The sequence below is a fragment of the Vibrio sp. TBV020 genome (assembly GCF_046056895.1).
Classification (GTDB): domain Bacteria; phylum Pseudomonadota; class Gammaproteobacteria; order Enterobacterales; family Vibrionaceae; genus Vibrio.
This window is the reverse complement of record NZ_JBEEAQ010000003.1, coordinates 3,113,618-3,228,960: the sequence shown is the minus strand read 5'-3', so window position 1 is coordinate 3,228,960 and position 115,343 is coordinate 3,113,618. Positions and strand designations below refer to the sequence as shown.

General features: G+C 44.3%; 103 protein-coding genes, 11 tRNA genes and 2 riboswitches (1 of these 116 cut by a window edge). Of the genes, 83 read left to right on the top strand and 31 right to left on the bottom strand.

What is annotated here, in order from left to right; all coding sequences use genetic code 11:
• Window positions 1–204 precede the first annotated feature (204 nt).
• The 8 genes from secE (at window position 205) to rpoC (ending at window position 12,209) form a co-directional block, all read left to right on the top strand.
• Window positions 205–585: a preprotein translocase subunit SecE gene (secE, locus tag AAFX28_RS22810; RefSeq protein ID WP_004415886.1), complete on the top strand. Its 381-nt coding sequence runs from the start codon at window positions 205–207 to the stop codon at window positions 583–585.
• Window positions 586–598: 13 nt separating this feature from the next.
• The gene (nusG, locus tag AAFX28_RS22805; protein WP_004415884.1) at window positions 599–1,147 is read left to right on the top strand and encodes a transcription termination/antitermination protein NusG; all 549 of its coding nucleotides are present in this window, start codon (window positions 599–601) and stop codon (window positions 1,145–1,147) included.
• Window positions 1,148–1,307: 160 nt separating this feature from the next.
• On the top strand, window positions 1,308–1,736 hold the full coding sequence (gene rplK, locus AAFX28_RS22800) for a 50S ribosomal protein L11 (RefSeq protein ID WP_006957115.1): 429 nt from the start codon (window positions 1,308–1,310) through the stop codon (window positions 1,734–1,736).
• Window positions 1,737–1,740: 4 nt separating this feature from the next.
• Window positions 1,741–2,445, top strand: a complete 705-nt coding sequence (gene rplA / locus AAFX28_RS22795; protein WP_008078230.1) for a 50S ribosomal protein L1 — start codon at window positions 1,741–1,743, stop codon at window positions 2,443–2,445.
• A gap of 288 nt (window positions 2,446–2,733) precedes the next feature.
• Window positions 2,734–3,228: a 50S ribosomal protein L10 gene (gene rplJ, locus AAFX28_RS22790; RefSeq protein WP_171761342.1), complete on the top strand. Its 495-nt coding sequence runs from the start codon at window positions 2,734–2,736 to the stop codon at window positions 3,226–3,228.
• Window positions 3,229–3,285: 57 nt separating this feature from the next.
• On the top strand, window positions 3,286–3,654 hold the full coding sequence (rplL, locus tag AAFX28_RS22785; RefSeq protein ID WP_053441452.1) for a 50S ribosomal protein L7/L12: 369 nt from the start codon (window positions 3,286–3,288) through the stop codon (window positions 3,652–3,654).
• Window positions 3,655–3,887: 233 nt separating this feature from the next.
• Window positions 3,888–7,916, top strand: a complete 4,029-nt coding sequence (gene rpoB, locus AAFX28_RS22780) for a DNA-directed RNA polymerase subunit beta (protein WP_408690783.1) — start codon at window positions 3,888–3,890, stop codon at window positions 7,914–7,916.
• An 87-nt stretch (window positions 7,917–8,003) separates the two neighbouring features.
• Window positions 8,004–12,209 (top strand): DNA-directed RNA polymerase subunit beta', encoded by a 4,206-nt coding sequence (gene rpoC / locus AAFX28_RS22775; RefSeq protein ID WP_408690782.1) that lies wholly within the window; start codon window positions 8,004–8,006, stop codon window positions 12,207–12,209.
• Between the two features lie 483 nt (window positions 12,210–12,692).
• On the opposite strand, the gene rsd is transcribed toward rpoC, so the two are convergent.
• Entirely contained in the window at window positions 12,693–13,187 is a 495-nt protein-coding gene (gene rsd / locus AAFX28_RS22770; RefSeq protein ID WP_408690781.1) for a sigma D regulator, read from the bottom strand.
• A 178-nt stretch (window positions 13,188–13,365) separates the two neighbouring features.
• Here rsd and nudC point away from each other — a divergent pair, with 178 nt between their 5' ends.
• The 4 genes from nudC (at window position 13,366) to AAFX28_RS22750 (ending at window position 17,248) form a co-directional block, all read left to right on the top strand.
• The gene (nudC, locus tag AAFX28_RS22765; protein WP_408690780.1) at window positions 13,366–14,139 is read left to right on the top strand and encodes an NAD(+) diphosphatase; all 774 of its coding nucleotides are present in this window, start codon (window positions 13,366–13,368) and stop codon (window positions 14,137–14,139) included.
• A gap of 269 nt (window positions 14,140–14,408) precedes the next feature.
• Window positions 14,409–15,476: a uroporphyrinogen decarboxylase gene (gene hemE / locus AAFX28_RS22760; RefSeq protein WP_134837063.1), complete on the top strand. Its 1,068-nt coding sequence runs from the start codon at window positions 14,409–14,411 to the stop codon at window positions 15,474–15,476.
• 104 nt (window positions 15,477–15,580) lie between these two features.
• Window positions 15,581–16,216 (top strand): TetR/AcrR family transcriptional regulator, encoded by a 636-nt coding sequence (locus AAFX28_RS22755; protein WP_408690779.1) that lies wholly within the window; start codon window positions 15,581–15,583, stop codon window positions 16,214–16,216.
• A 75-nt stretch (window positions 16,217–16,291) separates the two neighbouring features.
• Window positions 16,292–17,248 (top strand): DHHA1 domain-containing protein, encoded by a 957-nt coding sequence (locus tag AAFX28_RS22750; protein ID WP_408690778.1) that lies wholly within the window; start codon window positions 16,292–16,294, stop codon window positions 17,246–17,248.
• Between the two features lie 66 nt (window positions 17,249–17,314).
• Here AAFX28_RS22750 and AAFX28_RS22745 read toward each other — a convergent pair whose 3' ends face one another.
• The 7 genes from AAFX28_RS22745 to rsgA all read right to left on the bottom strand — a co-directional run bounded on the left by AAFX28_RS22745 (window position 17,315) and on the right by rsgA (window position 27,078).
• Window positions 17,315–18,451, bottom strand: a complete 1,137-nt coding sequence (locus AAFX28_RS22745) for a murein hydrolase activator EnvC family protein (protein ID WP_408690777.1) — start codon at window positions 18,449–18,451, stop codon at window positions 17,315–17,317.
• Between the two features lie 157 nt (window positions 18,452–18,608).
• Window positions 18,609–20,141 (bottom strand): 2,3-bisphosphoglycerate-independent phosphoglycerate mutase, encoded by a 1,533-nt coding sequence (gene gpmM / locus AAFX28_RS22740; protein ID WP_408690776.1) that lies wholly within the window; start codon window positions 20,139–20,141, stop codon window positions 18,609–18,611.
• 238 nt (window positions 20,142–20,379) lie between these two features.
• The gene (locus AAFX28_RS22735; protein WP_408690775.1) at window positions 20,380–21,267 is read right to left on the bottom strand and encodes a DMT family transporter; all 888 of its coding nucleotides are present in this window, start codon (window positions 21,265–21,267) and stop codon (window positions 20,380–20,382) included.
• 71 nt (window positions 21,268–21,338) lie between these two features.
• Entirely contained in the window at window positions 21,339–23,219 is a 1,881-nt protein-coding gene (locus AAFX28_RS22730) for a methyl-accepting chemotaxis protein (RefSeq protein ID WP_408690774.1), read from the bottom strand.
• 220 nt (window positions 23,220–23,439) lie between these two features.
• Window positions 23,440–24,855, bottom strand: coding sequence for an SLC13 family permease (locus AAFX28_RS22725; protein ID WP_408690773.1), 1,416 nt, complete (start codon window positions 24,853–24,855; stop codon window positions 23,440–23,442).
• A gap of 171 nt (window positions 24,856–25,026) precedes the next feature.
• Complete coding sequence (gene asd, locus AAFX28_RS22720) at window positions 25,027–25,911, bottom strand: archaetidylserine decarboxylase (RefSeq protein WP_408690772.1); 885 nt, start codon at window positions 25,909–25,911, stop codon at window positions 25,027–25,029.
• A gap of 111 nt (window positions 25,912–26,022) precedes the next feature.
• Window positions 26,023–27,078 (bottom strand): small ribosomal subunit biogenesis GTPase RsgA, encoded by a 1,056-nt coding sequence (rsgA, locus tag AAFX28_RS22715; protein WP_408690771.1) that lies wholly within the window; start codon window positions 27,076–27,078, stop codon window positions 26,023–26,025.
• Between the two features lie 127 nt (window positions 27,079–27,205).
• Between rsgA and orn the strand changes: the two genes are divergently transcribed.
• Window positions 27,206–27,751 (top strand): oligoribonuclease, encoded by a 546-nt coding sequence (gene orn / locus AAFX28_RS22710; protein ID WP_408690770.1) that lies wholly within the window; start codon window positions 27,206–27,208, stop codon window positions 27,749–27,751.
• A gap of 39 nt (window positions 27,752–27,790) precedes the next feature.
• Here orn and AAFX28_RS22705 read toward each other — a convergent pair whose 3' ends face one another.
• A complete protein-coding gene (locus AAFX28_RS22705) occupies window positions 27,791–28,501 on the bottom strand; it encodes a hypothetical protein (RefSeq protein ID WP_408690769.1) in 711 nt (236 codons plus the stop codon).
• Window positions 28,502–28,800: 299 nt separating this feature from the next.
• Between AAFX28_RS22705 and AAFX28_RS22700 the strand changes: the two genes are divergently transcribed.
• The 11 genes from AAFX28_RS22700 (at window position 28,801) to AAFX28_RS22650 (ending at window position 29,979) form a co-directional block, all read left to right on the top strand.
• A tRNA-Gly gene (locus AAFX28_RS22700) sits at window positions 28,801–28,876 on the top strand.
• A 41-nt stretch (window positions 28,877–28,917) separates the two neighbouring features.
• A tRNA-Met gene (locus AAFX28_RS22695) sits at window positions 28,918–28,994 on the top strand.
• 93 nt (window positions 28,995–29,087) lie between these two features.
• Window positions 29,088–29,163 (top strand) — tRNA-Gly (locus tag AAFX28_RS22690).
• A 42-nt stretch (window positions 29,164–29,205) separates the two neighbouring features.
• Window positions 29,206–29,282, top strand: a tRNA-Met gene (locus AAFX28_RS22685).
• 2 nt (window positions 29,283–29,284) lie between these two features.
• A tRNA-Gly gene (locus AAFX28_RS22680) sits at window positions 29,285–29,360 on the top strand.
• 42 nt (window positions 29,361–29,402) lie between these two features.
• Window positions 29,403–29,479 (top strand) — tRNA-Met (locus AAFX28_RS22675).
• A gap of 2 nt (window positions 29,480–29,481) precedes the next feature.
• A tRNA-Gly gene (locus AAFX28_RS22670) sits at window positions 29,482–29,557 on the top strand.
• A 42-nt stretch (window positions 29,558–29,599) separates the two neighbouring features.
• Window positions 29,600–29,676 (top strand) — tRNA-Met (locus AAFX28_RS22665).
• Between the two features lie 3 nt (window positions 29,677–29,679).
• Window positions 29,680–29,755 (top strand) — tRNA-Gly (locus AAFX28_RS22660).
• Between the two features lie 36 nt (window positions 29,756–29,791).
• Window positions 29,792–29,867, top strand: a tRNA-Gly gene (locus tag AAFX28_RS22655).
• Between the two features lie 36 nt (window positions 29,868–29,903).
• Window positions 29,904–29,979: transfer RNA gene (locus AAFX28_RS22650), tRNA-Gly, on the top strand.
• Between the two features lie 554 nt (window positions 29,980–30,533).
• Here the strand turns inward: AAFX28_RS22650 and queG are convergent.
• On the bottom strand, window positions 30,534–31,646 hold the full coding sequence (gene queG / locus AAFX28_RS22645) for a tRNA epoxyqueuosine(34) reductase QueG (protein ID WP_408690768.1): 1,113 nt from the start codon (window positions 31,644–31,646) through the stop codon (window positions 30,534–30,536).
• Between the two features lie 205 nt (window positions 31,647–31,851).
• Between queG and tsaE the strand changes: the two genes are divergently transcribed.
• The 9 genes from tsaE (at window position 31,852) to AAFX28_RS22600 (ending at window position 41,212) form a co-directional block, all read left to right on the top strand.
• Window positions 31,852–32,316: a tRNA (adenosine(37)-N6)-threonylcarbamoyltransferase complex ATPase subunit type 1 TsaE gene (tsaE, locus tag AAFX28_RS22640; RefSeq protein WP_408690767.1), complete on the top strand. Its 465-nt coding sequence runs from the start codon at window positions 31,852–31,854 to the stop codon at window positions 32,314–32,316.
• Window positions 32,310–34,034 carry a LysM peptidoglycan-binding domain-containing protein gene (locus AAFX28_RS22635; RefSeq protein ID WP_408690766.1) on the top strand — a complete coding sequence of 575 codons (1,725 nt, stop codon included), beginning with the start codon at window positions 32,310–32,312 and terminating at the stop codon, window positions 34,032–34,034. The genes tsaE and AAFX28_RS22635 overlap by 7 nt, the downstream gene beginning before the upstream one ends.
• Window positions 34,035–34,052: 18 nt before the next feature.
• Window positions 34,053–36,005, top strand: a complete 1,953-nt coding sequence (gene mutL / locus AAFX28_RS22630; RefSeq protein ID WP_408690765.1) for a DNA mismatch repair endonuclease MutL — start codon at window positions 34,053–34,055, stop codon at window positions 36,003–36,005.
• Complete coding sequence (miaA, locus tag AAFX28_RS22625; RefSeq protein WP_408690764.1) at window positions 36,002–36,952, top strand: tRNA (adenosine(37)-N6)-dimethylallyltransferase MiaA; 951 nt, start codon at window positions 36,002–36,004, stop codon at window positions 36,950–36,952. Before mutL ends, miaA begins: the two co-directional genes overlap by 4 nt.
• A gap of 188 nt (window positions 36,953–37,140) precedes the next feature.
• Window positions 37,141–37,404, top strand: coding sequence for an RNA chaperone Hfq (gene hfq, locus AAFX28_RS22620; RefSeq protein WP_004743153.1), 264 nt, complete (start codon window positions 37,141–37,143; stop codon window positions 37,402–37,404).
• Window positions 37,405–37,444: 40 nt separating this feature from the next.
• Complete coding sequence (gene hflX, locus AAFX28_RS22615; RefSeq protein WP_408690763.1) at window positions 37,445–38,734, top strand: ribosome rescue GTPase HflX; 1,290 nt, start codon at window positions 37,445–37,447, stop codon at window positions 38,732–38,734.
• 45 nt (window positions 38,735–38,779) lie between these two features.
• Window positions 38,780–39,967 carry an FtsH protease activity modulator HflK gene (gene hflK, locus AAFX28_RS22610; protein WP_408690762.1) on the top strand — a complete coding sequence of 396 codons (1,188 nt, stop codon included), beginning with the start codon at window positions 38,780–38,782 and terminating at the stop codon, window positions 39,965–39,967.
• Window positions 39,968–39,969: 2 nt separating this feature from the next.
• Window positions 39,970–40,947: a protease modulator HflC gene (gene hflC / locus AAFX28_RS22605; RefSeq protein WP_408690761.1), complete on the top strand. Its 978-nt coding sequence runs from the start codon at window positions 39,970–39,972 to the stop codon at window positions 40,945–40,947.
• A gap of 79 nt (window positions 40,948–41,026) precedes the next feature.
• Window positions 41,027–41,212, top strand: coding sequence for a DUF2065 domain-containing protein (locus tag AAFX28_RS22600; protein ID WP_408690760.1), 186 nt, complete (start codon window positions 41,027–41,029; stop codon window positions 41,210–41,212).
• A gap of 26 nt (window positions 41,213–41,238) precedes the next feature.
• On the opposite strand, the gene AAFX28_RS22595 is transcribed toward AAFX28_RS22600, so the two are convergent.
• Together AAFX28_RS22595 and AAFX28_RS22590 are read right to left on the bottom strand one after the other, a co-directional pair.
• On the bottom strand, window positions 41,239–41,466 hold the full coding sequence (locus AAFX28_RS22595) for a SlyX family protein (RefSeq protein ID WP_408690759.1): 228 nt from the start codon (window positions 41,464–41,466) through the stop codon (window positions 41,239–41,241).
• A 19-nt stretch (window positions 41,467–41,485) separates the two neighbouring features.
• A complete protein-coding gene (locus AAFX28_RS22590; protein WP_408690758.1) occupies window positions 41,486–42,466 on the bottom strand; it encodes a WD40 repeat domain-containing protein in 981 nt (326 codons plus the stop codon).
• 130 nt (window positions 42,467–42,596) lie between these two features.
• On the opposite strand from AAFX28_RS22590, the gene fkpA reads away from it, so the two are divergent.
• The 15 genes from fkpA (at window position 42,597) to rplI (ending at window position 52,734) form a co-directional block, all read left to right on the top strand.
• Window positions 42,597–43,382: an FKBP-type peptidyl-prolyl cis-trans isomerase gene (fkpA, locus tag AAFX28_RS22585; RefSeq protein ID WP_408690757.1), complete on the top strand. Its 786-nt coding sequence runs from the start codon at window positions 42,597–42,599 to the stop codon at window positions 43,380–43,382.
• A 186-nt stretch (window positions 43,383–43,568) separates the two neighbouring features.
• Window positions 43,569–44,291, top strand: coding sequence for a transcriptional regulator (locus tag AAFX28_RS22580; RefSeq protein WP_008075289.1), 723 nt, complete (start codon window positions 43,569–43,571; stop codon window positions 44,289–44,291).
• On the top strand, window positions 44,288–44,683 hold the full coding sequence (tusD, locus tag AAFX28_RS22575) for a sulfurtransferase complex subunit TusD (RefSeq protein WP_408690756.1): 396 nt from the start codon (window positions 44,288–44,290) through the stop codon (window positions 44,681–44,683). Before AAFX28_RS22580 ends, tusD begins: the two co-directional genes overlap by 4 nt.
• Entirely contained in the window at window positions 44,680–45,036 is a 357-nt protein-coding gene (gene tusC, locus AAFX28_RS22570) for a sulfurtransferase complex subunit TusC (protein WP_408690755.1), read from the top strand. Before tusD ends, tusC begins: the two co-directional genes overlap by 4 nt.
• Window positions 45,037–45,045: 9 nt before the next feature.
• Window positions 45,046–45,321 carry a sulfurtransferase complex subunit TusB gene (tusB, locus tag AAFX28_RS22565; protein WP_408690754.1) on the top strand — a complete coding sequence of 92 codons (276 nt, stop codon included), beginning with the start codon at window positions 45,046–45,048 and terminating at the stop codon, window positions 45,319–45,321.
• 189 nt (window positions 45,322–45,510) lie between these two features.
• Window positions 45,511–45,885, top strand: coding sequence for a 30S ribosomal protein S12 (rpsL, locus tag AAFX28_RS22560; protein WP_004399892.1), 375 nt, complete (start codon window positions 45,511–45,513; stop codon window positions 45,883–45,885).
• A gap of 118 nt (window positions 45,886–46,003) precedes the next feature.
• A complete protein-coding gene (rpsG, locus tag AAFX28_RS22555; RefSeq protein WP_004415829.1) occupies window positions 46,004–46,474 on the top strand; it encodes a 30S ribosomal protein S7 in 471 nt (156 codons plus the stop codon).
• Between the two features lie 156 nt (window positions 46,475–46,630).
• Window positions 46,631–48,733: an elongation factor G gene (fusA, locus tag AAFX28_RS22550; RefSeq protein WP_408690753.1), complete on the top strand. Its 2,103-nt coding sequence runs from the start codon at window positions 46,631–46,633 to the stop codon at window positions 48,731–48,733.
• Between the two features lie 151 nt (window positions 48,734–48,884).
• On the top strand, window positions 48,885–50,069 hold the full coding sequence (gene tuf / locus AAFX28_RS22545; RefSeq protein ID WP_408690752.1) for an elongation factor Tu: 1,185 nt from the start codon (window positions 48,885–48,887) through the stop codon (window positions 50,067–50,069).
• 294 nt (window positions 50,070–50,363) lie between these two features.
• Window positions 50,364–50,552 (top strand): (2Fe-2S)-binding protein, encoded by a 189-nt coding sequence (locus AAFX28_RS22540; protein ID WP_004415825.1) that lies wholly within the window; start codon window positions 50,364–50,366, stop codon window positions 50,550–50,552.
• Window positions 50,553–50,625: 73 nt separating this feature from the next.
• The gene (bfr, locus tag AAFX28_RS22535) at window positions 50,626–51,108 is read left to right on the top strand and encodes a bacterioferritin (protein WP_408690751.1); all 483 of its coding nucleotides are present in this window, start codon (window positions 50,626–50,628) and stop codon (window positions 51,106–51,108) included.
• Between the two features lie 206 nt (window positions 51,109–51,314).
• Window positions 51,315–51,695, top strand: a complete 381-nt coding sequence (rpsF, locus tag AAFX28_RS22530) for a 30S ribosomal protein S6 (RefSeq protein ID WP_004747103.1) — start codon at window positions 51,315–51,317, stop codon at window positions 51,693–51,695.
• Between the two features lie 8 nt (window positions 51,696–51,703).
• The gene (priB, locus tag AAFX28_RS22525; protein WP_408690750.1) at window positions 51,704–52,006 is read left to right on the top strand and encodes a primosomal replication protein N; all 303 of its coding nucleotides are present in this window, start codon (window positions 51,704–51,706) and stop codon (window positions 52,004–52,006) included.
• A 16-nt stretch (window positions 52,007–52,022) separates the two neighbouring features.
• Entirely contained in the window at window positions 52,023–52,250 is a 228-nt protein-coding gene (gene rpsR, locus AAFX28_RS22520) for a 30S ribosomal protein S18 (RefSeq protein WP_000090472.1), read from the top strand.
• A 31-nt stretch (window positions 52,251–52,281) separates the two neighbouring features.
• Entirely contained in the window at window positions 52,282–52,734 is a 453-nt protein-coding gene (rplI, locus tag AAFX28_RS22515) for a 50S ribosomal protein L9 (protein WP_408690749.1), read from the top strand.
• A gap of 73 nt (window positions 52,735–52,807) precedes the next feature.
• On the opposite strand, the gene AAFX28_RS22510 is transcribed toward rplI, so the two are convergent.
• Complete coding sequence (locus AAFX28_RS22510) at window positions 52,808–53,572, bottom strand: DUF481 domain-containing protein (RefSeq protein ID WP_408690748.1); 765 nt, start codon at window positions 53,570–53,572, stop codon at window positions 52,808–52,810.
• Between the two features lie 173 nt (window positions 53,573–53,745).
• Here AAFX28_RS22510 and AAFX28_RS22505 point away from each other — a divergent pair, with 173 nt between their 5' ends.
• Genes AAFX28_RS22505 through AAFX28_RS22495 form a run of 3 tightly spaced genes read left to right on the top strand, consistent with a single transcriptional unit; the run spans window position 53,746 to window position 57,427 of the window.
• Complete coding sequence (locus AAFX28_RS22505; RefSeq protein WP_408690747.1) at window positions 53,746–55,158, top strand: replicative DNA helicase; 1,413 nt, start codon at window positions 53,746–53,748, stop codon at window positions 55,156–55,158.
• 4 nt (window positions 55,159–55,162) lie between these two features.
• Window positions 55,163–56,248, top strand: a complete 1,086-nt coding sequence (alr, locus tag AAFX28_RS22500; protein WP_408690746.1) for an alanine racemase — start codon at window positions 55,163–55,165, stop codon at window positions 56,246–56,248.
• Complete coding sequence (locus AAFX28_RS22495; RefSeq protein WP_408690745.1) at window positions 56,249–57,427, top strand: BamA/TamA family outer membrane protein; 1,179 nt, start codon at window positions 56,249–56,251, stop codon at window positions 57,425–57,427. It begins immediately after the preceding gene.
• A gap of 33 nt (window positions 57,428–57,460) precedes the next feature.
• On the opposite strand, the gene AAFX28_RS22490 is transcribed toward AAFX28_RS22495, so the two are convergent.
• The 3 genes from AAFX28_RS22490 to AAFX28_RS22480 form a co-directional block, all read right to left on the bottom strand.
• Window positions 57,461–58,453, bottom strand: a complete 993-nt coding sequence (locus tag AAFX28_RS22490) for a hypothetical protein (RefSeq protein ID WP_408690744.1) — start codon at window positions 58,451–58,453, stop codon at window positions 57,461–57,463.
• A gap of 160 nt (window positions 58,454–58,613) precedes the next feature.
• On the bottom strand, window positions 58,614–59,390 hold the full coding sequence (locus AAFX28_RS22485) for a hypothetical protein (protein WP_408690743.1): 777 nt from the start codon (window positions 59,388–59,390) through the stop codon (window positions 58,614–58,616).
• A 144-nt stretch (window positions 59,391–59,534) separates the two neighbouring features.
• Window positions 59,535–59,963: a secondary thiamine-phosphate synthase enzyme YjbQ gene (locus AAFX28_RS22480; protein ID WP_408690930.1), complete on the bottom strand. Its 429-nt coding sequence runs from the start codon at window positions 59,961–59,963 to the stop codon at window positions 59,535–59,537.
• A gap of 294 nt (window positions 59,964–60,257) precedes the next feature.
• Between AAFX28_RS22480 and pgi the strand changes: the two genes are divergently transcribed.
• A complete protein-coding gene (pgi, locus tag AAFX28_RS22475) occupies window positions 60,258–61,910 on the top strand; it encodes a glucose-6-phosphate isomerase (RefSeq protein ID WP_408690742.1) in 1,653 nt (550 codons plus the stop codon).
• Between the two features lie 216 nt (window positions 61,911–62,126).
• On the opposite strand, the gene AAFX28_RS22470 is transcribed toward pgi, so the two are convergent.
• The 7 genes from AAFX28_RS22470 to AAFX28_RS22440 all read right to left on the bottom strand — a co-directional run bounded on the left by AAFX28_RS22470 (window position 62,127) and on the right by AAFX28_RS22440 (window position 67,631).
• Window positions 62,127–63,023, bottom strand: a complete 897-nt coding sequence (locus AAFX28_RS22470; protein ID WP_408690741.1) for a TIGR03899 family protein — start codon at window positions 63,021–63,023, stop codon at window positions 62,127–62,129.
• Between the two features lie 300 nt (window positions 63,024–63,323).
• Window positions 63,324–63,821, bottom strand: a complete 498-nt coding sequence (locus AAFX28_RS22465) for a DUF3299 domain-containing protein (protein ID WP_408690740.1) — start codon at window positions 63,819–63,821, stop codon at window positions 63,324–63,326.
• Between the two features lie 2 nt (window positions 63,822–63,823).
• Window positions 63,824–65,083, bottom strand: a complete 1,260-nt coding sequence (locus tag AAFX28_RS22460; RefSeq protein WP_408690739.1) for an ABC transporter permease — start codon at window positions 65,081–65,083, stop codon at window positions 63,824–63,826.
• The gene (locus AAFX28_RS22455) at window positions 65,080–65,787 is read right to left on the bottom strand and encodes an ABC transporter ATP-binding protein (protein ID WP_408690738.1); all 708 of its coding nucleotides are present in this window, start codon (window positions 65,785–65,787) and stop codon (window positions 65,080–65,082) included. Before AAFX28_RS22455 ends, AAFX28_RS22460 begins: the two co-directional genes overlap by 4 nt.
• A gap of 56 nt (window positions 65,788–65,843) precedes the next feature.
• Window positions 65,844–66,626 (bottom strand): DUF2796 domain-containing protein, encoded by a 783-nt coding sequence (locus tag AAFX28_RS22450; protein WP_408690737.1) that lies wholly within the window; start codon window positions 66,624–66,626, stop codon window positions 65,844–65,846.
• An 84-nt stretch (window positions 66,627–66,710) separates the two neighbouring features.
• The gene (locus AAFX28_RS22445; RefSeq protein ID WP_408690929.1) at window positions 66,711–66,938 is read right to left on the bottom strand and encodes a DUF2607 family protein; all 228 of its coding nucleotides are present in this window, start codon (window positions 66,936–66,938) and stop codon (window positions 66,711–66,713) included.
• Window positions 66,939–67,079: 141 nt separating this feature from the next.
• Window positions 67,080–67,631: a YtfJ family protein gene (locus tag AAFX28_RS22440; protein WP_408690736.1), complete on the bottom strand. Its 552-nt coding sequence runs from the start codon at window positions 67,629–67,631 to the stop codon at window positions 67,080–67,082.
• Between the two features lie 203 nt (window positions 67,632–67,834).
• Here AAFX28_RS22440 and AAFX28_RS22435 point away from each other — a divergent pair, with 203 nt between their 5' ends.
• Complete coding sequence (locus tag AAFX28_RS22435) at window positions 67,835–68,035, top strand: DUF1107 family protein (protein WP_408690735.1); 201 nt, start codon at window positions 67,835–67,837, stop codon at window positions 68,033–68,035.
• Between the two features lie 60 nt (window positions 68,036–68,095).
• Here the strand turns inward: AAFX28_RS22435 and msrA are convergent, their stop codons facing one another.
• Window positions 68,096–68,716 carry a peptide-methionine (S)-S-oxide reductase MsrA gene (msrA, locus tag AAFX28_RS22430; RefSeq protein WP_408690734.1) on the bottom strand — a complete coding sequence of 207 codons (621 nt, stop codon included), beginning with the start codon at window positions 68,714–68,716 and terminating at the stop codon, window positions 68,096–68,098.
• Between the two features lie 117 nt (window positions 68,717–68,833).
• Between msrA and AAFX28_RS22425 the strand changes: the two genes are divergently transcribed.
• Genes AAFX28_RS22425 through AAFX28_RS22410 form a run of 4 tightly spaced genes read left to right on the top strand, consistent with a single transcriptional unit; the run spans window position 68,834 to window position 75,079 of the window.
• Complete coding sequence (locus AAFX28_RS22425) at window positions 68,834–70,549, top strand: autotransporter assembly complex protein TamA (protein WP_408690733.1); 1,716 nt, start codon at window positions 68,834–68,836, stop codon at window positions 70,547–70,549.
• Window positions 70,546–74,310 (top strand): translocation/assembly module TamB domain-containing protein, encoded by a 3,765-nt coding sequence (locus tag AAFX28_RS22420; RefSeq protein ID WP_408690732.1) that lies wholly within the window; start codon window positions 70,546–70,548, stop codon window positions 74,308–74,310. Before AAFX28_RS22425 ends, AAFX28_RS22420 begins: the two co-directional genes overlap by 4 nt.
• A gap of 8 nt (window positions 74,311–74,318) precedes the next feature.
• On the top strand, window positions 74,319–74,666 hold the full coding sequence (locus AAFX28_RS22415) for a gamma-glutamylcyclotransferase (RefSeq protein WP_408690731.1): 348 nt from the start codon (window positions 74,319–74,321) through the stop codon (window positions 74,664–74,666).
• 53 nt (window positions 74,667–74,719) lie between these two features.
• Window positions 74,720–75,079 carry a DUF2799 domain-containing protein gene (locus tag AAFX28_RS22410; RefSeq protein ID WP_408690730.1) on the top strand — a complete coding sequence of 120 codons (360 nt, stop codon included), beginning with the start codon at window positions 74,720–74,722 and terminating at the stop codon, window positions 75,077–75,079.
• Window positions 75,080–75,163: 84 nt separating this feature from the next.
• Here AAFX28_RS22410 and fbp read toward each other — a convergent pair whose 3' ends face one another.
• A complete protein-coding gene (fbp, locus tag AAFX28_RS22405) occupies window positions 75,164–76,180 on the bottom strand; it encodes a class 1 fructose-bisphosphatase (RefSeq protein WP_408690729.1) in 1,017 nt (338 codons plus the stop codon).
• Between the two features lie 310 nt (window positions 76,181–76,490).
• Here fbp and mpl point away from each other — a divergent pair, with 310 nt between their 5' ends.
• The 5 genes from mpl (at window position 76,491) to thiQ (ending at window position 82,039) form a co-directional block, all read left to right on the top strand.
• Window positions 76,491–77,843: a UDP-N-acetylmuramate:L-alanyl-gamma-D-glutamyl-meso-diaminopimelate ligase gene (gene mpl, locus AAFX28_RS22400; RefSeq protein ID WP_408690728.1), complete on the top strand. Its 1,353-nt coding sequence runs from the start codon at window positions 76,491–76,493 to the stop codon at window positions 77,841–77,843.
• A gap of 12 nt (window positions 77,844–77,855) precedes the next feature.
• Window positions 77,856–78,482 (top strand): flavin prenyltransferase UbiX, encoded by a 627-nt coding sequence (locus AAFX28_RS22395; RefSeq protein WP_408690727.1) that lies wholly within the window; start codon window positions 77,856–77,858, stop codon window positions 78,480–78,482.
• A gap of 74 nt (window positions 78,483–78,556) precedes the next feature.
• A riboswitch (TPP riboswitch) is annotated at window positions 78,557–78,677 on the top strand.
• A 52-nt stretch (window positions 78,678–78,729) separates the two neighbouring features.
• Complete coding sequence (thiB, locus tag AAFX28_RS22390; protein ID WP_408690726.1) at window positions 78,730–79,737, top strand: thiamine ABC transporter substrate binding subunit; 1,008 nt, start codon at window positions 78,730–78,732, stop codon at window positions 79,735–79,737.
• Window positions 79,738–79,746: 9 nt separating this feature from the next.
• Complete coding sequence (thiP, locus tag AAFX28_RS22385; RefSeq protein WP_408690725.1) at window positions 79,747–81,351, top strand: thiamine/thiamine pyrophosphate ABC transporter permease ThiP; 1,605 nt, start codon at window positions 79,747–79,749, stop codon at window positions 81,349–81,351.
• The gene (gene thiQ / locus AAFX28_RS22380; protein WP_408690724.1) at window positions 81,335–82,039 is read left to right on the top strand and encodes a thiamine ABC transporter ATP-binding protein; all 705 of its coding nucleotides are present in this window, start codon (window positions 81,335–81,337) and stop codon (window positions 82,037–82,039) included. Before thiP ends, thiQ begins: the two co-directional genes overlap by 17 nt.
• A 211-nt stretch (window positions 82,040–82,250) precedes the next feature.
• On the opposite strand, the gene yjgA is transcribed toward thiQ, so the two are convergent.
• Complete coding sequence (gene yjgA, locus AAFX28_RS22375; protein WP_408690723.1) at window positions 82,251–82,778, bottom strand: ribosome biogenesis factor YjgA; 528 nt, start codon at window positions 82,776–82,778, stop codon at window positions 82,251–82,253.
• A gap of 108 nt (window positions 82,779–82,886) precedes the next feature.
• On the opposite strand from yjgA, the gene pmbA reads away from it, so the two are divergent.
• Window positions 82,887–84,230: a metalloprotease PmbA gene (pmbA, locus tag AAFX28_RS22370; protein WP_408690722.1), complete on the top strand. Its 1,344-nt coding sequence runs from the start codon at window positions 82,887–82,889 to the stop codon at window positions 84,228–84,230.
• A 177-nt stretch (window positions 84,231–84,407) separates the two neighbouring features.
• Here pmbA and lysC read toward each other — a convergent pair whose 3' ends face one another.
• Window positions 84,408–85,760, bottom strand: a complete 1,353-nt coding sequence (lysC, locus tag AAFX28_RS22365; protein WP_408690721.1) for a lysine-sensitive aspartokinase 3 — start codon at window positions 85,758–85,760, stop codon at window positions 84,408–84,410.
• 111 nt (window positions 85,761–85,871) lie between these two features.
• Window positions 85,872–86,048, bottom strand: a riboswitch (Lysine riboswitch).
• Window positions 86,049–86,269: 221 nt separating this feature from the next.
• On the opposite strand from lysC, the gene AAFX28_RS22360 reads away from it, so the two are divergent.
• A complete protein-coding gene (locus AAFX28_RS22360; protein WP_408690720.1) occupies window positions 86,270–87,391 on the top strand; it encodes a pyridoxal-phosphate-dependent aminotransferase family protein in 1,122 nt (373 codons plus the stop codon).
• A 52-nt stretch (window positions 87,392–87,443) separates the two neighbouring features.
• Here AAFX28_RS22360 and AAFX28_RS22355 read toward each other — a convergent pair whose 3' ends face one another.
• The 4 genes from AAFX28_RS22355 to AAFX28_RS22340 form a co-directional block, all read right to left on the bottom strand.
• Window positions 87,444–89,225: a PglL family O-oligosaccharyltransferase gene (locus AAFX28_RS22355; protein WP_408690719.1), complete on the bottom strand. Its 1,782-nt coding sequence runs from the start codon at window positions 89,223–89,225 to the stop codon at window positions 87,444–87,446.
• 68 nt (window positions 89,226–89,293) lie between these two features.
• Entirely contained in the window at window positions 89,294–92,116 is a 2,823-nt protein-coding gene (gene uvrA / locus AAFX28_RS22350) for an excinuclease ABC subunit UvrA (protein ID WP_408690718.1), read from the bottom strand.
• Between the two features lie 127 nt (window positions 92,117–92,243).
• Window positions 92,244–93,119 (bottom strand): UTP--glucose-1-phosphate uridylyltransferase GalU, encoded by an 876-nt coding sequence (galU, locus tag AAFX28_RS22345; protein WP_408690717.1) that lies wholly within the window; start codon window positions 93,117–93,119, stop codon window positions 92,244–92,246.
• A gap of 117 nt (window positions 93,120–93,236) precedes the next feature.
• Window positions 93,237–93,890, bottom strand: coding sequence for a LuxR C-terminal-related transcriptional regulator (locus tag AAFX28_RS22340; protein WP_408690716.1), 654 nt, complete (start codon window positions 93,888–93,890; stop codon window positions 93,237–93,239).
• 284 nt (window positions 93,891–94,174) lie between these two features.
• Here AAFX28_RS22340 and AAFX28_RS22335 point away from each other — a divergent pair, with 284 nt between their 5' ends.
• From AAFX28_RS22335 to AAFX28_RS22245, 19 genes are all read left to right on the top strand, one after another.
• The gene (locus AAFX28_RS22335; RefSeq protein WP_408690715.1) at window positions 94,175–94,708 is read left to right on the top strand and encodes a single-stranded DNA-binding protein; all 534 of its coding nucleotides are present in this window, start codon (window positions 94,175–94,177) and stop codon (window positions 94,706–94,708) included.
• Between the two features lie 173 nt (window positions 94,709–94,881).
• Window positions 94,882–96,897 carry an RNase E specificity factor CsrD gene (gene csrD / locus AAFX28_RS22330; RefSeq protein WP_408690714.1) on the top strand — a complete coding sequence of 672 codons (2,016 nt, stop codon included), beginning with the start codon at window positions 94,882–94,884 and terminating at the stop codon, window positions 96,895–96,897.
• Between the two features lie 9 nt (window positions 96,898–96,906).
• The gene (locus AAFX28_RS22325; RefSeq protein WP_408690713.1) at window positions 96,907–98,346 is read left to right on the top strand and encodes an MSHA biogenesis protein MshI; all 1,440 of its coding nucleotides are present in this window, start codon (window positions 96,907–96,909) and stop codon (window positions 98,344–98,346) included.
• Window positions 98,346–98,996 carry a type II secretion system protein GspM gene (gene gspM, locus AAFX28_RS22320; RefSeq protein ID WP_408690712.1) on the top strand — a complete coding sequence of 217 codons (651 nt, stop codon included), beginning with the start codon at window positions 98,346–98,348 and terminating at the stop codon, window positions 98,994–98,996. Before AAFX28_RS22325 ends, gspM begins: the two co-directional genes overlap by 1 nt.
• Window positions 98,989–99,315: an MSHA biogenesis protein MshK gene (locus AAFX28_RS22315; RefSeq protein ID WP_408690711.1), complete on the top strand. Its 327-nt coding sequence runs from the start codon at window positions 98,989–98,991 to the stop codon at window positions 99,313–99,315. The genes gspM and AAFX28_RS22315 overlap by 8 nt, the downstream gene beginning before the upstream one ends.
• A gap of 15 nt (window positions 99,316–99,330) precedes the next feature.
• Window positions 99,331–100,992, top strand: coding sequence for a pilus (MSHA type) biogenesis protein MshL (gene mshL / locus AAFX28_RS22310; protein ID WP_408690710.1), 1,662 nt, complete (start codon window positions 99,331–99,333; stop codon window positions 100,990–100,992).
• 5 nt (window positions 100,993–100,997) lie between these two features.
• Window positions 100,998–101,837, top strand: coding sequence for an ExeA family protein (locus AAFX28_RS22305; protein WP_408690709.1), 840 nt, complete (start codon window positions 100,998–101,000; stop codon window positions 101,835–101,837).
• A gap of 3 nt (window positions 101,838–101,840) precedes the next feature.
• Window positions 101,841–102,917, top strand: a complete 1,077-nt coding sequence (locus AAFX28_RS22300) for a tetratricopeptide repeat protein (RefSeq protein WP_408690708.1) — start codon at window positions 101,841–101,843, stop codon at window positions 102,915–102,917.
• Window positions 102,907–104,631, top strand: coding sequence for a GspE/PulE family protein (locus tag AAFX28_RS22295; RefSeq protein ID WP_408690707.1), 1,725 nt, complete (start codon window positions 102,907–102,909; stop codon window positions 104,629–104,631). Before AAFX28_RS22300 ends, AAFX28_RS22295 begins: the two co-directional genes overlap by 11 nt.
• A gap of 9 nt (window positions 104,632–104,640) precedes the next feature.
• Complete coding sequence (locus AAFX28_RS22290; RefSeq protein WP_408690706.1) at window positions 104,641–105,861, top strand: type II secretion system F family protein; 1,221 nt, start codon at window positions 104,641–104,643, stop codon at window positions 105,859–105,861.
• Complete coding sequence (locus AAFX28_RS22285) at window positions 105,845–106,324, top strand: MSHA biogenesis protein MshF (RefSeq protein WP_408690705.1); 480 nt, start codon at window positions 105,845–105,847, stop codon at window positions 106,322–106,324. Before AAFX28_RS22290 ends, AAFX28_RS22285 begins: the two co-directional genes overlap by 17 nt.
• Window positions 106,325–106,403: 79 nt before the next feature.
• Entirely contained in the window at window positions 106,404–106,970 is a 567-nt protein-coding gene (locus AAFX28_RS22280) for a prepilin-type N-terminal cleavage/methylation domain-containing protein (protein WP_408690704.1), read from the top strand.
• 34 nt (window positions 106,971–107,004) lie between these two features.
• Window positions 107,005–107,490 carry a type II secretion system protein gene (locus AAFX28_RS22275; protein ID WP_408690703.1) on the top strand — a complete coding sequence of 162 codons (486 nt, stop codon included), beginning with the start codon at window positions 107,005–107,007 and terminating at the stop codon, window positions 107,488–107,490.
• Window positions 107,491–107,652: 162 nt separating this feature from the next.
• A complete protein-coding gene (locus AAFX28_RS22270) occupies window positions 107,653–108,174 on the top strand; it encodes a type II secretion system protein (protein ID WP_408690702.1) in 522 nt (173 codons plus the stop codon).
• On the top strand, window positions 108,174–108,551 hold the full coding sequence (locus AAFX28_RS22265; protein ID WP_408690701.1) for an MSHA biogenesis protein MshD: 378 nt from the start codon (window positions 108,174–108,176) through the stop codon (window positions 108,549–108,551). The genes AAFX28_RS22270 and AAFX28_RS22265 overlap by 1 nt, the downstream gene beginning before the upstream one ends.
• Window positions 108,551–109,261 carry a type II secretion system protein J gene (locus AAFX28_RS22260; protein WP_408690700.1) on the top strand — a complete coding sequence of 237 codons (711 nt, stop codon included), beginning with the start codon at window positions 108,551–108,553 and terminating at the stop codon, window positions 109,259–109,261. Before AAFX28_RS22265 ends, AAFX28_RS22260 begins: the two co-directional genes overlap by 1 nt.
• The gene (locus AAFX28_RS22255; protein ID WP_408690699.1) at window positions 109,251–109,697 is read left to right on the top strand and encodes an MSHA biogenesis protein MshP; all 447 of its coding nucleotides are present in this window, start codon (window positions 109,251–109,253) and stop codon (window positions 109,695–109,697) included. The genes AAFX28_RS22260 and AAFX28_RS22255 overlap by 11 nt, the downstream gene beginning before the upstream one ends.
• A 5-nt stretch (window positions 109,698–109,702) precedes the next feature.
• The gene (locus AAFX28_RS22250; protein ID WP_408690698.1) at window positions 109,703–114,163 is read left to right on the top strand and encodes a DUF6701 domain-containing protein; all 4,461 of its coding nucleotides are present in this window, start codon (window positions 109,703–109,705) and stop codon (window positions 114,161–114,163) included.
• 151 nt (window positions 114,164–114,314) lie between these two features.
• Window positions 114,315–115,343, top strand: partial view of a rod shape-determining protein gene (locus AAFX28_RS22245; RefSeq protein WP_004415753.1) — the 5' portion only. 15 nt of this gene lie beyond the right edge of the window; the window shows 1,029 of its 1,044 coding nt (coding positions 1–1,029); its start codon is at window positions 114,315–114,317; its stop codon lies off the right edge, out of view.

The following is a 115,343-nucleotide window of genomic DNA, read 5'->3' as shown; positions in this document are numbered from 1 at the left end:
CATTTGATGCCCTTTTTCTGCACTGAATAAAATGCCTGTTGGTTTCTTATCCAAATAGGTGTTTAGCAGGAATTTTTTGGTCGAGGTGTTGCGTCTTGATCAATAAAAAGAGTACGTCAATTCATTAAGATTGTCGTTTCATGGATTTGCCCTGCAACAGCGGGGTTGTTGTCGTCTATATTAAGACTTAGACAGGTTGGTTTTATGAAAGCAAATAATGCTGAAACTCCTGAGAGCTCAAATGGCGCAGATATCTTTAAGTGGATTGTCACTTTTGCTCTGTTAGCTGCCGCTGTTGTGGGTAATTACCTGTACGGTGAGATGTCTGTAGTGATTCGCGCTGCAGGTGTTGTTGTACTTATCGCTGCGGCACTTGGTGTTGCTGCTACAACAACTAAAGGTAAAGCTGCGATCGAGTTTGCAAAAGAATCTCGTATGGAAGTACGTAAAGTAGTTTGGCCTACACGCCAAGAAACTATGCAAACAACACTGATCGTTTTAGCTGTAAGTATTGTAATGGCTCTAGTGCTATGGGGCATTGACGGCATTATGGTTCGTCTTGTTGCATTAGCAACTGGGGTATAGAGGGTTTTAATTCATGAGTGAAGCTCCAAAAAAACGCTGGTATGTGGTTCAAGCCTTCTCTGGATTTGAAGGTCGTGTAGCCCAATCTCTTCGCGAGCATATCAAAATGCACAGCATGGAAGAGCTGTTTGGTGAAGTACTAGTTCCTACTGAAGAAGTAGTTGAAATGCGCGCTGGTCAGCGTCGTAAGTCTGAACGTAAGTTCTTCCCTGGTTACGTCCTTGTTCAGATGATCATGAACGATGAATCATGGCACTTAGTACGCAGTGTGCCGCGTGTCATGGGCTTCATTGGTGGTACCTCTGATCGTCCAGCTCCTATCACTGATAAAGAAGCTGATGCGATTCTTAACCGTCTAGAGAAAGCAAGTGAAGCTCCTCGTCCACGTACTATGTACGAAGCGGGTGAAGTTGTACGTGTTACTGATGGTCCATTCGCAGACTTCAACGGTACTGTTGAAGAAGTGGATTATGATAAGAGCCGCGTAAAAGTGTCTGTATCGATCTTTGGTCGTGCGACACCAGTTGAGCTTGAATTTGGTCAGGTTGAAAAACTTGATTAAAAAAACACCTTAACAGGGTTGTTTAGGGCGCGAATTATGACTATAATTTCGCGCCTTATTATTTTGGCTCAAACGAAAGTTATGGCCGAAGTAAAAAGTATTTATATCAACGGGGAGCTGATCAGCCGATTAGCGTTTGTACCCAAAATTAGGAATAATCATGGCTAAGAAAGTTGAAGCTTACATCAAGCTACAAGTTGCTGCTGGTATGGCGAACCCAAGTCCACCAGTTGGTCCTGCACTAGGTCAACACGGTGTTAACATCATGGAATTCTGTAAAGCGTTCAACGCAAAAACAGAATCTATCGAGAAAGGTCTACCTACTCCAGTTGTTATCACAGTATACAACGACCGTTCTTTCACGTTCATCACTAAGACTCCACCTGCTGCTGTTCTTCTTAAGAAAGCTGCTGGCGTTAAGTCTGGTTCTGGTCGTCCAAACACTGAAAAAGTGGGTACTGTAACTGACGCTCAAATCCAAGAAATCGCAGAAACTAAAGCTGCTGATATGACTGGTGCTGACATCGAAGCAATGAAGCGTTCAATCGCTGGTACTGCTCGTTCAATGGGCCTAGTGGTAGAGGGTTAATAAGATGGCTAAACTAACTAAGCGCATGCGCGTAATCCGCGAAAAAGTTGACGTAACTAAAGAATACGAAATCAACGAAGCTGTTGCTCTTCTTCAAGAACTAGCTACTGCTAAATTCGTTGAGTCTGTAGACGTTGCTGTTAACCTTGGCATCGATGCTCGTAAATCTGACCAGAACGTACGTGGTGCAACTGTACTACCTCACGGTACTGGCCGCGAAATCCGCGTTGCAGTGTTCACTCAAGGTGCAAACGCTGAAGCAGCTAAAGAAGCTGGCGCAGACATCGTAGGTATGGAAGATCTTGCTGAGCAAGTGAAGAAAGGCGAAATGAACTTTGACGTAGTTGTTGCTTCTCCAGATGCAATGCGCGTTGTAGGTCAACTAGGTACTATCCTAGGTCCTCGCGGTCTAATGCCAAACCCTAAAGTTGGTACTGTAACTCCTAACGTTGCTGAAGCTGTTAAGAACGCTAAAGCTGGTCAGGTTCGTTACCGTAACGACAAGAACGGCATCATCCACACTACAATCGGTAAAGCAAACTTCTCTGCTGAGCAGATCAAAGAGAACCTAGAAGCTCTTCTAGTTGCTCTGAAGAAAGCTAAGCCGTCTTCTGCTAAGGGTACATTCCTTCAGAAGGTTAGCATCTCTACTACAATGGGTGCTGGTGTTGCTGTTGATCAGGGTAGCCTGAACACTCTAGCAAACTAATATATTTGCTTAGGCGTGGAATTAGTGTATAATTCTGCGCCTAATATTTGTGGTTGGGGCTGAACTTTGGTTCATTAAATTCGTTAGAATTTAGTCTGAATTATGACCCAGTCTCCGTCCAAGACCGTAGGTGTTTGCTTTTTGTAAACTTAATTTCCCTACGTAGATGGTGCCCGAACTGACAGAAAGCTCTATGTAAATAGTTACTTTCTTCTGGGAAGCACCTAAATAACTCTCACTGTCGTGATGATAGTGAGTGGTGTAACGACAACCAGGAGTAAATCCAAGATGGCTTTAAACCTTCAAGACAAAAAAGCAATTGTTGCTGAAGTCAACGAAGCTGCCAGTGGTGCACTTTCTGCAGTTGTAGCTGATTCTCGTGGCGTTGAAGTTGGTGCTATGACTTCACTACGTAAACAGGCTCGTGAAGCTGGTGTTTACGTACGTGTTGTTCGTAACACGCTTATGCGTCGTGCGGTAGCTGGTACAGATTACGAGTGTCTAACTGACACTTTCACTGGTCCTACGCTAATCGCATTCTCTAACGAGCACCCAGGTGCTGCAGCGCGTCTTTTCAAAGACTTCGCTAAAGAGAACAAAGACTTCGAGATCAAAGCTGCTGCATTTGAAGGCGCGCTAACTGACGCTGAAGTACTAGCGACACTACCAACTTACGACGAAGCTATCGCACGCCTAATGATGTGCATGAAAGAAGCTTCTGCAGGCAAGCTGGTACGTACTATCGCTGCACTACGCGACCAAAAAGAAGAAGCTGCTGCTTAAGCCTTGCTTTTCACTGGTTGCTATTTAAACTTATTGTTGATTTAAAAGAGAATTGTTATGTCTATCACTAACGAGCAAATCCTAGACGCAGTTGCAGAAATGTCTGTAATGCAAGTTGTTGAACTAATCGAAGCAATGGAAGAGAAATTCGGTGTTTCTGCTGCTGCTGCTGTTGTAGCTGGCGGCGCTGCTGCAGGCGAAGCTGCTGCTGAGCAAACTGAATTCGACGTAATCCTAGAATCTGCTGGCGGTAACAAAGTTGCTGTAATCAAAGCAGTACGTGGCGCAACTGGCCTAGGCCTTAAAGAAGCTAAGGGTCTAGTAGACTCAGCTCCTGCTCCACTAAAAGAAGGCATCGAGAAAGATGAAGCTGAAGCTCTTAAAGCTCAGCTAGAAGAAGCTGGCGCAACTGTTGTTGTTAAGTAATTATTACTTAAGCTTCTTAGCCTAACGGCTAATGGCTGGTGGTTTTATAACCACCGGCCTTTTTGCGCTGTAGGGGTTGGGTGATTTTTCCGCTGTTTGAGCACCCAGATCTCTAGCAAAAAACGTTTCATTATCTCTTAATGAAACGCTACTACAATCAAACAGATTTTCAGTCACTGTCTCATAACGATTGGAGACAGTTTGGGTCACTTATCAGCGAGCTGAGGAACCCCATGGTTTACTCTTATACCGAGAAAAAGCGCATCCGTAAGGACTTTGGTACTCGTCCACAAGTTTTGGACATTCCATACCTGCTATCGATCCAGCTCGATTCGTTCGAAAAATTCATCGAACAGGATCCTGAGGGTCAATACGGTCTTGAAGCTGCTTTCCGTTCTGTATTCCCGATTCAGAGCTACAACGGCAACTCTGAGCTGCAATACGTTAGCTACCGTCTTGGTGAGCCAGTATTTGATGTTAAAGAATGTCAAATCCGCGGCGTAACGTACTCAAAGCCACTACGCGTAAAACTACGTCTAGTAATTTTTGATAAAGACGCGCCAGCAGGCACCGTTAAAGACATCAAAGAACAAGAAGTCTACATGGGCGAAATTCCGCTTATGACAGACAATGGTACCTTTGTAATCAATGGTACTGAACGAGTTATCGTATCCCAGCTTCATAGAAGCCCTGGCGTATTCTTCGACAGCGATAAGGGTAAGACTCACTCTTCAGGTAAAGTTCTGTATAACGCACGTGTTATTCCTTACCGTGGTTCATGGCTTGATTTCGAGTTTGATCCTAAGGATAACCTATACGTACGTATCGACCGCCGTCGTAAGCTACCAGCATCTATCATTCTTCGCGCACTAGGTAAGACGACAGAAGAGATCCTGGACATCTTCTTTGAGAAGGTGAACTTCGAAGTTAAAGATCAAACTCTACTTATGGAGCTTGTTCCTGATCGTCTACGTGGTGAAACTGCGTCATTCGATATCGAAGCAAACGGTAAGACTTACGTTGAAACAGGTCGTCGTGTAACTGCACGCCACATCCGTCAGCTTGAAAAAGATGGCGTTGAGCATATCGAAGTACCAGTTGAGTACATCGTAGGCAAAGTTGCATCGAAAGATTACATCAACGAAGCGACTGGCGAGATCATTGTTGGTGCAAACCAAGAAATCAGCCTTGAAGCACTAGCTAACCTTTCTCAGGCAGGCCACAAAGCTCTACAGACGTTATTCACTAACGATCTAGACCACGGTCCATTCATGTCAGAAACACTACGTATCGACAGCACTGTTGATCGTATTTCTGCACTGGTAGAAATCTACCGCATGATGCGCCCGGGCGAGCCGCCAACGAAAGAAGCTGCTGAAGCACTATTCGAAAGCCTATTCTTCTCTGAAGAGCGTTACGATCTATCGACTGTTGGTCGTATGAAGTTCAACAGCTCTATCGAACGTGAAGATGCTCAAGAGCAAGGCACACTTGACGAAACTGATATCGTTGAAGTGATGAAGAAGCTTATCGCAATCCGTAACGGCATCGGTGAAGTGGACGATATCGACCACCTAGGTAACCGTCGTATCCGTTCTGTTGGCGAAATGGCAGAAAACCAATTCCGCGTTGGTCTAGTACGTGTTGAACGTGCTGTTAAAGAACGTCTAAGCCTTGGTGACCTTGATGCAATCATGCCTCAAGATCTTATCAACGCTAAGCCGATCTCTGCTGCGGTTAAAGAATTCTTTGGCTCTTCACAGCTTTCACAGTTCATGGACCAAAACAACCCGTTATCAGAAGTAACGCACAAGCGTCGTATTTCTGCATTGGGTCCTGGTGGTCTAACTCGTGAACGCGCTGGCTTCGAAGTTCGAGACGTACACGTAACTCACTACGGCCGTCTATGTCCTATCGAAACTCCGGAAGGTCCAAACATCGGTCTGATCAACTCTCTATCTGCGTTTGCACGTTGTAACGAGTACGGTTTCCTAGAGACTCCATACCGTCGTGTTGTAGATGGCGTAGTAACAGACGAAGTAGATTACCTATCTGCTATTCAGGAAGGTCAGTACGTTATCGCTCAGGCGAACACTGTTCTTACTGAAGAAGGTACATTCTCTGAAGAGCTAATCACTGCTCGTCAGAAAGGTGAATCTGGCCTACACCCACGCGAACATGTTGACTACATGGACGTTGCAACTAACCAGGTTGTATCTATCGCTGCATCGCTTATCCCGTTCCTAGAACACGATGATGCGAACCGTGCATTGATGGGTGCGAACATGCAACGTCAGGCAGTTCCAACGCTTAAGGCTGATAAGCCTTTAGTTGGTACTGGTATCGAGCGTAACATCGCAGTTGACTCTGGTGTTACAGCTGTAGCGAAACGTGGTGGTGTAATCCAGTCTGTAGATGCTTCTCGTATCGTTGTTAAAGTTAACGAAGACGAGCTGATTCCTGGTGAAGCAGGTATCGATATCTACAACCTAACTAAATACACTCGTTCGAACCAAAACACGTGTATCAACCAGCGTCCATGTGTGATGCCGGGTGAACCAGTAGCACGTGGCGACGTTCTTGCTGATGGTCCTTCAACAGACCTTGGTGAGCTAGCGCTTGGTCAGAACATGCGTATCGCATTCATGCCTTGGAACGGTTACAACTTCGAAGACTCGATCTTAGTATCTGAGCGCGTAGTTCAAGAAGACCGTTTCACTACGATCCATATCCAAGAGCTATCTTGTGTGGCGCGTGATACTAAGCTTGGTGCTGAAGAAATCACAGCTGACATTCCAAACGTAGGTGAGTCTGCTCTGTCTAAACTAGACGAGTCAGGTATCGTTTACATCGGTGCGGAAGTGAAAGGCGGTGACATCCTTGTAGGTAAAGTAACGCCTAAAGGTGAAACTCAGCTAACTCCTGAAGAGAAGCTACTACGTGCTATCTTCGGTGAGAAAGCGTCAGACGTTAAAGATACGTCTCTACGCGTACCAAACTCAGTGTCAGGTACGATCATCGACGTTCAAGTATTTACTCGTGACGGTGTTGAAAAAGACAAACGTGCGCTTGAAATTGAACAGATGCAGCTTAAAGAAGCGAAGAAAGACCTTACTGAAGAATTCCAGATTCTTGAGGGTGGCCTTCTAAACCGTGTTAAAGCTGTACTAATTGACGGTGGTTACACTGAAGCGAAGCTAGACTCTATCGATCGTAAGAAGTGGCTAGAGCTAACGCTTGAAGACGATGCGCAACAGTCACAGCTTGAGCAACTTGCTGAGCAGTGGGATGAGCTAAAAGCTGACTTCGATAAGAAGTTTGAAACTAAGCGTCGTAAGATCACTCAAGGTGATGATCTAGCACCTGGCGTACTGAAGATCGTTAAGGTTTACCTAGCGGTTAAACGTCGTATCCAGCCTGGTGATAAGATGGCGGGTCGTCACGGTAACAAGGGTGTAATCTCTAAGATCAACCCTGTTGAAGACATGCCTTACGATGAGAAAGGTCAGCCGGTTGACATCGTACTAAACCCACTGGGTGTACCATCGCGTATGAACATCGGTCAGATCCTAGAAGTTCACTTAGGTCTGGCAGCGAAAGGTATCGGTGACAAGATCAACCAAATGGTGAAAGAGCAGCAAGAGCTAGCTAAGTTCCGTGACTTCCTACAGAAGGTTTACGATCTTGGTGAAACTCGTCAGAAAGTAGACGTTGCGTCTCTATCTGATGACGAAGTTCGTACGCTGATCAAGAACCTACGTGGTGGTCTACCGATCGCGACTCCAGTATTTGACGGTGCTTCTGAGCAATCAATCAAAGAGCTACTAAAACTAGGTGACCTACCAGAATCTGGTCAGCTAACGCTATTTGATGGTCGCACAGGTGATGCGTTTGAGCGTCCTGTAACTGTTGGTTACATGTACATGCTGAAACTAAACCACCTTGTTGATGACAAGATGCACGCTCGTTCAACTGGTTCTTACAGCCTAGTAACTCAGCAACCACTTGGTGGTAAAGCTCAGTTCGGTGGTCAGCGTTTCGGTGAGATGGAAGTATGGGCACTAGAAGCATACGGTGCTGCTTACACGCTTCAAGAAATGCTAACAGTTAAGTCGGATGACGTTAACGGCCGTACTAAGATGTATAAGAACATCGTAGATGGTAACCACAGCATGGAACCTGGCATGCCAGAATCATTCAACGTACTGTTGAAAGAGATTCGCTCGCTAGGTATCAACATCGAGCTAGAAGACGAAGAGTAATCTTTTCTCTTTAGAGAATACGATTATTTGGTAGAAGGTGCTCACTTTTGCGGGTGAGCTCCTTTTAACTCCTTACAGGAGCTGATTGTGAAAGACTTATTAAACTTTCTAAAAGCGCAGCATAAGACCGAAGAATTTGATGCAATCAAAATCGGTCTATCTTCACCAGACATGATCCGTTCATGGTCTTTCGGTGAAGTTAAGAAACCTGAAACGATCAACTATCGTACGTTCAAGCCTGAGCGTGATGGTCTGTTCTGTGCGCGTATCTTTGGTCCAGTGAAAGACTACGAATGTCTTTGTGGCAAATATAAGCGTCTAAAACACCGTGGCGTTATCTGTGAGAAGTGTGGCGTTGAAGTTACACAAACTAAAGTTCGTCGTGACCGCATGGGCCACATCGAGCTTGCTTCACCAGTTGCTCACATCTGGTTCCTAAAATCACTACCGTCTCGTATCGGTCTACTGATGGATATCCCTCTACGTGATATCGAACGTGTTCTTTACTTCGAAATGTACGTAGTAACTGAACCAGGTATGACTGATCTAGAAAAATCTCAGATGCTTACTGAAGAAGAGTATCTGGATCGTCTAGAAGAGTGGGGTGATGAATTCACGGCTAAGATGGGTGCAGAAGCGATCAAAGACCTACTTGCGTCTATGGATCTTCCTGCTGAAATCGAAGAAATGCGTGAAGAGCTTCAGTCTACTAACTCAGAGACTAAGCGTAAGAAAATCACTAAGCGTCTGAAGCTTGTTGAAGCGTTTGTTCAATCTGGTAACAACCCAGAGTGGATGATCCTAACTGTGCTTCCGGTACTTCCGCCAGATCTACGTCCTCTAGTACCACTAGATGGCGGTCGCTTCGCGACTTCTGATCTGAACGACCTATACCGTCGCGTAATCAACCGTAACAACCGTTTGAAGCGTCTTCTAGAGCTAGCTGCTCCGGACATCATCGTACGTAACGAAAAGCGTATGCTGCAAGAGTCTGTTGATGCACTTCTAGACAACGGTCGTCGCGGTCGTGCGATTACTGGTTCGAACAAGCGTCCTCTGAAATCTCTTGCTGATATGATCAAGGGTAAACAAGGTCGTTTCCGTCAGAACCTTCTAGGTAAGCGTGTAGACTACTCTGGCCGTTCTGTAATCACAGTAGGTCCATACCTTCGTCTACACCAGTGTGGTCTTCCTAAGAAGATGGCACTTGAGCTATTCAAACCATTCATCTACAGCAAGCTAGAGACTCGTGGTCTTGCGACTACAATCAAAGCTGCTAAGAAAATGGTAGAGCGCGAAGAAGCGATCGTTTGGGATATCCTAGACGAAGTTATCCGCGAACACCCAGTACTATTGAACCGTGCACCTACACTTCACCGTCTAGGTATCCAGGCGTTCGAACCAGTACTAATCGAAGGTAAAGCGATCCAGCTTCACCCACTAGTGTGTGCGGCATACAACGCCGACTTCGATGGTGACCAAATGGCGGTTCACGTGCCTCTAACTCTAGAAGCACAGCTTGAAGCTCGTACTCTGATGATGTCGACAAACAACATTCTGTCGCCAGCGTCAGGTGATCCGATCATCGTACCTTCTCAGGACGTTGTATTGGGTCTGTACTACATGACTCGTGACAAGATCAACGTGAAAGGCGAAGGTATGTACCTTGCTAGCCCAGCTGAGGCTGAGAAGGCATACCGCACTAAGACTGCTGAGCTACACGCTCGCGTTAAAGTTCGTATCACTGAGACTGTTAAAGACGAAGATGGTAATAGCACTACTGAGACTAAGATGGTTGATACAACTATCGGTCGTGCAATGCTATGGCAAATCGTACCGGAAGGTCTACCGTACAGCATCGTTAACCAAAAGCTAGGTAAGAAGCAAATCTCTAACCTACTTAACGAAGCGTACCGTAAGCTAGGTCTTAAAGACACGGTAATCTTTGCTGACCAAATCATGTACACAGGTTTCGCTTACGCGGCACTTTCTGGTGTATCTGTTGGTATCGACGATATGGTTGTACCTGCAGCGAAATACACTGAGATCGAAGAAGCGGAAGCAGAAGTTCGCGAAATTCAAGAACAGTACCAATCTGGTCTTGTAACTGCGGGTGAGCGCTACAACAAAGTGATCGATATTTGGGCATCGACCAACGATCGCGTAGCAAAAGCGATGATGGAAAACCTTTCATCTGAAACGGTAGTAAACCGTGAAGGTGAAGAAGAGCAGCAAGAGTCATTTAACAGCATCTACATGATGGCCGACTCGGGCGCACGTGGTTCTGCAGCTCAGATTCGTCAGCTAGCAGGTATGCGTGGTCTGATGGCACGTCCAGATGGCTCAATTATCGAAACGCCGATCACTGCGAACTTTAAAGAAGGTCTAAACGTACTTCAGTACTTTATCTCAACGCACGGTGCTCGTAAGGGTCTTGCGGATACGGCACTGAAAACAGCGAACTCGGGTTACCTAACTCGTCGTCTAGTAGACGTTGCTCAAGACGTTGTAGTACACGAGCATGACTGTGGCACCCACGAAGGTGTTGACATGATGCCGCACATCGAAGGTGGTGACGTTAAAGTTGCACTTTCTGAGCTGGCACTAGGTCGTGTAGTTGCTGAAGATGTTCTTAAGCCAGGTACTGAAGAAGTTCTGATCCCACGTAATACTCTAATCGATGAGAAGTGGTGTCAGATCATGGAAGACAACTCTGTAGATAGCATGAAAGTGCGTTCAGTTGTTACCTGTGATGCGGACTTCGGTTGTTGTGCACAGTGTTACGGTCGTGACCTAGCACGTGGTCACCTAGTGAACCAAGGTGAAGCAGTTGGTGTTATCGCTGCTCAGTCTATCGGTGAGCCGGGTACACAGCTTACGATGCGTACGTTCCACATCGGTGGTGCGGCATCTACTGCAGCAGCAGAGAACAGCATCCAAGCTAAGACAACGGGTACAGTTAAGCTACACAACGCTAAGTTCGTAACGAACAAAGACGGTAAGCTTGTTATCACTTCTCGTGCATCTGAACTAACTATCATTGATGAGTTCGGTCGTACGAAAGAGAAGCACAAACTGCCTTACGGTTCTCTACTATCTAAAGGCGACAACGACTCAGTTGAAGCTGGTGATACAGTAGCTAACTGGGAAGCGCACACTATGCCAATCATCACTGAAGTGGCAGGTCGCATCCAGTTCGTTGACATGATCGACGGTGTAACAGTTTCTCGTCAAACAGATGACCTAACAGGTCTATCTTCAAGCGAAGTAACTGAAGCAGCAGCTCGCCCAGCAGCAGGTAAAGATATGCGTCCAGCAATCAAACTTGTTGATGAGCAAGGTAACGACGTAATGATCCCTGGTACTGAAATGCCAGCTCACTACTTCCTACCTGGTAAAGCGATTGTAAACATCGAAGACGGCGCTGAAGTAGGCGTGGGTGATACTCTATCTCGTATCCCTCAGAAATCTGGCGGTAACAAAGATATCACCGGTGGTCTACCACGCGTAGCTGACCTATTCGAAGCACGTAAGCCGAAAGAGCCTGCAATTCTTGCTGAGCACACAGGTACTGTGAGCTTCGGTAAAGAGACGAAAGGTAAACGTCGTCTAGTAATCACTCGTGACGGCGGCGACGCTTACGAAGAGATGATTCCTAAGCACCGTCAGCTTAACGTATTCGAAGGCGAGAAAGTTGAACGTGGTGACGTGATCGCAGACGGTCCAGAGTCTCCACATGACATTCTACGTCTACGTGGTATCCACGCTGTGACTCAATACATCGCGAACGAAGTTCAAGAAGTATACCGTCTACAAGGCGTTAAGATTAACGATAAGCACATTGAGACTATCGTTCGTCAGATGCTACGTAAGTGTACAATCACTCACGCTGGTGACTCTACTGAGTTCCTAGTTGGTGAACAGGTTGAATACGCGAACGTTAAGATTGCTAACCGTCAGCTAGAAGCTGAAGGTAAAGAGCTAGTTCGTTTCGAGCGTGAGCTTCTAGGTATCACTAAAGCATCTCTAGCTACTGAATCGTTCATCTCTGCGGCATCGTTCCAGGAGACAACTCGCGTACTAACAGAAGCAGCCGTTTCTGGTAAGCGTGATGAGCTACGTGGTCTGAAAGAAAACGTAATTGTTGGTCGTCTAATCCCAGCAGGTACAGGTTTCGCTTACCACCAAGATCGTCAAGCTAAGCGTGCAGAAGAGCAAGAAGGTCCTTCAGCTGAACAAGCGACTGACAACCTTGCAGCACTACTTAACGCTGGTTTCTCAGCTGACGAGTAATCGATAGCTAAGAAATGATAAAAGGCACCTTCGGGTGCCTTTTTTGTTTTTGGCGAAAGGTAATTTGTCATTTTGAATATGATGAGTGTTGCTAGAGAGTGTCATTCCATAGAGTGACGAAGGAGCGAATAGGGAATCTATGTTTGCCTTCGACTTGCTTCAAGAGATCCCCAACTCAGTCGTACTTCCCTCTAGGGGATGACGTTATTAAAACGAAAGTGAGGAAACACGGGGATTCTTACTGATAGTCATTCCATAGAGTGACGAAGGAGCGAGTAGGGAATCTCTATTTGCTATCGAATTGCTTTAAGAGATCCCCAACTCGGTCGTACCTCCCTCTCGGGAATGACGGTATTGAAGCAAAGGTCAGGCGCCTTTTGAGCCCCCCGTTGATGACCATTCTTAAAACACAAAAGGGTCGACGCATACACGTCAACCCTCAGAATAAATCTCGCTTTTCGCTTTTCGCTTTTCGCTTTTCGCTTATGCGCCTGGTGGGATCGCTAAGCTATCGGCTATCAATTGAATTAAATTATCTTCAACCTCAAAACGCACTTCGAGCAGTTCACCTACTTTCGACATATCCACTTCAAAGTTAGGTAGCTCATCATCGGCACTAACTTTTACGTATTTATCATTAAATTCTAGTAGTGGTTCGGTAGTCAGGACTATTTTTGCGTAGGTAGCATCAATATCGTCATTGGATTTGAAGCCTGTTGCCTGCCACTTTTCCATCACCATATCGTAGATCTTAAAGTGACCTTCAGAGATGTAATCTACAACATGATTGCAGAATGAGCTTATCTCTTTTGGGGAAGGAAGTTCGACAACGTTTGATTGCCCGTTAACCGGTTGAAGGGAGCCTAGCTTACAATACTCAACGATAAGTGACTGACGGGTTTCAAGCCAGTGATCGATGACTTCACTTGAGCCACCCCATTGTTCTTGTGTCTGTTTGAATTTATTTAGCATGACCATATCCTCATGATCGGGTCACTTCTTGGGTGACCATTAAGCTCTGAGCTTAAAGCATATGTAGAGATACAAGCTCTTGTCCTTACTAGAATTTATAGTCTCAAAATTGATGGACTACAAACTCTGGTATGAATTTAGATTGCCAGTAAAATAGACGAACTGCAAGTGAAGAGGGGGTGGAATGTTAAATAAAAGTGACACAAACCGTACGCTAAATTCTTATTGGTGTGTTGTATCAGGAAGTGATGTTTGGTTAGTTGATAATGCGATTCCATTTGGTACGGCACAAGATTTATCACTGCCACAAGACGTTGCGATAGAAATTGGTCGTTATAACAATGCGCCAGTATTGTGGCTCAATGCGGCTGATATAGAGCAAGATATTGAGCTTATCTCATTGCGAGAATGCCTCGAATTTCCTAGTGAACTTTTTTTGTTACTCAGTAAGGCAGTGCAATATAGCCATATGACGCAAAGTATGCGTTTTTGCCCACTATGTGGAGGTAGAAACCATCTCAACCATAACCAACTTGCTATGCAGTGTGGTGATTGCCGAACGCTTCACTATCCTCGTATCTTCCCATGCATCATTGTTGCAGTACGTAAGCAAGGGCAAATCTTATTGGCTCAACACCCAAGACATCGCAATGGAATGTATACGGTGATCGCAGGTTTCCTTGAAGTGGGTGAGACGCTTGAACAGTGCGTGGCTCGAGAAGTAAAAGAAGAAACGGGCGTTCAAGTTAAGAACATCCAGTACTTTGGCAGTCAACCTTGGGCGTTTCCTTCTAGCATGATGATGGGATTTACTGCCGAATTTGAGTCTGGAGAGCTGAAGCCGGATTATAGTGAGCTAAGTGATGCTCGTTGGTTTGACTACAATGCGCTACCACCGATTGCTCCTAAAGGAACTATTGCTCGAGAATTAATTGAGCATACCTGTGGTGAGATATGATTATCTTTCTGAAAAATAAGTAAAAAAAACCCTCCAGAAGGAGGGGGTAAGTAAGATGTCGTTATGAGATGCCAAGCACTAAGTGCTCGGTTTATAATTGTAGTTTTCGCTAGCAAACAAATTTTTAACACTGTTACTAATTGGGTGCAAATTAAGCATTGATTTAAAAGTTAATAACTTGATCTAGGTTGCAAAGCACACAGCTTTTGAGAGCCAAACAGTGTTAGAATAGCCCCAACAGAAATAAGCCTAACAATCGGAAAAACGGAATGACTGAATTAAAGAATGACCGCTATCTTCGCGCCCTACTTAAAGAGCCGGTAGATTACACTCCAGTATGGATGATGCGTCAGGCAGGTCGATACCTTCCAGAATACAAAGCGACACGCGCAGAAGCGGGTGATTTCATGTCTTTGTGTAAGAATGCAGAACTTGCATCAGAAGTAACCCTTCAACCACTACGCCGTTTTCCTCTTGATGCTGCAATCCTATTCTCAGACATTCTGACGATTCCTGATGCAATGGGTCTAGAACTGCGTTTTGCCGCTGGTGAAGGCCCAGTATTTGATAAGCCAATCACTTGTAAGGCGGATGTTGAGAAGATTGGTCTGCCAGATCCTGAAGGTGAGCTGCAATACGTGATGAATGCTGTTCGTCAGATCCGTAAAGATCTGAATGGTGACGTACCACTGATTGGTTTCTCTGGTAGCCCATGGACACTGGCAACTTACATGGTTGAAGGTGGCAGCTCAAAAGCGTTCACTAAGATCAAAAAGATGATGTATGCAGAACCACAAACGCTACATCTGTTACTAGATAAGCTGGCTGACAGTGTCATTGAATACCTAAACGCGCAGATCAAAGCCGGTGCTCAATCAGTAATGGTATTTGATACTTGGGGTGGTGTTCTTACTCCTCGCGACTACAACTTGTTCTCGCTGCAGTACATGCACAAAATCGTTGATGGCTTGATTCGTGAGAACGATGGTCGCCGCGTTCCTGTTACTCTGTTCACTAAGAACGGTGGTATGTGGTTAGAGCAAATCGCTGCAACAGGTTGTGATGCAGTTGGCCTAGACTGGACTATCAATATCCAAGATGCAGTGAAGCGCGTAGGCGATAAAGTGGCACTGCAAGGCAACATGGATCCATCAATGCTATATGCTTCTCCTGAGCGCATTCGTGAAGAAGTCGCAACGATCCTTGAAGGGTTTGGTGATGCAGGCACTGGCCATGTCTTTAACCTTGGTCACGGCATCCACTTGGATGTGCCGCCAGAAAATGCGGGCGTATTTGTTGATGCGGTTCATGAGTTATCAAAGCCGTACCACAAATAACTAAGAAACACATGAAAGCGTCTGGTCTAATCAGGCGCTTTTTTGTTATTGGTTAATATACTCAGTTATACTGATTAGATTAATGGAATAGGGTTCGGGAAAGAATGAAAACACGCGATAAAATCGTGCTTGCAGCACTAGAGTTATTCAATGAGCACGGTGAGCGCAATATCACAACTAACCATATTGCGGCTCATATCGATATCAGCCCAGGTAACCTTTATTATCACTTTCGTAATAAGCAAGAGATTGTCCGTGAGATCTTTGCGCTCTATTCAAATGAGTTGCTTGAGCGTTTTACCCCTATTCAAGGCCAACAAGAAAGTTTAGTACTGTTAAAGCACTACTTAGATTCTATCTTTACGCTGATGTGGAAATATCGTTTTTTCTACGCCAATCTGCCAGAGATCTTGCAGCGAGATGAGCAGCTGCATGATGAGTACATTCAAGTTCAAGAGAAGCTTCAATCAAACCTAATTAACATCATGCGCGCGTTTGTCGGCTTAGAACTCGTTTCAGTGGAAGACAGTGAGATGAAGTCATTGGTGACTACGTTACACTTAATTGCGTCAAGCTGGTTAGGCTATCAAGCCGCAATGTCGCCTAAAACACAAATTACTGAGCAAGTGATTCACCAAGGTATGCTGCAAATGATCTCTGTAGTTAAACCTAAGGCAACAGCGCAAGGTCTTGAACAGCTTCAGCTTTTAGAAGATGGCGTTAAAGCGATTCATGCTTAGTCATAACTAACTGAAATTGTTAATACACTGAGAACCCATTAGAGTATCGAAAGATATTTTAATGGGTTTTGTTTTATGCACTACGATGTTTTTAACGGTGATGCGGATGGCATTATCGCGCTACTCCAGCTTCGCTTGGCAGAGCCAAAGTTATCAACTCTGATTACTGGAGTGAAGCGCGATATTCAGCTGTTAGAGAAACTTACAGTAACTGAAGGTGATTCAGTTACTGCGCTGGATATCTCAATGGAGAAGAATAAGCAGGGCTTGGAAGCGCTTCTTAGCGTAGGTGCTCAGGTGTTTTACGCCGATCACCATAAAGCTGGTGATATACCTAAACACGTAAATCTTGACGCTCACATTAACTTAGATGCTAACACTTGTACGGCTTTGATTGTCGATGAGTTGCTGCAAGGCAGGTTTCACCCTTGGGCGATTACCGCTGCGTATGGCGATAATTTAATAGCAAAAGCAGACCAACTGGCAGAGCTTGCGGGTTTTAGCGTTGAGCAGAAGGAGCAGTTAAAAGAGCTAGGCACTTTAATCAATTACAATGGCTATGGCTCCAAGATTGAGGACCTTCACTTTGATCCAGCAAAACTGTTTAAAGAGCTTTTGGCCTATGATGATCCATTTGCTGTGATTGCTGATCAAAACTCACCATTTCACACACTTCGCTCGGCTTATCAACAAGATATGGATAAAGCTCTGGCGATTGAGCCGCAACACAAAAGTGAACAGTTGAGTGTGTTTGAACTGCCTAATCAAGCCTCATCACGTCGTATTAGCGGTGTTTATGGCAACCTGCTAGCAAATCAATCTCCGGACTCTGCTCACGCTGTCTTGACGGAAAATCAAGATGGGACGTATACGGTGTCTTTAAGAGCGCCATTGAATAATAAGCAAGGTGCTGGGGACATTTGTTCGCAATTTCCATCTGGTGGAGGCAGAGCCGCAGCAGCAGGGATTAATGCCCTACCGAAAGAGGAGTTACCCGCTTTCATTGATGCTGTCGAGAACCATTACAGATAGAGACTTAAAAAATAAGGCGTCTTTTCGAGAGAAAAAGACGCCTTATTTGTATCTGTTCGCGGTCAATTATCGCGTTAACCAACTCTTCGGATTTTGTGTTTTACTGTTACGACGAATTTCAAAGTAGAGTGATGCTTGAGGTTGGCCTCCAGTATCTCCGGCAAGTGCGATGGTTTCACCGGAAGTGACTTTATCACCTTCTTTTTTCATCAGGCTCTGGTTGAATCCATATAGCGTCATATCTCCTTTACCGTGGTCTAGCAGTACAACTAAGCCATAACCGCGGAGATAGTCGGCAAATACGACAGTGCCTGAGTAAACCGCTTTAACTGGTTGGCCATAGTTGGCGTCGATCACCATACCTTTCCACTTTATTTGACCAGTTTGACGAGAGCCGTAGTTATGTAAAACGCGACCTTTTACTGGCCATGGCAGTTTACCTTTCTGTCGAGCTATACCGTCCATTGGCACAGAATTACGTTTTGCGGCTTTGGCAATCTCTGCCTTTAAGCGAGTTTCATTACGTTGTAGCTCAGAGAGGTAGACTTTGTCATTCGAAATGCTTTTGCGAATTTTTGACACCGTCCCCTTACGTTGAGACTGAGTTTTGGCCAGCTGATCGCGCTTTTTAGTTTGTTGATTAAGCAGCGTCGTGATTTGTTCTTTCTCTAATTTGAGCTGCTCTTGGCTGTCATCAAGTTCTCTTACCGTTGCTTCAAGCTCACTGATTGTTTCTGCTCTGGCTTTTGCTAGATGCTGGAAGTATTGACTGATTCGGTCTTCCTCAACGCCTTGATTGAGTATGTTTGAAGAAGTTTTAGCACGTTGAGTGACATAGTAGGTTTGAATCAATTCAGCTAATTTGTCACTTTGGGTTTTCTTCTGGAGTTGGAGTGATTCGACTTTTTTATCTAGATTGGCGATGTTTGCATTGGTTGTCGCGAGGGAAGATTTTGTTTCTTTGATTTCTCTTTCCAAGCGAGTAATGGTCGTCTCTTGGCTTTTTAGCGACTTTTGTAGCGAATCGAGTTTCTTCTGTTGGCTAGAAAGCGACTGTTTCTGGCGCGAGATTTCACCGCTGACGCCTTTCAGTTCTGCATTATTGGCAGCGTAGCTAGGGGCTATTGAAGAGGCAGAAAGTATCAACCCGAGCGCAAGCCAAGTCTTGCGAGAGAGTAGCGTCCTTAATGGGGTGATTGCCATTGTTCAAATCTGTCCTAACTATTTGAGAGATAGCCAGTATACCCAAACCTTTTGATTTGAAGAAAGGAGAATGTCAAAAGTTGCAGCAGGGCGAAGAGAAAACAAAAAGCCCGAGCAGGTAGGTGCTCAGGCTTTTATATAGGAACGTCTCAGTTAATTACTTAACTAGAACGTCACCAGTCATTTCTGCAGGGATTTCTAGACCAGTTAGAGCAAGCATTGTTGGAGCTAGGTCAGACAGTTTACCGCCTTCTTTGAACTCAACTTCTTTGTCACCAACGTAGATTAGAGGTACTGGTAGGTTAGTGTGAGCAGTGTGAGTACCACCTGTCTCTGGGTCTACCATCATTTCTGCGTTACCGTGGTCAGCAGTGATCAGCATTTGACCGCCTACTTCTTCGATCGCTGCCGTTACTTTGGCAACACACGCATCGATTGCTTCGATTGCTTGCTCTGCTGCTTCGTAAACGCCAGTGTGACCAACCATATCTGGGTTAGGGTAGTTACAGATGATAGTGTCGTACTTACCAGATTTAATTGCTGCGACCATCTTCTCTGTTAGTTCTTCAGAGCTCATCTCAGGTTGTAGGTCGTAAGTTGCTACTTTTGGAGAAGCAACAAGTTGACGCTCTTCACCTTCGAACTCGTTTTCAACACCACCGTTGAAGAAGAAAGTAACGTGTGCATATTTCTCAGTTTCAGAGATACGTAGCTGAGTTTGACCTTGCTTAGATAGCCACTCACCGTAAGTGTTCTCTAGAGAAGCTGGTGGGAATGCGATAGCTAGTGGGATGTCAGCTGCGTATTGCGTTAGCATTACGAAGTTGATAGCTGGGAATACAGCGCGCTCGAAGCCGTCGAATGCAGGTACGAAAGTACGCGTGATTTGACGCGCACGGTCAGCACGGTAGTTCATGAAGATAACTGCGTCGCCATCAGCGATAACAGCATCTTCTTGACCTTCCGCTTTGATAGCCGTTGCTTTAACGAACTCGTCGTTTTCGTCACGAGCGTATGCCGCTTCTAGACCTGCAACTGCTGTATCGAAAGTGAACTCAGCTTTTGCTTGAGTTAGAAGATCGTAAGCAACTTGAACGCGATCCCAGTTGTTGTCACGGTCCATTGCGTAGTAACGACCTACTAGAGATGCTACGCGGCCTTTGCCTAGTTTAGCGAACAAGTCTTGGAAACGTTGTAGCGAGTTCTCTGCACTACGTGGTGGTGTGTCACGACCGTCTAGGAAGCAGTGTAGGTAGATTTTTTCTGCGCCACGTGCTGCAGCCATTTCAACTGCGGCGTAGATGTGATCTTCGTGAGAGTGTACGCCACCTGGAGACATAAGACCCATGATGTGTACCGCTTTCTCTGCTTTCACAGCTGAGTCGATTGCTTCAACTAGAGCTGGTGTTTCAGTGAACTCACCGTCAGCGATAGACTTAGTGATGCGAGTCAGGTCTTGGTATACAACACGGCCAGCGCCAATGTTTGTGTGGCCAACTTCAGAGTTACCCATTTGACCATCAGGTAGGCCAACATCCATGCCAGAAGCAGAGATTAGAGTGTTTGGCTTGTTAGCAAACAGGCTATCAAGGAATGGAGTTTTTGCGTTCGCGATTGCGTTGCTTGCTGTATCTTCACGGTGTCCGTAACCGTCAAGAATAACTAGAGCCATAGGCTTCTTAGCTGTCATAGTGATGACCTCGTCAAATTTCAAAGTAACTTTGGAAACTAAATTAGCGTAATTTTACTACACTTTTTAACCAAAACTGTAGGTTAAGATCAAATATTGTTTGTGAAATATTGTTGTTATCTTTCACCTTACAAAGAGTGTGTGCAACGCCAACCTGTCAATTTAGACCTTTTTGCTTACTCTATTCTCTCGCTTAAGACAGAAAAATAAAGCGGGAATTACCGATTACTGCGATAGGTTAAGAGACCAAAATACCTGTACCGATAACGGCAACTATCGCCCCTATCCACGCAAAGCGGTTAGGTCGTTTTCCGGAATAAATCCATAGTATAGGCAACAACATAATTGGTGTCGTAGAAGAGAGTAAAGCAACCATCCCCACATTCCCTTGTTGCAATGCATAGAGAATGAGCGTCATACCAACGGCCATGGCTAAGAAACCGTTCACCGCTGTGATTGAGAAAATCTTTAGGTTCATTGGCTTAGTTGCACGAGCTAACTTTGCGCCTGTTAAGAAGAATAGGCAGTGGGCGGTAAATGCCGTCATCATCCGCATTGCCGATGCAGCAATTGGATCGATGCTGGTTTGCATCACGGGTTTCGCAATGATTCCGCCTAATGCTTGGCATAGAGCAGCGAGCAAGCCTAAGCTAACTCCAACCCAAACTTTACCTTTGATCGATTCTAGCTGGTTGTTACTTTGTCCACGCCTGCCAAAGAAGATAGCGGTGAGTACGCCAGAGAAAACGAGCAGTGATCCCAGTAGTTCCAGAGATGTCATGGTTTCACTAAATAGGAAGTACCCCAGAATCGCAGAGAAAACGGCGTGACATGAGAAGAGTAAACCTGCTTGTCTTGGCCCCATGCGGTTGAGACACGCAAAGAGGGCGGTATCGCCAATAAAAATTCCAATAACACCCGACAGCATCATAGCCGATATTGCACTCGTTTCGACACTAGCCCAGCCGCCTGTATAAAGCGCCATACTACCCAGAATGAGAGAAGTGCAACCCATACGCCAACGGCTATAGGCAAAGGTTCCTAAATGTTGTGCAGGCACGACTGAAAGTAGGCTTGCGACTGCCCAAAGAAATGCGGCAGCAAGTGCCAGCCATTCATAACCCATCGACACGTAATCCTTGTGAGTGTGGAATAATCCAGGCTGACAATATGCAATAAATCTGGCTTAAAACAAAGTTATACCTTGAAGCGAGTCACCTCCATACGCATGGTTTCTGCAGACTCGCGCATATTATCTGCGCTGTCGCTACTTTGTTGAGCCTGAGCTGCTAATACGTCGGAGGCATCCTTAATGCCTTGTGTATTGCGGCTAATATCTTCACTAACCGCTCTTTGTTCTTCTGCTGCACTTGCGATTTGTAGCGCCATATCATTGATCTTATTAATCGCATCAGTGATATCGGTAAGGCTTTGAGCGGCTTGCTGAGCATAATCAACACTTGTATCTGCTAATGAGGTGCTGGTCTTCATGCTATTTACAGCAAGTTTGGTGTTGTTTTGCAGCGTCTCAATCATGTTGCGGATCTCTTCTGTAGATCCATGTGTACGCTGACTTAGCACGCGTACTTCATCAGCGACTACCGCAAATCCCCGTCCTTGTTCACCAGCCCTTGCGGCTTCAATTGCTGCATTGAGCGCTAATAAGTTGGTCTGCTCAGCAATCTCTTGAATGGTAGACAAGATCTGATTAATGCTCTGCGTATTGTGCTCAAGCTCAGAAATGACTCCCGACGCTGCTGTGACTTGCTCTGCGAGTTCAACGATTGATTCGCGATTTTTCTGAATGACTTTTTGTCCATCATGGCAGGCATTAGAAGAGGTTTGAGAAGCTGATGCGGTCATTTCTGCATGACTTGCTACTTCTGCCGCAGTGGCTGACATCTCATGAATGGCTGTTGCGATCTGATTGACGTCGTTTTGTTGGACCTCTACTTGTTGAGCCGACTGTAAAGAGAGCGAATTTGCATGGCTAGCTTGCTGCACCAGTTGCTCACTATGGTTAATGATGTCAGCAATCATACGTTGCATCTGACTGAGGAACTGATTGACATGTCCAGCGAGCTCGCCTATTTCATCAAGGCGTTTTATTTCTACTCGCTGCGTTAAGTCCCCTTCGCCTTTTGCAAGCTGAGAGAGTGATGCCGATAAATCTTGAAGAGGTTTAAGCAGCTTAGTAATAGTGTAGGTACTGAATGTCGCGATGATTAGGTAAAGCACCAAAGACGCGATAGCAGTAAATTGAATCTGTTCACTAACGGAAGCGAAAGCCAGTTCTTTATCAACAACGATCCCTAATGACCAATCCGTAGAAGGGACATTAGTAACATAAATCAGTTTGTCACCTTGCTCTGGCCATGAAATTGTCGAGATGGAAGAGTCATTAACGAGAGCTTGAATCTGAGCATGAGAAAGCTGTGGGTTGAGCTTGGTCAAGGGTTGTTGGCTTAATGATTCATCTTGATAGGCGACGATATTATTGTTGCCATCAACAAGGAAAGTGAAACCATCATTATCAAGAGTGACATTAAGAACTTCATCGATAATATTGGTCACCGTCAGATCAGCTGCGAGTACACCTTGCTTCTCTCCAGAAAACGCTTTAGCGAAACTGACCACGATACTGCCATCAAAATCTTGATAAGGCTCTGTAATGATGAGTCCGTTGCTCTTCATCGCGTCTTGATACCAAGGGCGAGTTCGAGGGTCATAGTCATTTGGCCAGTCTTCGGTTTTGTCACCGTATGCGATTGAGCCGTCGCTGAATCCGGCATAAACAGAAAGAAAGTCGCCAGCGCGTTTAGTGATCAGCATCTCTCGATCTGAATCATCAGACTCAACAATTGTTTTCTCGTTTGCCAGCATCATATCACTGCGGATTGCCAACCAATCACTGATATAGCGTGAGGTAGAGTGGCTGATATTCGCCATCTCACTATTGAGGGCGGAAGTGGTTTCTTGCTGGAGTTGATTGACTGATATCCAAGCTTGAACACCACTGACGATAGCAATGACAACCGCGATTGCTATTTGCATTTTTAGTTTGATTGTATTTCTCATTGCCTTTCCTTATTTGTAGACAATAGGGAGAGAATAATAGGGCTACCTCCATTGTTTCACAGAGAGAGCGAAATAGACGTGGATGGTAGATAAGGGGGGATTTTATAGCTGAGGGCTATATCTATAATTGATCCCTACGGCAAATATAAGAAAAGCCCTTTTGATTTGTAAGGATTTGTGACCTCTAGCCCAGCGTGCTAGAGGTCAGATACTGGCGTTATTAAGTGATAATCAGTGTTGCGGCGTAAACAATCAGCAGTCCTATCACGCCGATGATAATGCCGGTTTTCGCCATATCTCGACTTTCGATTAATCCTGTAGAGTAAGCCAATGAGTTTGGTGGGGTTGATACAGGAAGGATCATGCCGAGTGAGGCTGAAAAAGCGACGACAACGAGTAAACCTTGCAACCCACCTACTGAGGCTAAGCTTTCCATTGATGCACCAATCGCTGCTGCAATCGGCATAAGCAGGTTAGCTGTCGCCGTATTCGACATAAAGTTTGCCATCAACCAGCAGACAATCGACATGGTGAAGATAACGGCGATTGGAGAGAGTGACTCATAGTCGATTGCGTGTGCAAGCGCTGAAGCGAGACCGGTCTTATCTAAACCAATACCTATCGCAATACCGCCTGCGACCAACCAAAGTACGTCCCAATTGATCAGTTTAAGCTCAGCTTTGCCCATAATTCCTGTCAACGTAAATACTGCGAGAGGGATTATTGAAACGACATAGGTATTCATGCCGTGCAGCTTTGTGGTCATCCACAGCAAAATAGTGGCTGCAAACGTGGCATAAACGACGATCGCGCGCCAATTCTTTTGAAACTGGCCATCAAGTTTTAGTTTCATCTCTTGTTGAGCGGATGGAAAGAGCTTTTGTAACAAGAACCATGCGATGGTGAGTTGAGTGATCACAAACGGTAAGCCCATCATCATCCAACTAAGAAAGTCGATACTGTTTTCACCAGTTAAATATTGCAGCGCAATGGCGTTGGGTGGTGTACCAATTGGTGTCGCAATACCGCCAGTGTTCGCTGCAATAGGAATACACAGCACTAATGCTTTGATACCAAGATCGCCCTTGGGTGCAGAAGCGACAATCGGCCCGAGTAGGGCGAGCATCATGACCGTTGTGGCGGTGTTAGACATAAACATTGAAAACACTGCAGTGATCAGCATTAAACCTAGCATGATGAATCTAGGCTGGTGGCCAAATGGTTTGAGTAAGACTCGTGCGAGGTTATTGTCCAGCTCATATTTGGACGCGGCGATGGCTAGGGCGAATCCCCCCATAAATAGAATGATGATAGGGGAAGAAAATGCACTAAAGATGTCAGTGTATTTCATCAACTCGCCAAGGTCGTGACCAGCGGGAGGTGTTCGAAATAGGTGTAACCCTTTATCCGAAATCATGACCAGTTCTAGAGTGATAATCAGGATAGAAGTGGCGAATACAGGGACAGGCTCTAGTACCCAAAGTAGTGCCGCTAAGAGAAAGATCGCGAGTAAACGATGTTGAATTAAGGTCAGATCATCAATTGGGATCCAATCAATGGGCATAAAAAGCACACCGATTGGCAAGCCGAAGCTAATTAGCAGCTTAACAACAACCCCTAGATCTATTTTTGACATAGTTATATGAACCTCAATCTCAGCACTTGAAGCTATAGCTTAATTTACAAAGAAATGAGTGTCTTAGACCGAGTTTGGAGTTTTTAATAAACAGTAAAAATTGTTGCAATGACTTTGTTTTGGGTCAAAAAAAGCCTCGACGAATCGAGGCTTAGAAAGAAGGCAACGGAATTAAGCTTCCTCTGATTCCGATTGCGCTGATGCAGTGTGAGCATAAGGTGTACCCATCACTGTCGGCTGACCATTTTGCATTGTTTCATCAAAGGTTACAGCGCCTTTAGCGAATAGGTTGATCACTGTAGAGCCAAGTTTAAAGCGACCCATCTCTTCACCTTTTTTCAAGACTACAGCTTTGTCGCCTTCAGCCGGGTAGTCCCATTTGTACACGGTGTTACCGCGTGGTGGCGTTACCGTGCCTGCCCATACTTGCTCGATGCTTCCAACAATCGTAGCCCCTACAAGTACTTGTGCCATTGGGCCAAACTCAGTGTCGAAAATACACACGACACGCTCGTTACGGGCGAACAGATTTGGTACGTTTTCAGCCGTTAGTGGGTTTACTGAGAACAGATCGCCAGGTACATAAATCATTTGGCGAAGTGTGCCGTCACATGGCATGTGTACACGGTGATAATCACGTGGCGATAGGTAAAGTGTTGCGAACTCACCATCAGCAAACTCTTCAGCCAAGGCAGCGTCACCACCAAGTAGTTCTTGAGCTGTGAAATCGTGACCTTTTGCTTGGATAAGCTTGCCGTCAGTGATCGGGCCAAATTGGCTTACACACGCGTCAGCTGGATGAGTAACGACTGTTGTTTCTTCTGTAATTGGACGTGCGCCTTCTTTTAGCTCACGTACAAAAAATTCGTTGAACGTCTTGAAGTGTTTTGGATCTGAATGAAGTGCTTCATCCATGTTGACGTTGTACTGCTTGATAAACCAGCGAATGATTGCTGTTGTTAGACCGCCAGCTTTTGCAGAAGCTAGCTTACCCACTAAGCGTGTGAGTCCATGCTGTGGGATCCAATATTGCAGTCCAACTTTAATCTTATCCATGGTGTTCAATTCCAATGCTATTTTCATGATTGACTATATTCTGGGCGCGAGATGTTACTCAAAATGCGCCCAAAAGTCAGTAGTTGCGAGAGTTTGCTTACAAATTTGCGGCTACAAATCTGCTTTTTTGCTGCGTGAGTACTGTCGATTCGCTTTCACTTCCGCCATGCTCTCTAGAATGCGATGGTAGTTTTCGAAGCGTACTTCGTTTATCTCACCATCTTCGACGGCTTGACGTAATACACAACCAGGATCGTCATTGTGTTTACAGTCACGGAACTTACAGCCCCCAAGGAAAGGTCTAAACTCAACAAACGCTTTTGTGACTTCCTCTGCTTCCAAATGCCAAAGGCCGAACTCACGTACTCCTGGTGAGTCGATCAGGTCACCACCAGTTGGGATGTGATACAGACGTGAAGCTGTGGTCGTGTGTTGACCAAGCCCTGAGTTTTCAGACACTTCGCCTTCTTCGACGTTGAATTGAGGCATGAGCGCGTTTACTAAGCTCGATTTGCCCACACCTGATTGACCCACGAAGATGTTTATACGGTCTTTTAGCTCGGCTTCAAGCTCGGCGATGCCTTCACCCGTTTGCTTACTGACGAACAAGACTTTATAACCAATGCGCTCGTATTCTTTCAGCCACTCTTGGTATTGCTCTAGTTGTTCTTGCTCGAGAAGATCGATCTTGTTCAATACGAGCAATGGAGCAATGTTGAGTGTTTCAGATGCAACAAGGTAACGGTCAATGATGTTGAGTGATAATTCAGGTAACACGGATGAAACAATGATCATTTGATCAACGTTAGCCGCGACCGGTTTTAGGCCGTCATAGTAATCTGGGCGAGTAAGAATTGAAGTACGTGGTTCAACAGCTTCTACAACACCACTGATGCCTTCCATTGATTCAAGTCCAGGGCGCCAAATGACCTTATCGCCAGATACAAGGGTCTCGATACCTCGACGTAGGTTACAGCGCTGAACTTCACCAGTTTCAGTATCTTCGATATCAGCGTGTTGTCCAAAGCGGGTGATAACCAGGCCTGATTTACTGCTACCTAGCATGGACTCATCCCATTGAATGGACTCTTCTTGCTTAAGTTTGCGCTTTTGGTTATGACGAACTCGCCTTACCTGACCTTTGGTTAGCTTTTTCTTTTTAGCCACGTTTCTCTACTTCAGTTCATTAATTTATCGAGTGATACCGGCAAGTAGGTGAGTATCTCAAGCTATCTTGGGTATCGGAATTTGGGTATAGTACCTTTTTTATCATAAAACCAATAGGCAACGATTTATGTCCTTTAGCGATCAAAACTTAATTTGGATTGATTTGGAGATGACAGGGCTTAACCCAGAAACGCATAAAGTCATCGAAATCGCCACCATTGTCACTGACAGTGAACTGAATATTTTAGCTGAAGGACCTGTACTTGCCATTCATCAGCCAGAAGAAGAACTACAAAAAATGGATGAGTGGTGCGCGACAACTCATACCGGTAGTGGTTTAGTTGATCGTATCCGAGAAAGCAAAGTTGATGAGCAGGAAGCCGTTCGCCAAACCATCGAATTTCTTGAAAAATGGGTACCAAAAGGTAAATCACCGATTTGTGGTAATAGCGTAGGTCAAGATCGTCGCTTCTTATACAAACATATGCCTGAGCTCGAAGAGTACTTCCACTACCGTTATATCGATGTGAGCACTCTTAAAGAGCTAACTCGTCGCTGGAAGCCTGAAGTACTGGATGGTTTCTCGAAAACAGGCAGTCACCTGGCATTGGATGACATCAGAGAGTCGATTGCAGAATTGCAGTACTACCGAAAAACGATTATCTCAATCTAATCTTTAAACCAGCATTCAATGCTGGTTTTTTATTGTTTGTTACGGCACAGGTAGGAAAACGAATTGGGCTACACCGTGCGCGACTTTGGTTATGCCTCGATTAGTTTTATCTGCCACAATCAGTGCCATCATGTCTTGGATCATGACCATCTTTGTGAATAAGCGATCAAAACTAATATCTCCACCGGCCTCTGTAGTCGCATTGGTGTAGATGTATGGTTTTCCGTTCTCATCTTTTCGGTGATAGAGGCGCCAAACGAATATTTCGATGTTTCTTGCACTATTATACAAAGCTTGCTCATCAAGTGAATCGAGAATAAAAAACTCCTGCTGGTGGTTGTATGAACGTCTTAACATCTCAGAAAGGCCAACAGTAGCAGCGAAGACACGGTCTCCTTCAAAGTTCTCATCAAAGCTCAGTAATATGGCGTCAATGCCTGTGACGCCTCCAAGTTCATCAAATTCCAAGGGAGGGAGAGTGATACTATCTTCAGGACCAAAGATCTGTTCTATACGGCTGTCTATAGTTGCTGAGGGATTCTTACTGAGTTGAATAGGGTTCCTAACATAGAGTTTACGGGTTAACTCAACCATTTGAGCTTTGAGCTGCCTTGCATGAACATCCATGACAAAGTCCACATCACTTTTCCCCAAATTCCTCATTGGTTTAGGCATTGAACCACAGCCGTTTAATACGATCATTAGCGATAGAAGAGCAATGATTTTGACTAGCGCTGAGTGAAACGGCATGGAAGTGAACCTCTTCTGAGTTAAGAAGTTGTTTAGCAATATGAATCTATATCAGACATTTATATTAAAAATAGGAGTTATTCGCGACAAAGAGATCTAAAAACGTGGTGGGAGTTCGCATTTTGATCTTTTGGTGAAAATTGGCACTGATAATTTGTATGCTTTTCAAGCTTTTTGATTGATAAGTGTGTGCTTTTTATCCGATAAGAAAAAAAATGCCCTTTTTTTTCATGAAGGACTTGCATCACAAAAAAATGCTCTTATAATTCGCAGCCCTGAACGACGGAAACGTTGTTGATGCGACACTAGCTCAGTTGGTAGAGCGCAACCTTGCCAAGGTTGAGGTCACGAGTTCGAACCTCGTGTGTCGCTCCAAATTAAAAGGCTTTCATCATGCCTCAAATGGTGAATACGGACGCGGGGTGGAGCAGCTTGGTAGCTCGTCGGGCTCATAACCCGAAGGTCGTCGGTTCAAATCCGGCCCCCGCAACCAAATTTTAGGTATTGTGATTCGCTAGCTCGTCGGGCTCAGCTATTCATAAAACCTCGCGAAGGTCATCGATTTATATCCGGCCTCGCAACCAATGCGACACTAGCTCAGTTGGTAGAGCGCAACCTTGCCAAGGTTGAGGTCACGAGTTCGAACCTCGTGTGTCGCTCCAAATTAAAAAGCTTTCATCATGCTTTGAATGGTGAACTACGGACGCGGGGTGGAGCAGCTTGGTAGCTCGTCGGGCTCATAACCCGAAGGTCGTCGGTTCAAATCCGGCCCCCGCAACCAATGCGACACTAGCTCAGTTGGTAGAGCGCAACCTTGCCAAGGTTGAGGTCACGAGTTCGAACCTCGTGTGTCGCTCCAAATTAAAAAGCTTTCATCATGCTTTGAATGGTGAACTACGGACGCGGGGTGGAGCAGCTTGGTAGCTCGTCGGGCTCATAACCCGAAGGTCGTCGGTTCAAATCCGGCCCCCGCAACCAATGCGACACTAGCTCAGTTGGTAGAGCGCAACCTTGCCAAGGTTGAGGTCACGAGTTCGAACCTCGTGTGTCGCTCCAAATTAAAAAGCTTTCATCATGCTTCGAATGGTGAACTACGGACGCGGGGTGGAGCAGCTTGGTAGCTCGTCGGGCTCATAACCCGAAGGTCGTCGGTTCAAATCCGGCCCCCGCAACCAAATGCGACACTAGCTCAGTTGGTAGAGCGCAACCTTGCCAAGGTTGAGGTCACGAGTTCGAACCTCGTGTGTCGCTCCAATTTATAGTCTTCATCGTACTTAACGATGACAAAATGCGACACTAGCTCAGTTGGTAGAGCGCAACCTTGCCAAGGTTGAGGTCACGAGTTCGAACCTCGTGTGTCGCTCCAGTTTATAGTCTTCATCGTACTTAACGGTGACAAAAAGCGACACTAGCTCAGTTGGTAGAGCGCAACCTTGCCAAGGTTGAGGTCACGAGTTCGAACCTCGTGTGTCGCTCCAAATTCTTCATTCAAATGAATATCCATTTGAATCGACCTAAACGGTCACCGCTCTTTAGCTAATGCTGCGAAGCATGAACCCCAAAAAATATAAGAAGTCCTCCTAATCACTAGGTGGGCGTTTTTATGTCTAAATTTATTGTTTAAGCACGGGATGTGCTGATAGAAGACCGATAGCAAACCCTGTGTGAGCTAGGGGTTTACACATCAGTCAACAGACTTATCCACATAATAGTATTTGTGGATAACTTAGTGGGTAACCCAACTTTAAGCGATAAAAACTTCTTGACGAAAAAGATCTTTTTGTTTGTGAAACTTTCTTACTTACTGAGAAAGGCAGGTTAACTTGTTGTTTTTGTTGGAGTTTGTCTGGTTTTTGGTATGAGGCTTAGTTGTTCTATTCGATCATTAAGTCACTGTTTTTTGATCCTAGTCATTTCTCTGCGTTGTGATTAACTTCTTTATCTGTAAGAAAATAAGTAATCATCCTTTCTTTTTTCCACATTTCCATTTTTGGACCTAAATCAACTTATCGGCTATTGAGTTCGGCAAGTATTATGCATCTCTTGGTAGGCCTTTTTCGACAATCCTAATAAGTCGATTGAGTTTCGTTGATGTGTGAGGCAGCTGTGCTTGTTGTTGCGCTAATGCCCAATGGATATGTTCATCTAGCACCTCTGACAGCCCGAGTCTGTTTTGTAGTGTGTCCACAATGATTTGTGAGAAGGGTGCATTGCCCATTGCAATGGAAAGGTTACGCATCCACTGAAGGTGACCTATACGACGGATTGCCGAACCTTCCATGTTCTTTAAGAACGTCGCTTCATCCCATAGAAACAATGTGACTAAGTCTGAGTTTTTAAAGGCTTCGCGCCTGTGGAAATCACTTTGTTGTGTTAAATCTGAAAATCGATTCCAAGGGCAAACCAATTGGCAGTCATCACAGCCATAAATTCGATTGCCCATCGGCTTACGAAATTCTTCTGGGATTACACCATCAAACTCAATCGTTAAGTAAGAAATGCAGCGTCTTGCATCGACGACACCATCGTCGACAATAGCGGCAGTAGGACATGAAGTAATACAGGCTTTACATTTACCGCACTCATCAATACTTGGTTCGTCGACCGGAAGAGGAAGATCAATTAATAGCTCGCCTAAGAAGAACCAAGAGCCGCAATCTTTATCGAGAATAAGTGAGTGTTTGCCAGTCCAGCCTAGGCCTGACTTTTGTGCTAAAGGGCGCTCCAGAATAGGGGCAGAGTCAACAAATGGTCGATAGCCAAACTGTCCAACTTCTTGCTCTATTTTCTGGCCAAGTTTTTTCAGTTGGTTTCGGATTAGTTTGTGGTAGTCACGACCAAGTGAATAGCGACTAACATAAGCTTGAGTCGGATCGGATAGATTAGAGGCAAACTGGGCCTGTGGAGGTAGGTAGTTCATGCGAGCGCTAATCACTCGTACGGTTCCAGGCAGTAGCTCATTTGGTCGTGCTCTCATCATGCCGTGACGAGCCATCCAGTCCATATCACCATGGTAGCCAGCATCTAACCATCTTTGCAGCTCTTCTTCGTGCGCTGATAAGTCGACGTCACAGATCCCAACTTTCTGGAAGCCTAACTCTTGGCCCCAAATTTTGATCTTTTCGACGAGCTCTTGGTAGTTCATGCGGATACGTCTCTGGTGAAGGGGGCAGGATCTTAACGGATCTTATAGGCTGATTCTAGGCGAGTAATGGGGAAAAATACCAAGAAATCGCTTATTTTTCGTTTTACTTACACAAGATCTCTTGTCTCTCAATTCCAACCCAGTTTACTATTCCTGTTCTTTTGATTTTTATAGTCACCCTATTAGACCCTAGAGATTTATCTTAATGACCACGAAACAATTTGCCCTAAAAGATGAACAAGCAACGATTCAACTAGGGACAGTATTAGCAAACCTGTGTTCTCAGCAAACCACGATCTACCTACACGGTGATCTTGGTGCCGGTAAGACCACATTTAGTCGTGGTTTCGTGCGAGCGCTTGGTCATCAAGGAAATGTAAAAAGTCCTACTTACACGCTAGTGGAACCCTACCAACTCGATCAGTGGCAAGTTTATCATTTTGATCTTTATCGCTTAGCTGATCCAGAAGAGTTGGAGTTTATGGGAATTCGTGATTACTTTACTCCTGATGCAATCTGTCTCGTTGAGTGGCCTGAAAAGGGGCAAGGTTTATTACCTGAGCCTGATCTTGATATCGACCTGCGTTACAAAGGTGAAGAGCGTGTTGTCGAGCTGACTGCAAATAATCAATATGGAAGTCAATTATTGGAACAGTTGGAGTTATGTTGAATAGTCGATTATTAAGAGCTGTTTTCTTTCCGTTTCTCCTCGCTCTTACCTTATTACCAAGTTTTGCCTTCGCGAATGCTCTTGAAGGGATTCGCGTTTGGCCGTCCCCTGATGAAACGCGTGTTGTTATCGATCTAAAAACGGAAGCAGATTATAGCTATTTCACGCTTTCGAGCCCTTCTCGTTTAGTGGTCGATCTTAAAAAGACGTCGTTAAGCACCAAGCTACCTATCAATATATCCGATAGCCCGGTCTTAAAAAAAATCCGTAAGAGTTCTCCACCAGACAAAGGGACCTATCGTTTAGTCTTCGAGCTAACGCGTAAAGTGACCCCTCAGTTATTTAAATTGGCGCCGACACCTGGTGGTCAATATGGTCATCGCCTTGTGATTGATATGCCTCATGGGGCGCAGAAAGGGTCTACCTCAACACCGGCTAAGCCAGCAAATCCTTCAACAGTCAGTCGTGATGCGTCTCAATTATTGGGAACTGCAGACATTGTTGTCGCTATTGATGCGGGTCATGGTGGTGAAGACCCAGGTTCGATTGGTCCAAGCAAAAAATATGAAAAGCATGCAACGCTAGCCATCTCAAAGAAGATTGCAGCACAGATTAATGCGGTTCCTGGGATGAAAGCGGTGCTGACTCGCGGAGGGGATTACTTTGTTAATCTTAATAAGCGTTCTGAGATTGCTAGAAAGAACAAAGCCCACTTTTTGATATCCATCCACGCTGACGGGTTTAGAACGCCACAACCACGTGGAGGCTCGGTATTTGTACTCAATACACGTCGTGCAAACTCAGAGATAGCTCGTTGGGTAGAAAACCATGAGGAGCAGTCTCAGCTTCTTGGTGGTGCAGGTGATGTGTTGGCCAAGAACACTAATGATAAGAATGTAAGCCAAACCTTGCTCGACTTGCAGTTTAGCCATTCGCAAAAAGAAGGCTATAAAGCGGCGACTAAAATCCTACGAGAAATGACTCGTGCGGGTATCCACTTACATAAAAAAGAACCAGTCAATGCAAGCTTGGCGGTATTGAAATCGCCGGATATTCCTTCTGTCTTAGTTGAAACTGGGTTTATTACTAACCCAACAGAAGAGCGATTGCTTTTCCAGCGTAGTCACCAAGATAAGCTAGCCCGTTCGGTCACAAAGGCGGTCGTGCAATATTTTGAAGAGAATCCTCCAGAGGGCACGCTGTTTGCGAATCGCGGTAAAACCATTAAGCATAAAGTTTCACGCGGTGAATCATTGTCTGTGATCGCGAAGAAATATGGCACGTCGACAAAAGCAATTATGCAGGCGAATAAGTTGAAGAGCAGCAGCCTTGCTATTGGTCAGGTGCTGACTATTCCTGGTTCATCTAGTGCTGTCTCTGTACCAACGATTAAGAATCCAGTAGAGACGAAAACGCTTACACACGTCGTTCAGCGTGGGGAATATTTAGGTAAGATTGCTTCAAAATATAAAGTATCTGTGGCTGCAATTAAGCGTGAGAATAACTTGAAGTCGGATACGCTAAAACTGGGTCAAAAGCTCAAGATTACAGTGAGTATGAAGGATCAACCGCTGCGTAAGCATACTGTGAAGCGGGGTGAGTTCCTTGGCAAGATCGCCAGTAAGTATGGTGTGAGTGTAAGCAATATTCGCAAAGCCAATAATTTGCGCTCTGACCAGCTAGCAGTGGGGCAAGTGCTGATTATTCCTCGCAACTAATTAATAGTGTGATGAGACATGACGATTAAAATATTGCCTGCTCGCCTTGCTAACCAAATCGCGGCAGGTGAAGTAGTTGAAAGGCCAGCATCGGTTGTTAAAGAGCTGGTTGAAAATAGCTTAGATTCAGGTGCTACTCGTATCGATATTGATATCGAAAAGGGCGGTGCTAAGCTCATTCGTGTGCGAGACAACGGCAAGGGCATCGTCAAAGATGAACTTGGTCTTGCTCTGAGTCGTCATGCCACTTCAAAAATTCACACCTTAGATGATCTAGAGGCGATCATTAGCTTAGGCTTTCGTGGTGAGGCGTTAGCGAGTATCAGTTCTGTTTCTCGTTTGACTATGACGTCGCGTCCGGCGACCCAAGAACAAGCTTGGTCGGCATATAGTGAAGGGCGAGACATGCAGGTAAAATTGCAACCTGCAGCGCACCCGATTGGCACAACAGTGGAAGTGCTGGATCTGTTTTTCAATACGCCGGCAAGACGTAAATTCCTCCGTACCGAAAAAACGGAGTTTGCCCATATTGATGAGCTTCTCAAGCGTATTGCTTTAAGCCGCTTTGATGTGACGATCAACGTTAGACACAACGGCAAGTTAATCAAACAATACCGCGCAGCGAAAACAGAGGCTCAAGCGGAAAAGCGCATTGCGGCTGTATGTGGGAATTCTTTTGTTCGAAACATGCTGAAAATTGAACTCGAACATCAAGGTCTAAAACTTCACGGTTGGATCACAACGCCTGAAGGCGCACGTCAACAGAGCGATCTTCAATATTGTTATGTGAATGGTCGTATGATGCGTGACAAGCTGATCAACCATGCGATCCGCCAAAGTTACGAAACCAGTTTACGTCCTGATCAATTTGCCACTTATGTTCTGTTCATTGAGCTCGATCCTCACCAAGTAGATGTCAATGTTCACCCGGCTAAACATGAAGTGCGTTTTCATCAAGCGCGATTAGTGCATGATTTTATCTATCAAGCCTTGAGTGATGCGTTAGCTCAAAGCTTTCATATCGATCAGCCGGAGCAAACGGCTTCCGCTTTCCATATTGAACCTCAGCAGGCAGATCCTGAAACTCAGACTCAATTAGAGCCAGTACCGACATCTCAAGTCTCTCAACAAGAATATCAGGCAATTGAGTCAGTACCTTCGTATCCAGGTAAAGTAGATTATCAAGAAAGTAGAGACAATCTGCGTGAGTCGCGTCCTCGTAGTGAATGGAATGAATCCCGACCTGCAAGCAAACCGAAAGTCACAGAACGATACAGCGAGCCTGCACCAAGCAAGCAAGAGGTAAAGGCTTACCAAGAGTTACTGAAAACGCCAGATTGTGCACCTATCCGTTCGGCTCAGGCAACGGAGCCACAACAGACTGAACAAGTCGCGGTATCTGCGGTCGAAAGCTTAGGTAAAGCGCTTCATGTGGTTCAAGGGCGCTACCTAGTGATGGGTGATAAGTCTGGGACTTGTCTAGTGAGCCTTGCTAAAGCAGAGTGGCTACGAGTGAATGGTCAGCTGGCTACGCATCAAGGTAGCTTAAAGAGTCAGCCTCTATTGGTGCCTTTATCACTCAAATTGGATGAAGAGTTACTGACAACCGCCAATAAGCTTGAGCCGGTATTGAAGGTCTTTGGTATTGAATTAAAGACACGTGGCAATAAAGCGCTGATGATCATGGGTGTACCACAACCGCTGAGACAACAAAATCTACAACAACTGTTGCCAGATCTGTTATCTTACGCCGCTTCGTACATTGCGACCTCTCAGCCATTAGATCATCGTCAGTTAGCTAACTGGCTAAGTGATCAAATTACGCAAGTAAAAAGCGACTACACTTTGTCGGAGGCAATACAAATAATTGCTGACATCGAACAACTTTGGCAGGGGAAACTTCCTCTTGAGGATCCGGCATTTGTAAGGCCCGTTGATTTTTCTGCGACAATTGCAGCTTTAGAATTATGAAAAACAAAGAATTACCTTTGGCTCTGTTTTTAATGGGGCCAACCGCATCAGGCAAAACAGATTTAGCCATTCGCCTTCGAAAGAAATACCCTGTTGAAATAATCTCGGTTGATTCAGCATTAATCTATAAAGGTATGGATATTGGTACGGCTAAGCCAGATGCGGAAGAGCAAGCACAAGCTCCGCATCGCTTGATCGATATTCTGGATCCAAGTGAAGCATACTCAGTCGCTGATTTTCGCCGTGACGCGCTTAATGAAATGAGCAAAATTGTAGAGCAAGGCAAGATCCCTCTGTTGGTGGGCGGCACAATGCTTTACTACAAAGCATTACTTGAAGGCTTATCGCCACTTCCTGCCGCAAATCAAGAGATCCGTCAGCAGATAGAGCAAGAAGCATTGACTCTTGGCTGGGACAAACTCCATGATGAACTGAAAGAGATTGATCCTGTATCTGCTGAGCGAATTCACCCAAATGATCCACAAAGATTATCTAGGGCATTGGAAGTTTATCGAATTTCAGGTAAAACTCTTACTGAGTTGACTCAAACAAAAGGTGAAAGTCTGCCTTACCGAGTTAAACAGTTTGCAATAGCTCCCAAGGAAAGGGCTGAGCTCCATCGTCGTATAGAGTTACGCTACGAAAAAATGGTAGAAGCAGGCTTTGAAGATGAAATGCGAGCACTTTATGCTCGTGATGATCTTCATCCGGATCTACCGTCAATTCGCTGTGTTGGCTATCGACAGATGTGGGACTATTTGGATGGGAACTGCACATTAGATGACGCTATTTTTAAAGGTGTCTGTGCAACTCGTCAATTGGCCAAGCGACAAATCACCTGGTTACGCAGCTGGGATGATTTAACTTGGTTAGATAGTGAGAACATTGAACAAGCGCTAGAAACTGTTTCAAATGCAATAGCATCTGAAGGTTTTAGCTGTGTATAATGTGATCGCTTTTGCGTGAATGTACCCTGTAAAGGATCTGTTACTTGAAATTTCAGCTTAAAGCCGTCATAACAGGTAACGACAGGGTGTTATTTTATTCGTTTAGCTCAGAGCAAAGGCCGCATACTTTGTGCAGCGCACCACTAGCTAAATAACTAAAACAAAATTACAAAATAAGGAAAATAAAAATGGCTAAGGGGCAATCTTTACAAGACCCATTCTTAAATGCATTACGTCGTGAACGTATTCCAGTATCTATCTACCTTGTAAACGGAATTAAACTACAAGGTCAGATCGAGTCATTTGACCAATTTGTTATCTTGCTGAAAAACACAGTTAACCAAATGGTGTACAAGCACGCTATTTCAACGGTAGTTCCTGCTCGTCCAGTGAGCCACCACAGCGGTGATCGTCCACAAGGTGATCGTCAGCAAGAGAAATCAGAAGATTAATTTTCTGAATTACCTATTTAGTTTTTAAGGAGTTGATTGCTTGTTTGACCGTTATGAAGCCGGTGAGCGAGCCGTACTTGTTCATATCAACTTCACGCAAGAAGGGGAGTGGGAAGATCTCAGTGAGTTTGAGATGCTGGTCTCTTCTGCTGGTGTTTCTACGTTACAAGTTGTAACAGGAAGTCGCCAGTCACCACACCCTAAATACTATGTCGGAGAGGGTAAAGCTCAGGAGATTGCGCAAGCTGTGCAATTAGCCGGAGCTGATATTGTGATTTTTAATCACGCCCTCTCTCCTGCCCAAGAACGTAACCTTGAAGCGTTGTGTAAGTGTCGAGTGCTAGACCGTACAGGCCTAATCCTTGATATCTTCGCCCAACGAGCCCGTACCCACGAAGGTAAGCTACAAGTTGAACTTGCTCAGCTGCGCCATATTTCTACTCGATTAATTCGTGGTTGGACTCACCTTGAAAGACAGAAAGGTGGTATTGGTTTACGTGGTCCAGGTGAAACTCAGTTAGAGACTGACCGACGTTTATTGCGTGTACGTATTAAGACGATATTACGTCGTTTAGAAAAAGTAGCTAAACAACGTGAACAAGGTCGCCGTGCAAGAAATCGAGCGGAAATCCCAACTGTTTCTCTAGTTGGTTATACCAACGCAGGGAAATCGACGCTGTTTAACCGAATCACTGAAGCAGGCGTGTATGCTGCTGACCAATTATTTGCAACGCTAGACCCTACATTACGTAAGATCGAGCTATCAGATGTCGGTCCGGCTATTTTAGCCGATACGGTAGGCTTTATTCGTCACCTACCACATGATTTGGTTGCTGCGTTCAAAGCAACACTTCAGGAAACGCAAGAAGCTGACATTTTGTTACATGTTGTCGATGCCAGTGATGAGCGTTTTCGTGAGAATATTCAAGCTGTTCATGACGTACTAGCTGAAATCGATGCGGATGAAATTCCGGCATTGGTTGTCATGAACAAGATCGATAACCTCGAAGGTCAAAACCCTCGAATCGATAGGGATGACGAAGGTGTCCCTCAAACGGTTTGGGTTTCAGCGATGGAAGGCAAGGGTATTGAACTCCTGTTTGACGCGCTGACTGAACGTTTGGCAAGTCAAATGGTTCAGCACCAAATGCGAATTCCGCCACAACATCAAGGCAGACTTCGTAGTACATTCTTCCAGATGAAGTGTATTCAACGAGAAGAATATGACCAAGAAGGTAACCTGTTGATTGAAGTTCGAATGCAACAGGCAGATTGGTCTAGACTTGAAAAAAGAGATGAGGCAGTTTTACGTGACTTTATAGTTACTTAAATGACTGCTACAGTATAACGTCATATCAAATGATGGAGCTTTCTAATGGCGTGGAATGAGCCTGGTAATAACAACGGCAACAATGGCCGCGATAATGACCCTTGGGGTAATAATAATCGTGGTAACAAAGGTGGCCGTGATCAAGGACCGCCAGACTTGGACGAAGTTTTTAACAAACTGAGTCAGAAACTGGGTGGAAAGTTTGGTGGCAAAGGTGGTAAAGGATCGCCAATTGGCGGCGGTGGTGCACTAGGTTTTGGTGTTATCGCAGCAATTGCAGTCGCAATTTGGTTCTTTGCTGGCTTTTACACTATCGGTGAAGCAGAGCGTGGTGTTGTACTACGCCTAGGTAAATATGATCGCGTGGTCGATCCTGGTCTTAACTGGCGTCCTCGTTTTATTGACGAGTATGAAGCCGTTAACGTTCAGGCAATTCGCTCGCTACGTTCGTCAGGTCTAATGCTGACTAAAGATGAAAACGTTGTGACGGTTGCAATGGATGTACAGTACCGTGTTGCTGATCCATATAAATACCTATTCCGCGTAACTAACGCAGATGACAGCTTACGCCAAGCGACAGACTCTGCTCTACGTGCTGTTGTAGGTGACTCTCTGATGGATAGTATCCTGACAAGTGGTCGTCAACAAATTCGTCAAAGCACACAAGAAACGCTGAATGAAATTATTGATAGCTACGACATGGGTGTTGTCATCGTTGACGTCAACTTCCAGTCTGCACGTCCACCTGAGCAAGTAAAAGATGCATTTGATGATGCTATCGCAGCTCGTGAGGATGAGGAACGTTTCGAGCGTGAAGCAGAAGCTTACCGCAACGACATTCTTCCTAAAGCGACAGGTCGTGCTGAACGTTTGAAGAAAGAAGCATTGGGTTACTCAGAGCGCGTTGTTAACGAAGCACTGGGTCAAGTAGCTCAATTTGAAAAACTACTACCTGAATATCAAGCGGCTCCAGAAGTTACTCGTAACCGTCTGTACCTAGATACGATGGAAGAAGTTTACAGCAGCACTTCGAAGGTTCTGATCGATTCAGAGTCAAGCGGCAACCTACTTTACTTGCCGATCGATAAGTTAGCTGGTGAAGGTCAAACTCAAACAAAACGTAAAACGAAATCAACGTCTGCTTACGATCAAATTGAGCTTGAAACTCAGTCAAATGACACTACTTCAGACTCGCAATCTCGTACAACTGGTTCACGTCAAGGGAGATATTAAGAATGCGTAAGTTAATGATCCCTGTATTAGTCGTAACGATTGCATTATTGCTGATGTCAGTATTCGTTATCCAAGAGGGTGAACGAGGCCTAGTAATCCGATTCGGTCGTGTCCTAGATGACAATGGCGTGTCTAAGATTTACGAACCTGGCCTTCATTTCAAAATGCCTCTGTTTGATCGTGTGAAAACACTTGATGCACGTATCCAAACAATGGATGGCCGTTCTGACCGTTTCGTAACGTCAGAGAAAAAAGACGTAATCATCGATACTTACGTTAAGTGGCGTATCGAAGACTTCGGTCGTTTTTACCTGACAACAGGTGGCGGTAATGTTTTGACTGCTGAAGCGCTACTTGAGCGCAAAGTGACAGACGTGTTACGTTCTGAAATTGGTGCTCGTGAAATCAAACAGATTGTTTCTGGTCCACGTAACCAAGATGTACTTCCAGAAAGTGCAGACAGTGAAGAAGTAACGACTGAAGCGGCTAAAGAAGCATTAGAGATTGATGGTGAGCGTGACAAGATCATGGCGAATGTACTGGAAGGTACACGTGATAGCGCGCTAACGGACTTAGGTGTTGAGATCGTTGATTTCCGTATGAAGAAAATCAACCTTCCTGACAACATCAGTGACTCAATCTACAAGCGTATGCGTGCTGAGCGTGAATCAGTAGCTCGTAAGCACCGTTCTCAAGGTCGTGAGCGTGCGGAAGTTATCCGTGCACAAGCTGAACTTGAAGTCGCAACTGTACTTGCAGAAGCGGATAAGACAGCTCGTGTAACACGAGGTGAAGCGGATGCGAAAGCTGCTAAGATTTACTCAGATGCTTACAATAAAGACCCAGAGTTCTTTGGCTTTGTGCGCTCTTTGAAAGCTTACGAGAAATCGTTCAGTGAGAAGAGTGATATTCTTGTTCTGGATCCGAAGAGTGACTTCTTCCAGTACATGAACAACGCTACTGGCGCACCAGCGAAGTAATTTGAAATTTTGATACTCTAAAGGCTCCTATATCGGGAGCCTTTCTTTTTTCTGCTTTCTAGAATTAGATAGGGAACCTATGTCTAACTCATTGTGGCTTGCGTTTGGAATCGTACTTATTGTTGAAGGCCTAGGGCCATTAATTGCCCCAAATGGATGGCGAAATATGGTCGCTCAGTTGAGTCAGCAGCCTGATACTCAGCTAAGAAGAATTGGCGGGTGTTTGGTTGTCGCAGGGGCGGTGATTGCTTACGTATTTGGCTAGCTGTGTCAGCTAGCCAACGAAGGTTGTTAGTAGTGTGGAGGCGGTGTTTCTTCAGACTGATCAGCGAGGTTAGATGAATCCATGTTTTTGACTTTGCCTACGACATATTTCATCTGATCTTGCATCTTTGTAATAAGTAGCTGCTGCTGACTTAGTGCTGCATTTAGTTCTTCAATCGTCTGTTCTTGGAAAGCCATTTGACACTCTAAGTCATTTATACGGCCTTCTAACTGTTCAATTTGCTGTTCTGTCATCGCTAACGCTTCTCAAGTGTTAATAGTCCACGTTCCAAGCTTGGGCTATGCCGGCCGATGTGCCGGATATGACGCGGTTCTGGCTATCAAAGGCTGCATCATACACCACTGCGCGAGGAGGGCGAGTATCTTTTAATGGCTCCGCTTCAAATCCATCTACGCGTTTACCTGTTTGGGTATTCCACACCATGATTCTGCTTGAAGGTGTTCCAGTCACTAAGTGTTTGCCATCATCTGAAAATCGAGCGGTAGAAAAAATAAGTTGGCGTGAAAAACTGCTCAGCTGAGAGAGTTTCTTCCCTGACGGAAGTTCCCACACAATTGCTTGATTCCCACCGTCAGAAGTAAATGCTAATTGGCCATCACGCTGAAGAGCGACACGGTTTACGCGCTGCTCATGTTCGAACGTGTGAATGATTTGCCCTGTATTGGTGTCCCATAAATAAGCTTTGTAGTCATTGCCACCAGACAGCGCAAAGCGTCCGTTCGGTGAAAGGGCCACTGAATTAACTTTTTCGTTATGAGCAAGGAACTCTAAACGACGTCCGGTGACTAAGTTTACGTAAATAGCTTTGCCATTAGACAGGCCAAGTAAAACCTGGTCACCGTTACTGGCTATATCGATATCTCGGATAAGTCCGTCAGAGATAGACCATAAGCCTTCGGCTTGAGTCCATGCTAAATCCCAAACGGCAAAGTTAATTTGGGTAGCTGTAACGGCAAAGCGACCGCTATCAGAGATTCGGATTTGAGAGACGGTACTGGATTGTGGATCTTGTGCACCTAAAGACGCAAGCTCTTGGCTTTCGTTAAGATCCCATAACACCAGCTGGTGTTCTTTAGAGTAAAGTAACGCAAAGCGAGCATCTCGGCTGAGTGCAAAGCTGGTCGTTCCTTGAGGCTCAATAGTCCAACGTTGTGCATCTTTGGTGGAGAAAAAACATCCATTTAACGAAAAGATGACAATAACAATGATTAGTGAGTTAAAAATTATACGCATTAAGTCCAAATATCCGCTTGTTTACGTTTAATTACAACGCATATTGGTTATATTGGTACAACATGCGAGTGTGTACCAGTCTTTCTTAAAGAACTGTGCACAAAGACAAAAGTCTCAATTGGAGAGTTAAATGAAATCAATTTTTAAAGTGTCACTGCTTGCTGCAACTGTTGCATTAGCTGCTGGCTGTCAAAAAGAAGAAGAACCTAAAACAGACGCCGCACCTGCTGTAGAGCAAGTACAGGCAGAAACAGGCAAAGCGGTTCACTTTAAAACAGACGATGACAAAGCGGCCTACGCGATCGGTGTTTCTTTCGCAAACTACCTAAATACAAGCCTAGATAAGCCAAATGAAATTGGTATTACTCTAAACAAGGATCTTGTACTTAAAGGTATTGAGCACGTATTCGCTGGTAACCCAGAGTTAAATGAAGAAGAAACACGTGCAGCACTAGAAGCGCTGGATAAGCGTGTTGCGGAAACTATGCAAAAGCAAGCGGCTGAGAAAGCAGCTGCAGCGAAAAGTGAAGGTGATAACTTCCGCGCTGAATTCGAAAAGCAGGAAGGCGTGACTAAAACTGAATCTGGTCTACTTTACCAAGTAATGACACCAGCTGAAGGTGAGCAGCCAAAAGATACTGATACAGTTCAAGTACACTACAAAGGTACATTGATTGACGGAACTCAATTCGACAGCTCTTACGATCGTGGTGAACCTGCAACATTCCCACTGAATCGCGTGATCCCTGGTTGGACTGAAGGCGTTCAGCTAATGCCAGTAGGTTCTAAGTTTAAGTTTGTTATCCCGCCTGAATTAGCATACGGCGAGCAAGACACACCAACAATTCCTGCTAACTCAACATTAGTGTTCGAAGTTGAGCTACTAAAAATCGACAACGGTGAAGCGGCTCAATAAACTGCACTAACGAATAATGGAAAAGGCCTGGATTGCTCCAGGCCTTTTTGTTTTTCGGTTTCATGAAATATAACTCATGATTTTTTTGTTCTAAATCACTAGATGACAGGTTAGCTAGGTGTTCTCTTCAAAATTTCTGATAAACTTACACCAATTTGTTGATTTTTCGCTCTAAGGCTTAAAGAAGTGACAACTACAGAAACAGTAAACACGGATATGTTGCTCGAAATGGAATCTGTTAATGTGATGCCATTTAGTGAGCACGATAAAATCATTCTTAGATCTTACGAAGCGGTGGTTGATGGCATTGCTAGCCTCATCGGTCCGTTTTGTGAAATCGTTCTTCACTCACTTGAAGACCTAAATACCTCTGCAATCAAAATTGCCAATGGTGAGAACACAGGCCGTCAAGTCGGTTCGCCTATCACAGACTTAGCATTAAAGATGCTGCGTGATATTGAGGGCTCAGAGCGCAACTTCTCTCGTTCGTATTTTACGAGAGCGAAAGGTGGCGTATTGATGAAGTCAATCACAGTTGCTATTCGCAATGGTGAAAACCGCGTAATTGGCTTGCTTTGTATCAACGTTAATCTAGATGCGCCATTCTCTCAGGTTCTGCAATCGTTCATGCCAACGGAAGAAGCTAAACAAGCGGCATCATCGGTAAACTTTGCGAGTGATGTAGAAGAGCTGGTGGACCAAACGGTTGAACGTACGATTGAAGAAATCAATGCTGACAAGTCAGTGTCGAATAATACTAAGAATCGCCAAATCGTGATGGAGCTATACGATAAAGGTATCTTCGATATTAAAGATGCAATCAATCGTGTAGCAGATCGCTTGAACATCTCTAAGCACACTGTTTACCTATATATCCGCCAACGTAAAACTGAGGATGATGAAAGTTGAGTCAATTGACTTATACCATAGTGGTGAATGGCTCGGTCTATGGGAGTCAATCGGCACGAAGCGCGTATCAGTTTGCCAAGGCTGTGATTGCAAAGGGGCACTCACTCGTCAGTGTGTTTTTCTATCAAGATGGAGTGACTAACGGTAGCGCTTTAACTGTCCCAGCTAATGATGAGTTTGACCTGGTGAAAGCATGGCAGGAACTTGCGCATGAACATAATGTTCGCCTCGAAACGTGTGTCGCAGCTGCTCTACGCCGTGGGATTGTCAGCCAAGATGAAGCGAATCAGCATGGTTTGAGTCAAAGCAACTTAGCTGATGGTTTTCATCAAGCAGGTCTTGGCAGCTTGGCTGAGGCAATGTTAGTCCAAGATAGGGTCGTGCAATTTTGAGTCAGTTAACGTATCTATTTCGCAGCGCGCCTCATAGCAGTTCTGCTGGGCGTGAAGGTGTTGATGCGCTGTTAGCCGCTTCCGCATATTGCGAAGACATTAGCGTCATTTTTGTTGGTGACGGGGTATACCAATTACTTCATGGGCAGCAGACTGCTGATATTCTGAGTAAAGATTATTCACCAATGATGAAGTTGTTCGATTTGTACGATATCGAACAAGTATTCGTATGTGAGGCATCTCTTGCTGAAAGAGGATTAGCACAAGCTGATCTTGTGGTTGAGGCTCAGTCTTTGACCCAGCCAGCATTGGGTGAATTACTTCATCAGGCTGGTAAAGTGCTTACATTCTAGGTGGACCCTATGCTTCATATCGTTAAAACCGTGCACGCTTTGGAAGAGATGGGTCGCGTTTTCCATGAAGGTGATAGCCTACTGCTCATCGAACAAGCTGTTTTTGCAGCGAATCCCCTTCATCAGTCGTACCGTCAGATTCAAGGCTTAGACATTTCAGTGTTAATCAGTGATGCAAAAGCTCGCGGTATCGAGAATCGAGTCAGCTCAAACATTGCGCTTATCGACTATGATGGCTTTGTTGAATTGACCATCGCTCACTCAAATTCGATTACTTGGGAGTAGTCGAATCAGCCCACTCCATTTGTGTCGCTGAATGTTTACGCTCTTTTCGTCAGAGTTGAACAAAAAAGATCCGTATATTTCTTGACACACCTCTCACTGCTGAATAGAATTTTGCGTCCCTAACTGCCACTGGTAGCTAGGGATAGATTTTTCACAAAGCTTACTTTTAAGTAAATCAGGAGCTAGTTAATGGCAACTATTAACCAGTTGGTACGTAAGCCACGTGCAAAGCAAGTTGTTAAAAGCAACGTGCCTGCACTAGAAGCGTGCCCACAAAAACGTGGTGTATGTACTCGTGTTTACACTACTACACCTAAAAAACCTAACTCGGCACTACGTAAAGTTTGTCGTGTACGTCTAACAAACGGTTTCGAAGTAACTTCGTACATCGGTGGTGAAGGTCACAACCTTCAAGAGCACTCAGTTGTTCTAATCCGTGGCGGTCGTGTTAAAGACCTTCCGGGTGTACGTTACCACACAGTACGTGGTGCACTTGACTGTGCTGGCGTAAATGACCGTAAACAAGGTCGTTCTAAGTACGGTGTGAAGCGTCCTAAGTCTTAATCGTCTTTTCTCTTAAAGAAAAGCGTTAAGTAAGGCCAAACACTAAAATTAAATTTTAATTTTTGAAGAAACTGAAAAGTTTTGGATAACCTGAAGAATAAGACAACGGAGAAATTCCATGCCACGTCGTCGCGTCATCGGTCAGCGTAAGATCCTTCCAGATCCAAAGTTCAAATCTGAACTGCTGGCAAAATTCGTTAACATCCTAATGGTTGACGGTAAAAAATCTACTGCAGAGAAAATTGTTTACACTGCACTAGATGCAATGGCTGAGAAATCTGGTAAAGATCACTTAGCTGTATTTGAAGAAGCTCTTGAAAATGTTCGCCCAGCGGTAGAAGTTAAATCTCGCCGTGTAGGTGGTTCAACTTACCAAGTACCTGTAGAAGTACGTCCGGTTCGCCGTAATGCACTTGCTATGCGTTGGTTGGTTGAAGCTGCGCGTAAGCGTGGTGAAAAATCTATGGCTCAACGCCTAGCTGCTGAAATGCTAGACGCGTCTGAGAACAAAGGTACTGCGGTTAAGAAACGTGAAGACGTTCACCGCATGGCTGACGCAAACAAAGCGTTCGCACATTACCGTTGGTAATACCTTTCAGTGCCGCGAGATCCCTCGCGGCGCTACTCTAGTTCCTATGCGTAAGCTTAGGAACTATTGCTATATCTAGGGGTAAGGAAAATTGCCCAAAGCAATCCTAAGCTAATCTAGACATAGCAATAGTCCCTAATTCAAGAGGATTCAATCGTGGCTCGTAAAACACCTATTGAGCGCTACCGTAATATTGGTATCGTCGCTCACGTAGACGCAGGTAAGACAACCACAAGTGAACGTATTCTGTTCTATACTGGTCTTTCTCATAAAATCGGTGAAGTGCACGATGGCGCTGCTACCATGGACTGGATGGAGCAGGAGCAGGAGCGTGGTATTACAATCACCTCAGCTGCGACTACAACTTTCTGGCGTGGTATGGAAGCGCAATTCCAAGACCACCGCATCAACATCATTGATACTCCTGGACACGTAGATTTCACTATCGAAGTAGAGCGTTCATTACGCGTACTTGATGGTGCTGTTGTTGTGTTCTGTGGTTCATCAGGTGTTGAACCTCAATCTGAAACTGTATGGCGTCAAGCAGACAAGTACCACGTTCCACGTATGGTATTTGTAAACAAGATGGACCGTGCAGGTGCTGACTTCCTACGTGTTGTTGATCAAATCAAAAACCGTCTTGGTGCGAACCCTGTTCCAATTCAACTTAACGTTGGCGCGGAAGATGACTTCAAGGGTGTTATCGACCTGATCAAGATGAAGATGATCAACTGGAACGACGCAGACCAAGGTACAACCTTCACTTATGAAGATATCCCAGCAGACATGCTTGAAGAGGCTGAAGAATGGCGCAACAACCTTGTTGAGTCGGCAGCTGAAGCAAGTGAAGAGCTGATGGATAAGTATCTTGAAGAAGGCGAACTTACTGAAGCAGAGATCAAACAAGCTCTACGTACACGTACACTAAATAACGAAATCGTGCTGGCTACTTGTGGTAGTGCGTTCAAAAACAAAGGTGTTCAAGCGGTACTAGATGCAGTAGTTGAGTTCTTGCCATCACCAGTAGATGTTCCTGCGATTAAAGGTGTTGATGACAATGAAAACGAAGTTGAACGTCACGCAGACGACAACGAACCGTTCTCAGCGCTAGCATTTAAGATCGCAACTGACCCATTCGTAGGTACGTTGACCTTTATGCGTGTTTACTCTGGTGTGGTGAACTCTGGCGACGCAGTCTACAACTCTGTGAAGCAGAAGAAAGAACGCTTTGGTCGTATCGTACAGATGCACTCAAACAAGCGTGACGAGATTAAAGAAGTCCGCGCGGGTGACATCGCAGCTGCAATCGGTCTAAAAGATGTGACTACAGGTGACACGCTATGTGACCAGAACCATAAAGTGATTTTGGAACGCATGGAGTTCCCTGATCCAGTTATTCAGATCGCAGTAGAGCCACGCTCTGTTGCCGATCAAGAAAAGATGGGTATTGCTCTAGGTAAACTAGCGGCGGAAGATCCGTCTTTCCGTGTCGAAACGGACGACGAAACAGGTCAGACTCTGATCTCTGGTATGGGTGAGCTTCACCTAGATATCATCGTTGATCGTATGAAGCGCGAATTCAGCGTCGACTGTAATGTAGGTAAACCTCAGGTTGCTTACCGTGAGACAATCCGTGGTAGCGCGGAAGTTGAAGGTAAATTTGTTCGTCAATCTGGTGGTCGTGGTCAGTACGGTCACGTATGGATCAAACTGGAGCCATCTGAACCTGGCGAAGGTTTTGTCTTTGTTGACGAAATTGTGGGTGGTGTGGTTCCTAAGGAATACATCAGCTCGGTATCGAAAGGTATCGAAGAGCAAATGAACAGTGGTGTTGTAGCGGGTTACCCGGTACTAGACATTAAAGCAACACTGTTTGATGGTTCTTACCACGATGTTGACTCTAACGAGATGGCGTTTAAGATCGCCGGCTCGATGGCATTCAAGAAAGGTTCGCTTGAAGCGCAACCGGTACTTCTTGAGCCAATGATGAATGTTGAAGTAACGACTCCTGAAGATTGGATGGGTGATGTTGTTGGTGACCTTAACCGTCGCCGCGGCATGATCGAAGGTATGGATGACGGTGTGGCTGGTATTAAGATCATCCGCGCTCAAGTACCTCTATCTGAGATGTTTGGTTACGCAACTGACCTACGCTCTGCAACTCAAGGCCGTGCGTCTTACTCTATGGAGTTTAACGAGTACGCTGAAGTACCGAAAAACTTTGCAGATAAAATCATTGCAGACCGTGGTTACTTATAAAACGTCTTGATCTGAAAAAAAGTCTGGTTTTTTTTGAAGATCAATGCGTCCAAATATTGCGCTGACTGACGTTGGCGCATAAAATAGCAATTTCTGGCGCGTCTCGATCAATTCGGATCGTGGCGAATCATAACTAGGAAGGAACACGATCGTGTCTAAAGAAAAATTTGAACGTACTAAACCGCACGTAAACGTTGGTACTATCGGCCACGTTGACCACGGTAAAACAACTCTAACTGCTGCTATCTGTACTACACTTGCTAAAGTGTACGGCGGTGTTGCGAAAGACTTCGCATCTATCGATAACGCTCCAGAAGAGCGTGAGCGCGGTATCACAATCGCTACTTCTCACGTAGAGTACGACACTCCAACACGTCACTACGCACACGTAGACTGTCCAGGACACGCGGATTATGTTAAGAACATGATCACAGGTGCTGCACAGATGGACGGTGGTATCCTAGTTGTTGCTGCAACAGATGGTCCAATGCCACAAACTCGTGAGCACATCCTACTAGGCCGTCAGGTTGGTATCCCTTACATCATCGTATTCATGAACAAATGTGACATGGTTGATGATGAAGAGCTTCTAGAGCTAGTAGAAATGGAAGTTCGTGAACTTCTATCTGAGTACGATTTCCCAGGTGATGACCTACCAGTTATCCAAGGTTCTGCACTAGGCGCACTAAACGGCGAAGAGCAGTGGGAAGCGAAAATCGTTGAGCTTGCTGAAGCACTAGACTCTTACATCCCAGAGCCAGAGCGTGCAGTAGACCAACCATTCCTACTACCAATCGAAGACGTATTCTCAATCCAAGGTCGTGGTACAGTAGTAACTGGCCGTATCGAGCGTGGTATCCTAACAGTAGGTGACGAAGTAGAAATCGTTGGTATCAAAGATACTACAACTACTACATGTACTGGTGTTGAAATGTTCCGTAAACTGCTTGACGAAGGTCGTGCAGGTGAGAACGTTGGTGCACTTCTACGTGGTACTAAGCGTGATGAAGTTGAACGTGGTCAAGTACTTGCTGCACCTGGTTCAATCAACCCACACACTAAGTTCGAGTCAGAAGTATACGTACTTTCTAAAGACGAAGGCGGCCGTCATACTCCGTTCTTCAAAGGCTACCGTCCACAGTTCTACTTCCGTACAACTGACGTAACTGGTGACATCTCTCTACCAGAAGGCGTAGAAATGGTAATGCCAGGCGACAACATCCAAATGCAAGTAGAGCTAATCGCTCCAATCGCAATGGATGAAGGCCTACGTTTCGCTATCCGTGAAGGTGGCCGTACAGTAGGTGCTGGTGTTGTTGCTAAGATCTTTGACTAATATTTAGTTGATATCTTGCATTCTTCGTAAGAAGAACATGCATCTGAAAAGGGAAGCTTCGGCTTCCCTTTTTGCTTTTGGTTATAAGCTAATTTCATATCACCCCCTTTAAGTTCCTGAAAATCCGCGTGGATTTTTTCTCTTTCCGTACGCTAGTGACTAAGTCATTGAAATGCATTTTTTCATCTTGTTTCGATATAACAAAATGTTCTTAAGTTGGGTCTAATACAACTAGTAATGATAACGGTTCTTGTTTATATTTAATGCTGTAAGTTGTTTTTAGGTTTAATTGGTATGTACGTTTGTCTTTGTCACGGTATTTCAGATAAGAAAATTAGGAAGTTAGCGATAGATGAAGGCATTACTGATATTCGAGGAATTAAAAAGTGCACAGCTTTAGGCAGCCAATGTGGCAAGTGCATTAAGCAAACTAAAGAAATTTTAGCGGAAACAGACCACCTAATATTAAAACAAGCGAGTTAATCTAACGCTTGCACCTTTTGACACCTCTCTGATTGGAACTAGAGTTAAAAGAGCCAAAGAGGAGGGCTATGTCATGAAAGGCGATCCAATCATCATTCAACATCTCAACAAAGTGCTCGGCAATGAGCTCGTCGCAATTAATCAATACTTCCTTCATGCTCGAATGTACAAAGACTGGGGTTTAAAGCACCTAGCGGAGAAGGAATACCATGAATCGATCGATGAAATGAAACATGCTGATCATTTGATTGAACGTATTCTATTTTTGGAAGGGCTTCCCAACTTACAAGATCTCGGCAAACTCATGATTGGTGAAGATACCAAAGAGATGTTAGAGAGTGATTTAAAGCTAGAAATGGCAGCGATACCCGATCTAAAAAATGCCATTGCTTACGCGGAAGATATTCATGACTATGTGTCTCGTGATCTATTCCAAGACATCTTAGAAGATGAAGAAGAGCATGTTGATTGGCTTGAGACTCAACTCGGCCTAATTGATATGACCGGTATCCAAAATTACCTGCAAGCTCAATATGTTGATGAGGATGATGACTAACTATTAAGTTACTTTAATTCCCTTGTTAAAACAGCCTACCTTAGTCAGTAGGCTGTTTTGGTTTCTCATCACATTTCTCTTGCTTAAACTGCTTTCTTTCTGTACTATTCGTGCTCCTTAAAACTCGGTCAATTATCTTTAGTTCCTTGCTTCCTCTGGACGACCGAGCCATTTGTGGAAGCTGAATAATCCGTAAGGAGCAACCAATGCGTCATTACGAAATCGTATTCATGGTGCACCCTGATCAAAGCGAGCAAGTTGCTGGCATGATCGAGCGTTACACTGGTTCTATCACTGAAGCTGGCGGTACTATCCACCGTCTAGAAGACTGGGGTCGTCGTCAACTGGCTTACCCAATCAACAAGCTTCACAAAGCTCACTACGTTCTAATGAACGTTGAAGCTGACCAAGCTGTAATCGATGAGCTAGAAACTGCTTTCCGTTTCAACGATGCAGTTCTACGTAACATGATCATGCGTACTAAAGCGGCTATCACTGAGCAATCTATCATGCTTAAGCAGAAAGAAGAGCGTGCTCCTCGTCGCGAAGAGCGTGCTGAAGCTAAGCCAGAAGCAGCTGCTGAGTAATTTCTCTTATGACCAATCGAATGGAGCTATCTGGCACCATTGCCAAACCGCCCATTCGTAGTAAAAGCCCAAGTGGCATTGAACACTGTCGATTTTGGTTAGAGCATCGCTCTACGATTATCGAAGCTGAACTTCCGAGACAAGTTTATTGTCGTATGCCGGTAGTTGTCAGTGGGCAAAGGTCACAAGCGTTCACTCAGAATTTAGTACAAGGCAGTAGCATTAAGGTAAGTGGCTTTGTTGCTTATCAAACCGGCCGAAATGGCGTAGGTAAATTAGTGCTTCATGCCGACAACATTACTCAAATTTAAGATCAGGAGATAGCCCATGGCTCGTTTCTTCCGTCGTCGTAAATTCTGCCGTTTCACTGCAGAAGGCGTACAAGAGATTGATTACAAAGACGTAGCAACTCTTAAAAACTACATCACTGAAGCTGGTAAAATCGTACCTAGCCGTATCACTGGTACAAGCGCTAAGTACCAACGTCAACTAGCTCGCGCGATCAAACGTTCTCGCTACCTAGCTCTACTACCGTACACTGACAAGCATCAGTAATCGGTTCGTTTTTAAAAAGAGGAATTAAACAATGCAAGTTATTCTACTTGATAAAATCGGCAAACTAGGTGCTCTAGGCGAAACTGTAAACGTTAAGTCTGGTTACGCTCGTAACTTCCTTATCCCTCAGGGTAAAGCGGTTATGGCTACTAAAGCTAACGTTGAGATGTTCGAAGCACGTCGTGCTGAACTAGAAGCTAAAGCTGCTGAGCAACTATCTGCTTCAGAAGCTCGCGCTGAGAAAATCAACGCACTAGAAGCAGTTGTTCTTGCTTCTAAAGCTGGTGATGAAGGTAAACTATTCGGTTCAATCGGTACTCGCGACATCGCTGATGCAATCACTGCAGCTGGCGTTGAAGTAGTTAAGAGCGAAGTTCGTCTTCCAGAAGGCGCACTACGTAACACTGGTGAGTTCGAGATCAGCGTTCAACTTCACTCTGAAGTTTTCGCTACAGTTAACCTACAAGTTGTTGCTGCTGAGTAATTCAGTATCAAGACGTAATTTAAAAGCACCTCCTAGAGGTGCTTTTTTTGTATCTGGAGCTCAGAAAAAGAGGCTAGAAAATAAAGAGTAGGTTTACTGAGAAGATGCTGTCTGCCTTTTCTAGGCCATCAGGCACTTTATCGTGATACTGTCGTGAATGAGATAGCTTAAGAGCGATATCTTCAGTGATGTTGTTTGTTACGCTGATATCAGTATCGGTTCGCGTGTTACTGTCACCTGAAACCATGGTTAGGTCAGCGGAAATAGACAAGTTGTCTAACGCTTTCCATGTTGTGTTGAGGTTGCCTCGAAAAATCGACTCTTGAACCGTTTCTGGGAAGATAATGTCGTCGTCATCGATTTCGTCTAAGTTAGGCTCTTGATAGCGAAAGCCAGGGCCAAGTTCTAGCTCAAGCACAAATTGCTCTGTATTGGAGAACTGATAACCTAAACCACCCGATAGGGTGTAATCTTTGAAGTAAGCACTGTAGCGAGAGTCTACCCCTTTGAAACTGCCATATAGGTAGGTTTTAGGGCCAAGCTTATAGTCACTCTGCGCTGTGTAGGTTGACTGCCTTTTATCCTCTTCACCATCCTTGTACAGCAAATAGTACTTCCACTCGCCGCTGGTACGATGACGTCCCTCAACATATTCCGCATTGAGTCGAGAGTTTAGAGATTTTGAGTCCGAGTTACCGGTATGGGATTGATAACCAAACTCTACTTCAGTATTCCATGGTGAAGGCAGTTCAATATCCGTGTCGTTTTGCCCTGTATCGTCAGCATAGGCGAGCATGGAGCTCATTAGGCTGAAACTCATAAGCCAAAGTCTAGACACTTACTACCTCTATATTGATGGAACGAATGACGCAATATTAGATTTAAACTGATGGAATACCGTCAGCAACAAGTTAATTCTACATTAGAACTCGACAAAGTCTTTCTTTGGTACAGACAATGGCGACATTCTCGTTATAATTAGCGATCTAAAGCAAGTTGTTGAGCAGACCCATGGCCGAAACCAAAGTAGATAATCGAAATAAAAAATTTAGAGATGCACAAGTCGATGCAATCAAAGTCCCACCTCACTCATTAGAAGCAGAGCAATCCGTTATTGGTGGTCTTCTTCTTGATAACGAGCGTTGGGATACGGTTGCAGAGCGTGTTGTTGCCAAAGATTTCTACAGCCGACCACACCGTCTAATCTTTGAAGCGGTAAAGACTCTACTTGAAGAGAACAAACCACTCGATTTAATTACGTTGTCAGAGTTCCTTGAACTGCGTGAACAGCTCGATGATGTGGGTGGCTTTGCTTACCTTGCTGACTTGGTTAAGAACACGCCAAGTGCAGCTAACATCAACGCTTATGCTGATATCGTTGCAGAACGAGCACTTGTTCGTGACTTAATTGGTGTTGCCAATGAGATTGCTGATGCAGGCTATGATCCTCAAGGGCGTAATTCTGAAGATCTGCTCGATCTTGCTGAGAGTAAAGTTTTTGCTATCGCTGAATCTCGTACCAACGAGAATGAAGGCCCACAGAACGTCGATAACATTCTAGAAAAAACGTTAGAGCGAATTGAGATCCTGTACAAGACACCACAAGATGGTGTTACAGGGGTAAATACGGGCTTTACTGATCTGAACAAGAAGACTGCGGGCCTACAAGGTTCAGACTTAATCATTGTTGCGGCACGTCCATCGATGGGTAAAACCACTTTTGCGATGAACTTATGTGAAAACGCGGCAATGGAGCAAGAAAAGCCAGTTCTTATTTTCTCGCTAGAGATGCCAGCAGAACAGATCATGATGCGTATGCTTGCGTCGCTTTCACGTGTTGACCAAACTAAAATTCGTACTGGTCAGTTGGATGATGAGGATTGGGCGCGTATTTCCTCTACCATGGGTATCCTCATGGAGAAGAAGAACATGTACATCGATGACAGTTCAGGTTTGACTCCAACCGAAGTTCGTTCTCGTGCTCGTCGTATTGCTCGTGACCATGGTGGTCTTTCAATGATCATGGTCGACTATTTGCAGCTAATGCGAGTGCCAGCTTTATCTGATAACCGTACGCTCGAAATCGCTGAAATTTCTCGATCATTGAAAGCGTTGGCGAAAGAATTGAACGTACCAGTGGTTGCACTTTCTCAGCTTAACCGTTCCCTAGAGCAACGTGCCGATAAACGACCTGTTAACTCGGATCTCCGTGAATCAGGCTCTATCGAGCAGGATGCCGACTTGATCATGTTTATCTACCGTGACGAAGTGTACAACCCAGATAGCTCAATGAAAGGTACGGCAGAAATCATCCTAGGTAAGCAGCGTAACGGCCCGATTGGTTCTGTTCGACTTACTTTCCAAGGTCAATGGTCTCGCTTTGATAACTATGCTGGACCTGCGTTTGATATGGATGATGAGTAAGCCAATGAGCTACATGAAAGCCGCAACGGCGTATATCGATTTAGAAGCTCTTCAACACAATCTTCAACAGATCAAACAGCAAGCGCCAAGCAGTAAAGTAATGGCTGTGGTTAAAGCTAACAGTTATGGCCATGGTTTACGTCATATTGCTAAGCATGCCAAAGGTGCCGATGCATTTGGTGTTGCTCGTATTGAAGAAGCGTTGCAACTGCGCGCCTGTGGTGTGGTTAAGCCGATTCTATTGCTTGAAGGCTTTTACTCTTCTGGTGATTTACCAGTATTGGTGACGAATAACATTCAAACCGTGGTTCATTGTGAAGAACAGCTGGAAGCTCTTGAGCAAGCAGAATTAGAAACTCCGGTTGTTGTGTGGCTAAAGCTAGACAGCGGAATGCACCGTTTAGGGGTGAGACCAGAGCAGTACCATGAATTTGTCTCACGACTTAAAGCTTGTCGAAATGTAGCCAAACCACTGCGTTATATGAGTCACTTTGGTTGTGCTGATGAATTAGATAAATCGACGACTAATGAGCAAACTGAGCTTTTCCTTTCTTTGACCGAAGGTTGTGAAGGTGAACGTTCTCTAGCGGCTTCTGCTGGTTTGCTTGCGTGGCCTAATAGCCAATTAGAGTGGGTTCGTCCAGGCATTATCATGTATGGCGTTTCTCCATTTAATGACAAGACGGCTCAAGACATGGGCTATCAACCTGTCATGACCTTGAAGTCTCATCTTATTGCTGTCCGTGACGTCAAAGCGGGCGAAAGCGTTGGTTATGGTGGAACTTGGACTAGTGAGCGTGATACTAAGGTTGGCGTGATTGCAATTGGTTATGGTGATGGCTATCCACGAACGGCACCTAATGGGACACCTGTATTGGTCAATGGTCGAAAAGCACCCATAGCAGGACGTGTATCAATGGATATGTTAACCGTTGATTTAGGACCAAATGCGACAGATAAAGTGGGTGATGAGGCGATTTTGTGGGGGAACAAGCTCCCGGCGGAAGAAGTTGCTAGTCACATCGGAACCATTGCCTACGAATTAGTGACTAAGCTGACATCTCGCGTTGATATGGAATACTCCCAATAAATGAAGTTGAACCGAATCAAACAAGTGCTGGCCTTATGTGCCAGCCTTTTTATTTGCGTCCAAGTGAATGCAAAAGAAAAAGATTCTGCATTTGTCCCGTTTTACTTTAGTACTGAAACCATGGGCAATACGTTTGGTGTTGCTGGCGTTGCTAAGGGAGTAGGGCAGCCTCAAGCAGCTCTTTTTGGTATGGCGCTTTATTCTGACAAAGACAGCTATGTCGGCTTCTTATCAGCCTTCAATTACGCGTTGTCAGAGCGGTTACTGTTTAGTACGCAGATGTACCAAGCACAATTCAACCAAAACCCATATTATCTTGGTGAACAAGGCAGTAATAGCTCTATCACTGGAGATAAAACGGTAACAGATGGGTTTGAACAGAACTATCAGTTTGAATTTAAATACTTGCTACCTTGGGGCAATGTTGAAAAGCATGGCTTAATGGGTGCTTTCCAGCCAATACGAGATGTGGATTTTGCTTCTCCGTTAGAGTCTGGTGTGAGTTCGTTGATAGTGACACCGTTTTTCTCATCCCGTGAATTAGATGTTTATGGCTATCCAGAAAAAGCTACTGGGGTTGAGCTGACACTCGATTGGGATAACCGCGACAGTGTACGTAACCCATCAAAAGGTTCTCATACTTCTTTTGAACTTACCGTCGCGGGAGAGAGTTGGCAGAGCGAAGATATCTGGACAAAGTGGGAGTTCCAGAATAGTCAGTATTTTGCTCTTGGGCCATTGGGCGAACTGTTTGACCAACAAGTTCTTGCATTTGATTTTTATACCGCAGATACACCAAGCTGGGATAGAACTAAGCCACCTGAACAAGACCAAGTTCGCTTAGGTGGGCTTTATCGTTTGAGAGGGTATACCAGTGGTCGTTATCATGGTCGTAGCGCAGTTCACTATTCAGCCGAGTACAGGGTATTACCAGATTGGCAGCCGTTGGACGATATTCCAGTCATCAATTACTACGACTTGCCATGGTGGCAGTGGGTACTGTTTGCCGAAGTCGGCCGAGTGGCTGATGAGTATGATGTAAAAACATTGCATAGTGATATGCAGTGGAACCTTGGTGGCGCAGTACGTTTTCAAGTAGAGGGTATTGTCGTTCGCGCTGAATTAGCTAAAGGGGCTGATGAAGGAACGTTTCGCGTAATGATCAATCAGCCGTTTTAGCCTCTAAATTTGCCCACTTAGGAATGAGAGGTTCTAAACGTAAAAATGTTTTTGGGGCTCAGCCAACTTTTGAAATATCAGCTGTTCTTTTTTGATATGGAGTTTGATTGGAAAAAGCAATTGAGGTCTATAGAAGCAATTTAGGATCTCGTTGAATTCCGCATCCGTTCTTGAAGATAGTAGCCTTCTTTGAGTGGGAGGCGTTAGTTCCCTAATATCTCTAATGATGCACAGTCCAACCCCTCGTAGAATATCTGTACTATGGAAAATGAGTGATAATGCTGATCTTTGAACAATATTCCCCTTAAAAAAGTGTTTTTTATCTTCTTGAGTAAAGTAGCTAGGAAGTCTATCGGACGGACGCTGATCAAAGTTACCGAAATCATTGACTTGGCAGTGAGCATGTTCGAGGTCTTGTCGAGAAATATCGCTGAACTTGACGCTGTATTTATAAGATCCAAAGCGACTTTTAGATTTTTGGTTGGCACCGCATTCCAGTGCAGTAAAAGCAAACCCTGTTGTAGCGAAGCTCTCAATATCGAGCCGAGGTGTGTTCTCGCGGTTGAAGTTTATTTTTTGTTTGATCATTTCCTGTCTAGACAAAATAGTGACAGAACCATCAGGCGTTCTAAAGTCACCACTAGTAAAATGAGTCAGGTAAAACGGTTGGCTTTCAAAAGCACTGAGAAACTCTTCTTCTTCCGCGGATAAACTTTCTATCACTAAGTTGCTGTGTGAAATATTTCTGATTGTTTGCTCACCTTGAGTATGGTCTAAGTGATTTAGACGCCAGAGCTCTCCTTTCTTGAGCATTGAAACGTAAATACTATCGGCTGCAGGCTCGATCGCTGCGGCTTGAGAAAAGCTCTGGGGTATATTTCGAGACGCTTCTAAAGGGGAAGATGATTGAGCATGCGTGGCGTTTGTATCTGCATCTGATGTCGCCCCCACTTCTATATGTTTGACATTAGGTTTCTCCGATGTCTTTGTTGCTTTTTTCTTCCACCATTTATTTACATTTGGCATATATCCTCACGAGTAAAGAATATCTCCAACACTCGACCTGAGCCTTGGAAAGCGATCCGAAACAGCGTGATTGTATAGTGCAGGTTAAATAAGTGGATTGGGAAAGAGCGACGTACTTTGATGAGATTATTCTGAAATACAATGCGACTTGTTAGCGATCTTATATTTGGGCTTGTATATAACCGCGAGTGCGTGGCTTTCTGGTATAGCGATGTTCTGATGACAGGCAAGCCAAATTGGCCATTTTCTTATCGAGTCCAGCTTGCCAGAGGTCGACAGTAATCGATTGACTAGCGTACTCTTTTTTCCAATTGATTCTCTCGTTACTCTTGTATTGGTTAACGGACATAAGCACTAACGTATGGTTAGAGTCAGGTAATTGGAAGATATAGAGATGTTTGTTGTAAGCCATCGCTAGTTCAGTCAATAAATTCGCAGCAAGAGCGGCCATTTCTGCGCATTTGCCAAACATAAAGCCTTGTTGGTCGAATTCGTTGGCGACTCTTTGCGCCAAATGCCGGTGGTATTTACTTTGAGATATTGCGTCTGAAGGAGTAAAGCCAAGGCTTCGAGCAAGGTCACACCTTCTTTTTCTTATCGCATCATTGTTAACATCAAACTCATACTGACAAAGCCCCGCGGAATTTGTGTAGGGACGATCAGCAATTTTTACTTTTTCGAGTAGTCCTGATAACCGATCACGTATTTCCGTTATCTGCATTTCACTATCATCGGTACTTGTTTCAGAAGTACCAAAACAGTTATATGAAGTCGTATTTTGATCTGTTGAGCGGGATGTAGGTGGTACTGATGTACGGCTTATTCTAATGGTGTCGCTGTCGTCGTCGGTATTCTCCCCGACGGGCAAGAGTCTAATATTGGGTCTGGCAGACACTTTTGTCGCTGTCTTCTTCCACCATTGAATCGAATTTGGCATACGATTTCACCGAGTTAAGAAACCTTTCTCTATCCACAAGGTTCATGGACATCTCTGTTACTGGTGTGATTGTATCTTGAACTCAATCTTGTTTAATTGGGAAAGTGAGTGTCGTACGCCGAGAATTTTCTGAAACCGCTCTGTTTATTTATATTGCTCTCCTTGAATGGTGGCAATGATGGTTCTCGCGCCACCAAAGTCACGGTGTTCACCTAAGTAGATACCTTGCCATGTTCCTAGTGCAAGACGCCCGTTACTGATTGGAATCATGATACTAGTGCCGAGTGTCGAGGCTTTAATATGAGCAGGCATATCATCATCTCCTTCATAAGTGTGCTTATAGTATGGTGCTCGTTCTGGTACAAACTTATTAAAGTGTTTTTCCATATCATGTCTTACTGTTGGATCAGCGTTTTCATTGATCGTAAGACTGGCAGAGGTATGTTGGATAAAGAGCTGTAATAATCCCACAGAATAGTCAGATATTTGAGGTAATTGTTGTTCAATTTCATCGGTAATTAGATGAAAGCCACGCTGGTGGGCATTGAGATGAATGACTTTTTGCTGCCACATAACAGACCTATAATCGAGAATTCGTTGACCGGACATTAAGCTTAACCTAGCTTGGTGGTAATATCATAAGACCAGCAATGAATTTGTTTAAATTTGAATCAGGTAACGTGACCTAACTCAATGTGAGTGAGAGTAGCCTGCGTCATAATGCTGGCCTGAAAAAAAATTACAAACTCTTGTTTTGTGGCAATTTGCCCTAACATATCTAATATTACTATTTTGCTTAATCGGGGATTCCGCCAGTTTTCGCTAGACTGTATGGAATAAAACCTACTGAACATCGGGATAGACACCATGTTGAAAAATATCAACCCAACGCAAACACAAGCTTGGAAAGCGCTAACTGCGCACTTTGAATCTGCACAAGACATGGATCTTAAAGCGCTATTTGCTCAAGATTCTGCACGTTTTGATAACTTCTCTGCACGTTTTGGTGCTGACATCCTTGTTGATTACTCTAAGAACTTAATCAATGAAGAGACGCTTAAGCACCTATTTGCTCTTGCAAATGAGACTGAGCTGAAAGCAGCAATTGAAGCGATGTTCAGCGGTGAAGCGATCAATAAAACCGAAGATCGTGCAGTACTTCATACAGCACTTCGCAATCGCAGCAACAAGCCAGTTGTGGTTGATGGCGAAGACGTGATGCCAGCTGTTAACGCAGTACTAGAAAAAATCAAATCATTCACTGACCGCGTTATTGGTGGTGAGTGGAAAGGTTACACAGGTAAGGCAATTACTGACATCGTAAACATCGGTATCGGCGGCTCTGACCTTGGTCCATATATGGTGACAGAAGCACTAGCACCATACAAAAACCACCTAAACCTACACTTTGTTTCTAACGTTGATGGTACTCATATCGTTGAAACACTGAAGAACCTAAACCCAGAAACAACGCTATTCCTAGTTGCTTCTAAAACATTTACTACCCAAGAAACAATGACTAACGCACACAGTGCACGTGATTGGTTCTTAGCTTCTGCTGGCGATGAAGCACATGTAGCGAAGCACTTTGCAGCACTGTCGACTAACGCTGCTGCTGTTTCTGAGTTCGGTATTGATACTGACAACATGTTTGAATTCTGGGACTGGGTTGGTGGTCGTTACTCTCTATGGTCTGCAATCGGTCTTTCCATTGCGCTAGCGGTAGGTTACGACAACTTCGTTGAGCTACTAGATGGTGCGCACGAAATGGATAACCACTTCGCGACAACAGAACTAGAAAGCAACATTCCAGTGATCCTTGCGCTTATCGGTCTATGGTACAACAACTTCCACGGCGCAGAATCAGAGGCGATTCTACCGTACGATCAATACATGCACCGTTTTGCTGCTTACTTCCAGCAAGGCAACATGGAATCAAATGGTAAGTACGTTGACCGTGATGGTAACGCAGTCACTTACCAAACGGGTCCAATCATCTGGGGTGAACCAGGTACAAACGGCCAACACGCGTTTTACCAGCTAATTCACCAAGGTACTAAGCTAATTCCTTGTGACTTCATTGCTCCAGCAATCAGCCACAACCCAGCAGGCGATCACCACCAGAAGCTAATGTCTAACTTCTTTGCTCAAACAGAAGCACTGGCATTTGGTAAAGATGAAGCGACTGTAAAAGCAGAGTTTGCTAAAGCAGGTAAGAGCGAAGAAGAAGCGGCAACACTAGCACCATTCAAAGTATTTGAAGGTAACCGCCCTACGAACTCAATCTTAGTTAAGCAAATCACTCCGCGTACGCTAGGTAACCTAATTGCAATGTACGAACATAAGATCTTCGTACAAGGTGTAATTTGGAACATCTTCAGCTTCGACCAGTGGGGTGTAGAACTAGGTAAGCAACTGGCTAACCAAATCCTTCCAGAGCTTGCGGATGACTCTGCAATCAGCTCTCACGATAGCTCAACGAATGGTTTGATTAACGCATTTAAAGCGTTCAAAGCTTAAATTTCCGTCGTAATTGATATTGAAACGCCAGCAGAGATGCTGGCGTTTTTGTTGGTATTAAACTTCGTTGTTGAGGCTTTGTCATTCCATAGACTGACGAAGGAAGGAGTAGGGAATCTATTCTAGAGTGATTTACGTTCTAGAGATCCCCAATTCACTCATCCTTCGCTCTTGAGGATGACTAGTCGTAGAGGTGTTTTCTCGTTTGTTATGATCCTAAGCCATCGTATCAATGGTGGACTTTGCTTCGCTGCTGGCTGTGAATTTTTGACTTAGTAGCGCCACCAACTGATCGTAATACTGAGAGTTTGGCTTATTACCCAATAGCTTACATAACTCGTTCCCAGTAGGGCTAAAACGGTAATAGAGTAAGCGAACCCCTTTGTTGTGAGCTTGAAGAGAAAGCTGCTTACCTTGGTAAGTTAAGGGTAAAGGTGTATCGAGCTCGATTTCACCCGATTCTAGCTCTGTACCGTGCATTAAGCCAAGTTCGAACAATACCAGCAAGCTTGAGTAGGGTAACTGAAAATTACCAACATTGATGTTACCGGTGACATTTCGTTTTCCGAAGCTAAAAATGCCACCTTGCGCTCGATAACCTACCAATAGCTTTCGGCTATTATCGCCACCAAAACTACATGCTAATGAAGCCGCGCGTTGAAGGATTTGCGCTTCTTTAGGTGTCATGTCTTGTAAAACTTTTAGCGCCTTCATAGACGTTGAGCCTGGGTTGGTGACTTCGCGCTTAAGTACTTGTGCCCATAACCGTTGCATCGCCTGGTTGTGGACTTCTTGTGCCATATCGAAGAAACGATAGAGCCAATCTTGATCGGGATCGCCAGCGGTTTCATCTTTACATGAAACGTGCGCAAGTTTGAGGATTTGTTCTAAGTTTTTTTGGCGTAGCTCTTTACGCTTTTTTTCACGAATTAAAGCCCGTTCAATAGTGGTTTTTTGGGGAGATTCGGCCTGCAATAGCGCATCTAAGCCGTAGGTTTGTGCAATGTTGATAATACGGCTTGCACTGTCTTTGATATAGCTAGATTTCTTCTCTTGTCGTTGAGATTGCTCAGCTGGTTGGTCTATGACAACGGGTTTACTGTTCTCAGACATGCTATTTCCTTAGCCATCAGATGCTTACTATTGATTACTAAATGTACCTCGGAACTGCATCGTCTGCCAGAAAAAGACTGTGAGCCACTCTATAAAAAATATCACTATCATAAATGATAACAAGTTGTTAAAATTGTTATCGTCAGTTTTGAGGGGCTTATGAAGTATTTCAATGAGAATAAACTAAAAAAGCACCTGTCAATTGCCCTATTGTTGCTCATCTACGTCGGAGTGCTAGGTTATCTCTCTAGCTACTTATCCTAATATAGGTAATTAACAGGCTGCTTCAGTTGTTAACATCTACATATCATCATATTCGGCGATTTCAGTGCCTTGTATGACATATCCCGTTTCCGCTAGCTCATGACTAATGGTTTCTGTCTTAAGCGTGCCTATTACGTAAATCACATCCCATAGCTGCTGTACAGGTGCTCCTTTCGGGAATTTCACGTAAATGATCTGGTTTGGCGGCGGTGGTGGAACGTGGATACAAGCTCCAAAATATGGCACTAGAAGAAACTCAGTGACCATATTCTCATCCCCTTCTAGAGGAATAACAAATCCTGGAATTTTTACAGTGCTACCGTTGAGTTCTTGTCTTACTGTTCCGACTTTAGACTGCTGCATGACATCACCAGAGTGATCAATGGCAGGCATACCATAAGCATCAAACTGGTTGCGTTCGCTTTCTGGAATTAAGTCAATCCATTCTAGTGTTAGTGTATCTTCAGCGCTTGCTGAGTGTGTTGTCAGGCCAACTGAAAATATGGCCAAGAATAAAAGAATCAGTTTTTTCATAGTTATACTCGAATCGTCATGCCATCGCTGAGAGATTGCTTGTAAGCTCTGAGTGCAGGAATAAAGCCGATGATAGTACCAGCAATTTGGACTGCAGCTAAGAGTAACCACTCATATTGGGATAAGGTGGTCATTTGTAAGTTAATGCCATATTGCTGCTGAATGATAGGAGCAGCCATTGCAAGCATTGCATATAAGCCAAGGGTACCGACAACCAAACCGATGAAGGTAAGAACACTGGCTTCTAAGATCAGTAGACTAAATACGTGTCGTGGACGAGCGCCCATTGCTCGTAGGATCGCCATCTCTCTGCGTCGCTCTTGCAAACTGGTTAACAAGCTCGATAGCATTCCCAATAGGCCAGCAATTACGACGAAAACGGACACGGCCATCAATGCTTGCTCTGCTACTGACATCATCCCCCATAATTCATGCAATGCTACACCAGGTAAAATTGCACTGAGTGGTTCTTTTGAATAGGTGTTGATTTGCCTTTGCAGAGCGAATGTTTGAATCTTGGACTTCAAACCTAGCATCATTGCGGTGATTTGCTTAGGTTGAAAGTTCATTTCCAGCAATTGCTCTGCGCTTGGGTTATTACCTAGGTTAGCGCCTGACTCCCAACCAACGTGAATCGCTTCAATAGCCTCAAGAGAAACGTGTACGGTCTTATCAACTGGTGTACCTGTCGGAGCAAGAATACCGACCACTTTAAACGGGGTGTTCTCGTGGCGACTAAACCCAACATCACTGATGCCGTGAGCGATAACCATTTCACTGCCGATACGGTAGTTAAGGGAGCGGGCAACATCGGCGCCAATCACAGCCTCAAACAATCCATTGAATTCTTTACCTTGGCTAAAGGCTAAATTTTGTTTTTGTCCATAGCGATAGTGTTCAAAATAGCTATGGTTGGTGCCCATTACTCGAAAACCTTTGTGTGAGTCCCCAAGTGATATTGGAATTGCCCAATCGACAGCGCGATGTTGGCTAAACTCTTGATAGCTTTTCCAATCAATATTGTTGGTCGCATTGCCAATACGAAACACAGAGTAAAGAAGTAAGTTTACTTGGCCAGAACGTCCACCAACGATTAAGTCTGTGCCTGAGATAGTGTTAGCGAAGCTACTTTTTGCTTGAGTTCGGATACGTTCCACGCCGAGGAGGAGAATCACCGAGATAGCGACCGTTAGAATAGTAAGTATTGCAGTGACTTTTCTATTACGTACGCTCTTCCAAGCTAGTGAAAGCGTTGGTGTCATAGCTGACCTCCCGCTTGGTTTAGTTGCTGTAGGTTGATTGTGCGGTCAAACAATGGTTCGAGCGTAGGGTCATGGCTGACAAACAATAATGTGGCATTAGCTTGGTTAACTTGCTCTAGCAACAGTTCGATAAATACACTTCGGGTGTCAAAATCTAGCGATGAAGTTGGCTCATCAGCAATGACGATTTGAGGGTTGCCAATTAAGGCTCTTGCCGCAGCAACGCGCTGTTGTTGACCAATGCTAAGCTCTGTCACTGGTTTATTGAGCAGAGCGCTCGGTAGGCGCAGTTTTTTCAAAAGCTCGATAGCTTTCTCGGCTAAGTCCCCCGCGACTTGTTTTTTTCGTTGTGGGGCGAACTGGCAAGGAAGAGTGACGTTTTCAATGACACTTAAATAAGGGAGTAAGTTGAACTGCTGGAAAATATATCCGATGTGATTGGCGCGAAACTTATCTCTCTGACTGCCTGACATCGCAGATAGCTCTTGGCTGAGCACATTCACTTGACCACGAGTGGTGGTATTGATCCCGGTCAGAAGCCCGAGCAAGGTTGATTTGCCACAGCCACTTGGTCCTTTAATAAAAAGATGTTCACCACGATTCACAACTAATGAAGGGATATCGAGAGTTGGTGAGTCATTGCCCGGCCAAGTAAATTGGACCTGAGTAAGTTCAACCACGGAAGAATGGTCTGTCTTAGCCATAGTAGGAATCCAGATTGAGTTTAGTGGCCTAGTGATAACTAGGCCACGTTCTAACGTTAAAGTGAGATTTTGTGGTTGTCTTTATTTAGCTGCAGAGCGGCTTGCTTAGTATCGGTTAATACATTTACTTTAATTGATTCAGTCGTTGGGAAGTGAGAGAACCAACTAGTATCAATGCTATCTAATGCGGCTACGTCGCTACACTCGAAATGATACTCAACAGTAAACTCGCCATGTGATGACGCATGTTCACCATGGTCATGGTGATCATGGCCTTTGTGGTCATGGTGGTCGTGGCCTTCGTGATCATCATGGCCTTTGTGGTCATCATGGTGGTCGTGGCCTTCGTGATCATCATGACCTTTGTGGTCATCATGGTGGTCGTGGCCTTCGTGATCGTCATGGCCTTTGTGGTCATCATGGTGGTCGTGGCCTTCGTGATCGTCATGGCCTTTGTGGTCATCGTGATGGTCGTGACCTTCATGGTCGTTATGATCATGGTGGCCATCATTGCCACCCAATGTATGTGTCACTGATTGATGTGTGATTTTACAGCCTGCACTTGCTGCCAGAGTAAAAATGTTACCTGCGTTCTTCAGCTGAGCCACAGCACTTTCTAATGCGTGCTCTTGCTCTTCCGTTTTTGGTGCATGTTCAAACCCAACAACATCGGCACCTGGTGCAGTGATTTCCATAAGGAGTTCATTGCCATCTTGAGCAATGTTCAGTTCAACTTCACCGTGAACATGAGCACTATGTTGGCGGAAACCATCTTCAGCTTGTGCAAATCCGCTGACGGCTAGAGTAATACCAAGTGCGATAGGGGTGATCTTATTCATTGTATTTCCTGAAAATTATTTAATTATTAAGATTTAAGTAATCACAATGTAGTGGCTACTTTGACTACTGGATTGAGACAACGTTCAAGAAATTGGTGGAGAGCGAGCTAAATAAGCAAAAGAAAAAACGCTGTTGAAGTGATAGATCTTTAGAGGGTCGTGATCGATCCCGACAAGAGGGAGAGTCGGAGCATTGAGTGAAGGGCTCGCTCCGTGCAGCACACTGGCAAATTGTTCGCAGTTGTGATGAGAATGATGCGATCGTGATAGATCATATTGGTGCTCAATAAACGCAAAGTTGAGCCACAGCAATAATGCAATAGCGCTAAGTGCCGTTATGGCGCAGCGAGTGGAGACTAAGCGAAATTGAAACAATGTAGCATCATATTGAGTAAGAGGAGTTGTTATACTATAACAATTCCTCTTTAAACTCGATACTGTTAAGGCGGAGTTTTAGATGTTCTCTTTGACTAATAAGAGTACTTGTTGGATCTCTTGCTCGTTTAACGAACCTTCTTTAACAAACAGTACTTTACCTTGTTTATCTTGAACAATGATTGCAGATGATTCTTCCGCAAGATCCCATGCTTTTGCGACAGTCCCTTCTTCATCAAGAACCATTGATGACCAAGGGAACTCTTTTTTACTGTCTTGCGCCGAAGACTTCACGAACGATCCTGTACCCCAAATAGCATCATCTTGGTTGATGATCGTCGTGGTTTGATAACTTTGTTCTGGAAGTTTCGCTGCGGTAATTGCAGTCATAAGTGGTGCATTCATTTCTTTCGAGCTGCTACGTCCTGCAATCGCTTGTATTACTCGAACTTTACCAAGCATGTTTTGTGTCGACCATTCGTTGAACGCTGTCTCTTCACCGCTTAAGACAATTTCACCATGATTCGATACATCCACACTTGGAACAGTTTGTCCTACAGAGATGTTGTGTGCCATTGCAAATGTTGGAGAGCATGCAATAGCAAGTGCTAGTAGAGTTTTATTTTTCATTGTTATCTTCCTTTTAGTAAGCGCAAAAAGTATATACCGAAAATTGAAAAAGTGGTGTTATGTGTTTCCATGCAGTGAAATGGCCCAAACTTTTAACAAAATGATATACATTAAAAACAATGTGTATATAATGCTCCATGAGCTCTAAGGAATAGAGCACGTAACCCTGCGAGGTTGCATCACAAAAGGATATTGGAGTTGTTATGCTACGTGAGTTTACTATCTATCGACCACGCCAAGTGGCTCGTTTTGTTAAAACCTTGTTTAAAGGTCAATTCGTTATTTCAGGTGTAGGTGAGTTCAACTTTGATAATGGCAAAGTGCTTGTCCCTGATGTCAAAGACCCGCAAAAGCTGCTGACTTTCAAAGAAATCAATCAAGCGATAGCGGCATTACCGGTCTAATTTACGGTTTCTTATACTTAGCATGAAATAAGTCGCCTCTTGGCGACTTTTTAGATTGAGTTATTGAGGTGGAAAACAGACGCCTGTCCCACCTATTCCACAATACCCATTTGGGTTTTTCGCGAGATATTGCTGGTGGTAATTTTCAGCGAAGAAATACTTTCCTGCGGGCAGAACTTCTGTAGTAATACTGTCGCTACCGAGAAGCGCTTGGTATTCCTGTTTCGACTCTAGGGCAACCTGCAGTTGTTCTTCACTGTAAACATAAATTGCTGAGCGGTATTGTGTTCCTAAATCATTACCTTGTCGCATGCCCTGCGTCGGGTTGTGTTTTTCCCAGAATGTGTGCAGCAGTTGTTTGAAGCTGATTTGGTTCGTATCAAAAATCACGCGTACGACCTCGGTATGCCCAGTTTGGCCAGAACATACCTCTTCGTATGTTGGGTTCGGGGTAAAGCCGCCGGAATAGCCGACTGACGTACTGATGACCCCTTCTAGTTGCCAGAAGAGACGTTCAGCTCCCCAGAAGCAGCCCATACCAAGTAGAACTTGTTCGCAACCTTGAGCAGGTTCTGCGGTCAAACTAGATTGATTGACGAAGTGAGTGTCTTCGATCGCAAGCGCAGTCTCACGGCCAGGTAACGCATCTTGTGCGGATATCAGGGATTGTTTGTTGAGCATCGTAGTTTCCTTGCTAAAGATAGAATTATATAGACCGCCTAATTGACTGTTTTTATACAGACTTATATTTTTACAGGCTGTACTATTCCCTTACGTGATGTAAACAGATAATTAAGCATGATCAGAAAGTCTTTACCAGCGCTATTAATACTTCTCACTGTAGCTCCTTTTTCGTCGGCTCAGGAGACGGATCTATCTATTGAGGGATTAGATGGTGCGTTAGAAGACAATGTTGATGTTTACCTATCTTCTATCCCTGTTGAAGAGTATTCGACCAGTTTACGTTTTCAAGCACGAGTGGAACGCAATATAACCGAGGCATTATCTGCACTGGGCTATTACCACCCTACGTTTGATTTTACTGTTCCTGAAGGTAGTTCTGATTTAACGGTAAAAGTCACCCCTGGCCCTGCGGTTATTATCCAAGAAGTGGATGTAAAAATTTCGGGAGAAGCGAAGAACGATCCCGATTTTGCTGCTTTGATTGAGAAAAGTGGCCTGAAAGCAGGAAATGCGCTTAACCACAGTTTATATGATGCACTCAAGTCAGGTATTCGAAACCTTGCGTTGCAAAAAGGGTACTTTGAAGGTGACTTTGAAGTTAGCCGTCTTGAAGTCGCGCCAGACTTGAATGAAGCGTTTATACGTCTCCATTACAATAGTGGTATGAGATATCATTTTGGCGCTAGCACCATCACTGGCAGCCAAATCGAACAAGATCGCGTCGAGTCCCTTTCCCCTTACAAATCAGGCGATCCCTATTTAGTTTCTCAAGTAGGTGAGTATAACCAAAACCTATCTAACACCGATTGGTTTTCTTCGGTGTTTGTTGAACCTGATTTGTCTCAACTCGGTGAAGGGCGAGAGTTACCGATGAAGGTATCGTTGGCTCCTCAGGCTCGAAATCAACTTGAAACGGGTATCGGTTATTCGACCGATGTGGGAGTGAGAGGGTCTCTAAAGTGGAAAAAACCATGGGTAAACAGTCGTGGACACAGTTTTGATAGTAGCTTCTCACTGTCAGCTCCTGAACAGACTATTACCGCAGGTTATCGTATTCCACTTGAAGATGTACTGCATGAGTACTATCGCATTCAATATGGAATGAAGAACCTTGATAACCGAGATACGAAAAGTTTGGAGTCTAACCTAGCTTTAGAAAGACATTGGGTTCTGGATAATGGTTGGCATAGAACCCTGTATGTTCGTTACTTGCTGGAAAACTATGAGCAAGGTTTGCAAGATGATACGGCCCAGTTTCTATTACCAGGCATCTCATTTTCTCGTAGTCGAATTCGTGGTGGTTCGATGCCTATGTGGGGGGATCGTCAAAGCTTAACGTTAGAAATTGGTGATTCGAGTGTATTGTCTGAAACTCGGGTTGCTCGTTTGCTCGGTGGTATGACTTGGATTCGCGGTATTGGTGATAACCATCGAGGAATTTTCCGTATTGATGGTGGTGCCAACTTCGCTGACGAGTTCACCAAACTTTCACCATCGCTGCGTTTCTTTGCTGGTGGTGATAACAATTTACGTGGTTATGGTTACGAATCTATCTCTCCAACCGATGCCAGTGGTGCGTTGACTGGTGCGAAATACATCGCAACCAGCTCTCTTGAATACCAATATCGAGTTTATGGAAATTGGTGGGGAGCGGTGTTTTATGATGTCGGTGATGCTTTTAATGAAACAATGGATTTAAAACGAGGTACGGGTGTGGGTGTGCGTTGGGCATCGCCAGTCGGGCCAATTCGATTAGATTTTGCTTGGGGTCTTGATGCGACTCCAGGTGATGAGTTCCAAGTTCACTTTACGTTAGGACCTGAACTATGACCCGAGTTGTAATTAAGTGGTCAAAGTGGCTGTCAGTTGCTCTTTTGGGTTTATTGGCGACTCTACTGCTTGCTATAAGCCTACTGCTGTTTACCAATAGTGGATTGAACCTAGCGTTATGGGGGGCAGAGAAATTTGTCCCTCAGTTAAAAGTAGAATCAACCAAAGGGGCGATATTGCCTCGCTTCACTTTGAATAATGTTTCCTTCAAAGATGACTCTTTGAATGTGGACACTCAACTCACATCCCTGACATTGGCAATAAATGCCAGTTGCTTGACAGAGCCAAGAGTCTGCATAGATGAAGTTGCGATTGATGGGCTTCGCTTTTCAATGCCTGAGTTACCTCCGACGACAGCACCAGCGGAAGAAGAGCCTGCTTCCTCTGGTGGTAAAGTAACGTCGCCTATTCCGATTGTAGTGAACCGTATTGCTCTAACTGATATTGAACTTGATGTTCTGAGCAATCAGATCTCTTGGCAGTCATTCACGACGGGAATTGCCTTTCAAGGTAATCGCTTGAGACTTAGTAAAACCAAGCTAACTAAGCCTTGGGTCAAGCTAGCGCCTACTAATGAAGCAACAGAGGAAAAAACGGTCTCAGAGCCTAATGACAAAGAGCCTGCACCTATTGTATTGCCAAATGTAGAGCTGCCTTTGCAAGTTGAAATTGTCCGTATCGATGTACATGACTTCAAGTTAGAGCAGGAGACGCCAGTCATTGTTCACCATTTAGGTTTAAGTGCCAATGCGAAAGGATCTAAGGTAGATGTTAAGACACTTGAGGTAAATATGCCTCAAGTGGAGGCAAGCCTTGCGACCCAAGTGGAGCTCACAGGGGACTACCCTTTAACACTGGATCTGGATGCGACGGTCAAAGAAGAAGTCGCGGCAGGACAAACACTCAAACTCAAGGCGGATGGCAGTGTTGCTAAGTTGAACTTAGATGCCAAGCTAGGTGGGCTTGCTAAAGCGGAATTGTCGGCAAAGATCGAGCCCTTAAAACCAGAACTCCCATTTGATATCAGTTTGAGTCAAGGTGATGTGCAGTGGCCTTTGACGGGTAAAGGCGACTACTTTGTCGTGATTGATAAACTTAATACCCAAGGCTCATTAAATGGTTACCAATTAGAACTAGATAGCGATATTAAAGGCAAGGAGCTCCCTGATCTTACTGTTTCATTGCAAGGAGAAGGGGACCTAAATCATGTGAAGATTCAGAAACTGGATTTAGCAACTTTGGGTGGTCATGTTACCGGAGACCTTCTTGCTGATTGGCAAGCGCCAATTAACTGGGCTGCTAACTTAGATCTTTCCCATATTCAACCAGGATTACAATGGCCGGAAGCTGAGGGTGACATTAGTGGTCGTGTAGAGACTACCGGTAATTTAACTGAGCAAGGTGGCTGGCAGGTTGAACTACCAACCCTGGATATTGATGGAATACTACGAGAGTACCCATTGAATATTGAAGGTGCATTATCCGCGTCAGATAAATCAGGTAAGGGTGATTTAAGCTTGCAAACACCACGCTTAGTGCTGTCTCATGGGCCAAACAGAATTGAGGCCAAAGGGGAGCTTGATAAAGAATGGCGAATGGATCTCGCGATAGATTTTCCGGACTTGATTAAGACAGTTCCCGACTTAAAAGGTAAAGCGGTTGGTGATGTATCCCTTCGAGGTGCACTGAAAGAGCCGAAAGTCGGTTTAGCATTAGATGTTAAAGATATCGATTGGCAAGATCAGGCAAGTGTTAAGCAAATTGTTCTAAAGGGGAATATCACACCATTGCCTGCACCTATTGGGCAGCTTTCTCTAAAAGTTCAACAAGCGCAGTATCAAGACACATTAGTCGATACTATTACTTTGAACTTTACCGGTTCACAACAAGAGCACCAGCTCAGTTTGGATGTAAATTCGAATATCGCTTCGACCAGTTTGGCGCTGAGTGGTTCATTGACAGATAAACCAGACATTGCTTGGCAAGGTGTTTTAGAAAGAATGACGCTGAGCTCTGAACAAGGTGAGTGGGAGCTCAATAAAGCAACCGAATTAGGCTTCGAAATGGCGACGCAACAAGTGGCTGTTGCAGCTCACTGTTGGCTGCAAGCGGACTCGTCTTTGTGTCTCGATAGTGACATTAAGGTAGGCCAAAGCGGTGAAGCAGCCTTAACCTTAAAGCAGTTTGATTTTGACCAAATAAAAACCTTTATACCAGAAGCGACTGAGTTGTCAGGGCAGACCAATGCGAACGTGTGGGCGAAGTGGGCAGCAGACACAGCACCTCAAGTGAAAGCGTCGATTGAATTACCAAAAGGTCAGGTGGTGCAAAAGCTGGAACAGCCGATACAAATTGGCTGGGAAAAGATTCACCTCAATGCTCAGCTGGCGGAAAATAAACTTCAGGCTGATTGGTTACTAGACGTTACTGATAATGGCGATGTGTCGGGGAACGTGACAATCCCCGATGTGCTAACTGACGATAAGCAGCTTGACGGTAAGTTAAAACTGACCACGTTCAATCTAGATTTTCTTGCCCCAATAGTGGGGGATTACAGTCAGTTGAAATCGAGTATCTCTACAGACTTATCGCTCAGTGGCCCAGCGATGCACCCAAAAGTGAACGGTAAGTTTTTAGTCGATGGTATTTCCTTGAAAGGAGATATCTCACCTGTAGAGGTAGATTCTGGTCGTTTAACTATCGACTTTAAAGGCTATGAAGCTCTACTAGCTGCCGCGATTCACACTCCGGATGGCAAGCTTGAAATCGCAGGTGATGCTGACTGGCAAGACTTAAAAGATTGGAGCAGTAATGTAAGAGTCTTTGCTGAGGAGTTGTATGTAGATGTACCTCCTATGGTTAAGGTGAAAGTGAAACCTGATATGACTATCTCAGCGTCGCCAAAACATGCCCGTATTGATGGTGACATCGCACTGCCATGGGGACGTATTACGGTTGAAGAATTGCCACCAAGTGCGATAGGGGTCTCGAAAGATCAAGTTCTATTAAATGATCAGCTTGAACCGATCGATCAAGACAGCGCGGTTCCGTTTGTTCTTGAAACCAATATCAATATTAAGATTGGAAATGATTTTAAGCTCTCTGCCTTTGGACTTGAAGGTGGGCTTGTCGGTAATCTAAATGTCACTCAGAAAGATAAAGGACCATTCATTACCGGTGAGATAAACATTACCGATGGTTCTTATACCTCGTTTGGTCAAGACCTTCTGATTCAAGAAGGCAAGATCTTGATGAATGGTCCAGCAGATCAGCCGTATGTACAAATTAGTGCAATCCGTAATCCGGACAATACTCAAGATGATGTGACTGCGGGTGTGAAAGTGACGGGGCCTGCTAGTGAGCCAACGGTAACCATCTTCTCAGAACCTGCGATGCCACAAGCCAATGCGCTCTCGTATCTATTGCGTGGCCAAGATATTGATGGTGAGGCGGGTGGTAATTCCATGACGACGACTCTGATTGGTCTAAGCTTAGCAAAGAGTGGACGAGTGGTTGGTGAAATTGGTGAGGCATTCGGTGTTCAAGATCTACAACTTGATACAGCAGGTAGTGGTGATGATTCTCAAGTTACGGTGAGTGGTTATATCTTACCGGGGCTACAAGTGAAGTATGGTGTCGGTATCTTTGATTCTGTCGGTGAATTCACGGTTCGATATCGTTTAATGCAAGATCTGTATGTTGAAGCGATATCCGGTGTCGATAGCGCAGTGGATCTCCTCTATCAATTTGAATTTAATTAGGAAATGCGATGCAACATTTGGTTTTTGTCTACGGCACATTACGCCATGGAGAGTGCAATCATCATTTATTGTCTCAATCTCAGTGGCTAGGGAATCACACGACGCCACCGTTTTACTCGCTTTATGATCTTGGCGCTTACCCTGCCGTAATAGAAGGTCATAGCGCAATCATCGGCGAAGTATACTTGGTGGATGACCAGACATTAGAGCAGCTTGATCTACTCGAAGAGGTGCCAGTGACCTATCGGCGTGAACAAATCGAAACGCCATTTGGTCACGCTTGGATGTATCTTTATCAAGATGTCAGTCAGCTCAGTGAAATGATATCGTCGGGAGATTGGTGTCAAAAGGTATAGCCATATTTGGCGAGCTCTAAGGTTTGCGCTGAGTATTCATTAAGGAGAGACTTATGAAATATCTATTAGCCGTGACGATATTCTTGCTGGTGGGATGTACTTCTCAACCAACACCAATGACCAGCTTAGCAAGTGATTGGTCTGATTATGGCCAGCAGCGTGCTGAACAAGGGTTTATCAAACAATCTGAGAGCAAGTTGGCTAAGCTAGACTCCCAAGGTTATTTAAATTCAGAGCTTTATATGGCTTATGATAATGGTTACGAACAAGGTAGAGAAACGTACTGTTCTCAAAGTGCTTATATGTTAGGTGTCATGGGTAAACCTTATCGCGGAATTTGCGAAAGATTGGATCCATTCTTCTACCAAGACTATGTCTCCGGTAAGAACTCGACAGCGGGATCTCCATTTTAGTTCTCGCGCTAAGTTTTATATCCAGAAGCTATAAAAAAGAGTCGACTATGGTCGACTCTTTTTTTGTTGAAAGGGTGTTTGACGTTAATCGTCTTCACGGTTGAGTTCTAAAAACTCTTCCACTTTTTTCACCATGTTCTTCGAACCGACGAAGAACGGTACACGTTGGTGCAGCTCGGTCGGTTTGATGTCCATAATACGTTGTACACCATCAGAAGCCACGCCGCCCGCTTGTTCAATGATGTAAGCCATTGGGTTGCATTCATAAAGAAGGCGTAGCTTACCATTTGGGTGGCTTTGTGTGCTTGGGTAAAGGTAGATACCACCTTTAAGCAAGTTACGGTGGAAATCAGCTACCAGAGAACCAATGTAGCGAGATGTGTATGGACGATTCTCGCTTGGCTCACTTTCCTGACAATACTTGATGTATTTTTTTACGCCCATTGGGAAACGGATGTAGTTGCCTTCGTTGATCGAGTAGATGTTGCCATCTTCTGGGATCATCATATTTTCATGAGATAAGCAGAAGGTGCCAAGTGATGGGTCGTAAGTGAAACCGTTTACGCCGTTACCTGTTGTGTAAACCAACATCGTTGATGAACCGTAAATCACATAACCTGCAGCGACCTGTTTGTGGCCAGGTTGAAGGAAATCTTCTTCCGTTGGAGGAGTACCGATAGGTGACACACGGCGGTAGATTGAGAAAATAGTACCAACAGAAACGTTTACATCGATATTTGATGAGCCATCAAGAGGGTCCATCAAGACAACGTATTTAGCATTTTTGTTGAGTTCTTTATTAAACGCTACAGCCTCATCTTCTTCTTCACTGGCTACACCACACACTTGATCGCGTGCTTCTAGAGCAGCTTTAAACTTGTCGTTGGCATATAGGTCCAGCTTTTGTTGATCTTCGCCTTGGACATTTTCAGTGCCGACAGCACCAGTAATATCACCTAATCCTGCCGCATTAATTTCGCGGTTGACGATTTTAGCAGCTAGGCGAATAGAAGAGAGTAGGGATGATAGATCACCGCTAGCGTGGGGGAAGTCCGCTTGTTTTTCAACAATGAACTCGCCAAGGGTGCGCATTCCAGACATGGTTTTTCCTTAAAAAGTCGCTCTTAAAATAGGGGGATGGGCAGTGTTGACCTCTTACGGATCTTTTAGGGCTACCCGTGGATAAGTGTAAGAGTTAGATCTTTTTATTGGTAATGAACTAACTGTTTGAGATCTCAATTTATTTGTCGACTAATGAGTGGACTTACATTTATTCATTGAATAGAGAGTTGCTGGTGCAAGAGTGAGCAACTAGATAGTGAAAGAGAGGTTTGAGTGCGCAAAGTGGTTCGCTTTTGGCGGCTTTATCGCCATAATGAAGAACTTATTTTTGCCTAGGACAAGGTCAGTTATGCATATTCATATCTTGGGAATTTGCGGCACATTTATGGGTGGCGCGGCAGTTTTAGCTCGTCAGCTTGGACATAAAGTGACGGGAAGTGATGCGAATGTTTACCCGCCAATGAGCACCCTTTTGGAGTCTCAAGGTATTGAAATTATTGAAGGCTTTGACCCATCTCAGCTAGACCCTGCTCCTGATCTTGTTGTTATAGGTAATGCTATGAGTCGGGGCAATCCATGTGTCGAGCATGTACTAAATAGTAACTTGCGTTATACGTCTGGCCCTCAGTGGTTACAGGAGTTCTTGTTACATGATCGTTGGGTATTAGCAGTGTCGGGCACTCATGGCAAAACGACGACATCAAGCATGCTGGCTTGGATCCTTGAAGATTGTGGCTACCAACCTGGTTTCCTTGTTGGTGGTGTTCTAGGGAACTTTGGTATCTCAGCGCGCTTAGGCGAAAGTATGTTTTTTGTGGTGGAAGCTGATGAATACGACAGTGCTTTTTTCGACAAGCGCTCGAAGTTCGTTCATTACCATCCAAGAACGCTAGTGATGAATAATTTGGAGTTTGATCATGCTGATATTTTTGATGATCTAGAAGCAATTAAGCGTCAATTCCACCACTTAGTTCGAACTGTCCCTGGCAATGGTCGTATTTTGGCACCGAAACAAGATATCGCTTTAGATGATGTATTGCAGCGCGGCTGTTGGAGTGAAACGGAATTTAGCGGTCAACAAGGGGATTGGCAGGCCGAGAAGCTGATTGCCGACGGCTCAGAGTTTAAAGTCCTATTCCAAGGTGAAAATGTTGGGATCGTGAAGTGGGACTTAGTTGGTGACCATAATGTTGATAACGCTTTGATGGCGATTGCCGCTGCGCGTCATGTTGGTGTTACACCGGATTTAGCCTGTGAGTCATTGGCTAAATTTATCAATACTAAGCGTCGTCTAGAATTAAAAGGCGAAGTGAATGGTGTCATGGTTTATGACGATTTTGCTCACCACCCGACAGCCATTGAACTAACTTTGGGTGGTCTGCGTAATAAAGTCGGCAGTGACAAGGTTATCGCTGTTCTTGAGCCACGTAGTGCCACTATGAAACGTGGTGTCCACAAAGATTCATTGGCTGATTCGTTAGCTAAGGCCGACGAAGTATTTCTTTACCAACCGGACAGTATTGACTGGTCAGTAAAAGAGATTGCAAATCAATGTCATCAGCCCGCGCAAGCATCTGGCAACATTGACGAGCTAGTCGCTAACATCGTTAGTCGTGCACAGCCGGGCAGCCATATCCTAGTGATGAGCAATGGCGGGTTTGAAGGCATTCACGGCAAGTTATTAGAAAAGTTAGGCGAGTAACCAGAAATAGAAATGAGTAAACAGCAAAAAGCGATTACCTTGGCATTCACCGGAGCTTCTGGAGCACCTTATGGGCTAAGGTTATTGGAGTGTTTATTAGCAGCAGACTATCAAGTCTATTTATTGATATCTTCAGCCGCGCGAGTAGTTCTTGCTACTGAGCATGGTTTGAAGCTGTCAGGTAACCCTGATGCCGCTAAACAAGCGCTAATTGAGCACTTAAATTGCGATCCTGATAAGTTAGTCGTTTGTGGTAAAGACGATTGGTTCTCTCCTGTAGCTTCAGGGTCTGCTGCTCCAAAACAGATGGTGGTTTGTCCATGTTCTGCGGGTAGCGTTGCCGCTATCGCTCATGGTATGTCAGACAACCTTATCGAGCGTGCTGCCGACGTCGTCATGAAAGAGCGTGGACAGTTATTACTTGTTGTACGTGAGACTCCATTTTCAACGCTGCACCTAGAGAATATGCACAAGCTTTCTCAGATGGGAGTAACCATCATGCCAGCAGCGCCTGGTTTCTATCATCAACCTAAGTCTATTGAAGACTTGGTCGATTTTATGGTTGCGCGCATCTTGGATCATCTTGGTGTGGAACAAGGTTTAGTTCCTCGTTGGGGCTACGATTCCCGTCATATTTGAATTTGATTGTCGCCTAGCGGAACTCCAACTATTTAGGGGATAGCTATTGGGTATCAATAATATTACAATTTGACGGTTACTCATCGGGGAGCTATTGACCCAAGTTATATTGGATCAAGCTGAGATCAAGTTAAGCTTGGGACCCGTGGACCTGAACCAGATAATGCTGGCGTAGGAATTGAGTCTGGATTTATCACCAAGATACCTCCCTCAACCCTGTGCCGCTCATACAAGGAGAGAGCGAGCAGTGAAAACCACTCTAAGCACACTTTCAATCAGCACTCTAGCGGCTGCGACACTAACTTCATTTTCTGCTTTCGCTGCAGACAACACATTAACGGTTTACACCTATGACTCTTTTGCAGCAGATTGGGGACCGGGTCCAACCGTAGAAAAAGCGTTTGAAGAAAAATGTGGCTGCGACGTGAACTTTGTCGCGCTAGACGATGGCGTTTCAATTCTTAACCGCTTACGTTTAGAAGGCGACAATAGCAAAGCTGATGTCGTGCTAGGTCTAGACAACAACCTGATGGCTGAAGCAAAGCAAACCGGCTTGCTCGCTGAGCACAAAGTTGATACTAGCTCTGTGACTCTACCAAATGGCTGGAATGACAAGACGTTCGTTCCTTACGATTTCGGTTATTTTGCATTTGTTTACAACAAAGAAACGCTTGCTAACCCACCAAAGAGTTTGAAAGAGTTAGTAGAGTCTCGTGATGACCTAAAGGTTATTTATCAAGATCCTCGTACCTCGACACCTGGTCAGGGTCTGATGCTATGGATGAAATCTGTCTATGGTGACAATGCGACTCAAGCATGGAAGCAACTGGCGGAAAAGACAGTGACCGTAACCAAAGGTTGGTCTGAAGCTTACTCAATGTTCTTAGAAGGTGAGTCTGATTTAGTTCTGTCTTACACCACTTCACCAGCTTACCACCTGATTGCTGAAAATGATGCCAAGTACGCAGCGGCAGATTTTGCTGAAGGTCACTACACTCAAGTGGAAGTTGCAGCAAAAGTAAAAGGCTCAAGCAACGAGAAACTTGCCGATGAATTTATGAGCTTTATCTTAAGTGATGAATTCCAATCAGCAATGCCTACGGGTAACTGGATGTACCCAGTGACGAATGTCGAGCTACCTAAAGGTTTTGAAACTCTGACTGTTCCTAGCCAAGCGCTAAGCTTTAGTGCCGATGAAGTTGCACAGAGCCGCAAGTCTTGGATTCGTGAATGGCAAAGTGCATTAACCTTCTAAGGGATTCTTTTGCGTAAAACACCTTTAATTGGTTTATGGGTCGCGATGATTATCGCGGCCTTTGTTGTTTCTGCACTTGTGGCTTTGATGGCGAATGCAGAGACATTAAATATCAGCCAAGTTTGGAGCGATCCTTATTATCGTCATGTCACCAAATTTAGCTTTTACCAATCATTTCTATCAACTGTATTGAGCGTTGGTCTGGCATTGCCCGTCGCACATGCATTATCTCGCCGACATTTCCCAGGCAAGGCTCTGTTATTAAAGTTATTTGCAACTACGCTCGTACTACCTGTATTGGTGGGCGTATTTGGCTTACTGGCGATTTATGGCAACAGTGGTTTGATTGCTACTCTGTTTAAGTCTTTAGACAGTAAATTACCGTTTTCTATTTACGGTTTAAACGGCATCTTATTGGCGCACGTTTTCTTTAACCTTCCCTATGCGACAAGGTTATTGTTGCAAGCATTAGACTCAATCCCTCAAGAACAACATAAACTGTGTGCTCATTTAGGGATGGGGCATTGGGATAAGTTCCGTTGGGTGGAGTGGCCTCGGTTACGTCAACAATTACCTCATGTGAGTGGCTTAGTATTTATGCTGTGCTTTACCAGTTTCGCTACTGTGATGGCGTTAGGTGGCGGCCCCAAATCCACCACGATTGAGCTAGCAATTTATCAAGCGATTAAGTTTGATTTTGACTTACAAGCTGGTGCATTACTTGCTATTTGGCAAATGGCTTTGTGTAGTGTGATGGCTTTGACGATTCAAAGGTTGGCTAAACCGATGTCGGTTACAGCAGGGAGTCAATCAACCCAAGCCCATTTATCGAAAGACTCTTTGCTATCAAAATGCTGGGATTGGAGTTGGATTGTTGGCGCGATGTTACTGGTGCTGCCTCCATTACTTATGGTGGTGCTGAGCGGCTTAAACAAAGAAGTGATTGATGTTTTAACTGACAGTCGATTTTGGCTCGCTTTTTGGGCTTCGATTAAGGTTGCAACACTAGCGAGTATCCTGGCTTTATTAGCTGGTATTGCCATTCTTATTACCAGCCGTCGTCTGAGACTTAATTATAAAGTTAAACGTGCTGATCATATTGAATTGATCGGTACCATCATTCTGGTGACGCCGGGTTTGGTGGTTTCTACAGGACTATTTTTGCTACTCCGCTCCTTTACTGATGTGTTTAGTCTCGCATTTATTGTGGTGGTAGCGGTTAATGCTTTAATGGGGCTGCCTTATGTCATCCAGACCTTGTCACAGCCTATGCTCCATATCGAACAGCAGTATCAATACGTGTGTGCAAGTTTAGGCATGAAAGGCTGGCAGCGATTTAAAGTGGTTGAGTGGAAGGCGCTAAAGAAACCACTAGCTCATGCTTTCGCGATCAGTTTTATGTTTGCTATCGGTGATTTGAGTGCGGTGGCTTTATTTGGTAGCCAAGAATTTCGCACATTACCGCTGTACCTCTTTCAATTACTAGGAAGTTATCAGATGGAAGCGGCAGCCGTGGTCTCGGTAACATTATTATTGCTAAGCGTTGGGTGCTTTGCCCTAATTGAAATCTTGTTCAAAGTTAATAAGAAGGTGAGTTATGCTGACTCTGAGTAAAGTGGATTATTACTACCACAATGAGCTGTTCCACTTTGATGTTGAGGTTAAGCAGGGCTCTATTGTGGCTTTAATGGGCCCAAGCGGGGCGGGTAAGTCGACATTACTTGCATTAGTGGCTGGATTTATTGACCCAGAAAAGGGCTCAATTACGGTTGATGATAATGAAATTGTAGGTTTAGAGCCTTATCAGCGACCTTTTGCCATGTTGTTTCAAGAACATAACTTATTTGCTCATCTCACTGTTCGTCAGAATATTGGATTAGGTCTGCATCCGGGACTAAAGCTGAGTGAAGAACAATTGCATCAGGTTGAACTGGCAGCTGCTCAAGTGGGTGTTGATGACTATTTAGATCGGTTGCCTGAACAACTTTCTGGAGGGCAGCGTCAGCGTGTAGCCTTGGCTCGTTGTTTTGTTCAGCCTCATACGACTTGGTTATTGGATGAGCCCTTTTCTGCTTTGGACCCTATCTTACGTGAAGAGATGCTCTCTTTAGTGGAGAAGTTGGCTAAGGAAAGAAATATTACTGTTTTGATGGTGACGCACCATATCAGTGATGCGAGAGCGATCGGGTCAGACTTTATCTTTGTTGCTAATGGACGAGTGGAGGTGGCTGATGAGATTGGTCAGCTTTCTTCTGCTCACTTGAACACAACTCTAAGTGAATTTGTACGAGCGGGTGAATGAACTAAGTAAAGGGTGCGTCACGAGTTTGGTCATTCCCTAGACTGACGAAGGAAGGAGTAGGGAATCTCAGAAAGTTATGACTTGTTGGAAGAGATCCCCAACTTACTCATCCTTTGCTCATGAGGATGACCAGCTAATTTATTGAAAATAAAATAGGGCTGACGTTTGGCATCAGCCCTCTTTTAATTTTAAGCGAAAGTGCTTTGGAAGCTTACATTTCTTCTTCGTTGAGTGCTTTTAACACCTGGAAGATTTCACGGAAGGCTTTCGCTGGTTTTCCAGCTTTTTTCTCTTTTGCGGCTTGGCGAGCTAACTGGCGCAGACGTTGACGATCAGCGCTTGGATATAGTTCCATTGCATCGCCGATTGCACTGTCGCCTTCTTCTACGATGCGATCGCGAAGTTGTTCCAGTTTATGCAGTTCAGCAGTTGCTTGAGAGTGCTTGTTACGTACTTTGTCTAGTGCTGCTTGTAGCGGCTCAGTTTCTTCAAAGCGCATAAGCTTGCCAATGTATTGAAGCTGACGACGACGCGCTTCGTTCTTAAAGCGTTGTGCGTCTTTGATTGCTTCTGCTAAGTCTTCGCTCAATGGGAACTTCTCAAGTACAGACGGTTTTAGTGCTGCTAGCTCTTCACCCAGTTTCTGTAGCTCTTCCATGTCGCGTTTCAACTCAGTCTTACTGACCCAGATGATTTCCTCTTCTTCTTCCCATGGCGCTTTTTGATTCTTACGTGCCATCTTTCTGCCTTAATTTGAACATCTATTTCTCTATTTTAACAAGAATCGTGGGGAGAAAGCGAAATTCTTGTTATTCTAAAGGCAATTGATCTTAAGAAATAAGTAAATATGGACGTAAGACAGCAAGTAGCTCAACAGCGTGTTGAGTTGGAAAACGCAGTAGCTAAAGCGTTAGAGATGGCCGCAGAGAAATCGGACGCGGCAGAAGTTGCCATCAGCAAGTCAACAGGCTTAAGCGTTTCAACCCGTATGTGCGAGGTAGAAAACGTTGAGTTTAATAGTGATGGCGCACTTGGCATCACGGTTTACCGTAATCAGCGTAAAGGCAGTGCGTCAACATCAGACTTGAGTGAAAAAGCGATTCAACAAACGGTGCTTGCTGCTCTCGATATTGCTCAGTATACCTCTGAAGATCCATACGCAGGTCCGGCACCGAAAGAGCTGATGGTGCAAGAAATCCCTGATTTAGATTTATTCCACCCAGATACGCCAGATCCTGATTACGCTGCGCAAGTGGCGATTGCGGCTGAGCAACAAGCCCTATCGTACAGTGACAAGATCAAGCAAAGTGACGGCGCTAGCTACGACAGCCACTATGGCTTAAAAGTCTATGGTAACAGTCATGGCTTACTCGCGAGTTATGCGTCAAGCCGTCATAGCACTAGCTGCTGCGTGATTGGCCAAGGTGCTAATGGCGAAATGGAACGAGACTATAGTTACACAGTAGCTCGCCATAAAGATGATCTTTGGACGCCTGAAGTTGTTGGACAAAAAGCTGCTGAAAAAACCGTAAGTCGTTTGGATGCGCAGAAACTGAAGACAGGTAAGTACCCAGTGATGTTTGCAGCCGACGTTGCAACTGGATTGCTTGGCCATCTGGTTATGGCGATCAGTGGTGGTAACCTATACCGCAAATCTTCATTTTTATTAGATCACCTTGGTAAGCAGGTATTACCAGAGTGGTTTAATGTCTCTGAGCGTCCACATGTTTTGCGTGGCTTGGCATCAAGTCCATTTGATAGTGAAGGTGTGTTTACTCAAGATCGTGAAATCATTACTGATGGTGTTCTTGCGACTTACCTGCTGACGAGTTATGCGGCTCGTAAGATGGATATGGCGCCTACTGGCCATGCAGGTGGTATCCATAACTGGTTTGTTAATTCGACAGGTCAGAATTTCGACCAGATGCTAAAAGAGCTTGGCACTGGTCTGTTAGTGACAGAAGTAATGGGACAAGGTGTCAACATTGTTACGGGTGACTACTCACGTGGTGCTGCTGGTTTCTGGGTTGAGAATGGTGAAATCCAACATCCTGTATCTGAGATTACTATCGCAAGTAACTTAAAAGATATGTTCAATCAGATTGTTGCGGTGGGTAACGATGTTGAAACTCGCTCGCAGATTCAAACTGGTTCGATTTTGCTTGAGTCGATGAAAGTTGCTGGTGAGTAAGGGATAAAACCTTCACTTTCTCGTTCCTTCGTCATTCCATAGACTGACGAAGGAAGGAGTAGGAAATCTATAAAGGTTTTCTACTCGCTTTAAAAGATTCCCAACTCGGTCGTCCCTCCCTCTCGGGAATGACAACAAAAGAAAAGGTTGATGTTCTTGCATCAACCTTTCTTGTTTCTAGCCTTCAAACAATTCCGTATGTAGTTTCTGAATTGCTTGCTTAGAAACCGATTCATGAACTAAGAAGCAAAGGTTGTGTGGGCTTGCTCCGTAACAAATCATACGCAAGTTAAAATCTTCTAGGGTACCAAAGACTTGTTTTGCGTAGCCTTTGCTCTCACTCATATTGTTACCAATTAGTGCTACAAGGCAAAGGTTGTGTTCAACTTCTACAGTACATAGCTCTTCAAGCTCGAGGCGCGCCGCTTCAGGAAGTTGTGGTGCACCGCCTGATGTATCTGTTTGATCGAGAGTCAGTGACACACTGATTTCAGAAGTCGTGATCAAATCTACCGAAACTTTATGCTTGGCTAAAACCTCAAATACTTTGGCTAAGAAACCATAAGCGTGGAACATTTTCGCGCTGCGCAGTGTGACCATAGTTTGGTTACAGCGCAGAGCCAATGCACGGAAAAGCGGCGAGCTTTCTACTTGATGGCGAATCCAAGTACCGCCTTTTTCAGGTTCTTTTGATGAACCAACAAACACAGGAATGTCGTGGCGTAGAGCTGGAAGCAGTGTTGAAGGGTGCAGGATTTTTGCGCCGAAGTTTGCCATTTCAGACGCTTCGCTGAAGCTGATTTCTGAAATTGGTGAGGCTTTCGATGCGATGCGAGGATCGGTTGTATAGATACCAGGAACGTCTGTCCAGATCTCTAGTCCAGATGCTTCAACAGCTTCCGCAATCAATGCAGCACTGTAGTCACTGCCGCCACGACCAAGAGTGGTGGTATTGCCTTCTTCATCTGAACCAATAAAACCTTGAGTGATTACTACATGTTCTTGGCACTGTGGTACAAGTTTATCTTGTGCGAGTCTACTGATATCCTCCAATAGAGGTTCGGCTTTACCAAAGTTACTGTCGGTACGAAGCACATCACGAATATCGAATCGAACAGCATTAATGCCACGCTCTTTCATTAACTGAGTCAGCAGGTGAGTGGACATTAGCTCACCACAAGCAACAAGATGATCGGTCAATTTATGGCTCGATTGAATGGAAGCGGCTTCAGCAAGGCTGGTGACTGTATCTAGAATGGTTGATACTTCACTCGCTGCTTGACTTGCATCTTCCAGTTGATTGAGTACGGCTTGGTGAATTTCTGCCAGTTTCTCTAGTACTTCACTGCGACGAGTTTGATCTTGAACACCATTGGCCAGTTCTACCAATAAGTTAGTCACTCCCGAACATGCGCTACTCACGACCAGCTTTGTGTTTGGATTGCTTTCTATAATTGCAGCACAGCGGCTCATTGCTTCAAAGTTTGCAACACTAGTTCCACCAAATTTAGCTACATTAAAACTGCTCACAGCATTTCTCCCACGACTTCCTAAAATAATTACTTTGGTAGCTATACCAACATCCAATGTTTACTTTGATGAAGAGAGTTGAGCGAAAGAGAGGTGTTTATTTGAATTGTCTACCTCAGAAGCTCATCATCAGGCTGAGCTGATGACAGTTGTAGGGATTCAACCCTAGCAACCGATAGACGTAAGCCACAACTTTTATCTACCTCGGCACTACTCCCCCTCAATATGCTGTATCGGATTTGCGGTTCCACAACATACCTACCTGGGTAGTGCTCCTCTTCTGCAAAATAATTTGCTATGTGGCATAAATATTCACCACATAATCTGCATTGAACGTTTTTCTGTGACTCATGTCAACGAGAATTTGTAACTTTATCTTTTTTATAAATTAACAAACTTGTGACACTGGTTTGACCTCAAGACTTTGGGCTAATTGCTGGCAGATGAAATATGCATTAATGTGGTTAAGCAAAAATAAATAGAACGAAAAAATACAAAAGGAACTGCCAATGACGATTCAAAGTTTTATTCCTCCACACCGCATTTTAATGGGGCCGGGACCATCTGATATTTCACCTCAAGTATTGCAGGCTTTGAGTCGTCCTACAGTTGGGCATTTAGACCCTTTGTTTGTGGCTATGATGGATGAACTTAAATCTCTACTAAAGTACGCTTTTCAGACCGAAAATGAGTTTACGATTGCGGTGTCTGCTCCGGGAAGCGCTGGGATGGAAACTTGCTTTGTTAACCTGGTTGAGCCTGGCGAGAAGGTGATTGTCTGTCGCAATGGTGTGTTTGGTGAGCGCATGCGTGAAAATGTCGTTCGTGCTGGTGGCAATGCTGTGGTGGTGGATGATGAGTGGGGCGCGCCGGTATCGGTTGATAAAGTTGAGCAAGCTCTAAAAGATAACCCTGATGCTAAAGTACTGGCTTTTGTTCACGCAGAAACCTCAACTGGTGCATGCAGCGATGCACAAGCTCTTGGACAACTCGCAAAGCAATACGAAGTGCTAACCATTGTTGATGCAGTAACGTCCCTCGGCGGTGTTCCACTTAAAGTGGATGAATGGCAGTTAGATGCGGTTTATTCAGGCAGTCAAAAGTGTCTGTCTTGTGTACCTGGTTTATCACCAGTAACTTTCTCAGCCGCAGCTATTGAGAAAATTCAGTCTCGTACTACACCAGTGCAAAGTTGGTTCCTCGACCAAAGTTTAGTTCTGGGTTATTGGAGCGGTGAAGGCAAGCGTAGCTACCATCATACTGCGCCTGTGAATAGCCTATATGCACTGCATGAATCGTTACTGATCTTAAAAAATGAAGGGTTAGAGAATGCTTGGCAGCGCCACCGCGACATGCACGAGAAACTAAAGCAAGGTCTTGAAAAGCTTGGTTTTGAATTTGTTGTGGAAGAAAATTCACGTCTTCCTCAACTGAATGCCATTTATATTCCTGAAGGAATTGATGATGCTAAAGTACGTAGTCATCTACTCAATACCTATAACCTTGAAATTGGCGCAGGGTTAGGAGCGTTAGCAGGGAAGGCTTGGCGTATTGGTTTGATGGGCTACGGCGCTCGCGCTGAAAATGTTGCTTTGTGCCTTCGAGCTTTAGAGGAATCTTTAGCACAATAAGCTTTAGACTTTAGAAATTAATAAAGGCGACCGATTGGTCGCCTTTATTATTTTATTTAGCAGGAAGCAGTTCTTTCTCGTTATCAGCTTTTAAAGCATCGATGTTCGGTGGGATATACTGCACCTCAGAGAAGTCACGATTTGGAAACAGAAATTGCGCTTCACTGCGAATTTGCTCCGCTTTCGCTGTATCCCCAAGCCCTTGGTAGGCCAAGATCAAGTTGTTGTAGAAAGCCGGGCGTGGCTTATCTTTTATGATCTCTAATGACCAGTCGACATAAGGCTGAATAAACTGCGCATCTTGTTTATACAAACCAATATTGAGGTAAGTGCTGAAGATGTCCCAGTCGTATCTGTCTTTCCAAACGATGGGGTTGCTCACCTGTTCTAGCAATTCAGGGTTCTTCGGTTGAGAGCGCTCAAATTGAGTTAAAACATAATTGGTGTGTAGGGCGCTGATCATGTAGAAACTCACCACGATTGGGATAACTAAGCTAAAAACTCTCAATAGTGTTTGAGAAATGAAGCTTAACGAGGCTTGCCTATAAGAGACCGTTCTTTGATCAACCCAGTAGAGTAAAATGACAAACGTTATCCAGTGAATGGCTGAGTGGTAAAATGGGTACTCAAGTTGGCTATGTAGAACGATAGGTACAAACAGGGCAAATAATGCTAAGCGTGTGCCTCGGGCGGTTTGAGCGATCCGAACCAACACCAGTGTTGCTGCAAGGAATATAGCAACCAATGGGATTAATCCACCTTCAACGCCCCAATACAATAGTTCGTTGTGTGGATGATCCATCGATGCTAGGCCAGGCTTATAATCTTCATTAAGTTGATGCTGTCGTGCCGTATAGATGATGTATTCAGGTTCAAAGCGGCCGTAGCCATATCCCGTAAATGGTTTCTCGATCAGCATATCGAGTGTTTGAGGGAAGGTGTATTGCCTTGGGCTCTCTAGGTTAGTTCGTTGTGCAGCAAGTGAAGGATCCGAAGATACAATGTTGGCACTAAGGCCTATGAGTGCTCCTACAATTATTGCTAGAGACCAGCCAAAGAAACGTTTTTTGGTCGCAAATCGATAGATATATGGAAGTAATAGGCCAACGGAGAGTAGCCCTGCCAACCAACCCGTGCGGGAGGCTAAAAAAATTAGCAGTGGAATAGTTGCGATTGGCATCAAATAAAGTAGAGCTACCTCACTGACTTTGCGCTGATACTTTGTTGGATGGCGAGTGAGCAAATAACCAGAAAGGGCAAGGCCAGTAGCAAGGAAGCTTGCCATTACATTCGGTTGTTGAAATATACCGTAAGGACGATTCTTAACAGTGTTATAACCAAAGATATTCCCAGGTTCTAAAACAAAGAATTGTATCCAGCCAAATAGCGCCTCGATAAAGACTGCGATAGTAATAAACCACAATAGGCGTTGTTTTTGCTTATTGCTGAATCGAAATTGCTGTAAAACGACAAAGAGTAAGTAGCCAGTCCATAAGCCAATTAGCTTGCCTGCGGAGAGGGTAGGGTTAGCTTGATGATAGAGAATTGGCAAAGTCAGCATAACGCAACAGATAAACAAACCGATTGAGAGTTTGTTGTAGCTAAGCTTTCCCTGAGTACCTAGCTGGTACAAGCCAATTGCAATAGAAAAGCTCAGTATGAGCCATGTGACAGGGTTGAACGAAAGGGCGAGACCAGAGCCGCCAGGATTTGGCATAAAAAAGTGCATTGCCAGTAGATAAACAATACCCATTGAGACTAAGAATGGCTTAATCAGAGGCAGCTTTGGTGCTCTGAGTTCTAGTTCCGTCCCTGCTACATGTGTAGTCGCCATAAAATACAACACCTCAAAAAAACAGACCAGTGAAGTATTCACTGGTCTGTTTATCTTACAATTAATTGCTATTTTAACATAGGTTTGAGGAACCTAGCAGTGTGTGAGCCTTCGACTTGCGCCACATCTTCTGGTGTTCCGCTTGCAATGATTTCACCACCACCTTGCCCTCCTTCTGGGCCTAGATCGACAATCCAATCTGCTGTTTTGATGACATCAAGGTTGTGTTCGATAACAACAACCGTGTTTCCATGGTCGCGCAGACGATGAAGCACAGTCAGCAGTTGCTGAATATCGTGGAAGTGCAAACCAGTGGTTGGCTCATCGAGAATGTATAAGGTCTTTCCTGTATCTCGTTTGGATAGCTCACGTGCGAGTTTTACTCGTTGAGCTTCGCCTCCTGATAGGGTCGTTGCTGCTTGACCTAAGCGAATGTAAGATAAGCCTACATCCATTAAAGTTTGCAGTTTACGTGCAATAACAGGCACAGGATCAAAGTACTCGCGAGCATCCTCAACGGTCATCTCAAGTACTTCATCAATGGTCTTTCCTTTGTAACGGACTTCAAGTGTTTCTCGGTTGTAACGCTTTCCTTTACATACATCACAAGGCACATAAACATCAGGTAAAAAGTGCATTTCTACTTTGATTACACCGTCGCCCTGACAGGCTTCACAGCGGCCACCGCGAACGTTGAAACTAAAGCGACCTGGCTTATAACCGCGAGAACGGGCTTCTTGTGTTCCAGCGAATAATTCTCGGATAGGGGTGAAAATTCCCGTATATGTCGCTGGGTTTGAACGCGGTGTTCGGCCAATTGGGCTCTGGTCGATATCAATAACTTTATCGAAGTGCTCAAGCCCCTTAATTTTTTTATACGGCGCTGGTGTTGCTGTCGTGGCACCATTTAGTTGAGTGTGAGCAATTTTGAAAAAAGTGTCATTGATAAGGGTTGATTTACCTGAACCAGAAACACCAGTGATACAGCTAAACAAACCAACGGGGATCTCTAAGGTGACATCCTTTAAGTTGTTGCCTGTAGCGCCGATAAGTTCTACGGTTTTCTTGTTATCTTTTGGTGTGCGAGATGCTGGTATGGCAATTTCTTTCTTGCCGCTTAGGTATTGCCCAGTCAATGAGTTTGGATTATCGATGATCTCATCCATAGTCCCTTCGGCAACAACATTACCGCCATGCACTCCTGCTCCTGGGCCGATATCAATGACGTGGTCAGCCATACGAATAGCATCTTCATCATGTTCTACGACAAGAACAGTATTACCGAGATCTCGAAGGTGGGTGAGCGTTTGCAACAAGCGCTCATTATCACGTTGATGCAGGCCAATGGAAGGTTCATCCAACACATACATAACGCCGACTAAGCCGGCACCAATTTGGCTCGCGAGTCGAATACGTTGCGCTTCACCGCCAGAGAGTGTTTCAGCACTTCGAGACAAGTTGAGGTAGTTGAGGCCAACGTTAACCAGAAACTGAAGTCGATCATTGATCTCTTTCATTACTTTCTCGGCAATTTGTGCACGTTGTCCTTCAAGCTCTAATGTGGCGAAAAAAGACAGTGCGTCAGCAATACTTAACTCAACGATTTCAGGCAGTGTTGTATTTCCAATGAAAACATTTCGTGCTTCTAAACGTAGACGGCTGCCATCACAGCTCGAACAGGTTTTGGTCGAAATGTATTTCGCTAAATCTTCGCGAACTGCGTTAGATTCTGTATCACGATAACGGCGTTCAAGTGTATTGAGAATGCCTTCAAATGGGTGGCGCTTAACGCGAATGTCACCACGATCGTTAATGTACTTAAATTCGACTTCGGTACGCCCAGAGCCAGTTAAGATGATGTCTCGTATTTTTTTCGGTAGTGATTTAAATGGTTTGTTAAGATCGAAATCAAAGTGTTCTGCCAACGATGACAGCATCTGGAAATAGTAGTAGTTCTTCTGATCCCAGCCGCGAATTGCACCCTCAGCTAAGCTTAAAGCCTCGTCGACGATCACTCGCTCAGGATCGAAATATTGTTGTACGCCTAAGCCATCACAAGTACCACATGCCCCCGCCGGGTTGTTGAATGAGAAAAGACGCGGTTCGAGTTCTTGCATGCTGTAACCACATAATGGGCAGGCAAAATTGGCTGAGAAAATGATCTCTTCACCTTCTCCATCCATAGGAGCAACAACTGCAATACCACCAGACAACTCAAGTGTTGTTTCAAACGATTCAGCTAAACGCTGTTGAAGGTCGCCACGCACTTTAAAGCGATCGACAACGACTTCAATGGTGTGCTTCTTGTGCAATTCTAATGTCGGTGGATCAGAGAGATCACAAGTCTCACCATCAATACGAGCTCGAATAAAGCCTTGAGCCGCTAAGTTTTCTAGTGTCTTAACGTGCTCACCTTTTCGCTCTTTCACGATCGGAGCAAGCAGCATCATTTTTGAGCCTTCCGGAAGCTCAAGAACCTTATCGACCATTTGGGAGACTGTTTGAGCGGCTAACGGCGTGTGATGTTCAGGACAACGTGGCTCACCTACACGGGCATAGAGTAGGCGCAGGTAGTCGTACACTTCAGTGATCGTGCCCACTGTTGAGCGAGGGTTATGCGATGTAGATTTCTGTTCAATAGATATCGCTGGAGATAAACCTTCAATGTGGTCAACATCAGGCTTTTCCATTAAGGACAAAAATTGGCGTGCATAAGCCGATAATGACTCAACGTATCGACGTTGGCCTTCAGCATAGAGAGTATCGAAGGCGAGGGAGGATTTACCTGAACCTGATAAACCAGTAATAACGATAAGTTTATCGCGAGGAATAGTTAAATTGATATTCTTCAGGTTGTGGGTGCGGGCACCGCGGACTTCTATCTGATCCATTCTCGTCACTCTATGCAAAAACAAGTTGGCTAAGTATTGCATAGTGTGACAAATGTGCAAAGAAATACTGGATAAAAAAACAGTAAAGGCGGCTGTGATAGCCGCCTTTATCATTGAACTGTTGCTTTTAAGCTTGTTCTTTAGTTGTCTTTTGTTTGCCTAACTCAGACGCCTTTGTGTCCTTTAGGTAGAGGTTTTCAAAGCAGTAGTTGGTTGCTTCAATATAGCCTTCTACGCTACCACAATCGAAACGCTGGCCTTTGAATTTATACGCTAGAACGCAACCTGCTTTTGCTTGTTTCAACAAAGCATCCGTGATTTGGATCTCTCCACCTTTACCAGGTTCGGTATTTTCAATCAGCTCAAAAATATCAGGGGTAAGAATATAGCGGCCAATAATCGCTAAGTTGCTTGGTGCGGTGCCTGGCTCAGGTTTTTCAACCATGTCGTCGACACGGAAGATATCATCTTTGATCATCTCACCAGAGATAACGCCATACTTATGTGTTTCATCTTCTGGCACTTCTTGCACTGCGACAATTGAGCAACGGAATTGCTTAAATAGCGCGACCATTTGTGCTAATACGCCTTCTTGCTCATTGACGCAAAGATCGTCAGCAAGAACAACGGCAAATGGTTCATCACCAATTAGCTCTTTCCCAGTTAAGATTGCGTGACCTAAACCTTTCATTTCACGTTGGCGAATATAAGTGAAGTTTGCTGTATCGATAATGTCGCGAATATCAATCAGCAAGTCTTCTTTGTTGGTTCCGCTGATCTGGTGCTCGAGCTCGTAGTTTTTGTCAAAGTGATCCATGATCGAGTGTTTGCCACGGCCGGTAACGATACACATTCCGTTCATACCCGCTTGAATTGCTTCTTCAACACCGTATTCAATCAATGGTTTATTCACCACTGGCATCATCTCTTTTGGCATTGACTTGGTTGCAGGTAAAAAGCGAGTACCGTAGCCTGCGGCGGGGAAAAGGCACTTTTTGATCATAGTTAAACCCTTTAACTTTCTATTTATATTTCAACTGGCGCAACCATATCATGATTTAAATGAATAGATAATGAATACGCCATGTGAAAACATTAAAAATATGGCACTGTTAAAGAGTTAAGACAAAGGGCGCATATGTTGCTTCGCCCATGCGGCCGCTTGGACACGGTTTTTCACGCACAGCTTTTTAAATATCTTTTGCAGGTGGGATTTAACCGTAAACTCACTAATAAACATATCTTCGGCGATTTGTGTATTCGAAGAACCCGCCATTAAGCAGCGGAGAATTTGAATCTCACGTGTAGTCAAATCAACGGTTGCAGGAGCGGTGTGGCTATCAACAACATTTCTAAAGTGGAATAGTAGTTGAGCTACGACTTTCCTCGGTAACCAATTCTCTCCATTAATAATCGCTTCACACCCTTTAGCCATAACTTCAACCTCTTCGTCTTTATAGAACAGACCTTTTAAGTGACCGAATGAAAGAAGTTCATCGGTTGTTAAACGATGCGTTAGATTGAAAATGATGGTTTCGAATGACTTATCAGCAAGTGGCAGGTCCCTAAGTTTGCTTTTTATCTTTGTGTAGTCCTGATGATCGATCATTAAGATTCGATGCTTATGTTGCTGGAGTGCTATAAGAAGATCCTTAGCAACAATACGAGGGATAGGTAAGCCGATCTGTTGCTCGAGATCATCGATAATAGGGTTAGTCACATTGGTATCTTCACATAGGAAGTAAATAGTTCTGCTGTATATATTTTTAGCCATAATTCCTCGCATATTGACGTTGTGTTGTTGTTTTTCACAGAGTGAAGCAAGCTAACTCTGAGTGCGAGTTTCGGTGAATGGTTTGCGTTTTATTTCATAGTGAGAAGTAATTAATCAATTACTCAGCCTAGATAAAACTTGAACGCTCTCCAAAAATTGATGCAGTGCAATATTGTTGTGGCAGGGAAATCGACATTGTTGGTTGGAACATTTGTACCAAGCGCAAAGCATGTTATCCTATTGCGCTATTTCTATATCAATACCAATTTTGGACGGAGCAAAACATGGCTAGCCGTGGAGTAAACAAAGTCATCATCATGGGTAACCTAGGGCAAGATCCTGAGGTTAAGTACACTGCTAATGGCAGTGCTGTGGCGAATATCACCATTGCAACATCTGAAACATGGCGCGATAAAAACAATGGTGAACAGCGTGAAAAAACAGAATGGCATCGTGTTGTTCTGTTCGGTAAAACAGCTGAAATTGCAGGTGAATACCTACGCAAAGGTTCGCAAGTTTATGTTGAAGGTCAACTTCAGACTCGTAAATGGCAAGACCAAAGTGGACAAGACCGTTACACAACAGAAGTGGTTGTTCAATGGCCAACAGGTCAAATGCAACTACTAGGTGGTCGTGCTCAAGGTGGTGCTCCAGCACAAAATATGGGTCAATCTCAGCCTCAGCAAGGTGGTTGGGGTCAGCCTCAGCAGCCAATGCAGCATCAACCTGCTCAACAGCAACCACAGTCTCAGCCACAGCAAGCTCAGCCACAATACAATGAGCCGCCAATGGATTTTGATGACGACATCCCGTTTTAAGTGTCTGTTATTCAAAAAAAGCCGCGCATGTCGCGGCTTTTTTATATATTAGATATGAACAATCTTATTAAGCAAAGTCTCTGGTTGGTTTTGTTCGGTAGATAGTAAAGCTGTTATATATAGGTTACCATTCCGATAACAGTGTTATATGGTAGAAAAAGGATTTTTTATTGATGAGGTATACCCCTACCTTAAAGTTGAGTACTCGTTTAGTTGCATTTGTAACTGTCATTGTTATCAGTGCGATGTTTATCCTATTTTTGGGAGGTACTCTATCCTTTAAACGTTTGGGGCAAGAGTACCTTGACCACTCTCTACAAGGAATTGTGGAAGTCGTTGATAAAGAGATGGAAGATCCCGATGCAGCGTATTCTTTACAGCGTTGGATGCCAAAAATGCTTCAAGCTTCCAATATTGTAGAGATGGAGCTTCGTTCCTCTTATGGCGTGATTTATCGCTTTAAAGACACCTCATCGAAAATTGATGCCGCGCTTTTGCATGACGCTGAATACACACTCGAGCGCAATGATGGGTACAGTATTCGCTTCAAAGCAGTACCTCCATACATTGGTTATGGCTACTCGATGCAGGCGCTTTGGTCGATAACACTTGCTGTTATTCTGATCGTATTTTGTTTGATGCGCGGTTTGAAGTGGTTGAAAGAGCAATTGCTCGGCTCTGAGTTATTAGAAGAGCGTGGGCGAATGATCTTAGCAGGTCGAGTCGAAGAATATGCACAAGGCGATCTGCGTGAATGGCCTTATACCGCTAGCGAAGCACTAGATCGTCTGATCGAAGAGCTACAAGATGCACGTCAAGAACGTAGTCGGTTTGATACTTTTATTCGAACACAAACGTTCTTAGATCAGCTGACGGGAACAGCAAATCGAGTTTTATTTGATAGTAAACTTGAATCGGCACTTTCAGAACATGGTTCCCATGGTGGCGTAATGCTACTAAGAGTGAATGACTGGGAGGATGTTCAAGAGGAACAAGGCAAACAGATCGCCAACGATTTCCTAGTTGAAGTTGGTGAAGGTTTGAATAATGTGATTCAACGTTACCCTGAGGTCATCTTATCGCGTTATTACAGCTCAGACTTTGCCATTTTTGCACCTAATCTATCGAGTAAAGAAATCTCTAATATTGCAGGGCAATGTTTAAAGCAGCTTGCCAAGATTCAGCCTCCACAGCCTCTTGCCCTTGATGACTGGGCACACATCGGTGTCAGTATGTACCGTGAAGGTGAAAGTCCAACTAGAATTATTGATGAGGCAGAAACTGCACTGAAAAGTGCTCAGTTACAACGCAATAATACTTGGAGTCGCTTTAAAAAGCATGTGTCGCAGACAGAAGAGCGAGGTAGCGTGCGCTGGAGAACTTTATTCGATCTCGCGCTGAAACCGGATCAACTCTATATCTTCTCACAACCATGCTACAGATTAGATGCTCATAAAGATAAACATATCGATCATTTCGAGTTATTTGCGCGTTTAAACGACCCAGAAAATGGAGTGATAAAAGCATCGCGATTTAATTCGGCAATTGAATCAGTTGGTTATGAAAGTGTTCTTGATAAAGCGGCAATTACGGCGATTACTCAATATTTGAAAGGTTCAACGTATTCAAACAGTTACGCTATCAACCTACATGTGATACCTTTTGCAGACCGAAATTACTTTAAATGGTTTAGGGATGAGCTGTTGCAACTTTCGTCAGAACTCAGGGCAAAATTGATTTTTGAGTTTGCTGAAGCGCGAGTTGTTCAACACCTAGACTATATGCGGCCGGTGATCAAAATGATTGTTGGACTTGGGTGTCAGGTCGCTATCGGCCAAGCTGGACGTTCGATAGTGAGCACGCACTACCTTAAAGAGCTGCCGGTTGGTTTCTTGAAGCTGCACCGTAGTCTTGTGAAGAAAATAGATCAACGTCATGAAAACCAGCTCTTCGTTCGGAGTTTGCTCGGGGCATGCGCTGGCTTAAAGACTCAGGTTATCGCGGTGGGTGTCGATAATAAACAAGAGTATCAGACCGTTATTGAGTTAGGTGTGCATGGTATTCAAGGGCGCTACCTAGCAACAGAACAGCAGTTGTTACCTAAGAAAGAAGAGCAACAGAAAAAGAATGTTGTAGCGACGCCAAATAAAGTTCAGATAGGCCGACGGAATCGTTGGCGGAAAACGTAAAAGTACTAAATGAAAATTCAATCTTTGATCGGTAAATTTAAAAATAGCAAACAAGCTGCAACACGCCTTGGTGTTGTGGTTCAGCCGAGTGCGCTCTTTTTCTCGTCGGTCGCAGGAACAGAGCTTCCACAAAAAATTCAGTTTGAAAATCTTCCTTGGCAAGAGGCGTTAATTAAAGCGCTGAAAGATAATAATGTTTCTGATGTTGCATTAGATATTGTTCTTCATTCAAACCTTTATCAAACATACCAAATTGAAAAGCCTAGCGTTCCTGATGAAGAACTCTCTAGCGCACTACCATTTTTGCTGAAAGACCTTATTTCTGAACGAGTCACTGATATCGTCGCTGACTCGGCACCTTTACCTCTTAGCACAAAACGTCAAGTGTATGTTGTTTCTCGGGCTTTAGTAATTGGGCTGTACGAGGCGCTCAATAAGTTGGGGATCGATCTCAGGCAGGTACTCGTTGAGGATGAAGTTTGGGGACATACCGCAGGTGAACTTTCTAACTTCCTATTACTACAACGCAGTAAGCAGGGACAGTTTCGTGTCAGCGCTTTTGTCGACAAACAGTGTGCTTTTCAGAGAACCATTCGCGGTGTCACCCCACCATTAACGGGGGTCGCGAGCAGCGTATTGCAACTGGATGGAATTGCGCTCGAGCTACAACGTTCCATTGACTATCTCTCTTCGCAACTAAGAGGGACGTCATTACACCAGATGCAAGTGTGCTGTGATGAAGAAGCTCAACAAGAGATCGTTCAAGCTCTTAGTGAAAGGCTTAGCGTTAAGGTTGGGGCTTTATCTGACGGTGAACAAGAGTCAGGGCTTGTTTTAGCGACTATTCTCGAAGGTATACAAGACGCTCAAGTTAATCTATTCCCTGCCGACTTAAAGCCTAAGAAAGATCATTTTACACTACAAAATGTGGTCGTTGGTTGGGGAGTTGTTGCTACTCTATTAATGCTCTTTGCCGCTTATGCTCATTATCAGAAAAGTCAGTTAGGCCAAGAGTTACAGTTAATCAAAGCGCAAGAAACTGAATTCAAACAGCAAGTCGCGAGCTTAAACGAACGCTTAAGCAAGCATAAGCAGACCCCTGCAAAAGTGGCAGCGGTTGCAAGGTTAAAACTCGAGATTGAAGCCAAGCGCAACTCTTTAGATGCAGTAGGTGAGTTTGATGAATCACAACAACAAGGTTACTCGGGAGTGATGCGATCCCTTGCTGAACTTGGTCGTGATGATATCTCTTTAAGCTCGATTTCGATTAATGCTACAACGCTCGACCTACAAGGGTTAGCGAGAGAAGCAAAGGCGATTCCAAACTGGGTTAACCAATTTAAGCATGAAATTAACTTAGTCGGGCGTAGTTTCGAAAAACTAAAAATAGGCCGAAACGATCAAGGCATTATTACATTTGAGCTAAAAACCAAGCAGGAGAAAGAGTAATGCAGCGGTATTGGCAGCAGTGGAGCGAAAAGTTCACTCAAATGAGCCCGCGTGAAAAGTGGTTAATTACTCTTTGTGGTTTTGTCATCATCGCGCTATGTCTGTTTACTTTTGTGGTTGAGCCTCCGCTAAAAAGTAATCAGTCTTTGTCTAAACAAATCACTAACTCCAAGCTGAATGTACAACGTTTGGAAGCTGATATCTTGGTAATGACAGCCAAATTAAAGAAAGACCCGGACCAAGAGTTAAACCTTGAGTACAAGCGTTTAATGACAGAAAGTCAGGAGCTTTCTAAACAGCTCGCGGAAATAGTCGAAAGTTTGATTGCTCCAAGTGAAATGGCTCAGTTGTTGGAAGAAGTATTAGCAGGCACAAAAGGGTTACGTCTTGTTTCTTTAGAGTCTATGAATGCTGAAGCGATTGTAAACAGTAAAGAGAACCAATCACTGTCTAGTTACTATGTGCATCCAGTGAGACTAGAGTTAACAGGAAACTACTTTGCGATTGTTGAATACTTAGAAACGTTGGAAAGTTTACCGGTAAAATATTATTGGAGAGCATTCCAATATTCTGTTGAAGAGTACCCAACAGCTCGATTGGTTTTAGAAGTGTATACATTAGGAACGAGGCAGGAGTTCATCGGTGGTTAAAACATGGCTAACTATATCACTGGCTCTTGTATCCTTGAGTGCATGGGCCTCTAAAGATCCAACGGCTCCTTTAGGATGGGAACAACCAAAGCAAGCGACAAGTCAAGCGAAGGTAGCGAGAAAGCCATTACCACGTTTGCAAAGTATCGTTTGTCTTGAAGCTGGTCAGTGCCGCGCGATTGTCAGTGGCAAAGTTGTATTGGCTGGTGAAAGTGTCAGCGGTTATAGAGTAAATCGAATTGAACCAGAAGTGGTCACCTTATCTCGCAGTGGTAAGCAGTGGAAATTGGAATTGTTCACTCTGGACGTAAAACAGTAAGGTCAGTAGAAGTATATGCGTAAACTCGCGATAACAATAACTATTACATCATTATTAGCTGGCTGCTCAATGGGACATCGAGACCCTGTTGAAGCGAAAAGTGCATTGAACCAAGCTATTAATGAAAACAATAGTCGTAGCCTAGAAACTTTGCCGCCATCGGTAGAGGCAGACCTTATGCCAGAGCTGGATGGTGAGGAATTAGGGGCTACTCAAACGATAAAACGCTTTAGAATTAAAGCCAACCAAGTTGATGCCAAAGCATTCTTTGCTAGTTTGGTGAAGGGTACTGAATTTAGCGCTGCGATTCACCCAGAGGTAAGTGGTTCGATTACAGTGAATTTAACCGATGTATCGCTTGATGAAGTGCTATCGGTTGTACAGGATATGTATGGTTATGACATTGCTAAAACAGGCAATGTTATTCAAGTATACCCAGCTGGCCTTCGTACAGTGACTATCCCTGTTGATTACCTCCAATTTAAGCGTGTTGGACGCTCATTAACTTCTATTTCAACAGGTACGATTACTAATACAGACAGTGGTTCGTCTGACTCGTCATCATCAAGTTCGTCATCAAACTCTTCTTCGAGTTCTTCTTCTAGCTCGAGCAGCACAGCGAAGGGTGGTACGGAAATCGAAACTACCAATGAAAGTGATTTTTGGCCACAGTTAGAAGTAGCAGTTTCCCAGCTTATTGGCTCTGGTAACGGTCAAAGTGTCGTCGTAACACCGCAAGCAAGTGTGATTACTGTCCGTGCTTATCCTGATGAAATTCGTGAAGTTCGCAGTTTCCTCGGCATTTCTCAACAACGCATGCACCGACAAGTGATCTTAGAAGCGAAAATTTTGGAAGTCACTTTAAGCGATGGCTATCAGCAAGGTATTAACTGGTCGAAAGCTTTCACCTCAAACGGCACTAATTACTCTATTGGCCAGGGTTCAATTGTTAAAGATGCAAACGGCAGTATTGTTCCAGCTGCATTGCCTGGCCTAGATACGATTGGCACTCTGCTTGGTGGACAGTCTAACCTTGTTATATCAAGTGGTAGTTTCGAAGCTGTGTTGAGCTTTATGGCGACTCAGGGTGATTTGAATGTTCTGTCTAGCCCTAGAGTGACGGCATCAAACAACCAGAAAGCAGTGATTAAAGTGGGTACTGATGAGTACTACGTAACAGATTTATCCAGTGTAGTGGGAAGTGGCGATAACTCAGAGCCCTCCCCTGAAGTAGAGCTGACGCCATTTTTCTCAGGGATATCTCTAGATGTGACACCACAAATTGATGACCAAGGTAATGTATTGCTACATGTACACCCGGCGGTTATTGATGTTGATGAACAAGTCAAAGAAATTGGTTATGGCAATACCAGCATCACTCTGCCACTTGCACGCAGCTCGATTCGTGAATCAGACTCAGTTATTCGTGCGCAAGACGGCGATGTGGTAGTCATTGGTGGTCTGATGAAATCCAACACGATTGATCAAGTGTCAAAGGTACCATTTTTAGGTGATGTACCGGCCCTAGGTCATTTGTTCCGTAATACAACTCAATTAACTCAAAAAACAGAGTTGGTGATTCTATTGAAGCCTTCTGTTGTAGGTGTGAACACTTGGCAAAAAGAGCTAGAGCGTTCTCGCGATCTATTGCAAGAGTGGTTTCCTGAAGAGCAATAATTGAGATGTATCTCGACCATTTTGGGTTTGAATCGCTACCTTTTCATTTAACTCCGGATACGGAGCTGTTTTTGGGGTTAGCTCCCCATTATGAAGCGATTCAAACTGTCAACGCTGCGCTTGAAATGGGCGAGGGGCTAATCAAAGTGACGGGTGAGGTGGGCACTGGTAAAACGATGATCTGCCGGGTGATGGTTAAGCACTTTAAGCCTCATATTCAATTGGTCTTTTTACCTAACCCTGCCTTAGATGGTGATAGGCTTCGAGTCGCGGTGGCGAAGGAGCTTGGTATTGAGGTTATTGATACGACATCAATTGTTGAAGATATTCAGCGACGCCTTATCGAGTTAACAAAGCAAGGCCGACAGACTGTGGTGTTGGTCGATGAAGCGCAAGCTTTGAGTGATGACGCTTTAGAGGTTCTTAGGCTATTTGGAAACTTAGAAACTGAGCAGTCCAAATTATTACAAATTGTGTTGTTTGGGCAACCAGAGTTGGACGAGCGCTTATCCCAATATCACTTACGACAGTTTCGCCAAAGGATTACCTTTAGTGCTCAGTTACGGGGGTTAACCTTGGATGAAGCGGTGGCCTATATCGATAATCGGTTGTCGAAGTCAGGTGGAAGAGAAAGCTTATTTACTCTTAATCAGAAAAAAGCGATTTGGCGAGCTAGTAAAGGTTACCCGAGATTGATTAATCAAATTTGTCATAAAGCGTTTGTGTTGGCTTACAGTCAAAAAGCCTCAAATATTTCTAATGCCTATTTATTTGATGCTATCCATGACACTTACGATAGCTGCAAACCAAAATTTAAAAGCCCGCGATTGTGGGGGTGGAGTTAAACCATGAGTGCGATTAATAATGCGCTTTCTGAACTGGCTAAAGAAAAGTCGACAGCAACTGACAGTATCACTCGAGCAGATGTTAAGCCAGTTAAACAAAGGGCAATCCTACCTTGGGTCATTGGTAGCTTTGGTGTGAGCCTTGCCGTAGGAGGTTGGGCGGTGTCTCAGCAGGCGCCAGTGGTCACTCAGGTTCAAACACTACCAGCTCCTATTGTTGTGGTTAATAGTGATGATATTGTATCGCCGACAACAAAAGTGAGTGCCGATAAACAGCCTATTTATCAAGCTCAAAGTCGTGATGCAGTTGTGGAAACGGCTATTAAAGCAAATGCTGAAATCTCTCCAGTCATCGTAAAAGCTTCACCTTCTGTTTCAAAAGTGCATGCGGAGCCTACCCTTGTTGCTCGAGTGGATGTCCCTGTTAAATCGAATGCAGCGAAGCCAGCGAGTGGTGGTCAAGTTGTGATTGAGCAGGTTGAGTTAACTCCGGAACAACTGTCGCAGAAGGCTCAAGAGCGGGCAAAGAAAGCCCTAGATAGCAATAATTTGGCTGAAGCGCTAAAAAGCTATAATGAAGCGCTTCGTTACACCCCTTTAAATGCAGATGTTCGTAAACGACTTTCGGCGCTTTATTACGGTAAAGGGGAAGTTCGTAAAGCGGCAGAAATCCTGCAAAAAGGCATTGCGCTCGACTCTAACAATGCGAGGTTGCGTTTATCTTTGGCAAAAATGTTGATGAAAGAAAAACAAAGTGGCGCTGCACTGACAGTACTGAGTGTTTTGCCTGATTCAGCTTCTACTGAGTATTTGTCTTTGCGGGCGGTGTTAGCTCAGAAAGCAAAGCAAGATGAATTGGCACTTGAAAGCTATAAAAAGTTAGTGGAAAGGGAACCAGAAAGTGGTCGTTGGTGGCTAGGGTTAGGCATTCAGCAAGAGCGAGCCTTCGATCTGGGTTCGGCGAAAGAATCTTATCAACAAGCGATAACCAAACTGGGATTATCGAGCCAAACACAGCAGTTTATTCGTGACCGATTAACGCTTATCAGCCGCCTAGAGGAACAACCTAGTGAAAATTAAACTAAGAAAACGACTTGGTGACTTGTTAGTCGAAGAAGGCATTATCACCGAGCAGCAGGTTGAACAAGCGCTAAACGCACAGAAAACCACGGGCAGAAAACTGGGGGCCGCGCTGATTGAGCTTGGTTTCTTAAGTGAACATCAAATGCTGACCTTTTTGTCACAGCAATTGGATATTCCGCTGATTGATTTAAGTCGTGCGGATGTTGATGTAGAGGCGGTTCAACTGCTACCAGAAGTGCATGCTCGCCGTTTGAGAGCATTAGTTATCGGTCGTCAGATAGATACCTTACGTGTTGCTATGAGTGACCCAGCCGACCTTTTCGCTCAAGAAGCGCTACTAGGTCAATTAGGCCAGTACGGTATTGAGTTTGTTATTGCCCCAGAAAAGCAGCTAGTTGAAGGCTTTGACCGCTATTATCGACGCACCAAAGAAATTGCCTCATTTGCGGAACAGCTACAAGCTGAACACCAGGTTACCGAAGCGTTTGATTTCAGTATTGAAGGTGATGACAGCGAAGAAGTTACAGTTGTAAAACTGATCAACTCACTCTTTGAAGATGCGATTCAAGTAGGCGCATCCGATATTCATATTGAACCTGATTCGAATGTACTGCGTTTACGTCAACGTATTGATGGGGTACTCCACGAAACGCTACTCAATGAAGTTAATATTGCCTCTGCACTGGTATTGCGCCTCAAGCTAATGGCAAACCTTGATATATCAGAAAAGCGTTTACCACAAGATGGGCGCTTTAATATTCGAGCGAAAGGTCAGTCAGTTGATATCCGTATGTCGACTTTGCCAGTTCAACATGGTGAAGCGGTAGTTATGCGTCTGCTTAATCAATCTGCCGGTGTTCGTAAACTCGAGCTGTCTGGTATTCCTGACCATTTATTAGAGCGCTTACGCCGCCAACTACGTCGTCCGCATGGGATGATCTTAGTTACAGGTCCAACAGGTTCCGGTAAAACCACAACGCTTTATGGTGCGTTGAGTGAGCTAAATGAGCCGGGTAAAAAGATCATCACCGCAGAAGATCCGGTGGAGTATCGTTTACCACGTATTAGTCAGGTTCAGGTGAACCCTAAAATCGACCTCGATTTCTCAACCGTACTAAGAACCTTCCTTCGTCAAGACCCAGACATCATCCTTGTTGGTGAGATGCGTGACCAAGAAACGGTAGAAATTGGTTTGCGAGCAGCTCTAACCGGTCACTTAGTCTTAAGTACGCTCCATACTAACGACGCCGTTGATAGTGCATTGCGAATGATGGACATGGGCGCCCCAGGGTATTTGGTTGCCAGTGCTGTTCGTGCCGTTGTTGCTCAGCGCTTGGTTCGTAAGGTTTGTCCAGACTGTAAAACGGAAGATGTTTTAGATGACTCCCGCAAACAATGGCTTGCACAGCGCTTCCCGAATCAAGTTGGCAGTAGCTTCGTTAAAGGACGAGGCTGTCAGAACTGTAATTTGACGGGCTATCGCGGACGAGTCGGTGTTTTTGAGCTGCTAGAGCTTGAGCAGGATATGATGGATATGCTGCGTGCAAATGACGCGGTGGGGTTCTCTCGAGTTGCTCGTCAATCTGAAAATTACAAACCATTATTAGCGTCTGCCATGGAGTTAGCGCTTGATGGTGTTGTGAGTTTTGGGGAAGTTATGAGCTTAGGTGAGGGTGATTCATCAGGCTTTGAACAAGCGATCTATATTTAGGTTTAGATTATGCCAAGTTTTCATTATCAAGGGCGAAATGCCGACGGCTCTTCAGTCTCAGGAAACCTAGAAGCACCAACCGAAGATGCGGTCATTGAGCAGTTGATGAATAAAGGCATTATTCCTGTCAGTATTAAAGCTGGTAGCGGAAAAAGTGCGTTTGATATTGACCTGAAAACCCTGTTTACGCCAGCTGTACCACTTGAAGTGCTGGTGATTTTTTGTCGCCAGTTATATAGCTTGACTAAGGCTGGGGTTCCATTGCTTCGCTCTATGAAAGGTCTGAGTCAAAACAGCGCGAATAAGCAATTACAAGAAGCGTTAGAAGATGTGACGCAAGAACTGACCAATGGTCGAAGCTTATCTAGCTCAATGCAGATGTTTCCCAAGGTGTTCAGCCCATTGTTTGTCTCTATGATTCATGTTGGTGAAAATACAGGTCGATTAGATGAAGCGTTACTCCAACTTGCCAATTACTATGAACAAGAGGTCGAAACTCGTAAGCGAATTAAAACTGCAATGCGTTATCCGACTTTTGTCATCAGTTTTATTATGGTGGCAATGTTTGTACTTAACGTGAAAGTGATTCCACAGTTTTCCAGCATGTTTGCTCGCTTTGGTGTAGATCTTCCGTTACCTACTAGAATATTGATAGCCACCTCAGAATTTTTTGTAAATTACTGGATGATGATGGTAGCTGGAATGGTCGCGATGGGTTTTGCTTTTAAGGCGTGGCTCAATACTGCAAATGGACGAGAAAAGTGGGATAAATTTCGCTTACGTATGCCTGTCGTCGGTGAGTTAATTAACCGAGCCCAGCTGTCTCGTTTTTCTCGTACCTTTGCTCTAATGCTAAAAGCAGGTGTACCGCTGAACCAGTCTTTAGCTCTTTCAGCAGAAGCATTAGGGAACAAATTTTTAGAAAACAGACTGTTAGAAATGAAGTCTTCGATAGAAGCGGGCGGCACTATTTCATCAACGGCAATTAATAGTGGTGTGTTTACACCGCTAGTAATCCAAATGATATCTGTTGGTGAAGAAACAGGCCGCATTGATGAGCTGTTATTGGAAGTGGCTGATTTCTACGATCGTGAAGTGGACTATGATTTGAAAACCCTGACAGCGAGAATTGAGCCAATTTTGCTTGTTATTGTTGCAGGTATGGTATTGATTTTAGCGCTAGGTATTTTCCTACCTATGTGGGGAATGCTCGATGCCATCAAAGGCTAGTCTGGTTACCAACCTTGAGCGTTCACGCTTGGTCATTTGGCTTTTAGTTATTACCATTTTGATCATGAGCTTTTTACTTGCTTGGCAAAATGTTGAAAGTGAAGCCAATGACACAGCCTTTTTGGTTGCGAGCAAACGAGTGATTGAGCGTGCGGGGTATTATAAGCAGCAATGGTTGCTTTCAGGGCAAAAGCCAACGGTGGAATTAGAAGGCAGAGTGCTTACTTATTCGAGCTCTGGGTGGGTAACCCCGTTGAATAAGGAGCAGCAGCAAGATTGCACATATTGGCTTGAAGTTCTGTACCCCGAAAGGAAAGTGTTAGGCAACGCTCCAATAGAAGTTGAAAGTGAAATTATGGATCAGGGTTATCTCTGCAATTATTTATATAATCAAAATAGATTTATTTCTATTAGCTTGATTGATAATAAGTTTTCTGCAAAAGTCGGTTTTTTGGCGAATTGATATTTTGACGTGTTGAATAGTAGCGTAATTGTATATTTTCCGTATAATACGGTGTTCTAAATAGTGAGTAGTGATTATTATGTTTAACAAACAATCTGGTTTTTCTTTAGTTGAGCTAGTGGTCGTTATTGTCGTAGTAGGCTTATTAGCAGTAGCGGCGTTGCCTCGCTTTTTAGATGTAACAGATGAAGCTAAGAAAGCCAGTATTGAAGGTGTGGCTGGTGGCTATGCTACTGGTGTGCTGTCTGCGCGAGCCCAATGGGAAGCAGAAGCTAGACCATCTGTGACAATCAACACAACAGTGCGTAATACAGTTAATTATGATGGTGTTGATTTTTGGCTAACAAGCTCTGATCAAACAGGTGGTGATTTCCGTGATGGCTACCCTTATGGCATCAATACCGATAATAGTAGTTTTCCTACAAGCCTAGACGACGATGCCTGTATTGATCTGATGGAAAACTTACTACAGAATCCTCCTCGAGTTGGAACAGTCGCTGAGGCTGAGTCTGATTCGAATTTTAAATATTCTGCGCAAGCTGATAATGGCGCTTCTACATGTACTTATGTACAACAAGAAGGCAATAGCAACCATCAGTTCGTGTATGAAATTGAGACTGGTCGTGTGACCGTAACTTTGCAGTAGTGCTGCAAATATTATCCATAGAGAGAGTTAAACTATGAAAAGACAAGGCGGTTTCACCCTAATCGAACTAGTGGTGGTAATTGTTATTCTAGGTATTCTTGCAGTAACTGCAGCACCTCGTTTCTTGAATCTACAACAAGATGCTCGTCAAGCATCTTTGCAAGGCCTAAAAGGTGCTATTGATGGCGCGGCTGGTATTGTTTATGGTAAGGCAGCTATTGAAGGGGAAGAAACCTCAACTGTAGCTGTCGATGTAGACAATATAGAGACTATTTTTGGCTACCCGACTGCATCAAATGATGGTATCGGTGAAGCTGTTGTCGGTTTTACTAATGATTGGAGTAGTGCAGTTGTTTCTGGCGCAACACCAGCATCTATTGTAGTGACTTTCCGAGACGCTACTCTTACTGACGATACTGACATAACGGCTACAAACTGTTATGTGACTTACACACAAGCAAGCGGAACTGAAACTAACGAAGCGGCTGTTGCTGCTGTAACAGATGTCTCTGGTTGTTAGAGCAAATTTACTATGTACATCAAAAGGCCAGCCCTCGCTGGCCTTTTCTTTATCTGTTCAAATCAATTTCTAAATCCTTCTCAAACTGTCGCAAAAGCTTCCCTTTCTTTTATTTTCTCTTTTATACTGTATAAGTAGAAAAATTAATCACTTAGGTGTTTCATGGAAGCAAAGCCTATCTCTTCTCATCAGGGCTTTACTCTTACTGAGTTAGTCGTTGTTATTCTGTTATTGGCCATCGTGTCGTTAGTGGCAGCTACACGCTTTTCCGGACGCCAAGACTACGAGTTATATGCCTTGCAAGATCAAACCATGGCATTGGTACGACAAATTCAAGTGAATCGTATGCAATATAATGGTGAAAATACCAATCAGAACTTTATTTTAGCGACACAAACTATTGATGGTACAACAACCAACTGCCTAGGCTCTGTTGAAGCCTGTGGGCTGACACTCAATCGAGCAGAACAAAGAAGCGATGTTATTCTTACTGAGAGTTATCAGTTCACCATAACCGCAAATAATAACCGGGTAAGCTTTGACTTATTTGGTAACCCAACCAGTGCCATAGTCGAAGGCGGCAATGTTGATATTCGAATTTCAACACTCGATGGTAATAATAGCTCTTGGGTCTGTATTAATAGTGCAGGTTTTGTCTTCCCACAAAACTCGGGGTGCATCTGATGAGAAAAAACGTCGGGGGATTTACCTTATTTGAAGCTGTCATAGTGACCATTATTCTTGGTCTTGCTGTAGTGACCTTTTCATCTTTTCTCGCTCCGCAATTATCACAGTCAGGGGAATATCATTACTTTTCTCGAAGCGCGGCCCTTGGACAAAGTGTGATGACTGAGATGTTGTCTATTGATACCAACGTCACCTCTCTTGCCAGCGCGGCTGATGATATTGTGGCAAATTTAGGTCCTGACTATGCAAACTTTGAACTCGAGATAGATATTAACCCTGCAAGCGGAGCTGCAAACTTACAACAAATTACTTTGAATATAACAGCAAGCAGCCAGTCTCCAGTGACGTTCACAGGGTTTAGAGGAGAGTACTAGTGAAAGTCAAAGGTTTTACTCTGATTGAAATGGTGCTGGCTTTAATCGTGTCAGGAATATTGTTACTTGGTATCGCAAACTTCACCAATATAGGTGTGACTGGTTATTTTGGTTCGGTAGAGCGCTATAGGTTACAAACAGAGGCCACATTCGTATTAGAGAAAATGTCGCGTGAAATTCGTCATGCTGTCCCTAATATGTTTGTCGATGATAACAGCAACTGCGTGTCGTTTTATCCAATTTTAGATTCTGGTTTTTATGCCGTTTCTGGTGCAGATATCAACTTTATAGTGAGCGATACAGACTCAGTAAGTGGTGCTGCCAATACACAGTGGCTGGTGATTAATCCAACTCGAACAACGGTTAATCTAAACGACCTAGAAAATGCTTTTCAGACTGTGGACGCTGAAAGTATTGATGACAACGTATTTAGCTTAACCAGTGGCGCATTAGATCTCGTCGGAAACTCTGTGAGTAATCGTCATTTTGTTTTCAATGAGAATGAGATGGCGACATATTGCATCAATGGACCAACGGTTACCCGTAACGGAACATTGATTACAGATAAACTGGCAGCAACAGGTAATACACTCACTTATCAACCTGCAACGGTTCAAAATAGCGGTATTGTAAATGTTACTTTAACGTTTGAAATGAATGGTGAATCTTCCACCTATAATCAAGATATACAGGTGATCAATGTCCCGTAAATCAAAGCAAAATGGCAGTATGCTGATCATTGTTATCTTCGTCATTTTGGTGATGGGTTACCTTGCGACAAGCTTGAATCTCACCAGTTGGTCTAGCCGCGATTCGACGACACGAAGTATTTTAGGTACTCAAGCTTGGCTATTGAGCCATTCAGCAAATGAGTATGTCTTGACCATTATGTATCCTGATCAAAATACGGACGATGTCGGTGCAGTATGTACTAGTAATCGCTTAGATTTGGGCGGGGATATAAGAACTTTTATTGAAAGCGAATTGATGACAAGCGCGACTGCTAATTGTCAGTTACAAGCACTAGAGTGTGATGATAGAGGTGAGCTAGATGCTCAAACCTTCTATATTTTGGAATCAACGGTGAGTTGCGGAACGGGTATTCATGAAGTACAGCGTAGTCAGCAAGTGTGGTTGAGGGAGTAATGAACATGTTTCGAAAACTAGTTGGCGCAGTGACTCTTTCTCTATTGAGTGTTAGTGCTCATGCTGAACTTTTTCCTGGTGGGGTTTGTCCGAGTGCCAGTGTGCAAACGTGGAGTGGCAGTGGTGGCGAGGTTGAATTTAAAGATGATGGCTACATTCGCAATTCAGCAGGGGTTGGCTTTAGTTCAATAAAGAAAAATCATGATGAGTCTTGTGGACGAAATGCTTGCTCTGCCGATAGTTCAAAAATTCTGGCTCAATCACCTAATTTTGCGATTCCAAACAGTGCTACCAATATTGAGTCATTACCCGGTGTTCCGAACTTTGTTTCTGGTAACAAGATCAAGCTAGATAATCACGACAGTATTGTCATTCCGAGTGGGACTTACTTTACAACAAAAGAAATAGAATTAAAGGATGATTCAAGTCTAAGAGTATCTGGCGACGTCATTCTCTATGTTGATAAGTTCAAAATGAAAGATGACTCCTTCATTCGTTACAACAGAGGCAACAGTGGCAATGAATTCTTTCTAGTAGGTACAGATAAGTCTCATATTAAAATTGAAACGGAAAATTATGCTTACGCACACATTGTTTCTGATGATCATGTTGATTTAGAAGACGATGTTTATTTTACAGGTACCATAACGGGTAAAAAAGTACACTTGAAGGATGACTCGATCTTAAATACGCAGCTTCCAGCGAATTGCGACCACGAGTCACCGATTTATTCGACTAATGCTAAATATGAATTTGGTGTAAAACAGTGTACTGGGATGCCTTGTGAAATTGAGTTTCTCGAAGATTATGAGATAGCACCTCTAGTCTTCGTCATGCCAACAGTCAGAACAACCGACCCCGATTATGATGCACCTTCTCGATTGCAGATAACTTCGTCAATTGATGAAAACTCGTCCAGTGTATGGATAGACCAAGATAGCCAACCTGACTTGCGCTTTTCGTACCAAGAAGTTCCGATGACAGAAATTAGCTACTTTATTATTGAGCCCGGAACAGTAGAAATTGATGGTCACAAACTGGTTGCTGGTTATGTCGATACTAATGCAGCGATTCGTAGGAGAGGTAGTGTTAACGAAGCTATTGTTCCTTATTCCCGGTTCGGTGGTGAAGGGTTTAATTCGACTCCAGTCGTACTCCATCAAATACAAACTAATGCCAACTCTCAAGCTTGGATGACATCAGGTCGCCGACATCAAGGGAATCAGTTCAATGAAGTTAGGCTGTTTATCGAACTCTCTGCGACAGGAAACCCTAATTTTAATAATCAAATCGAAAGGTTAGCATTCCTGGCAGCTGAACCATCAGGGAAATTGGCGAGTAAGAATAGTTTCATTCAATTTGAGCACTTCGATATCGTGAGGCAATCGGGCACATACAGTTCTCTTCTTGATGGCTGCAGAAACTCGAAAGCGACCACTGCGTTGACTGAAATAACGGGTATTATTGGTAACAAACAACAACGTTTAGGTAGCGATGGTGGCTGGATACGTCGATGTGAAATTAATGGCAATGAAGCCACTTTTGCAATGGATGAAGACCGGTATGAACGTAGTCATATCCCTGAACTAGGGGGATATTTAGCATTTCAGAAGAATACCATTGAGCTTCCTCCTGTTTGTAGTGTCACGCCATTTGCAGTTCAATCTTGGGATCATTCAAGTGAGTTAACCTGGACATCAACTACGACGGGAATTCAAATCAATGGGACATATAACCGTTCAGGTGCGGTCGGTATTCGTTTAGATCCAAGCAACCCCAACAATCCGACAGATCCGAACAGCTTTAAGCAGTGTGACGGTGGAAGATGTATCGAGTCTGATAATCTATATGTATCTGAACCTGATGTAGTTTCTGTTGATTGGACGACAGGGAATGACTTCACCGCTGGTAGTGGTAGCCATAATTTAGCAGGTGGAACCTATAATACAGTTTCAACTGGTGGTGACGGCCGCATAACATTAACGGATGACCTTTACTATATTGAGCACTTAATTGTGACTGGTAGTGGCTCAATCACGCTTTCGAAAGACACAACATTAATCGTCAACACTTTCACCCTGAATGGTGGTGCAAGGTTTAATAATAATGGCTACTCGATGAGACTTTGGGCAGAGAACAAAGGCTCTTCTTCTGCATCTGTAGTGGTAAAACATAGTTTAACTGCAGACGTGTTTAGTAGAGGAACCGTCGAAGTGTCTAGCGGTCAAGGTGTCATCAACGGACGTGTGACAGCCATGGATGTCACTTTAAAACCAGATGGAAAAATCATTAATAATGATCTGAGCTGTCCGGTTGAAACGTCGGACTATGAAGTCGTTATGTCTCCGGAAATCGATATTGCTTTAACCTGTGAGGCGATCACAGCGACTGCAAAGGTATACAACAATAAGGTCATTGACACTTCGTTTAACGGCACAGTGACTTTGTCATCAAATGGAAATACGCTTGATACAGCGACCGCTCAATCTGGTGTGGCAACATTCTCTGTTAGCTCTAATGTTGTCCAAGCAATAGACGCAATGGCTAGTATCACGATCACCGGGCAAGACTATGTATCTAATACTGTTAATTATCAGTTTGTTCCGGAACGTTTTGAAATTTTGCCAACCCCTTTAAACCTAATTGCAGGTCGTTCACAAGCTATCACTATCTCCCCACTAGAATGTGATGCAGGGGGAACACCTATCTCAGATACTAGCTACTTGGGTGATTCGGAAGTGTCTTTATCGAATATTTCTTATATTTATCCAAGTACTCCTTTGAATTCAGCATCAATTGAAATACTCGATAAAGATGGTAACTGGGTCAGCTCTCCAAGCGCAGGCATCACACCTCTTGATCTGACTTTCGTTTCTGAGAGTGGGAAAGTGGTAGCGAATACTGAAATTAAATACGCAGAAGCTGGCCAGGTAACATTCACTCTTAGTGATAAACAATGTATTACCGATGAAGATGGTGGTGAGAAGTGTAAAGAATATACAGGCACGAAAGAGGTTAAATCTCGACCTTGGACATTTGCAGTTTGTCCTCCTCCAAGTACTAATGGTACTGATGGTGATAGTTCTGGTGGATTTGGTTTTATGCCTGCCCGCGAGACATTCTCTCTTAATGTAAAACCTGTTGTTTGGAGTGCTGCTTTAGACATAAATGTTGACAGTAATGGTCAAACTGGCCCATTGCGTTTATTACAAAAGCTATCTAATTCTCCATTCTGTGGTTTAGCGACGACAGAAAACTTCTATGTGGATGACTCCGCGATCAATGCTCCTGTTGAGTTGGAGCATAGTCTTGCAACGCCAAGTAACGGTACTGCTGGTGAAATGAGTGGTGGTGATGCAATTGAAAACCACAGCACAACAACCGAGCTTGAATTTACCAATATATCGGTAACAGAGGTGGGAAGTTTTCATTTCCAGGCTCAGTCAAGTAATACATTCTATGACGCGATTGAAGGAGGGATTGATCCCGGAGCGAGAGAGCTTGGTCGATTCTATCCACGCTATTTTCAAGTCGTGGGTGAAGATTGGGACTACTTTGGTGCTCAAACGGCTTTCAATTACATGAATCAGAACTTTGACCAAGTGAGTTTTGATGTTGAAGCTCTCTCTTCGTCAGGTTTAACTACGCCACAAGGGGTTGAGAACTACCAGCACTTTGCGCCAGCAGTTCAAGCTCGCTTCAACCTTTATGACAATGTGATGCCAAATAGGTTGTTGTTCCCTGACTTTGGCAATGCGTCTTGGGCGGGGACAGGAGAAAGTATAGGTACTTTCTCTGCCACGCCAACCGGCCACTGTAGTGATGGCAATGCTAACAGTTTGTGCTGGAGTAAGGCAGATACTGCTATTGGCTATGAAGATGGGCCATTTAATGATGGAGCTGGAAGTGAATCAACAGATATTCGTATTGCACTAGAAAGTGGTCCTGACCCAGTAGAGTTTTGGGACAACGGCGATCAACTAGATTCTCAGCCTGTACTTCGTTTCGGCCGTGTCGTTCTGGATAGTGTGGGTGGTACAGTGAATAGTACGCTTACGATTCCGCTGCGCGTTGAGTTTTGGAATGGTGATAGGTTTGTTGCCAATGATGATGACTCAATGACGGTTGTTGAATCAGTTAATGACTCTTCAGCGAATGTAGATATTTGGGTTGAGGAAAATCAAACTGCAGATACCTTGACGCTTAACGGGACTGGAACCGTGGTGGGTGGAGAGTCAGATGGTATTACTGTTACTCATTCCACTCAGGTTCGTCAGAAAACGCAGATGTGGCTCGAGCTTGATAGCGGTGCCAATGATATGCCTTGGCTACGCTATAACTGGGATATTGAAACAGGGGTTACCCCTGCGGTTGAAGAAGATCCATCGAGTGTGGTCACATTTGGTATTTTCCGTGGTAATGATCGAGTGATCTTCAGAGGTGAACGTAATCTAATTGGCCAATAATAATTGCAAATTCTGGCCTTAAGTAAGGAATATGTTAGAAATTGCGGGTTTCAGCCCATGTTTACACTTCAATGCCTTGCTGTGACGGCAAGGCATTGGTACATTTAGTGCAATTTTCTATCTTCTAATTCTTTCAGGACGAGCGAAGAATATGTTCAAAAAACTTCGTGGCATATTTTCAAATGACCTATCTATCGATTTAGGTACTGCCAACACTCTTATCTACGTTAAAGGACAGGGTATTGTTCTAGACGAGCCTTCAGTAGTCGCAATTCGCCAAGACCGCAATCGTGCGGGTAAAAGCGTTGCCGCAGTTGGTCATGCTGCAAAACAAATGTTGGGTCGTACACCAGGAAACATCTCTGCAATCCGTCCTATGAAAGATGGCGTTATCGCTGACTTCTACGTGACAGAAAAGATGCTTCAGCACTTTATCAAGCAAGTTCATGACAATAGCGTACTAAAACCAAGTCCTCGTGTACTGGTATGTGTACCTTGTGGTTCGACTCAGGTTGAGCGTCGTGCTATTCGTGAGTCTGCGCTTGGTGCGGGTGCACGTGAAGTTTACCTAATTGACGAGCCAATGGCGGCGGCAATCGGTGCTGGTCTACGTGTATCAGAACCAACAGGTTCAATGGTCGTTGATATTGGTGGTGGTACAACAGAAGTTGCAGTTATCTCGCTAAATGGTGTGGTTTACTCTTCTTCAGTACGTATCGGCGGTGACCGCTTTGATGAAGCAATTATCAACTACGTGCGTCGTAACTACGGTAGTTTGATCGGTGAAGCAACGGCTGAAAAAATCAAACATGAGATTGGTTCTGCATATCCAGGTGACGATGTAGAAGAGATCGAAGTTCGCGGTCGCAACCTTGCTGAAGGTGTACCACGTAGCTTCTGTCTAAACTCAAATGAAATCCTAGAAGCACTTCAAGAGCCACTAACGGGTATTGTATCTGCTGTAATGGTTGCACTAGAACAGTGTCCACCAGAATTGGCTTCAGACATCTCTGAAAATGGTATGGTTCTAACCGGTGGTGGTGCACTATTGAAAGATCTTGATCGTCTTCTAACGGAAGAGACAGGTATTCCAGTGGTAATCGCAGAAGATCCACTTACTTGTGTTGCACGTGGCGGCGGTAAAGCTTTAGAAATGATCGACATGCACGGTGGCGATCTC

Excerpts from the sequence above, each read along its gene's own strand:
- gpmM (WP_408690776.1), bottom strand. The coding sequence starts at position 20,141 with ATGACAGCTAAGAAGCCTATGGCTCTAGTTATTCTTGACGGTTACGGA.
- AAFX28_RS22635 (WP_408690766.1), top strand. The coding sequence starts at position 32,310 with ATGTTGAATAGTCGATTATTAAGAGCTGTTTTCTTTCCGTTTCTCCTC.
- AAFX28_RS22485 (WP_408690743.1), bottom strand. The coding sequence starts at position 59,390 with ATGCCAAATTCGATTCAATGGTGGAAGAAGACAGCGACAAAAGTGTCT.
- AAFX28_RS22425 (WP_408690733.1), top strand. The coding sequence starts at position 68,834 with ATGATCAGAAAGTCTTTACCAGCGCTATTAATACTTCTCACTGTAGCT.
- fbp (WP_408690729.1), bottom strand. The coding sequence starts at position 76,180 with ATGTCTGGAATGCGCACCCTTGGCGAGTTCATTGTTGAAAAACAAGCG.
- hflK (WP_408690762.1), top strand. The coding sequence starts at position 38,780 with ATGGCGTGGAATGAGCCTGGTAATAACAACGGCAACAATGGCCGCGAT.
- AAFX28_RS22745 (WP_408690777.1), bottom strand. The coding sequence starts at position 18,451 with ATGGCAATCACCCCATTAAGGACGCTACTCTCTCGCAAGACTTGGCTT.
- pmbA (WP_408690722.1), top strand. The coding sequence starts at position 82,887 with ATGGACGTAAGACAGCAAGTAGCTCAACAGCGTGTTGAGTTGGAAAAC.
- rpsL (WP_004399892.1), top strand. The coding sequence starts at position 45,511 with ATGGCAACTATTAACCAGTTGGTACGTAAGCCACGTGCAAAGCAAGTT.
- yjgA (WP_408690723.1), bottom strand. The coding sequence starts at position 82,778 with ATGGCACGTAAGAATCAAAAAGCGCCATGGGAAGAAGAAGAGGAAATC.
- AAFX28_RS22415 (WP_408690731.1), top strand. The coding sequence starts at position 74,319 with ATGCAACATTTGGTTTTTGTCTACGGCACATTACGCCATGGAGAGTGC.
- AAFX28_RS22290 (WP_408690706.1), top strand. The coding sequence starts at position 104,641 with ATGCCAAGTTTTCATTATCAAGGGCGAAATGCCGACGGCTCTTCAGTC.
- AAFX28_RS22250 (WP_408690698.1), top strand. The coding sequence starts at position 109,703 with ATGTTTCGAAAACTAGTTGGCGCAGTGACTCTTTCTCTATTGAGTGTT.
- mpl (WP_408690728.1), top strand. The coding sequence starts at position 76,491 with ATGCATATTCATATCTTGGGAATTTGCGGCACATTTATGGGTGGCGCG.
- AAFX28_RS22725 (WP_408690773.1), bottom strand. The coding sequence starts at position 24,855 with ATGTCAAAAATAGATCTAGGGGTTGTTGTTAAGCTGCTAATTAGCTTC.
- rplA (WP_008078230.1), top strand. The coding sequence starts at position 1,741 with ATGGCTAAACTAACTAAGCGCATGCGCGTAATCCGCGAAAAAGTTGAC.
- AAFX28_RS22495 (WP_408690745.1), top strand. The coding sequence starts at position 56,249 with ATGAAGTTGAACCGAATCAAACAAGTGCTGGCCTTATGTGCCAGCCTT.
- AAFX28_RS22360 (WP_408690720.1), top strand. The coding sequence starts at position 86,270 with ATGACGATTCAAAGTTTTATTCCTCCACACCGCATTTTAATGGGGCCG.
- AAFX28_RS22265 (WP_408690701.1), top strand. The coding sequence starts at position 108,174 with ATGAGAAAAAACGTCGGGGGATTTACCTTATTTGAAGCTGTCATAGTG.
- AAFX28_RS22470 (WP_408690741.1), bottom strand. The coding sequence starts at position 63,023 with ATGTCTGAGAACAGTAAACCCGTTGTCATAGACCAACCAGCTGAGCAA.
- gspM (WP_408690712.1), top strand. The coding sequence starts at position 98,346 with ATGCAGCGGTATTGGCAGCAGTGGAGCGAAAAGTTCACTCAAATGAGC.
- rplJ (WP_171761342.1), top strand. The coding sequence starts at position 2,734 with ATGGCTTTAAACCTTCAAGACAAAAAAGCAATTGTTGCTGAAGTCAAC.
- hflC (WP_408690761.1), top strand. The coding sequence starts at position 39,970 with ATGCGTAAGTTAATGATCCCTGTATTAGTCGTAACGATTGCATTATTG.
- AAFX28_RS22285 (WP_408690705.1), top strand. The coding sequence starts at position 105,845 with ATGCCATCAAAGGCTAGTCTGGTTACCAACCTTGAGCGTTCACGCTTG.
- AAFX28_RS22280 (WP_408690704.1), top strand. The coding sequence starts at position 106,404 with ATGTTTAACAAACAATCTGGTTTTTCTTTAGTTGAGCTAGTGGTCGTT.
- AAFX28_RS22450 (WP_408690737.1), bottom strand. The coding sequence starts at position 66,626 with ATGAATAAGATCACCCCTATCGCACTTGGTATTACTCTAGCCGTCAGC.
- AAFX28_RS22420 (WP_408690732.1), top strand. The coding sequence starts at position 70,546 with ATGACCCGAGTTGTAATTAAGTGGTCAAAGTGGCTGTCAGTTGCTCTT.
- alr (WP_408690746.1), top strand. The coding sequence starts at position 55,163 with ATGAGCTACATGAAAGCCGCAACGGCGTATATCGATTTAGAAGCTCTT.
- fkpA (WP_408690757.1), top strand. The coding sequence starts at position 42,597 with ATGAAATCAATTTTTAAAGTGTCACTGCTTGCTGCAACTGTTGCATTA.
- rpoB (WP_408690783.1), top strand. The coding sequence starts at position 3,888 with ATGGTTTACTCTTATACCGAGAAAAAGCGCATCCGTAAGGACTTTGGT.
- AAFX28_RS22590 (WP_408690758.1), bottom strand. The coding sequence starts at position 42,466 with ATGCGTATAATTTTTAACTCACTAATCATTGTTATTGTCATCTTTTCG.
- priB (WP_408690750.1), top strand. The coding sequence starts at position 51,704 with ATGACCAATCGAATGGAGCTATCTGGCACCATTGCCAAACCGCCCATT.
- AAFX28_RS22440 (WP_408690736.1), bottom strand. The coding sequence starts at position 67,631 with ATGAAAAATAAAACTCTACTAGCACTTGCTATTGCATGCTCTCCAACA.
- rplL (WP_053441452.1), top strand. The coding sequence starts at position 3,286 with ATGTCTATCACTAACGAGCAAATCCTAGACGCAGTTGCAGAAATGTCT.
- AAFX28_RS22335 (WP_408690715.1), top strand. The coding sequence starts at position 94,175 with ATGGCTAGCCGTGGAGTAAACAAAGTCATCATCATGGGTAACCTAGGG.
- AAFX28_RS22600 (WP_408690760.1), top strand. The coding sequence starts at position 41,027 with ATGTCTAACTCATTGTGGCTTGCGTTTGGAATCGTACTTATTGTTGAA.
- mshL (WP_408690710.1), top strand. The coding sequence starts at position 99,331 with ATGCGTAAACTCGCGATAACAATAACTATTACATCATTATTAGCTGGC.
- AAFX28_RS22480 (WP_408690930.1), bottom strand. The coding sequence starts at position 59,963 with ATGTGGCAGCAAAAAGTCATTCATCTCAATGCCCACCAGCGTGGCTTT.
- rpsG (WP_004415829.1), top strand. The coding sequence starts at position 46,004 with ATGCCACGTCGTCGCGTCATCGGTCAGCGTAAGATCCTTCCAGATCCA.
- AAFX28_RS22355 (WP_408690719.1), bottom strand. The coding sequence starts at position 89,225 with ATGGCGACTACACATGTAGCAGGGACGGAACTAGAACTCAGAGCACCA.
- tusB (WP_408690754.1), top strand. The coding sequence starts at position 45,046 with ATGCTTCATATCGTTAAAACCGTGCACGCTTTGGAAGAGATGGGTCGC.
- AAFX28_RS22735 (WP_408690775.1), bottom strand. The coding sequence starts at position 21,267 with ATGGGTTATGAATGGCTGGCACTTGCTGCCGCATTTCTTTGGGCAGTC.
- AAFX28_RS22540 (WP_004415825.1), top strand. The coding sequence starts at position 50,364 with ATGTACGTTTGTCTTTGTCACGGTATTTCAGATAAGAAAATTAGGAAG.
- AAFX28_RS22255 (WP_408690699.1), top strand. The coding sequence starts at position 109,251 with ATGTCCCGTAAATCAAAGCAAAATGGCAGTATGCTGATCATTGTTATC.
- rpsR (WP_000090472.1), top strand. The coding sequence starts at position 52,023 with ATGGCTCGTTTCTTCCGTCGTCGTAAATTCTGCCGTTTCACTGCAGAA.
- AAFX28_RS22705 (WP_408690769.1), bottom strand. The coding sequence starts at position 28,501 with ATGCCGTTTCACTCAGCGCTAGTCAAAATCATTGCTCTTCTATCGCTA.
- mutL (WP_408690765.1), top strand. The coding sequence starts at position 34,053 with ATGACGATTAAAATATTGCCTGCTCGCCTTGCTAACCAAATCGCGGCA.
- AAFX28_RS22755 (WP_408690779.1), top strand. The coding sequence starts at position 15,581 with ATGAAAACACGCGATAAAATCGTGCTTGCAGCACTAGAGTTATTCAAT.
- AAFX28_RS22410 (WP_408690730.1), top strand. The coding sequence starts at position 74,720 with ATGAAATATCTATTAGCCGTGACGATATTCTTGCTGGTGGGATGTACT.
- AAFX28_RS22595 (WP_408690759.1), bottom strand. The coding sequence starts at position 41,466 with ATGACAGAACAGCAAATTGAACAGTTAGAAGGCCGTATAAATGACTTA.
- AAFX28_RS22395 (WP_408690727.1), top strand. The coding sequence starts at position 77,856 with ATGAGTAAACAGCAAAAAGCGATTACCTTGGCATTCACCGGAGCTTCT.
- csrD (WP_408690714.1), top strand. The coding sequence starts at position 94,882 with ATGAGGTATACCCCTACCTTAAAGTTGAGTACTCGTTTAGTTGCATTT.
- orn (WP_408690770.1), top strand. The coding sequence starts at position 27,206 with ATGTCCTTTAGCGATCAAAACTTAATTTGGATTGATTTGGAGATGACA.
- AAFX28_RS22750 (WP_408690778.1), top strand. The coding sequence starts at position 16,292 with ATGCACTACGATGTTTTTAACGGTGATGCGGATGGCATTATCGCGCTA.
- msrA (WP_408690734.1), bottom strand. The coding sequence starts at position 68,716 with ATGCTCAACAAACAATCCCTGATATCCGCACAAGATGCGTTACCTGGC.
- bfr (WP_408690751.1), top strand. The coding sequence starts at position 50,626 with ATGAAAGGCGATCCAATCATCATTCAACATCTCAACAAAGTGCTCGGC.
- tsaE (WP_408690767.1), top strand. The coding sequence starts at position 31,852 with ATGACCACGAAACAATTTGCCCTAAAAGATGAACAAGCAACGATTCAA.
- rpsF (WP_004747103.1), top strand. The coding sequence starts at position 51,315 with ATGCGTCATTACGAAATCGTATTCATGGTGCACCCTGATCAAAGCGAG.
- galU (WP_408690717.1), bottom strand. The coding sequence starts at position 93,119 with ATGATCAAAAAGTGCCTTTTCCCCGCCGCAGGCTACGGTACTCGCTTT.
- pgi (WP_408690742.1), top strand. The coding sequence starts at position 60,258 with ATGTTGAAAAATATCAACCCAACGCAAACACAAGCTTGGAAAGCGCTA.
- AAFX28_RS22300 (WP_408690708.1), top strand. The coding sequence starts at position 101,841 with ATGAGTGCGATTAATAATGCGCTTTCTGAACTGGCTAAAGAAAAGTCG.
- AAFX28_RS22340 (WP_408690716.1), bottom strand. The coding sequence starts at position 93,890 with ATGGCTAAAAATATATACAGCAGAACTATTTACTTCCTATGTGAAGAT.
- nusG (WP_004415884.1), top strand. The coding sequence starts at position 599 with ATGAGTGAAGCTCCAAAAAAACGCTGGTATGTGGTTCAAGCCTTCTCT.
- AAFX28_RS22305 (WP_408690709.1), top strand. The coding sequence starts at position 100,998 with ATGTATCTCGACCATTTTGGGTTTGAATCGCTACCTTTTCATTTAACT.
- AAFX28_RS22275 (WP_408690703.1), top strand. The coding sequence starts at position 107,005 with ATGAAAAGACAAGGCGGTTTCACCCTAATCGAACTAGTGGTGGTAATT.
- AAFX28_RS22465 (WP_408690740.1), bottom strand. The coding sequence starts at position 63,821 with ATGAAAAAACTGATTCTTTTATTCTTGGCCATATTTTCAGTTGGCCTG.
- thiQ (WP_408690724.1), top strand. The coding sequence starts at position 81,335 with ATGCTGACTCTGAGTAAAGTGGATTATTACTACCACAATGAGCTGTTC.
- rplI (WP_408690749.1), top strand. The coding sequence starts at position 52,282 with ATGCAAGTTATTCTACTTGATAAAATCGGCAAACTAGGTGCTCTAGGC.
- asd (WP_408690772.1), bottom strand. The coding sequence starts at position 25,911 with ATGGATAAGATTAAAGTTGGACTGCAATATTGGATCCCACAGCATGGA.
- AAFX28_RS22730 (WP_408690774.1), bottom strand. The coding sequence starts at position 23,219 with ATGAGAAATACAATCAAACTAAAAATGCAAATAGCAATCGCGGTTGTC.
- secE (WP_004415886.1), top strand. The coding sequence starts at position 205 with ATGAAAGCAAATAATGCTGAAACTCCTGAGAGCTCAAATGGCGCAGAT.
- rsd (WP_408690781.1), bottom strand. The coding sequence starts at position 13,187 with ATGGTCATGCTAAATAAATTCAAACAGACACAAGAACAATGGGGTGGC.
- hemE (WP_134837063.1), top strand. The coding sequence starts at position 14,409 with ATGACTGAATTAAAGAATGACCGCTATCTTCGCGCCCTACTTAAAGAG.
- AAFX28_RS22460 (WP_408690739.1), bottom strand. The coding sequence starts at position 65,083 with ATGACACCAACGCTTTCACTAGCTTGGAAGAGCGTACGTAATAGAAAA.
- AAFX28_RS22490 (WP_408690744.1), bottom strand. The coding sequence starts at position 58,453 with ATGCCAAATGTAAATAAATGGTGGAAGAAAAAAGCAACAAAGACATCG.
- nudC (WP_408690780.1), top strand. The coding sequence starts at position 13,366 with ATGTTAAATAAAAGTGACACAAACCGTACGCTAAATTCTTATTGGTGT.
- hfq (WP_004743153.1), top strand. The coding sequence starts at position 37,141 with ATGGCTAAGGGGCAATCTTTACAAGACCCATTCTTAAATGCATTACGT.
- AAFX28_RS22435 (WP_408690735.1), top strand. The coding sequence starts at position 67,835 with ATGCTACGTGAGTTTACTATCTATCGACCACGCCAAGTGGCTCGTTTT.
- AAFX28_RS22325 (WP_408690713.1), top strand. The coding sequence starts at position 96,907 with ATGAAAATTCAATCTTTGATCGGTAAATTTAAAAATAGCAAACAAGCT.
- AAFX28_RS22455 (WP_408690738.1), bottom strand. The coding sequence starts at position 65,787 with ATGGCTAAGACAGACCATTCTTCCGTGGTTGAACTTACTCAGGTCCAA.
- miaA (WP_408690764.1), top strand. The coding sequence starts at position 36,002 with ATGAAAAACAAAGAATTACCTTTGGCTCTGTTTTTAATGGGGCCAACC.
- AAFX28_RS22270 (WP_408690702.1), top strand. The coding sequence starts at position 107,653 with ATGGAAGCAAAGCCTATCTCTTCTCATCAGGGCTTTACTCTTACTGAG.
- rplK (WP_006957115.1), top strand. The coding sequence starts at position 1,308 with ATGGCTAAGAAAGTTGAAGCTTACATCAAGCTACAAGTTGCTGCTGGT.
- AAFX28_RS22505 (WP_408690747.1), top strand. The coding sequence starts at position 53,746 with ATGGCCGAAACCAAAGTAGATAATCGAAATAAAAAATTTAGAGATGCA.
- uvrA (WP_408690718.1), bottom strand. The coding sequence starts at position 92,116 with ATGGATCAGATAGAAGTCCGCGGTGCCCGCACCCACAACCTGAAGAAT.
- queG (WP_408690768.1), bottom strand. The coding sequence starts at position 31,646 with ATGAACTACCAAGAGCTCGTCGAAAAGATCAAAATTTGGGGCCAAGAG.